Origin of the sequence: Paraburkholderia sp. MPAMCS5, from assembly GCF_036016995.1 — a bacterium.
In the GTDB taxonomy this organism is placed as follows: domain Bacteria; phylum Pseudomonadota; class Gammaproteobacteria; order Burkholderiales; family Burkholderiaceae; genus Paraburkholderia.
Genome location: NZ_JAYXBK010000006.1, coordinates 343118 through 458460, shown reverse-complemented (window position 1 = coordinate 458460; position 115343 = coordinate 343118). Strand labels below are relative to the sequence as shown.

Sequence of the window (115343 nt, the reverse complement as noted above, 5' to 3'; positions counted from 1 at the left end):
ATGATGTCCGGCGCGTGGCCGCCGCCCGCGCCTTCCGTGTGATACGTGTGGATCGTGCGGCCCTTGAACGCGGCCACGGTGGCTTCCACGAAACCCGCTTCGTTCAGCGTGTCCGTGTGAATGGCGACTTGCGTGTCGGTGTCGTCGGCGACCGAGAGGCAGTTGTCGATCGCGGCCGGCGTCGTGCCCCAGTCCTCGTGCAGCTTCAGGCCGATCGCGCCCGCCGCGATCTGTTCGAGCGCCGGTTGCGGCTGGCTCACATTGCCCTTGCCGAGAAAGCCGAGATTCATCGGGTAGCCATCGGCGGCTTGCAGCATGCGTTCGAGATGCCACGGGCCGGGCGTGCAGGTGGTCGCATTCGTGCCGGTGGCTGGACCGGTGCCGCCGCCGAGCATCGTCGTCACGCCGCTCGCGAGCGCCTCTTCGATTTGCTGCGGGCTGATGAAGTGGATGTGCGTGTCGATGCCGCCCGCCGTCACGATCAGCCCTTCGCCCGCGATCACTTCGGTCGAGGCGCCAATCGCAATCGTCACGTTCGGCTGGATGTCCGGATTGCCCGCCTTGCCGATTGCCGCGATGCGGCCGTTTTTGATGCCGATGTCGGCCTTCACGATGCCCCAGTGATCGAGAATCAGCGCGTTCGTCACGACGGTATCGACCACGTCGGCGTGCCCGCGTTGCGACTGGCCCATGCCGTCGCGAATCACTTTGCCGCCGCCGAATTTCACTTCTTCGCCGTAAGTGGTGAAGTCGCGTTCGACTTCGATCAGCAACTCGGTGTCGGCGAGCCGCACGCGATCGCCGGTGGTGGGGCCGAACATTTCCGCGTATGCGCGGCGGCCAATGCGTAAGGTCATGATGAGAGTCCCGAAATGAGCGGCACGCGGTTGGAGTTCAAGCGCAGCGGCGCGCGACGCGCATCACAGCTTGCCCATCACGCGGCCGTTGAAGCCGTAGACGACGCGCTCGCCCGCCAGTTCGACCAGCTCGACGGTGCGCTCCTGGCCCGGCTCGAAACGCACGGCGGTGCCCGCTGCGATGTTCAGCCGGAAGCCGCGCGCGGCTTCGCGGTCGAACGCGAGCGCGTCGTTCACTTCGTAGAAATGGTAGTGCGAGCCGATCTGCACCGGCCTGTCGCCGGTATTCGACACGAGCACCGTGACGGTCGCGCGGCCCGCGTTGAGTTCGTGCTCGCCGTCGTCGGTCAGAAGTTCGCCGGGAATCATGGACGTGCCTTATGGAATCAGCGGATCAGGGAATCGGATGATGAACCGTGACGAGCTTGGTGCCGTCGGGGAAGGTGGCTTCCACCTGAATGTCGGGGATCATGTCGGGCACGCCTTCCATCACGTCGTCGCGCGTGAGGAGCGTGGTGCCGTAATGCATGACCTCGGCGACGGTCTTGCCGTCGCGCGCCGCTTCCATCAGTGCTGCCGTGATGAAGGCGACCGCTTCCGGATAGTTCAGTTTGAGGCCGCGCGCGCGGCGCCGTTCGGCGAGCAGCGCGGCGGTGAAGATCAGCAGCTTGTCCTTCTCGCGAGGTGTTAGCTTCATCGGATGAGTGCGTTGGGTTGCGCCTGATTCGAACCGATCAGGCAGCGGCAAGGATCGGCGTTGCTCGTCGCGCGGGCGACGCGTGCGCGGCCGGACAACATGGCGACGCTATCAAGTCCGGCTAACGGCGCGCTTACAGACGGACATCACGATCCAGATGACATCTCTCAACAGCCTGGTCATGCGGCTCTTTTTCATATTACTTTGACCGTGCCACGATGAGCGCCAGGCCGCGCCACGTCGGCACAAACAGAAACATTGGCCGACTCAGTCAGCAACGCCGCCGAACAAAAACTCATGTCGCCCAAATCCTCAACGGCACCGCCTCGGCCCCGTGCACGACAGGCCTCAACGCCATCCAGCATCGAGTCAAAGCCTGCTGCAACGTTTCCATCGACCTCGACACAACGCGCACGAGCAGCACGCCTTCGGTCACGCAGGAAGCGCCCGCGCGCACGGCATCGTCGAAGGGAAGCTGCGCCGTGAGCGCTTGCGCCAGCGCATCGTCGCAAGCCGCGCCGACGGCCCACAGCGTCCCATACGCCGGAAACCCGCCGAGCCCTTGCGCGGCATCGCGCAGCGGATCGCCGGCCGCGAGACTCGTACGCTCCAGCCAGAGCAACTCGCCGTCAGCGCGCACGATCCGCGACACGGCGCGCAAGCTTCCCTGCGACCACCGCTCGCCGGCCGCCTGACGTCCAAGCTGCGTCGCGTCCCAGCCAATCGCGGTAGCGCCTTCACCTAGCGTCAACGAAAAATCCAGCGCTGCATTCGCATGATCGAAAACGATATTGTTCTGCGGCAGCCAATCGAGTTTCGCGTTCTCGCCGACATGCACCGCGATGGTCTGCCGCGCGGCGCGCCCATTGGATTTGTACCACTTGGTCGCGCCAGGCGTCGTGATCACCGCATGCGCGGCGGCGCCGACATCGACGTCTATGCACAGCTCGTCGCCGCCCGCGATGCCGCCCGGCGGATGCACGATTACCGCATGACATATGCGCTCGCCTTCGGGATAAAGCGGCCGCTGCACGCGCAACGGCCCCTCATGCAGCCGATGCCTGAGCACGGTACGCTGCGCCTGCGCGACAAATCCGAGTTCGAGCCGCGCGCGCCACTGGGAATGCGCGCCGCCCTGCGCTTCAGATTGAGCGCCCGCCAGCGTGACGTGATTTTCGTGAAGCGACATGCGATTGATCGTGCGATCGATGTGTGAATACAAGCCGCGCGGAACGCGCCCGAAGACGCGCCGAGCATAGCACGCGGCCTGACCTCTCCTGACGCCTGGGGCTCACACGGCGATCAGCGCGCGCACGCCGTCGGCATCCATCTGGCCGCCTTCGCCGCCCGCGACAATCTCGCCGCGGCTCATCACCCAATATCTGTCGGCCATGTCCTTCGCGAAATCGTAGTACTGCTCGACGAGCAACACGCTCACGCCCATGTCCTCGACCAGTCGACGCAGCGTGCGGCCAATGTCCTGAATGATCGATGGCTGAATGCCTTCAGTGGGTTCATCGAGAATCAGCAGTTGCGGCTCGCTCATTAGCGCGCGCGCAATCGCGAGCTGTTGTTGCTGCCCGCCCGAAAGATCGCCGCCGCGTCGGTGGCGCATATCCTTCAGCACCGGAAACAATGCATAGATGCGCTCGGGAATCTGCCTGGGCGCTTTCCTGCTCGCGGCGCCCACCAGCAGATTTTCCTCGACGCTCAGGCGTGGAAAAATATCGCGTCCTTGCGGCACATACGCGAGTCCCTTCTGGACGCGCGAGTAAGTGGGCAGTTTCGTGAGCGGCGTGCCGCGCCACGCGATGGAACCGCTCTTCGTCGGTACGACGCCCATCAGGCAGCGCAGCAGCGTGGTCTTGCCCACGCCGTTGCGGCCGAGCAGCACGGTTAGTTTGCCGTCGGGCACGGTGAGCTTCACATCGCGAAGAATGTGGCTGCCGCCGTAATACTGGTTCAGGTTGTCTACTTCAAGCATGTCTGTCGGGCCTAGGGTTCGCCTGGTTCGCCTGTCCGTTCATCGGCCGAGATATGACTCGATCACGGTCTCGTCGCGTTTGACTTCGTCGAGCGTGCCGTGCGCGAGCACGCGTCCTTCGGCCATCACCGTGACCTTGCCGGTCTCGCCGGATAAAGCCGCGACGAACTCCATGTCATGCTCGACGACCATCATCGAGCACGCGCCGCGCAGACGGTTGAGGAGGTCGGCCAGTTGCATGGTTTCGTCGTCGGTCATGCCGGCCGCGGGTTCGTCGAGCAGCAGCAGCGCGGGCTGTTGCATCAGCAACATGCCGATCTCCAGACGCTGCTTCTGGCCATGCGAGAGTTCGCCGGCAAGACGCCGCGCGTCGCTTTCCAGGCCAATCAACATGAGCGTCTGCTCGATGCGCGCTTGCGCCTCGCGATCGAGCCGCGCGCGCAGCGACGCGAGCCATCCCTTGTCGGCTTTCATCGCCAGTTCGAGGTTTTCCCACACGGGATGCTGTTCGAACACCGTCGGTTTCTGGAACTTGCGTCCAATACCGGCGCGCGCGATGGACGGCTCGTTCATGCGCGTGAGGTCGATGGACTGGCCGAGAAAAACCTTGCCGGAATCGGGCACGGTCTTGCCGGTGATCACATCCATCATCGTCGTTTTGCCCGCGCCGTTCGGGCCGATGATGCAGCGCAGCTCGCCCGCGTCGATGGCAAGCGTCAGCGCATTCAACGCGCGAAAGCCGTCGAAGCTCACGGTCACGTCTTCGAGGTAAAGAATCGTGCCGTGCGACACGTCGATCTCGCCCGGCACCACCGCGTGTCCCATGCTCGCGACGCCGCTCAACGCATGCGCGGACGCGAAGTTGGACAGATGCTCGGACCGATGTTCCGGCGGATAGTCGGGCAACGCGAGATCGGGAACCATCGGGTTTTCGTTCATGAGCGATGCCTTTTGCGCGTCGCGAGCGCCACGAGTCCCATGATGCCGTTCGGCAGAAAGAGCGGCACCAGCACGAAAATCAGGCCGAGAAAGAACAGCCAGTATTCCGGGAAATTTGCCGTGAAAAAGCTCTTCGCGCCGTTCACCGCGAACGCGCCGACAATCGGTCCGATCAACGTGCCGCGTCCGCCCACGGCGACCCAGATCGCCATTTCGATCGAGTTGCCCGGCGACATTTCCCCCGGATTGATGATGCCGACCTGCGGCACATACAGCGCGCCGGCCAGGCCGCACAACACCGCGGACACGGTCCACACGACGAGTTTGTACGCGAGCGGGCTGTAGCCGAGGAACATCAGTCGCGTCTCGCCGTCGCGCACGGCGGTGACGACGCGGCCGAGCTTCGACGTGACAATCGCGCGCGCGCCGATGAACGCGAGAATCAGCACCGCGAACGTGATCAGCAAAAGCGCGGTGCGGGTGCCCGGATGCGTGATCGGAAAGCCGCCGATACGCTTGAAGTCGGTGAAGCCGTTATTGCCGCCGAAGCCCGTCTCGTTGCGATAGAACAGCAGCATCGCGGCGAACGTCATGGCTTGCGTGATGATCGACAGATACACGCCCTTCACGCGCGAGCGGAACGTGAAGAAGCCGAACACCCACGCCACCACCGCGGGCGCCAGCACGACGAGCAGCAACGCATAGCCGAGATGCTGCGTGCCTTGCCAGTACCACGGCAAGTGGTGCCAGTCGAGAAACACCATGAAGTCGGGCAGATCGCTGCCGTACTTGCCGTCATGACCGATCGAGCGCATCAGGTACATGCCGATCGCGTAACCGCCGAGCGCGAAAAAGAGCGCGTGGCCGAGACTCAGAATGCCGCAGTAACCCCACACGAGATCGAGCGCGAGCGCGGCAATGGCGTAACACATGAACTTGCCTGCGATCGTCGTCGCATAGGCGGAGAGATGCAGCGGGCTCGTTTCCGGCGCCACCAGTGTGGCGAACGGCACGCCGAGCCCGAACAGCACGATCAATGCGATCAGCGCGAGCCACGCGCGCCGCGACAACAGCGCGGGACGCGGCGGCAAGCCCAACGCGAATCCTGTCTGCGCGCCGCGCGACGCGGCGGCGCTCGTGTGGCCCATCGCGCTTCCATGCGCGGACGCGGTCGAGGACGAAGTCGCGGATGTCATCTCATGCCTCCGCGCTGCGGCCCTTCAGGGCGAACATGCCTTGCGGACGCTTCTGAATGAACAGCACGATCAGCACGAGCACCGCGATTTTCGCGAGTACCGCGCCCCAGAACGGTTCGATTGCCTTGCTCACGAGCCCGAGGCCGAAGCCGCCGATCACCGTGCCCGCCAATTGACCGACGCCGCCGAGCACGACCGCCATGAAGGAATCGATGATGTAGCTCTGTCCGAGGTCCGGCCCGACATTGCCGATCTGCGAGAGCGCGCAGCCGCCGAGACCTGCGATGCCCGCGCCGAACGCAAACGCATAGGAATCGACGCGCGCGGTCTTCACGCCGACGCACGCGGCCATGCGCCGGTTCTGCGTGACGGCGCGCACGAAGAGGCCGAGGCGCGTCCTGGTCAGCACGGCCCACGCCATCCCGACGACGATCAGCGAGAACGCCAGAATCGCGAGCCGGTTGTACGGCAGGATCAGATTGGGCAGCACGGTGACGCCGCCGCTCATCCACGAAGGGTTCACCACCTGCACGTTCTGCGCGCCGAACAGCATGCGCGTCGCCTGAATCAGGATGAGGCTCAAGCCGAACGTGGTCAGCAGCGTTTCGAGCGGACGGCCATACAGATGCCTGAGCACGAGCCGCTCGATCACCATGCCGACGAGCGCCGCTGCCACGAACGAAGCCGGCGCCGCGAAGAGCGGATACCAGTCGAACGCGCGAGGCGCCACGCGCTGAAAGAGGTTCTGCACGACATACGTGGCGTATGCGCCGATCATCAGGAATTCGCCATGCGCCATGTTGATCACGCCGATCAGCCCATACGTGATCGCGAGGCCCAGTGCGGCGAGCAGCAGCACGCTGCCGAGCGACAGGCCGGCGAACAGCGTGCCGGCGATCTCGCTGCGGCGCTGGATCGTGTCGAGTTCGTCGATGCCGCCTTGCGCGGCGGCGCGCACGCGAGCGTCGGTTTCGGCGAACGTGCCGTCGGCTTTCTTCGCGACGAGCGGACGCAGCAGTTCGTTCATGTCGAGGTCGTGCCGCGCGGCGACGAGCTGCACGGCTTCGAGGCGCTTTGTGGCGTCGGCGTCGTGCAGCGCGCTCATCGCCCAGAGCGTGTCGAGACGCTTTTTCAGCACGGGATCGGTTTCCTTCGCGCGGGCGGCGTCGACGAGCGGTTTGATCGACGGATCGGGATTGGTCAGCAGCGCGTTAATCGCTGCCTCGCGCGTCGCCTTGTCGGGCGAGTCGAGTTGCAGCCCGGACAGCGCGCCCGCCACTTTCGAGCGAAGCAGATTGTTCAACGTGACGGGCTGCGCGCTGGCGGCTTGCGCGGCATCGACGGTCTTGCCGGTGGCGGCGTCGCGCGTGGTGTCGCCGTCCTGAAGCAGGACGGCGCCGGAGTCGGTGGCGAGCACGCTGTCTTCGGACAACGCCTTCAACACCGCGAGCGATGCGGCGTCGTGGTTGGCAATGAGCTTGTCGATGGCCGCGGACTTGGCGTCGAAATCGTCGGCGGCGAGCGGGGCGACATCGGCGGGGCTCAAGGCGAACGCACCATGCGATGCGAAGACGCCGAGCGCGAGCAGCGCGGAAGCGGCGCCGCGCCGCGCGGACCGCCGTGTGAACCGCCGTATGAACCGCCGTGCGGAAGTGAAGAATGATAACGCCATGGATGGCCTTTGAAGAATGATCGGCGGTGGTGCGGCATGGTGTGACGTGGCGGGACGTGGCGGCAGGTGGCGGGACGTGGCGGCACGCGACGCGATGTGACATCGGGCGCCCGCCCGCTATCACATCGCGAATTTGCCTCGACGCGTCCGCGCCACGACGGCTACGTCGCGCCGCGAGAACGCAACGCAACGCAACGCAACGCGCTGTGCGTTCGCTATCAAGCCACCCGCGAGCGCTTCAGAAACGCGGGGATCGAACTCACTACATCCGGTTTGCCCGAATTGCCGGCGATAAACGGGCTCCACGGCTGCGCGCGAACCACCGTTTTCGTGCGCCACACGACATTGAACTGACCGTCCGCGCGAACTTCGCCGATCATCACCGGCTTGTGCAGATGGTGGTTGCCGTCCATCTCCAGCGTGAAGCCCGACGGCGCCGCGAACTGCTGGCCGATCATCGCCACGCGAACCTTGTCGACCTCGGTGCTTTTCGCTTTCTCGGCGGCCTGCTTCCACATGTGAATGCCGACGAAGGTCGCCTCCATCGGATCGTTGGTCACGCGCTTCGCGCCGCCCGGCAGGTTGTTCTCCTTGACCCACGCGGCCCATTGCTTCTTGAACTTCTCGTTGGCCGGGCTGCGCACCGACATGAAGTAGTTCCACGCGGCGAGGTTGCCGACCAGCGGTTTCGTGTCGATGCCGCGCAGTTCTTCCTCGCCCACTGAGAACGCGACCACCGGCACATCCGACGCCTTCAGCCCCTGGTTGCCGAGTTCCTTATAGAAGGGCACATTCGAGTCGCCGTTCACCGTCGAGATCACAGCCGTCTTGCCGCTTTGCGAGAAGGTCTTGATATTCGCGACGATGGTCTGGTAATCGCTGTGGCCGAACGGCGTGTAGACCTCCTGGATGTCGGCCTCCTGCACGCCCTTCGACTTCAGGAACGCGCGCAGGATCTTGTTGGTCGTGCGCGGATACACGTAGTCGGTGCCGAGCAGGAAGAAGCGCTTCGCGCCGCCGCCTTCCGCGCTCATCAGATATTCGGTTGCGGGAATCGCCTGCTGGTTCGGCGCGGCGCCCGTGTAGAACACATTGCGCGACATCTCTTCGCCTTCGTACTGCACCGGGTAGAAGAGCAGGCCGTTGAGTTCCTCGAACACCGGCAGCACCGACTTGCGCGACACCGAAGTCCAGCAACCGAACACCACCGCGCACTTTTCCTGCGTGATCAGTTGACGCGCTTTTTCCGCGAAGAGTGGCCAGTTCGACGCCGGGTCGACCACCACCGGCTGGAGCTGACGCCCCATCACGCCGCCGTTCCTGTTGATGTCCGCAATCGTCATCAGCGCGGTGTCTTTGAGCGACGTTTCGGAGATCGCCATCGTCCCCGACAAAGAATGCAGGATGCCGACCTTGATCGGACCGCTCGCGGACTGTGCGCGCACGAACGGCGCGCGACCGGCCAGCGCGAGCGCGCCCGACATGGAGCCGAACTTCAACAGACTGCGTCGTTTCATGTGTATCCCCTTGCCGTTGATGATGAATGTTTATGGGCGTCGATCTCAGCCACAGGAGTTATCCCGGATGACTTGCCGCCGGGATATTGCAAGGCACATGCCATGTGATCGACGATGCGGCTCGGGCTGTCATTGCGCGCTGTGGCGCGGCTGGACGCGCGCTGGCGTCTCAGGCGTGGTGTGCGAATCTGGTGCAAGGATTGGGGATGCGCTTCGTTCAGGTGCGTGCCGCGCCGCGCCGAAGCGTGACGATCCGCCGACGGACGCGAACGGTGCACCTGCGCCGCCGCACTGTGCATGCCATCGAGTCGGCGCGGCTCGACGATATCGGGAAGCGGTAGCGGCGAGGTGAAGGAAGACGGATCGGGCCGCTTCGGATTGCGCGAAAGAGGCCGGCGCGTTGCCGCGCCGGATTCATGTCGCTCGTGCCGGGTTTGCGGCTGGCCTAGAACGCGACGAACGGTCCGGTCTGCGATCCGGCTCGCGATCCGTTGAGCGCGGTGTACAGACTGCGGCCAAAGAAGAACGGCAAGCCCCAGATAAAGTAGCTGGAGACGGAGGTGTACGACGCGAGGTTGTCGAACGCGGCTTCGGTGCCGGCGAGGAGGTTCGCTGCGTTGGTCACCTCGAACGGCACGGTGACGGGCGTGCCCGCGCCGCTTGTCTGCTTGAGCAGCGCGGACAGGCTCAGCGTGGTCGCCGGTGTGTAGCGGCCCCAGGCGTCGAACGGAATGGACGTGTCGCGGAAAATGCTCGTGTTTGATCCGCTGTCGATGGCGCTGTTGCCAAACGCGCCGCCCTTGTACGTGGTCGTGAAGAAGCCGCTGCTATCGAGCGCAATGATATTCGCGCCCGACGGCAAGCCGTTGTTCCGCTGCGTTCCGATCCCGAACACCAGTTCCCCCGTCGCGCTTGCCTGACCGCCCGGCTGCAACGCGGGCAGGCGGATGATCGTGCCGTTGTTGTCGGTGGTGAAGTCGGCAACCGGATTCATGATCTGGGTGTCGAGCGGCACGCGCGTGCTCGTGCACGAACCCGTGGACGGGCAGTAGTAGTACGTCGCCGGCAACACATATTGCGCGGCCAGCGGAAAGTCGCGTACCGCCGAGCCGATGCCGACCACGCCGTTCGCGCCGAGCTGCTCGACGCTGCCGAGGTCCGCGACGCCACGCGACGCGCAGTCCGACGGCGTGGCGTTCGCGCCGTCGCCGATGATCTGTACCGGCAGACTGCCCGCCACCTTCCCGCCGATGGTCACGTCCGCACGCTTGACCGAGCCCCACGTATAACCTGACGCGAAGATCGCGCATTGGGCGATCGGCGCGCTGCGGGTGGGGTCGTCGGTGGCGCCGGTCTGGGCGGGCAACCGGCCTGCCAGCGCCGAACCCAGCGCACTGGACAGCACCCGCACGCCTGCCGAGCCCGTATCGAGCAGCATGTGATCGATCGTCGCGCATTGGTTGGCACCTTGCACGCCTGGGATGCAGAACGTGACGCTGACATAGGGCGTGTTGGCGTAGCCGCCGGTCCAGCGCTCGATCGTGATGGGGACGGTGTTGGTGGTGGTTGGAGTTGGAGTTGGGGTTGGGGTTGGGGTTGGGGTTGGAGTGGGAGTGGGAGTGGGAGTGGGAGTGGGAGTGGGAGTGGGAGTGGGAGTGGGAGTGGGAGTGGGAGTGGGAGTGGGAGTGGGAGTTGGGGTGGGAGTGGGAGTTGGGGTGGGAGTGGGAGTGGGAGTGGGAGTGGGAGTGGGAGTGGGAGTGGGAGTGGGAGTTGGAATCGGAGTCGGAGTCGGGTGGGGACTCGGTGTTGGAGTCGGGGTCAGGTGCGGACTCGGTGTTTGCGCTGGTGTGGGAGTGGGAGCCGGTGCCGGCCTCGGACTCGGACTCGGACTCGGACTCGGACTCGGCCCTTGTCCCGTGGCGGGACTCGAAACCGGAATCGAAGGCGCCGCCTTGTCACCGGTCTTCGTCGCGGCCGGGTTTGCGTCGTCGCCGTTGCCGCCACCGCCGCAAGCCGACAGACCCACGCTGGTCGTTAGCAACGCGAAGCAAAGTGTCTTGCTGAAAGTATTCATTGTGATGTTGCCTGGGAAGTCAACGCGCGAGGTTACTGGATGTCTTCAGCGCGAACGTGCGCGGGCAAGAGGCGCGGCAGCAGCGCTTTGCCGAAGAAATTTCCTGCCCGGCCAACGGATTCGATCTGGAAGTCGCTACTGCGGTCGATCAACGGACCCGTGCCGCGAGGATGTGCCGTGCCAGAGGACGCGGCGCGCTGAAAATAGTTGCCCAGCAGCACGTTCATGTCTGGGCGCACCGGACCTTGCCACGCGACCGCGAAGACGACGTTGCTGGGCAACACATATTCGCGAACCCTGACGCCGTCAGCGTCACGCGATTCGCGCACCGTGTACGGTGCTGCAACAGTGGGCGTGGCAATAGCCGCAGCCGACCGGAGCAGCGACGGTGACGTCGCACCCGCGCCCGGCGAGCCGCCCAGCGCTGCATAAGACGCGATCGGCAGCATGACCGCCGCGGCCAGCGCAGTCTTTACGTGAACCATCAGATTGCTCCAGAAAGAAGATGGAGCATGTTGCCAGCGCGGCCATATCGGAATGGTCCGATAACGCTGAATGTTGAGTAGGAAATGACACAAGGAGGCGCTGCGATCTCGCCGCGCCTCCGGTCTTCGAGTGGCCAGTTATCAGAACGCGACGAACGGTCCAGTCTGATTGCCGGCTTTCACGCTGCTTGTTGCCGTGTAGATGTCCCGGCCATAAAAGAACGGCAGCCCCCAGAGGAACATGCTGTGCTTGCGAGAGGAAAAATACGAGCCCGCGTTGTTGAGCGCATAGTTGCCGGACGTTGCCAGGCTCATGGCATTGACGATGGAGAAGGGCATGTCGACCGGCTTGCCGCTACCGTCCGTGGCCTCCATGGTGGCGCTCAGATTCAAGGTGCTGGTGGGCGTGTACCAATCGTTCGGGCCGGTCGGAATGGTGTCGTCCGGGAATGCATACGAATTGGTGCCGCTGTCGATCGCACTACTCGTTAAGACCTGGCCTTGATACTGTGTCGTGAAAAGACCGTATTTGTCGACGGCGAGAATGGTCGGATTCGCCGGCAGTACGTTGTTCTGCTGCGTGCCGATGCCGAACACCAGTTGACCCGTCACGCTGGCCTGGCCGCCGGCCGGCACGGCGGGCAGGCGGATGATGGTGCCGTTGTTGTCGGTGGCGAAGGCGACAACCGGATTCTTGACCTCCTTGCTGGCCAGCATGCGTGTGCTGGTGCAGGCGTTTTGCGACACGCAATAATAGTAGTTGCCGGGGATTGCGGTGGTGACGGCGTCGCCGGAGTCGGTGGCAAAATTGTCGATACCGATAATGCCGTTGATACCCGCGAAGACGTCGCCCAGGTTAGCGCCGTAATTGGAACAGTCGTTAGGCGTGCCGAACGCGCCGTCTGAATACACCTGAATGGGAAGGTTGCTCGCCGTCTTGCTGCCGATCGTGATGTCGGCGCGCTTGACCGAGCCCCACGTGTAGCCCGAGGCGAACGGCATGCATTCGACGATGGGCGCGGCGCCGCTCGTGTCGTCCACGGCGCCGACTTGCGTCAGCAGCAGCGGGGCCAGCGTGGGAATGGCGCGCGCCGCGATGCGCACGCCTGTTGAGCCGGTATCGACCAGCATGTTGTCGAGCGTCACGCATTGGGGCATGCTCTGTGTGCCCGGCACGCACACCTGGATGGACACCCTGAGCATGTTGATGCCGGCCACCATACTGTCGACGTGGACCGCGACCGTGTTGTCGCCGGTGGCGGGCAATGACGAGTTGCCGGTGGCGCTGCCCGAGCCGCGCGGCGTCCAGTCCGGCGTGGCGTTCCAGCCGGTGGTATTGCTGCCCTGGTTGTTCGCGTTGCCACTGCCACCGCCACCGCCGCCGCAAGCGGATAGTGCAAGAGCGGCGATGGCCGCCGCGAGGGCGAGCGTCTTCTTTAATGTGTTCATAGGATGTTCTCTGAGAGCGGGCGCCTGTTTATTCGAGATCGCCGGGGCGCACGCCCGCGGGCACCAGACGCGGCACCCATGCCATGCCGGAGAAGTGCCCGAGGCGGCCCGCCGACTCGATGCGGAAATCGTCGTTGCCTTCGATCAGCGGCCCCGAACCGCGCATGCCGGTTTGCCCGGCTGCCACATAATTCGCAAAGTAGCTGCCGGGCAGCGCGCGCATGTCGGGACGAATCGGGCCCTCCCATGTGACGGCGAACACGACGTTATTGGGCAACACGTATTCGCGGATCGTGACGCCGTTTGCGTCGACAGACTGATGCGTGGCATAGGATGCCGTGCGGGCCAGCTGGCTGGTGCCCGGCGCCGGGGACGGCTGCGGCGTGACGGCGCGCAGCACGGATGGTGCGAACGCAGCCGCGACCGGCGCGCCGCCCAACGCGGCATAGGACGAGAGCGGCAACAACATGGCGCTCAGCATCGCGAACTTCGTTATTCTCATCACACGGCTCCCTGAATGAACCTCGCATGGTGCCTGCGTGGTATTCGGGAAATCGTGCGAAACTTCCCAACGGCATGCGCGAAGCAGCGCAATAAATCGCGATGCGCACCCGATGCGGCTCACGCCAAAGCGTCGCGCCGCGACACACCGCTGTCACCGCGTCGCGAAGATCATTGCAACGGTGCAGCGACGGTTCTCAAACGGCGCTATCCGACAGCGCCGTGCGTCTTCCGTGTTCACCTTCCGTCGTCTTCTGCAATGCACGTTTCACAGTGAGTTGCCACCATCGGTGGTCCTGGCAGCACTGGCGCCGGACGTTGCCGGCCGGCTTCTGTTCGAGCACCGAAGCTCGAAAACCTGAACGAGGGAAATGACCATGCCGTACGTCACCACGCAGGACAATGTCGAGATTTTCTACAAGGACTGGGGGCCGAAGGACGCGCGGCCCATCGTCTTCCATCATGGCTGGCCGTTGTCTTCCGACGACTGGGATGCGCAGATGCTCTTCTTCGTTCAGAAGGGCTATCGCGTGATCGCGCATGACCGGCGCGGCCACGGCCGTTCGGCGCAGGTCTCCGACGGGCACGACATGGACCACTACGCCGCCGACGCGTTCGCGGTGGCCGAAGCGCTCGATCTGCGCCATGCCGTGCATATCGGCCATTCGACGGGCGGCGGCGAGGTCGCGCGTTATGTGGCGAAGCACGGGCAGCCCGCTGGCCGCGTCGCGAAAGCGGTGCTGGTGAGCGCCGTGCCGCCGCTCATGCTGAAGACCGAAGCGAATCCGGAAGGTCTGCCGCTCGATGTGTTCGACGGCTTTCGCAAGGCGCTGGCCGACAGTCGCGCGCAGTTTTTCCTCGACGTGGCAAGCGGTCCTTTCTACGGCTTCAATCGGCCGGGCGCGACGGCGCATCAAGGCGTGATCCGGAACTGGTGGCGTCAGGGCATGGAGGGCAGCGCGAAGGCGCATTACGAAGGCATCAAGGCGTTTTCGGAAACCGACCAGACCGGGGATTTGCGGGCGATCACCGTGCCGACGCTGGTCTTGCATGGCGAAGACGATCAGATCGTGCCGATCGCCGATGCCGCGCTGAAGTCGATCAAGCTGCTGAGCAACGGGACGCTGAAGACGTATCCCGGCTTTTCGCACGGCATGTTGACGGTGAATCCGGACGTTCTGAACGCGGATCTGCTGGCCTTCGTGCAGGCTTAGTCAAATGGCAAGAGCCCGCGGGAGCGGGCCTTGCCGGGGCATCGAGGCGGACGTCGCGCTACCGCCCCGTTCCCGTCATACCCCGCCGCCCCAGCTTGCCCGCCGCGCCTTTCGCCGCGACGCCCGGATGCGGCACGGTGGGCGCTTGCGGAAGCGCGGTCAATGCGCCGTCGTCGATGGGGGAAAGCAGGGCGCTCAGCTGCAGCACGTCTTCGTCGGTGAGACTGGCGGTGGCGGCCTTCAGCTTGAGACTGTTGATCAGCGTGTCGTAACGCGCCTTCGCCAGATCGCGGCGCGCGGAGAAAAGCTGGTCTTGCGCGTTGAGCACGTCGATGTTGATGCGCACGCCCACCTGATAACCCAGCAAATTCGATTCGAGCGACGTCCGCGCGGATTGCTCGGCGGTCTGCAGCGCGCGCACCTGCGCGAGCCCGCTGACCACGCCGAGAAACGCCTGACGCGCGGACAGCGCCGCGTTGCGGCGAGCGGTGTCGAGATCGGCGGCGGCCTGATCTTCGAGCGCGAGCGTCTGGCGCACGCGGCTTTGCGTCGCGCCGCCCGCGAACAGCGGAATCGTGACCTGCACGCCAATCGTGCTGTTCGTGTAGGAGGAACCGAGGTTGCCGAGTTCCGTCGCCAGCGCGGGCGTGCTGGCCGAGGGCGTGTTCGCGCCGCTACCGAAGCCGCTGCCGAAATTGCCGCCGAAGTTGCCGGCGCCCGCCGCGCCGAGGCTGCTATGCGAGCGGCTCGCGACCAGATCGACGGTCGGCAGATGGCCCGCTTTTGCCTTCGACGTTTCGCGCTGCGCGTGATCCAGCGCGATCTGTTTGAGCACGACCTGATAGTTCGAATCGCCCGCGGCATCGACCCATTGGTTAATGTCCGCGGGCACAGGCGGCGGCAGCGGCGCGCCGGCGGCAAGACCGTCCACCTGCTCGACCGGATGTCCGACGATCTGCTGCAACGCCGCGAGCTTCACGGCCAGATCGTTTTGCGCGGCGATCTCCTGCGAGATCGCCTGGTCGTACTTCGCTTGCGCTTCGTTGGTGTCGGTGATCGTAGTGTTGCCCACCTCGAATGAACGCTTCGCGGATTCGAGCTGCTGCGCGATCGACGCTTTCTGCGACCGCGCTATCGCGAGGCTGTTTTGTGCGGCGAGCGCGTCGAAGTAGGCCTGGCCCAACCGGACGATCAGATCCTGGCGCGCATTCGCAAACGACGCCTGCGCGGACGCCACCGCCAGTTTTCCTTGCGCGTAGCCATACCAGTTGTCCACGTGAATCAGCGGCTGCGTGAGCGAAATCACATAGCCGTAGCTGTTGCCATACGAGGCCGGAAATCCGCCGCCGAAATCCGTGTTCTGACGGCTGCCGTTGAGCGACGCCGAGAGCTGCGGCAGCAGTTTGGCGCGCGCGAGCGGCAATTCTTCGCTTTGAGCGGCGAGCGCGGCGCGCGCGCTTTGCAGTTGCGCGTCGTTCGAGAGCGCTTCGTCGTAGAGCTGGGAGAGGCTCACGGCTTGCGCGGGCGGCGCGTGACATGCGAGGCCAAGCCCGCATGCGAGCGCCGCAGCAGACGCCAGAGCAGACGCCCAAACCGGCGCGCGCCGACGCTTCATCGCGCGTGGGATCAGTAGGTGGGAACCGACGGGTCGACCTGACGCGACCACGCGTCGATCCCGCCTTGCAGATTAAAGACGTTGGCGTGGCCGCGCGACTCCAGGAACATCGCGACCTGGGCGCTGCGCGCGCCGTGATGGCAGATGCAGACGATCTGCGCGTCGTCGTCGAGTTCTTCGCTGCGCGCGGGAATCTCGCGCATGGGAATGGACACGACGCCGGCCATGGACGCCGTCTGGATTTCCCACGGCTCGCGCACGTCGAGCAGCACGGGAGCGGGGCGCGAAGTGTCGGCGAGCCATTCGGCGAGCGCGGGAGCGGTCAGATTTTGCATCAGCGGGACATCCGGTTCAGAGGACGGCGGCGGCGCCGCCCGTCCGTGAAAAACAGGCGAATCAGAACTTGAAGCGCGGCGGCTGCACGGCGTTGACGAGCGGTTCGACATAGGTTTCGAAGACGTCGGCGATGCGGTACTGCTTTTCGTCGATACGCGTGATGATCTGCGCCTTCATGACCGGCGCGGTGCCGACAAAAGCCGCCAGACGGCCGCCGATCTTCAGGTGTTCGAGCATGTCCTGCGGCAGCACCGGCAGGCCGCCCGACACGCAGATCACGTCGTACGGCGCGGCGGCCGCCCAGCCGCGCGCTGCGTCGCCGGTGACGACTTCCGCGTTCAGCACGCCGTTCGCGATCAGGTTGGTCTTCGCGAGTTCGGCGAGTTCCGGCTCGATGTCCACTGTCAGCACGTGTTGGGCGCGGTGCGCGAGCAGCGCCGCCATGTAACCGGAGCCGGCGCCGATTTCCAGCACGCTTTCGTGCTTCTTCACCGCCAGTTCCTGCAGCACGCGCGCCTCGACGCGCGGCGCCAGCATGTGCTGGCCGGCACGCAGCGGCACCTCGAAGTCGACGAAGGCCATGTCGCGAAAGGCGGCCGGGACGAAGTTTTCACGCTTGACGATCGACAGCAGATTCAGAACGTCCTGGTCGAGCACTTCCCAGGGGCGGATCTGCTGTTCGATCATGTTGAAACGCGCTTGCTCGATGTTCATGGTGGGTTTGGCGGTTCTGGTTTGGCGAGTTTTGCGAATTTTCCACTGCCTGGCGGCGGCGTTGGGCTGTCTGTGCGCAGATTGCGGAGATTCCGAACACAAGCCACGGCAGGGTAACTGCGGGATTGTACCAAATGGCGCCCGCAATCCGGTCCGGCGCGGGCAGTGCCGCGTGCGTTTTTGATCCGCGTTTCGACCGCGTTCGCCCCCGTGTTAATCCCTAGCAATCCGGCCTTGCGATTCGGCGCGCCATCGCCAAAAAATGTAATCGATTACATTTTGCGGGCCTTTTCCCGTGTCACGTTCGACATTGAAAGCGAAGCCCACGGCGGGGCCCGCGACTCGTCCGCAGTCCAGGGCCGCGGCGCTTGCGCGTCCGTCGCGCGAGGCCGGCGGGCTCTCCATCGCGGGCGTGGCGCGGCAGGCGGGCGTGTCGGTCGCGACGGTGTCGCGCGTGCTGAACGCCCACGAAAACGTGCGGCCCGCGACGCGCGACAAGGTGCTGGCGGCCATCGACACAAGCGGCTATCGCGTCAACGAACTCGCGCGCAATCTGCGCACGGCGGAAAGCCGTCTCCTGTTGACCATGGTGCCCGATTTCGGCAATCCGTTTTACGCGGAGATCGTGCGCGGCATCGACAGCGTCGCGCGCCAGCACGGCTACTTCATGCTGCTCTGCGACACCGGCGCGGACCCCGGCCGCGAGCGCAGCTATTTCGATCTGCTGCGCCGCCGCCGCGCGGACGGCGCGATCTGTCTCGATCCGGCGACGATCCAGCAGGCGCTCGGCGACGCCTCAGGCGCGCTGCCGTGGGTCGCGTGCTGCGAGTTCGATCCGGCGGTGGGCGTGCCGTATGTGGGCATCGACAACTATCGGGCCGCGGGCGACGCCGTGCGGCATCTGCTCGCGCGCGGCCACCGGCGCATCGGCCTGATCAATTCCGATGTCGACTATCTGTACGCGCGGCAACGTCAGCAAGGCTATCTCGACGCGCTGACCGGGGCGGGCATCACGCCGCTCGACGGCTGGCGCATGAATCTGAACAGCCTCGACTACGAGGCGGGCGCCTCGGCGGCGGCCGCGCTGATGTTGCCGCCCGAGGCGCCGAGCGCGATCTTCGCCGTGTCGGACACGCTCGCGATCGGCGTGCTTCACGGCTTGCGCACCGTGGGCAAGCGCGTGCCGGACGATGTCGCCGTGGTCGGCTTCGACGATATTTCGATCGCCGCGCAAGTCGATCCGCCGCTCACCACGATCGCGCAGCCCATGCGCGAACTGGGCGAGACCGCCGCGCGCCTGCTGCTGCAGCGGCTCGCCAATCCGCTTGCCAACGTGCCGGGCGTGCTGCTGCCGCATCGGCTCGTGATTCGCGGGAGCACGTGAATCATGAGCCTCGCTGTCCGCTTCGACGACATCCGCAAAGACTTCGGCCCCGTGCGCGTGCTGCACGGCGTGAGCTTCGATCTCGCGCCGGGGCGCATCTACGGTTTGCTCGGCGAAAACGGCGCGGGCAAATCCACGCTGATGAAAATTCTCGCCGGCTATGAGAGCGCCACGTCGGGCACGCTGCTGATCGACGGTCACGCGCAGCGCTTTGCCGGTTCGCGCGATGCCGAAGCGCAAGGCATCGTGCTGATTCACCAGGAGTTCAATCTCGCCGAGCATCTGAGCATCGCGCAGAACATGTATCTCGGCCACGAGAAGCGGCGCGGCTGGTTCGTCGACGACGCGGCGATGCGCGCCGAAGCCGCGCGCCATCTCGCGCAAGTCGGGCTCGACAAGGCGCCGGACACGAAGGTGCGCGAGCTGATCGTCGCGGAAAAGCAGATGGTGGAGATCGCGAAGGCGCTGTCGCGCCGCGCGCGTCTGCTGATCATGGACGAACCGACCGCGACGCTTACGCCCTCGGAAACCGAGCGGCTTTTCACGCTGATGGCGAAGCTGAAGGCCGACGGCGTGACGATCGTCTACATCTCGCACAAGCTCGATGAAGTCGAGCGCATTACCGACGAAGTGATCGTGATGCGCGACGGCCGCTTCGTCGCGCGCAACCAGACGGCGGCGCTCGCGCGGCAACAGATGGCCAATCTGATGGTGGGCCGCGATGTGTCCGACATGTTCCCCGACAAACTCACGGTGTCCGCCGCCGCGCCTATCGCGCTGAACGTGCGGGGGCTCACGGTGCCCGATTGGGTCGACGATCTGAGCTTCGACGTGCGCGCCGGCGAAGTGCTCGGTTTCGCGGGGCTCGTCGGCGCGGGCCGCACCGAAGCGTTCGAGGCGATTCTCGGTTTGCGCAAACGCACGGCGGGGCGCATCGAGATCGGCGGCCGTGCCGTCGATCTGAAAAGTCCGCGCGATGCCATGCGCCACGGCCTCACGTATCTCAGCGAAGACCGCAAAGGCAAGGGCCTGCACGTTCACCTGAACCTGCAGGACAACCTCACGCTGATGACGCTCGAACGCTACGCGCATCCACTGCTCGATCTGAAGGCGGGCCGCGCGGCGTTGACCAAAGCCGTGAGCGAATTCGGCATTCGCACGGGCGACCTGTCGAGCCGCGCGCGCATGCTGTCGGGCGGCAATCAGCAGAAGCTCGCGCTCGCCAAGTTCCTGCAACCGCAGCCGGATGTGATCGTGCTCGACGAGCCGACGCGCGGAGTCGACGTGGGCGCGAAGCGCGACATCTATTTTCTGATTCACCGGCTTGCCGCCGAGGGCCGCGCGGTGATTGTCATTTCATCCGAACTGATCGAGCTGATCGGCTTGTGCCATCGCGTCGCGGTGATGCGCGCGGGACGCCTGCAAGCCACGCTCACGCTCGACCATCTCACCGAAGAGGAGTTGATCGCTCATGCGACCGGCACCCACTGAAGCCGTGCAATCCGGCCGCGCGCTGCGTTTCGCACATCGGCTGTATGCGCTCGGGCCGTTCGCGGGCCTGATCGCGCTGTGCATTGCCGGCACGCTGCTCAACCGCGATTTCGCCACGCTCGACAACATGATGAACGTGCTCACGCGCACCTCGTTCATCGGCATCATCGCGGTCGGCATGACCTTCGTGATCATTTCGGGCGGCATCGATCTGTCGGTCGGCTCGATGGCGGCGCTGATCGCGGGCAGCATGATCTGGCTGATGAACGGGCTCGCCGCCGGCGTCGGCGGGCATACGTTCGCGCCGCTCGTCATCGTGACGCTCGGCATTGCGTTTGCGCTGGTGCTCGGCGCGCTGTTCGGCTGCGCGCATGGTTTGCTGATCACCAAGGGACGCATCGAGCCGTTCATCGTCACGCTCGGCACGCTGGGCATTTTTCGCGCGGTGCTGACATGGCTCGCCGACGGCGGCGCGCTGACGCTCGATAATTCGTTATCCGATCTATATGGACCGGTCTATTACGCGAGCCTGTTCGGCGTGCCCGTGCCGATCTGGGTGTTTCTCGTGACGGCGGCGGGCGGCGCGCTGATTCTCAATCGCACCGCGTTTGGCCGTCACGTGCAGGCCATCGGTTCGAACGAACAGGTGGCGCGTTATGCGGCGATTCGCGTCGATACGGTGAAGATCGTCACCTATGTGCTGCTCGGCATTTGCGTCGGCGTCGCCACGGTGCTGTACGTGCCGCGTCTCGGCTCGGCGACGCCGACCACCGGTTTGCTGTGGGAGCTGGAAGCGATCGCCTCGGTCGTGGTGGGCGGCACGGCGCTCAAGGGTGGCGAAGGCCGCGTGATCGGCACGGTGATCGGCGCGATCCTGCTCTCGGTGATCGCCAACATTCTGAATCTGACCAGCATCATCAGCGTGTATCTGAACGCGGCGGTGCAGGGCGTCGTGATTATCTTCGTCGCGTTCGTTCAACGTGGACGGCGATAGCGGCAGCGCTTCAAAGCGGAACAACGGCAGGGGCGCGCGAACGCCCCACAACAAAGGAGACACAACCATGAAGCAGGTCATTCGAGCGGTCGGCGCCGGCGTGTTGGCGTTGGGCATACTGGGCGCGGCGGGCACGGCGCGCGCCGCCGACAAGGTCACGCTGGGCGTGGCGATTCCGACGGCCGATCACGGCTTCACGGGCGGCATCGTCTGGTGGGCGAACAAGGCGAAAGCCGATCTGGAGAAAGCGCATCCCGATCTGAAAGTGATTGTGAAGACGGCGGCGGGCGCGCCTGAACAGGCGAACCAGTTGCAGGATCTCGTCACGGTGAACAAGATCAACGCGCTGGTGATTTTCCCGTTCGAATCGGCCTCGCTCACGCAGCCGGTTGCGCAGGTGAAGAAGAAGGGCGTGTACGTGACGGTGGTGGACCGCGGCCTCACCGACACGAGCGCGCAGGACGCCTATGTGGCCGGCGACAACACCGCATTCGGCAGAATTCCCGCTGAATATCTGGCGAAAGCGCTCGACGGCAAAGGCGATATCGTCGCGCTGCGCGGCATTCCGACGACGCTCGACAACGAACGCTGGACCGCGTTTACCGGCGTGCTGAAGGGCTATCCGGACATCAAGATTCTGGACGCGAAGTACGCGAACTGGAATCGCGACGACGCGTTCAAGGTGATGCAGGACTATCTGACGCGCTTCAAGCACATCGACGCCGTGTGGGCCGCCGACGACGACATGGCGGTCGGCGTGCTCAAGGCCATTGACCAGGCGAAGCGCACCGACATCAAGATCGTGTTCGGCGGCGCGGGCTCGAAAGGCATGGTGAAGAACGTGATGGACGGCGCGCCGCTCATCAAGGCGGACGTGTCGTACTCGCCGAAATTCATCTACGACGCGATCAAGCTCACGGCCGAAGCGCGTCTGAAAGGCGAGAGGATGCCGGCCACCACGATCATTCCTTCGGTGCTGATCACGAAGGAAAACGCGCAGCAGTTCTATTTTCCGGACTCGCCGTTCTGATCGCGTCAAACGTTCCAATTACCGGCGTGAGGGCGCGTCGGCTGCAATCGTGTAGCAGGCAGCCGGGCGGCGCCCTCGTTAAAGGAACCCTACGATGAGAACCATAAAAGGTCCGGCAATTTTTCTCGCGCAATTCATGGGCGACGAGGTGCCGTTCGACAATCTCGCGCATCTCGCGGGCTGGGCCGCGGGTCTCGGCTTCAAGGGCATTCAGGTGCCGTGCGACGCGCGCCTGATTGACCTCGAACAAGCGGCCGCGAGCGACGCGTATTGCGACGAATTGCGTGAGACCGTGGACCATGCGGGCGTCGCGATCACCGAATTGTCCACGCATCTGCAAGGCCAGCTCGTGGCCGTGCATCCCGCTTACGACGCGTTGTTCGACGGATTCGCGCCGCCGCATGCGCGTGGCGATCCGGCTTCGCGCACGCAATGGGCCATCGAACAGTTGAAGCTCGCGGCGAAGGCGTCGCAGCGGCTGGGGCTGACTGCGCACGTGACGTTTTCCGGCGCGCTCGCGTGGCCGTATCTGTACCCGTGGCCGCAGCGTCCGGCCGGTTTGATCGAGACTGCGTTCGACGAACTCGCGCGCCGCTGGACACCGATTCTCGATGCCTTCGACGCCGCCGGCGTGGACGTGTGCTACGAATTGCACCCCGGCGAAGACCTGCATGACGGCGTGACGTTCGAGCGTTTTCTCGACGCGGTCAGGCAGCACGCGCGCGCGACTATTCTCTACGACCCGAGTCATTTCGTTTTGCAGCAGCTCGACTACCTGGCGTTCATCGACATCTATCACGCGCGCATCAAGGCGTTTCATGTGAAGGACGCGGAGTTTCGTCCGAGCGGCAAGCAGGGCGTGTATGGCGGTTATAGCGGCTGGGTGGAGCGCGCGGGGCGCTTCCGTTCGCTCGGCGACGGGCAGATCGATTTTCGCGCGATCTTCTCGAAGATGGCGCAATACGATTTTCCCGGCTGGGCAGTACTCGAATGGGAATGCGCGCTCAAGCATCCCCACGACGGCGCGCGCGAAGGCGCGGAGTTCATTCGCGAGCACATCATCCGCGTGGCCGATCAGGCATTCGACGATTTCGCGGCGAGCGGTGTCGATAGCGCGCAGATCAGGCGCGTGCTCGGCATCTGAGCGCATTGCCACAAGATGCGACAACAGTACGCGACGAAGGAGCGGCAGGATGCCTTACAGAAGACTCAGACTCGGCATGGTCGGCGGCGGGCAGGGCGCGCTGATCGGCGCGGTGCATCGGATCGCGGCGAGGCTCGACGACCGCTTCGAACTGGCGGCGGGCGCGTTGTCGTCCGATCCCGAGCGCGCGCGGACGAGCGCCGCCGAGGCGGGTATCGCGAGAAGTTACGCGCACTGGCAGGACATGGCGCTGGCCGAAGCCGCACGCGAGGACGGTATCGACGCCGTCGCGATCGTCACGCCCAATCATCTGCATGCGCCGGTTGCGACTGCGTTTCTCGACGCCGGCATTCACGTGATATGCGACAAGCCGCTCGCCATCTCGCTCGCTGAAGGCGAAGCGCTGGCGAAACTCGCGCGCGCGAAGAACAGGCTTTTCGCGCTCACGCATACGTATTCCGGCTATCCGTTGGCGCGTCATGCGCGTGATCTGGTCGAGCGAGGCGAGCTGGGCCAGCTACGCGTCGTGCAGGTCGAATATGCGCAAGACTGGCTTGCCGAACCGATCGAAGCGGGCGGCCTGAACAAGCAGGCCGGTTGGCGCACGGACCCCGCGCTGGCGGGACCGGCGGGCTGTCTCGGCGATATCGGCACACATGCCTATCATCTCGCCTCGTTCGTCACGGGCATGATGCCGGTTGCGCTTTCCGCCGAGTTGCACACGTTCGTGCCGGGGCGCCGCGTGGACGATCACGTGCAGGCGATGCTGCGCTACGCGAACGGCGCGCGCGGCATGCTGTGGGCGAGTCAGGTGGCGAGCGGCGCGGAAAACGCGTTGCGTCTGCGTGTGTATGGAACGAAGGCGAGTCTCGCATTCGATCAGGAGCGGCCCAACGAATTGTGGTTCACGCCGCTTGGCGCAACGGCGGAACGTTTGACGCGCGCCCGCGTGAACAGCGCGAGCGCGGCACATGCGACGCGTGTGCCTCCCGGTCATCCTGAAGGTTATCTGGAAGCGTTCGCGCAGTTGTACAAAGACGCGGCCTTGCAGATCGAAGCGCTGAACGAGGGCCGCGCGTTGCCCGCCGAGAGTCTGCTGCTCACCACGGTGGAAGATGGCGTGGCGGGCTTGCGCTTTATCGAAGCGGCGCTCGCGAGCAGTGCTGCCGATGGCCAGTGGTGCGAGATACGGAACGCTGCGTGATCGCGCGTGTTAACCGCCCTTGCTTTTCTTGATCTGCGCCTCGAACGCGATGTCGAGCTTGCTCGCCTTGCGCGGTTTCTGCGGGCCGTACGCATCGACGAATTTGACGAAGTCGTCGAGCGTGAGCGGATCGGAGACTTTCTTGTCCGAGCCGCCTGATTTGTCGACGAGATAAAAGAGGCCGCCGGAAAGGCTGATCGCGGCGAACAGCGGATTGCCGCTGCGCGTTTTCAGCCGCTCGACAGCGTGGATGGCTCGCGTGGTACGCATGATGTGGGACTGCTGATCGGGGAAAGACTATTACTTTATCAACTTCGCCGACGCCGTGCGCTTCCACTTGCGCCGCAGCCACGCTGCCCAATCCTCCAGCACGGTGTACACCACCGGCACGACGACGAGCGTCAGGATCGACGACGTAATCACGCCGCCAATCACCGTCTGCCCGAGCGGCCCGCGCTGCTCGCCGCCTTCGCCAAGTGCGGCGGCGAGCGGCAGCATGCCGAAGATCATCGCGAGCGTGGTCATCAGAATGGGCCGCAAGCGCACGCGCGCCGCTTCGAGCAACGCTTCGCGCCGCTCCATCACGCGGCCTTTGCCCGAGGCGTCGAGCAGCGTGCCGCGCCGCGCCTGGTTGGCGAAGTCCACGAGCAGAATGGCGTTCTTGGTCACGAGTCCCATCAGCATCACGAAGCCGATGATCGAGAACATGTTCAGCGTGCTGCCGAACAGCAGCAGCGCGACGAGCACGCCGATCAGCGTGAGCGGCAGCGACGCCATGATCGCGAGCGGCTGCGCGAAGCTCGCGAACTGCGACGCCAGAATCATGTAGATGAAGATCACCGCGAGCGCGAGCGCTTCCACGGCATAGACGAAGGATTCGTTCATGCTCTTCGTCGAGCCTTCGAAGCGGTAGTGATAACCGGCGGGCAGTTGCATCGCGTCGAGCGTTCTGCCGATGTCCGACGCGACTTCGCCGGAAGAGCGGCCGTTCACGTTCGCGGTCAGCATCACTTCGCGCCGCAAATCGCGGCGATTCAGCACGTCGGGGCCGCTCGTCTTCACGATGTCCGCGATCTGCCGCAGCGGCACGAGCACGGGCGCGCCGTTCGAGTCCGTGCGGTTGGTGGCGATCATCAGCTTCGCGAGATCGTCCACGTCCTGGCGCTGCGCGCGCGGCAGACGCACGCTGACGTCGTAGTCCTGGTCGTCGGGCGCGCGCCATGTGCTGATCGCGTCGCCGGAAAGCAGCGGCCGCAGCGCCGTGCCGATGTCGGAGACGCCCACGCCGAGGTCGGACGCCAGCTCGCGCTTCACGTTGATCGCGACAATCGGCTTGTCCGCCTTCAGGCTCGAATCGAGATCGACGAGACCGGGAATCTTGCGCATCCGCTCCGCGGCCGCTTCCGAGAGCCGGCGCAGTTCGTCCATGTTGTCGCCCTGCATGCTCAACTGGATCGCCTTCGTGCTGCCCGCGCCGTCCGGCATGCCGATCTCGGTGATCGTCACGCCCGCCACCGAGGCAAGCCGCGCCCGGAACACCTGGTTCAGTTCGGCGACGCCGCGCGTGCGCTCGCGCCGGTCTTTCAGCCGCACGGTGATGAGCGCGTTGTTCTTGCCTTGCGTGTTGCCCGAATTGACGGTCGCATAGGTGAAGCGCACCTCGGGATAAGTGGCGAGAATCGCCTCGACTTGCTGGACCTTCTCAGCGGTGGCTTCGAGCGCTGTGCCCACCGGCGTATTCAAGCCGATATTCGTTTCGGAGAAGTCCGCGTTCGGCACGAACTCGGTGCCGACGAACGGCACCAGAAACAGGCTGCCGAAGAAGGTCGCGGCGGCCACCACGAGCGTGATCGCGCGATGTCCGAGCGACCAGCCGAGCAGGCGCTGGTAGAACGTGGTGAGCTGCTCGATCTGCCGGTCGAACAGATGCAGCGAGCGCTCGACGAGGCGGCCATAGCGATAGCCTTTGCGGCCCGTGTCCGCGTCGTGCAGATCGGGGTCCGGCCAGATCGACGAGAGCATCGGGTCGAGCGTGAACGATACGAACATCGAGATCAGCACGGCGGCGGCCACCGTAATGCCGAACTGATGAAAGAAGCGCCCGATGATGCCGCCCATGAAGCCGACCGGCAGAAACACGGCGACAATCGAGAACGTGGTGGCGAGCACGGCGAGCGCGATTTCCTGCGTGCCGTCGAGCGCGGCCGTGCGGTGGTCCGCGCCGAGCTGCACGTGGCGCACGATGTTTTCGCGCACCACGATTGCGTCGTCGATCAGGAGGCCGACGCATAGCGAGAGCGCCATCAGCGTGATCACGTTGATCGTGAAGCCGCACGCGTACATCACCGCGAAGGTGCCGATCAGCGCGATCGGCAACGTGAGGCCGGTGATCACGGTGCTGCGCCACGAGCCGAGAAAGAGAAACACAATCAGCACGGTCAGCAACGCGCCTTCCAGCAGCGTGCGCTTCACTTCGTTGACGCTCGCTTCGATATTGATCGACGAGTCGTCGGAGATGTCGAGCTTCACGCCCGGCGGCAATTGCTGCTGCAGGCGCGCGACTTCCGCGCGCACGCCGTGCGCGACCTCGACCGTGTTCTCGCCTTGCGCCTTGATGATCGACAGAAAGAGCGCGCGGCGGCCGTTCAGAAGCGCCATGCTGTCGGCTTCCTGCTGACCGTCGACGACGTCCGCGACCTGATCGAGCGTGACCGGCTGCGTGGCCGACGTGGCCGTCGGAATCGCCGACTGCGCGCCGCGTCGCGCGACGATGATCCGCTTGAAGTCCGCGGGCGTTTCGAAGCGGCCCTTCACCTGCACGCTCTGCTCGACACTGTTCGACGTGAGCGGCCCGGCGGGAATCTCCTGGTTCTCGTTCTGCACCGCGCGGATCACCTGGTCCACGCCGACCGAAAGCGCTTGCAGCTTCTGCGGATTCACGTCGATCTGCACCTGCCGCTTCACGCCGCCGACGAGCGACACCGAGCCCACGCCGCGCACCGTTTCGAGCCGCTTGCGCACGATCTGATCGGCGACGGTGGTGAGATCGCGCGTGGACAGCGACGCGCCCGGCGCATTCGACACCGCGACCGTCACGATCGGCAGATCGGCCGGGTCGTAGCGCAACACGCGCGGCTCTTTCACGCCGTCGCGCAGATCGGGGCGGATCAGCGCGATCTTGTCGCGCACGTCCTGCGCGGCCTGCACGGCATCGACCGAAAGATCGAACTGCACGATCACGACCGATTGCGCGTCATACGAGCGCGACGTGATCTGATCGATGCCGCTGATCGTGTTGACCGCTTCCTCGATCTTGCGCGTCACATCCGATTCGACCGACTCCGGCGACGCGCCCGGATAAGCCGTCTGCACGACGACAACCGGAAACGTGATGTCGGGAAACTGATCGACCTTGAGCCGCTGATACGAAAAGAGCCCCATGACGAGGAAGGCCATCATCATCATCGTGGCGAGCACCGGGTTGCCGATGCTGATGCGTGTGAACCACATGGCGCGGGCTCCGCTCAGCGCTGGCCGGAGCCGGCCGCGCTGGTTGCACTCGTCGCACTGGCCGCCTGCGCGGAAGACACGACATGCACCGTGCTGCCGATCCGCAACGAGCCGAGATTGTTCCTCACGATCTGCTGACCGGCCGCGAGCGGGCCGGCGGCGATTTCGGTCCACGTGTCGCCGTCGGCGTCGCCGGTGACGCCGGTGCGCACCGGCGCTTCGACCAGCTTGCCGCCGACGAGCGCATACACGCTGCGGCGCGCGCCATCGGTGCGCACGGCGGTGGCGGGCACGGCGAGCACGTTCGCGTGGCTGCCGACCGCGATCGTGCCGGTGCCGAACATGCCCACGCGCAACGTACCCGATGGATTCGCGATCTGCACGTACACCGTGATCGAGCGCGAACCGGGCTGCGCGGCGGGATTGATGCGCGTGATCGCGCCTTGGACGGGCGCATCGACGCCGTCGAACGCGATCTGTACCGGCTGGCCGATCCGCACGCGGCCGATTTCGCCGACCGGCACCGGCGCTTCGAGTTCGAGCGTGCGCAGATCGACCACGTCGAAAAGCTTCGTATCCACGGCGACTTTTTCGCCCGGCTCGACTGAGCGCGACGCGATCTGTCCGTCGAGCGGCGAGCGCACGACGGTATCGGCAAGCGAGAGATTCGACGACGCCAGCGCCGCGCGTGCGGCATCGAGATTCGCGCGGGCGATTTCATACTGGCTTTGCGCGGTGTCGAACGCGTTCTTTGAAATGAAGCCTTTTTCCACCAGCACGCGGTTGTTTTCGAGCGTTTGTCTTGCGATGTCGAGCTGGCCGGCCATCGCGGCCATCTGACCGCGGCTTTGCTCGGCGCGGGCAACGTAGTCGCGCGCGTCGATCTTCGCGAGAAGCTGGCCGCTTTTGACCGTGTCGCCCTCGCGCACGGCGACGTCGAGCACCGAGCCGGCCACTTTCGATTTGACCGCGGCCTGCGTGACCGCGCGCAGCGAGCCGGTGAGCGGCAGCGTTTCGGAGAGCGTGCGGCGGCTCACCGTGGTGAGGTCGCCGGGCGCGAATTCCACGACGGAAGAGGCCGTGTCCGTCGCGATGGCGGCCGTCTCGCGCTTTCTGATCGCCTGAACGATCGCAATGGCGAGGATCACGACGGCCACGACAGCGGCGATGATGATGCGTTTTCTGGTCTTTAGCATGCGCGCTCTGACGGACTTCACGAACTGGCTTGACGCGCGGCTCTGGCGCGCGGAACCGGCAAGTTAGCCTGAGTCCGCGCTCACCGCAAGCCGGCCGTCAGCATGGTACACGCGGCTTGCGGCGCCGATCGAACCCCGGCGAACGCATCTTGACACTTATTGACTGAGATACACGAACTTGCCGTTTCTGATCGTGCCCATCACGCTCGCGCGCTGATCCAGACCGACGTGGTCCTTCGCGCTCGTATTCACGACTCCGTTCGGTACGACCAGTTCGTGTGCGTGTTCCAGCTCGTTGCGCAATGCCACGCGAAACGCCGGCGTGCCCGGCTGCGCGGTCTTCAGCGCGCGCGTCACGGCGTCCTGCAGGCGCGCGGATAGACGCCCGCCGCATCGCCCGCGAATTGCGTCACGCTGTCCGCGCCGTACTTCGCTTCATACTGGTTCGTGAACGCGAGCGCCGCCTTTTTCGCCGGATGATCGGCCGGCAGCGTGCGCGCGACGACGACCGGCTGCGTCGGGAACAGCGTGCCTTCCACGTCCTTGCCGCCGAGCTTGATGAACTCGGGCGTCGCGATGCCGTGCGTCTGATAGATCGGGCCTTTATAACCGCGCTCGATCAGCGTGCGCTGCGGCAGCACGGTCGGCGTGCCTGCGCCGGCGATCAGGATCGCGTCGGGCTTCGCGGCCATCAGCTTGAGAATCTGGCCGGTGACGCTCGCGTCGGTGCGGTTGTAGCGCTCGGTCGCGACGAGCTGGATGTGGCGCAGCGCCGCGAACTTGCTGAACTCGTTCAGCCAGCTTTCGCCGTAGCCGTCCGCGAAACCGATGAAGCCCACGGTCTTCACGTTGTGGTTCGACATGTAGCGCGTCATCACATCGGCCATCGCGCTGTCGGTCTGCGCCATCTTGTAGGCCCACACCTTCTTGCCTTCCTGCGGCTCGACGACGCTTGCCGAGCCGATCAGCGTGATCATCGGCGTCTGGCTTTCGGCAACGGGATCGAGCGCGGCCATCGCAGCCGGCGTGATGTTCGGGCCGACGATCACGTCCACATGATCTTCGTTGATGAGCTTGCGGATGTTGCGCACGGCGGCGCCGGGGTCGGAGGCGTCGTCGAGAACGATGTAGTCGGCTTTCTGGCCGGCGATGGTGGCGGGCCACATCAGCATCGCGTTCTTGCTGGTGATGCCGATCACGGCCGCCGGGCCGGTGCTCGACAGGTCGATGCCGACCTTGATGTCCGCGTGCGCGGCGGTGGCGAGCAACAGCGCGCCAAGAGCGGCGAGGCCGCGAAGATTGTTTTTATTCGACGTCATCGAGGGTCTCCGTAGCGGGAAAAGCAAAGCGCGGTGGTGCGGTCAAAGTTCGTAGGTTTCGTGTTCGCCCTTCAGCGCCTGTTCGATCAGCTTGCGGTTCAGGCCCGGCGACAGTAGTTCGACCAGCGTGTAGACGTAGCTGCGCAGATACGCGCCCTGTTTCAGCGCGACGCGCGTCACGTTGCTGCCGAACAGATGGCCGACCGGCATGCTGCGCAAATGGCGGTCGCGCTCGGCGTTGAACGCGATGTCCGCCATGATGCCGACGCCGAGGCCCAGTTCCACATAGGTCTTGATCACGTCGGCGTCGATCGCTTCGAGCACGATGTCCGGCTGAAGGCCGCGCAGGCGGAACGCCTCGTTGATCTTGCTGCGCCCGGCAAACGCGTTGTCGTACGTGATGAGCGGATATTGGGTCAGATCGTCCAGCGACAGCAGCTTGCGGTCGAGCAGCGGGTGATCGGGCTGCATCACCGCCAGGTGGTGCCACTGGAAGCAGGGCAGCGAGACCAGTTCCTTATAGTTGGAGATCGCCTCGGTGGCGATGGCGAGGTCGGCCTGGTCGTGCAGCACCATTTCGGCCACCTGCGTCGGACTGCCTTGCAGAATCGAAAGGTGCACTTTCGGGTAGCGCTTCTTGAATTCGGCGATGGCCGCGGGCAGCGAATAGCGCGCCTGCGTGTGCGTGGCGGCGATCACGAGGTTGCCCTGATCTTGCGCCGCATAGTCCTTGCCGACGCGCTTCAGGCTCTCTACTTCCTGCAAAATCCGCTCGACCGACTGGAGAATGATGCGCCCCGGTTCGGTCAGCGAACGCACGCGCTTGCCGTGCCGCGTGAAGATTTCGACCCCCAGTTCGTCCTCAAGCTCGATGATCGCCTTGGAAACGCCCGGCTGGCTTGTATACAGCGCCTTGGCGGCTTCCGTCAGATTGAAGTTCTGCCGCACAGCCTCGCGGACGAAGCGGAACTGATGCAGGTTCATATATAACCTCTCCGCATATCAAAAGAATTTTTTAGTCGTTTGAAATATAAGGCGAGTTTATTACGATCTGTCCATCTTTTTCAATATGGATATCTGTAATTGTTATAAGCAAATGAGAGATAGGTCTAAACCCTGACTCGAATCTGCTGACAAAGACAGATGTCCAGAGCGGGTGGAACCGGTGCGCCGGCCGCCTGACCGCTGCGGGTAACGCAAAAATATTGGGGTCCCCGAATGTACCAATACGATCAGTACGACCAGACCATTGTCGATGAACGGGTTGCGCAGTACGCCGATCAGGTTCGCCGCCGCTTGTCGGGCGAATTGAGCGAAGAAGAGTTCCGGCCGCTGCGCCTGCAGAACGGCCTGTACTATCAGCGCCACGCGTACATGCACCGCATCGCGATTCCGTACGGCAATCTGCGCAGCGACCAGCTTCGCATGCTCGCGCGCATCGCGCGCGAACACGACCGCGGCTACGGCCATTTCTCCACGCGCTCGAACTGCCAGTTCAACTGGATCAAGCTCGAGGACACGCCGGAGATTCTGCGCAAGCTCGCGTCGGTGCAGATGCACGCCATCCAGACGTCGGGCAACTGCATCCGCAACATCACCGCCGATCAGTTCGCGGGCGTCGCGCCCGACGAGTTCGTCGATCCGCGTCCGTGGTCGGAAATTTTGCGTCAATGGTCGACGTTCCACCCTGAATTCCTGTGGCTGCCGCGCAAGTTCAAGATCGCCGTGTCGGGTTCGCACGAAGACCGTGCGGCCGTGCAGATTCACGACATGGGCGTGTATGTGAAGCGCAACGCGCAGGGCGAACTGGTGGTCGACATTCTGGCCGGCGGCGGTCTGGGCCGCACGCCGCTCGTCGGCGCGGTCATCCGCAAGGACTTGCCGTGGCAACACCTGCTGACGTACAGCGAAGCCGTGCTGCGTGTGTATAACCGCTACGGCCGCCGCGACAACATGTACAAGGCGCGTATCAAGATTCTCGTGAAGGCGCTCTCCCCCGAGAAGTTCGCCGCGCAGGTCGAGGAAGAATGGCAGCACCTGAAGGACGGTCCTTCGACGCTCACGCAGGCCGAACTGGATCGCGTGTCGCAATACTTCAAGCCGCCGGTGTACGAGAAGCTGGCCGACACCGACGCGTCGTTCGAAAAGCATCTGCTGGAAAACCGCGGGTTCGCGCGCTGGGTCGAACGCAATGTGCGCCCGCACAAGGTCGAGGGTTATGCGTCGGTCACACTGTCGCTGAAGAACGGCATCGTCGCGCCGGGCGACGCCACCGACGCGCAAATGGAAGCGGTCGCCGACTGGGCCGACGAGTATTCGTTCGGCGAGCTGCGCGTGTCGCACGAACAGAACCTGATTCTCGCCAATGTCAAGAAGCGCGATTTGTTCGCGGTGTGGGAAAAGGCGAAGGCGCAGGGTTTCGCGACGCCGAACATCGGCTTGCTGACTGACATCATCGCGTGCCCCGGCGGCGATTTCTGCTCGCTCGCGAATGCCAAGTCGATTCCGATTGCGCTCGCGATCCAGCAACGTTTCAACGATCTCGACTACGTGTACGACCTGGGCGACGTGTCGCTGAACATCTCGGGCTGCATCAACGCGTGCGGTCACCACCACGTCGGCAACATCGGCATTCTGGGCGTCGATAAGGACGGCTCGGAGTGGTATCAGGTGACGCTCGGCGGCGAGCAGGGCACGGGCGCGACGGGCGCGCATCTCGGCCGCGTGATCGGCCCGTCGTTCTCGGCGGAAGAAATGCCGGATGTGATCACCAAGGTGATCGACACGTTCGTGGAGAACCGCGAGGAAGGCGAGCGTTTCATCGACACGTATGGCCGCATCGGCATCGCGCCGTTCAAGGAACGCGTGTACGCGTCGCGTCAACCGGCTCACGCGTAACCGCGCAAAGGATACTGAACAGATGGCTTCTATCATCAAGAACCGCGCGATCGTCAACGATGACTGGACGCTCGTGCGCCCGGCGCAAGACGGCTCGCTGCCCGCCGTGAACGAACTGCCGCCCGGCAAGGTGCTGGTGCCGCTCGCATTCTGGCAAGCTGAGCGCGACGCGCTCGCGGCTTCGCGCAGCGCGGCCGAACTCGGTGTGTGGCTCGCGCCGGACAGCGAACCGGCGGACATCGCCGGCGATTTCGACAAGCTCGCGGTGATCGCCGTGGACTTTCCGGTGTTCCGCGACGGCCGCGGCTACAGCATTGGCCGTCTGCTGCGCGAGCGCCATGGCTACAAGGGCGAGCTGCGCGCGATCGGCGACGTGCTGCGCGATCAGGTGCGCCTGATGCTCCGTTGCGGCTTCGACGCCTTCGCGGTGCGCGCGGACAAGGACATCGCCGACGCAATGAAAGCATTCGACGACTTCACCGTGCAGTACCAGGGCGCATTCGACGAACCGTCGCCGCTGTTCCGCCGCCGCGCGGCTTCGGCGTCTGCTTCGGACAAGGTGTCGGCATGACGGGCGCCTCGCAATCGCTTACGCCGGAACTCGCCGCGAAGGTCGAGCGCCTCGACGCGCTGCTCGATTCGATCGCCGCACGCCACGCGAATGTGAAGCTCGCGAGCAGCCTCGCCGCCGAAGACATGCTGCTCACGCACGCCATTCTGTCGCGCGGCGTGAAGATCGGCATCTTCTCGCTGAACACGGGCCGCCTGCATGCCGAGACGCTCGGCATGCTCGATCGCGTGAAAGAGCGGTATGGCTACGACATCGAGCAGTTTCATCCGCAGGCTGCCGCGGTCGACGAATATGTCGCGTCGCATGGTCTGAATGCGTTTTATGAAAGCGTCGATCTGCGCAAGCGCTGCTGCGAAATCCGCAAGGTCGAGCCGCTCAATCGCGCGCTGTCGGATGTGAGCGCCTGGGTCACGGGCCAGCGCCGCGAGCAATCGGTGACGCGCGCCGAACTGCACGCGGAAGAACACGACGCCGCGCGCAACATCGCGAAGTTCAATCCGCTGACGGACTGGACCGAGGCCGAAGTGTGGGATTATCTGAAAGCGTTCGACGTGCCGGTCAATCCGCTGCATGCGCGCGGCTATCCGAGCATCGGCTGCGAGCCTTGCACGCGCGCCGTGCGCCCCGGCGAAGACAGCCGCGCGGGCCGCTGGTGGTGGGAGTCGCGCGATACGAAGGAATGCGGTCTGCACATCACGACGATTACGCCGATTGCCGCCGATCGCAACGAGAACGCATCTGCTTGAGTTTCGAGGCGTCGCGGCGCCGCATCGACCGAATTGAATATCTGCGCTTTTCCGGGCAACCGCTCACGAAGCGCATCAACGAAGGACCCAAACATGAGCACCACGCTCGATTCCACTGTCAACGCTCCGCTTGCCAACACGGCGAACCGGATGGATCACCTCGATTGGCTCGAAGCCGAGTCGATTCACATCCTGCGCGAACTGGTCGCCGAATGCAGCAAGCCGGCGCTGCTGTTCTCGGGCGGCAAGGATTCGGTCGTCGTGCTCGCGCTCGCACTGAAGGCATTCGGCATCGGCGCGAATCGCAAGACCGTGCTGCCGTTCCCGCTCGTGCATATCGACACGGGCCACAACTATGACGAAGTGATCGACTTCCGCGACCGTCGCGCGAAAGAGATTGGCGCGGAACTGGTGGTCGGCCACGTCGAAGATTCGATCAAACGCGGCACGGTGCGCCTGCGTCGCGAAACCGATTCGCGCAACGCCGCGCAAGCCGTCACGCTGCTCGAAACCATCGAACAGCACGGCTATACCGCGCTGATTGGCGGCGCGCGCCGCGACGAAGAAAAAGCGCGTGCGAAAGAGCGCATCTTCTCGTTCCGCGACGAATTCGGCCAATGGGACCCGAAGGCGCAGCGCCCGGAACTGTGGAGCCTGTACAACGCGCGTCTGCATAACGGCGAACATCTGCGCGTGTTCCCGATCTCGAACTGGACCGAACTCGACGTGTGGCAATACATCGCGCGTGAAAAGCTCGAACTGCCGTCGATCTACTACGCGCATCGCCGCGAAATCGTGCGCCGCAACGGCCTGCTCGTGCCGGTGACGCCGCTCACGCCCAAGCGCGAAGGCGACGTCAGCGAAACGGCGCTGGTGCGCTTTCGCACGGTCGGCGACATTAGCTGCACGTGCCCGGTTGAAAGCGACGCGGACGATCTGGAGAAAATCATCGCCGAAACGGCCGTGACCGAAATCACGGAACGCGGCGCGACGCGGATGGACGATCAGGTTTCCGAAGCCGCGATGGAACAGCGCAAGAAGCAAGGTTATTTCTAAGCACGCCGACACAGGGAACAGGAACATCATGAGCAGTATTCATCAACCAGAAGACCTCGGCGTGCTGCGTTTCATCACCGCGGGCAGCGTCGACGACGGCAAGAGCACGTTGATCGGCCGCCTGCTGTACGACAGCAAGGCCGTGTTGAGCGACCAGCTTTCCGCTTTGTCGCGCGCGAAGAACAAGCGCACCGTCGGCGACGAAATCGATCTGTCGCTGCTGACCGACGGCCTCGAAGCCGAGCGCGAGCAGGGCATCACGATCGACGTCGCGTACCGCTACTTCGCGACCGCGAAGCGCAAGTTCATCATCGCCGATACGCCGGGTCACGAGCAGTACACGCGCAACATGGTGACGGGCGCATCGACCGCGCACGCGGCGATCATTCTCGTCGACGCAACGCGCGTCACGTTCGTGGACGGCGTCGCGCAACTCCTGCCGCAGACCAAGCGTCATAGCGCGATCGTGAAGCTGCTCGGCTTGCAGCATGTGATCGTCGCGATCAACAAGATGGATCTGGTCGAGTACAGCGAAACACGGTTCAACGAGATTCGCGACGCGTACGTGGAACTCGCGCGTCAGCTCGGCCTGAGCGACGTGCGCTTCGTGCCGGTGTCGGCATTGAAGGGCGACAACATCGTGACGGCGAGCGAACGCATGCCGTGGTATGCGGGCGAGCCGCTGCTCGATTTGCTCGAAGCCTTGCCGGTCGAAGTGCCGACGGGTCAGGCGCTGCGTTTCCCGGTGCAATGGGTGGCGCGCCAGGACGGCAGCCAGGCCGACGATTTCCGCGGCTATATGGGCCGCGTCGAAGCCGGCGAAGTGAAGGTCGGCGATACGGTCGTCGTGCTGCCGGCCAATCGCGAAGCAACGGTTGCCGAGATCATCGCGCCGGTGGTGGGCGGCACGGCCGCGGTGGATCGCGCGTTCGCCGGTCAAACCGTGACGATCCGTCTCGCGGAAGACGTCGACGTGTCGCGCGGCGATACGTTCGTGCTGCGCGAAGCGGCGCCGGAACCCGCGAAGAAGCTCGAAGCCGATCTGTGCTGGTTCGACGACACGCCGCTCTCCACGCAACGCAAGTATCTGCTGAAGCAGACCACCAATACGGTGTTCGCGCGCATCGGTTCGATCAAGGAAGTGCTTGACGTGCATACGCTTTCGCACTCCACCGAGCGCAAGGAACTGACGATGAACGACATCGGCCGCGTGGCGCTGACGTTGCAGAAGCCCTTGGTGTGCGACGTGTACGACTCGCATCAGGGCACGGGCGCATTCGTGCTGATCGACGAGGCGACGCATCACACCGTCGCGGCCGGCATGATCCGGTCGTTCTCGGCATAAGCGGCTGACACTGCCGCGCGCCGCGAGTGGATTGAAGAACAGGCTGAGGCAAATGGGTAAGGTTTATCTGATCGGTGCAGGACCGGGCGCCGCCGACCTGATCACGGTGCGCGGCGCACGGCTTCTCGGCGCCGCCGATGTGGTGCTGCACGACGCGCTAGTCGAGCCCGCGATGCTCGACTATGCGCCGCCCCATGCGCGACGTATTGCGGTGGGCAAGCGTTGCGGACGGCTGTCGACGGCGCAGCAGTTCATCAACAAGCAGATCGTCGATGCCGCTTTGGAGCACGCGGTGGTGGTGCGCCTGAAGGGCGGCGATCCGATGCTGTTCGGCCGCGCCGATGAAGAGATGCGCGCGCTGGAGGCGGCCGGTATCGAGTATGAGGTGGTGCCGGGCATCACGGCTGCGTTGGCTAGCGCGGCTTCCTTGAAGCGTTCGTTGACGCTGCGCGGCGTGTCGCGCAGTGTGGCGCTGGCCACCTTTAGCCGCGCGCCGGGCTCCGAGGAAATTCGCGAGCAGGTCAATGCCGATTCGCTGGTGTTTTACATGGGCCGTGACAGCGGGGTGGAGATCGCGCAGCAATTGATCGATGCGGGGAAGCCGGTGTCGACGCCTGTGGCGATTGTCGAGGCTTGCAGCACGGAGCGTGAGCGCACGCTGACGTTGACGCTCGAAGGTCTCGCTGCCGGGGAGGCTTCCAGGTGGGTGGATGCTTCGCAGCCTAGCTTGCTGATGATCGGGGAGGCTTTTGCTGCTTCGCAGCGGGGTGTTCTGGGGTCTGCTGATGGGGTTTTGGTGGCGGCTTAAGGGTTTTTTTCTCCCTTGGTGGGGCTTTTTTGGCTTTTGGCGTTTTCTTTTGCTTGTGGTCTATTGGCGTTGCGCCTGTGCGGGGCGGCACTCACTTTCTTTGCGGCCGCAAAGAAAGTAAGCAAAGAAAGCGGCTCACACCGCCAGCTTATAAGTGGGGCCCCTCGCTTGGAGCGGGCAGTGGTTCATCTGGAATCTGTGTCCTCGCACACTCCACGCCTGTGACAAAGCAGTCATTCTTCCGGCGACGCTTCGCGCGCCCCAGCGGTACTTCCGAAAGCCGCTAGTTCCTCTTAAACCTCTCACTCCACCGCAAAATTGGGCACCTCGTCGGGGCGAAGCCGATGGCCCCCGCTGCGCAAAACGAAGCAGTGGCTTTCAGTGAACCGTTCCGGGGAGCACGGAGTGCGAGGCGGGAAGAGTATGACTGCCCTGTCACCAAGGCGGAGTGTGCGAGAGCACGGATTCCAGATGGGCCACGGTCCACTCCGAGCCAGAGGGGCCGCTTATGAGCTGGCGGTGAGTGCCGCCCCGCACAGGGGCAACGTCAAGTCTCACCCGCAATTCGCCAGAACCCCTATCCATCAAAGCACCGAAGTGCTGCGTACCAAACTATTCCCACTGCGCGACACCACCATGGCGCGAGCAGGTTCCCGAATGATGCTGGCTGAAGCTGTAGCTTCCGTCGCCGCAATGGGCCGTAGCGCGCGGCGGCACTGCACCATCTTTTGTTCCTGACGGCGAATGTACGTCATGGCCGTCCTGGTTGACGTAGTGGCCGTGGTACGTCAGGTCGGATTCGTCGGGCTGAGTCCATGCGTCTGGAGCCGAGGTGCGCGCGAAAACAGGCATCGCGCCTACGGCCATTGCGGCAACAACGAGCGCTGCGGCAATGTTCTTCACACCGTGCTGGCCAGGTGGCATGGCTACGTTCTCCCGTCAATACCCGCCGATACGCTCACCGTCCGCGCCGGACTGCGAGTTTGCGCAGCCGTCTGACGATGGCTATCCATCAACGTCGTAGCGCTTGCGTTTCCATGGAATCTTGGTGTGCTCCAGACGTGCGCAACTCGGACACCGGCTACCTTTCGTCAATATCGAGGCCGGACTGGTCTCCCAGACATGCCCCTTCGCACACTGCCATTGCAGCCTGACCTTCCATAGCTGATCGACAACGCAACGCTTGCACCAGCGTCCTTCGGGCAGATGGGCACCCTGGACACGAGCTATAGCTTCCAGGCATTCTCCGCCGAGGGCAGAAGCTTTCTCACACAGTCTCTCCATGCCATCGATCAGGCGCTTGCGCAAACCGTTGCCTTGCGCCCAGCATTTCACGCACCAGGAACCTTGGCCAACGTCTTCCGCCTGTACCGACCACCGATGACCCCTAACGCATTCCCACTCATACGGAGTGTTCATGCCCAGGTATTCCTTCGCGAGACATCGGCCGCCATAACTTGGCCGCGAGTTCCGCAAGAGGTTTCAGGCCATGATTTTTCGCGCAATGGGGCAACGGGTTTTCCATTTGCCATCCTGACTTTGCGGATCGGCGAAAACATAATCGGCGCGGCGGATCAGGACATGCCCATGTGCGCACCGGAATTCTTGTCGCCCGTTCGCGCCACGCCACTCCTTCGAAAGCAGGATCAGGCCGCGCCTGCGCGCTGCTGCCGCGAGACGTTGCAACGATTCTTCAGGGACAAACCGTGACATTGGATAAGGCTTGATATGAGGCCGTGCTTCCGCGAAATGTATTGCCCTTGCCGAGAGGCGTCTGCCTTCGTAATTGCCACGGCCTGCCTGGTTTTTCATTAAGCGACAGACATTGTTTGTTGGCGACTCACCAAAATGCAGCCGCATGTCGCATGGTGCCCTTCGAGTGCGACAGGCATACCGGAGACAACTGTTGAGTCATCACCGTCGACAATTGAGTTAACGCAGTGCTCAACACAATTCACGCGGTTACCCTTACCTGCAACCTTGCGACCATCAAGACTGTCAGCATCCGATCCTTGAATCACCTCGCCGCCGAAAAGGCTGAGAGTGTCGCCAGTAACAATAATTTGATGTGCCATGTCGTATATCCCCTGCTGTCAGAAGTAAAGCACGGGCCGCCCGGGAGGGCGGACCCAAAAATTTCATTACTCAATCAGTGCGTTGACATGCGATTATCAATTATTGCTTTAAGGTCACCACCTTTTTCGCAAAAATCACCCTCAGCACCCTGCGTATTAGTAAGATCTTTGCAGCGCAAATACAGCAACTTTGAGTCGCTATCGACTGCGTAGTGGTAAACATTGTGCATAGTTACGGCATCTTGGGGCGCGGAAGTCTTATCTCGATAAACCCAGTCGATTCGGTAACCGTTATCAGTCTTTTTTACCACGGGATCCGGCCTGACAAAAGCAAGCGGAATTTTTTTGGTTTCAGTGCCGGATCGCCAGAAATCAAGCATGATTGCAGTTTTAACATCATACAAATAATAGTCACTACTAATTTCCATTGTCCCCGGGGCAGCGCCATCGGCATAGCAATTTTGCAAGATCACCGCATGATCCACTGCTGCATCAATAACTCTGATGCTGTATTTTGGGCAAACCTCATCACCGCCGGAAGGGCCTTGAATTGCAAAGGCTTGCCGCAAACCTTTTCTTTCAAAGTAAAGGCGCTCCTCCTTTGGATCAAGACGCATGACGAATCCAGAACTCTTAATCAAAACGAGCTCGAGCGCTTTAGGATCGGTATCTCCACTACCTAATGAAAACGATTGCCATCTCTCTTTGTCGCTCGCAGTCCTGCGTAAGTCGTCTGATATTTTTTCTCCTTTCTTTTCCGCGATGGCACCGGGCGTCTGGCTTTCGTCACCTGAGAAATAAGGATTGGCGCTCGCCACCGAACCAATGGTAACGGCAAGTGTCATAACAAAAAAATATATTATATTATTCTTCACAGAAAAGCCTATTTGTTTGTGCAATTAACAATAAAAGGCAACGGATCTACGCGATTAGCTAGGCCGGTACATTTCATGGTCGCATCCTGCCGCACTTCAAAGTGAAGATGCGCCCCCGGCGGAATATGGCTCATACTCTTCGCATTGCCCGTAGACCCGGTTTTTCCAATCACATCTCCGGCGTGGACTGTAACTGGAAGTACATTCCCTTTGGAATCGTGTGTGATTGGATATTGAAATTCACTCAGGTGCGCATAAAAAAACCGATAGTCTTACGATCCGGATTATCCTTTCGAAAAAGCGCAGCCTGTTCGGGCGGCAGATCGTTTAACCCAACTTCGAGGACAAGCGTATTGCCATAGTCATACTTGGCATAGGGAATCTTGGCCATGTAGATTCTTCCATTTGCCACTGCGCGAATCGGTGTACCAGGCTCTGCCGCCAGATCAAGCCCCTGGTGATACTTCGTTCGGTTATTTCGCGTCCACCCGAACTCTGCGCTCTGCTTATTTTTCAGATGAGCGGTGCGAATTGTGCAAACTTCCAATGGATCGAACCACACCGAACCATTACCGGCAGCCGATGGCGCACCCGGATCGCTCGCCGCCGATGAAGCTGCCTCCTGGCGCGGTTGAGGGCGAGGTGGAGGAGTTTGCCCGGTCAAGCTAGCAACAATATTTGCCATGGGGCGAGGAGGAACCGAAAATTTTTGTGCATCCTGTACCGTGTAGTGCTGCACATTGATCTTTTGATCGACGAGTTCGAAGAACCATCCCTCATATGCCTTAATAGGATCTCCACCGTACTGCAGCTTTACTTGCTCCGCTTTGAGCCGAGAGCGAAGTTGTGCCGTCAACCGATCGATTGCTTGATCATCGGTATACGGCTGAGGTTTCCCCTGCAAGAGCTTCACTGTTCCCACCACACCCTCGTGATGCAGCAGATAGGCGATCTTGGCCTTGTCCTCTGGCGCCAGACTATCGACATCCCAATGACTGGTCGCAGCAAAATTTCGCCGGTTCAACGAGGCATAAGCGCCTATGCCATCGATCGCGTACTTCGCTTCGAGACGCTTGCTCAACCATTGCTCCCTACTCATCGACTTGCAATCCTGACAAAGCAGCGAAGTGCGAGAATTAAAGATATCGGTCCATGCATCAGGGAAGAACTGCGCCAACCCCTGCGCCCTGTCAGGGTAATCTTCGTTCGAATCCGCGCGCCATGTCCCGTCCGGATCAGACGTCGCTTCGGCACCGATCATCGCGGCAATGGACTGAGGAGTCAGCGTGTACTTCGAGGCGGCAGCGATAATCGTAGCCCGGTATTTTTCATTACCTTGGGCCAGACGCAGATTGCTTTCCGTATAGATTGTGGCCACTACGTGAACCGGCTGACCTCCCTCGACACGCGTCTGCTGCTGTGTAGTATTGCCACTCGCGCGTTGCGTTTGCGCAGTCGTCTCCTTTCGCACCTTGTCGGCGGTGGTTCGCATTCGATCCCGCGCCCGAATACGATCGGACCGTTACCCGGCAACATGTCGTTGACCGGTGTCGCTGTCGCGCTCATGAGGCTTTCGAGCTGTCGCGCAAAGGCAGCGGCATCGGGCGTCACGTACAGGCGCAAAAGGCGGCGCACGCCTTCACCGGGATGCGGTTCTCCGTGGCGGTCGTCGAACATCTGGTACTCGAGGTTCAGTTGGCTCATCAGTTGCCAGGCCAGATCGCCGCGCGCAAGCGGCGGTTTCGGAGCCGACGGTGCACGGACAAAGCCGACGCTCGCCACCGGCTTCGATCCTGCCAGCGTGAGATCGTCGCGGCCGTTGCATTCGAGCAGGGCGGGCAGGTCCCGGTTGGTCAGCCACGCTTCGAGCGACAGGAAACGGATACCGCTGCCGTCGGGCTGGTCCTCGCTGTTCACGAGCGAAATAAAGGTTTGCGTCTCAGTGAAGGGGCGACGCGTGCCGTACTGCCGTCCGCCGCCCTGAGCCAGATTCAGCTGGCGACGCAGGGCGAAGTAATGCCCGTTGACGGAGCCGCCCATCGAACGGTCGCGGGGCTCGAAGCGCATTTCGTCGCTGCTCTCTTCGGACACCTGCCCGTGTGCGACATCCACCGAGCGCAGGTCGAAGTCGGCGGGCGCGTCGGGCACTGGCACGAGCCGGTGTTCGGACTGGTCCGGGTCGATTTCGAGGCTTTTCGTGCGTACAGCAAACAGGTTGAGGACCGGCGTGCAGAAGAGCGCAAAGTGGGACGCATCCACGGCGTCCGCCAGCGCGCCGGGCGCGCGGTTGAGCAGGATAACGATCTCGACTGCGTTGCCTTCGATAGCCTTCAGGCCCCGGGCAAGACCGGTCAGCGCGAGAAACCAGAAACGCGCCGGGCACGCAAAGTACTCCTGCATGAGGCCATGTCCGTGCAGCGGGCGCGGCACGTCCGGCAGCACAGCCTGCTCCGGGTCAATGCCTTCATGGACCACGGCGTCATGCGTGACCCCGTAAAGCGGACCATCCGCGAACCGGCCCGGCGCGGCCATGACAGTGGCGATGCCCGCAGCGTGGATCAGTTCGAACAGGTGCGACGCGATGCGCTCGTCCCCGGCCAGATACAGGGGCAGCCGGTCCAGATCTTCCAGGTTCGCGATGGACGCGCCATGGGTCGTTTCCAGCGTGAGGCGCACCGCACCCCGTACCGGCTGGCCGTCCGGCACGTAGAGGCCGAGCGAGGGGATGTCGGGCGGAATCATCGTTACCCGCGCGAGCCTGATGCGCAGCGGATAGACCGTCACGTCCTGACTGCTGCGGAAAATGCAGGGCGTGTTCTCGCCCGTGGGCGTGTGCGACGTGAAGGCGGTGCCGCGCGGGATGAGAAAGCCCTGGCCGAGGTGGCCGCTGTCGTGCCCCGGGTACAGGCGGGCCACCCCGATGGCGGGCGTCTGCCGGACGTAGTTTGGATAAACCGTTTCCAGCATCGGCTGCATCAGTTCCGGAAACGCCGCGTCAATACGCATCTGCGTGCGAGCCGTCATGAACGATGATGCCTGAACCAGCCGCTCGACATAAGGATCGCCGATCTCGCCGGCCTGCATGCCCAGACGCGCTGCGATCTTCGGATGCTGCTGCGCGAATTCCAGCGCGAGCGCGCGCATGTAGATGAGTTCGCGTGTGTAGTAGTCGAGCAGTTGCGGGTCTGCGACCGGTGGATGCGGCTTCGTCATGTCGTTGGCTTCGTTTGTCCGCCAGGGCTTGTGGCCTGTCCGTGAAGGCCATGCCCGTACCTGTCAAATGACGGGCCTGTTGCGCGCACAACCTTTGAGGGTCATTTTCTACATCTGGCGAGGACCGACTGCAATTTTTGGGATGAATGTTTGACGCAAATTTACGGTTGTTTCTGACTTCGTTCCTGACGTGGGTGCCTCCTTTGCGCATTGGCGCGTGCAAAGGACAGCACATCCTGCATTGCGCTGGGGGGGCACCTCATAGCCCGTCTGTCAAGGCGTCCAGCCGCGTGCAAAGTGCTTAGACCTTTTGCACCCTGTAGCTGGAGGAAAGACGCGGTGCGCAATTACCGCCGCGTTTTTCGCTGTCCGGGAAGGACCCGCCCCCTAGGGAAGTTCTCCACCGCGAGGTAGGGGCCCCGGTAGTTCCCTTGGGCGGCCTGCCTGCCGCGTGCGATAAGGAAATGCAGACGCAAAAAAGCCCGCGCGTGGCGGGCGGGGACGGAAGCTAGGCAGGGTCAGTCGATAGCACGATAGATCGCAACCGCGTCCGCATGCTGTGCAGCGAACTCACGCAGCGCGTAATAGCGGTCTATCAGCGCATCGTAGCAACAGTCACGCGCTGCAATCTCATGGATAATTCCGTTGAGGGCGGCAAACATCGTCACGATGACGCCAGCCCCATCCGCGCTGACCTCGCCTTCGAAGCCGTTACCCACGACCTCGACCGTGAACCGCCTGTCCGTAGCCGGTGCAACGTAGCCGCTGCCGTTCGACAGGTGATAGAAATTCCACAGCCCGCCCTCATAGTCAGAAGAGAGACACCGGGATTATCTATAGACAAGGCGTTCGCCGTAGATCATCAGCTTGTCGTCAAAAAACTCAGGCAGGAACGCAAAGCGGCTTTTCTTCGGAGACTTCGGTTGGGGTGATTTTCTTGCTGTTGTTCGACACGTCTTTTTCTCAAATTCGTTCGGGGTCCGGATGGAGAATTTGAGTTTAAAGTGACCCCATTCGGGGTCAAGCGTGCCGATGTGCCCGTCAAGCGCGCAGGTTTTCAGGCCGGGAGACGGACCAGCGCCCCTGGTCGCTGGCCTCATTCCCGATCAGAAGAATGCGCGCGCCAGTTCCTGCCGGAACGCTACCCTGCCCCAGGAGACCCGTCTCTTTCGCCGCGAGGCTCTGTGCTGGGCCACTGGCTGTCTGGCGGCAGCGCGGCGTGCCGCTTCCTGTTCGCGGATCTGTGCCGCCAACGCTGCGGCATGGAAGGTGGACAGACGCGGATCGGCCCGCACTTGCGGCAACGCCGTGACGTACCGATGGCCGTCGGATCAGTTCGCGGTTGATACGTTCCTTCGCCATTTTTTTGTCCACAAGTGGCTGGTTCGCGACGCGGGGACTAAAAAAGGACAATCCGCGCCGTGAAATCAGATAAACCCAGGAATACCTGGATGAATTTAAGACCTTGATTTTGTGGACGAATTTAACTATAAATATACCGCGAAAAACTAATCAACTTCCCCGCACAGGGGCAACGCCAATAGACCACAAACAAAAGAAAACGCCAAAAGGCCAAAAGGCCAAAAGGCCAAAAGGCCAAAGAAAAAACCAAAGACAGAACAACAAAAAAAATCAAACCTGCCGAAGGCAATACAAGGCCACAGCCTCAATCACACCCTCATCTTCACCCACAGCGCCCGCGCACCGAATCTCGACCGAAGGTTGCCCCTCCCGGCAACGTTGAATCAACTCCGGCAAGTCCTTTCTGATGTGCCCACCCTGCCCAAAGAAAACCGGCACGACAGTCACCACGTCACATCCAACCGCAGCCAGCTCGCCCACGGCGGTAGACAAATCCGGCTCCATCAACTCAAGAAAAGCCAACCGCACGAAGCCGTCGTCGCCTTCTGAAGCACGGGCCGCGCGCAGCTTCTGCGCAAGCCTCTCAAACGGCTCCCGCCAGCGCGCGTCTCTCGCGCCATGCCCGAACAACACCAACCCATGCGCAGCCATGACAAAGGCTCCTAATGGCGATCGACCCACTTCAGCCCGACGAGGCCCAGCACGAGATAAACCAGCCCCGGCGTGGCCGCTGTTAACGGCGCAGGCCACGTGTTCAGTGTGCCGATATGCGAGAACAGCGTGTTGAACAACTGGAAGCTCATGCCGAGCATGATTCCGCCGAACACCTTCATGCCGACGACACCCGCACGCGTATGCAGATACGCGAACGGCAGCGACAACACCAGCATCACGAACACCGCAAACGGATACAGCAGCTTGCGCCAAAGCGCGATTTCGTAACGTTGCGTGTCCTGATGATTCTCCGTCAAATGCTGGATGTAGCGGAACAGGTTGAACATCGACATCCGGTCCGGCGACACCAGCAACACCGACAAAATCTGCGGCGTCAGTTCCGAGCGCAGCGAATACTCGGGCAACGCCACCTGCTTCGCGCGATACACGGGATTCAGCGCATCGGCCGGCGTGCCCGGAGGCGGCGGCACGTCGATCAGTTGCGTGTCGGTCACGCCCGTCAGTTGCCAATGCCCCGGCGGCTGATACACGCCGGTCTTCGCAATGCGCACGTTCGACAGCCGGAACTTCGAATCGAACTCGTAAATGCGCACGTTGCTGATGGTCGCGTCGGGCTTCAGCTCGCCGACGTTCACAAAGCGCGTGACCTGCTCGCCGTCCGCGCGCGCGGTGAGCGTGTCCTTCACCCATACGCCCGACTGGAAGTTGCTCGATACCGAGGAGCCCAGCGCCTCCAGCCGCACGCGCTCCGACAATTGGTCCGTGTACGGACCGACCACTTCGCCGATCAGATACGTGAGGAACACGAGAGGAATGCCGATCTTCAACAGCGAACGCAGCGCCTGATTGGTGGCGAGACCTGACACGCGGAAGATCGTGTACTCGGAATTGGCCGCCATCTGCGCGAACACGTAGATCGCGCTGATCAACGCGGCGACCGGAATGATCTCGTAGAAGCGCGAAGGCGTTTGCAGCGCCACACGCAGCACCGCGTACTGGAATTTGTAGTTGCCGTGGCCGACCGAGTTCAGTTCGTTGATCAGGTCGAAGAAGAAAAACAGACCCGAAAACGCGAACAGAATGAAGATGAACGTGAGGTAGACCTGACGCGCGAAGTACCTTTCATAGATGCGCATCGATCAGGCTCCCTGCGAACGCGTGAACATGGCGCGCGTGAAAAGCGGCCGGTTGCGCACGCGCAGCCAGAAGATGAACGCGACAATCACCGCGACGATCGCATGCAGACTCACGAGCCCGAATCCGAACGACATCTTGCCTTGCTCGATCCACGACTGCACCACGTTCAACAGATTCGAATAGGTCAGATAGATCAGCACGGCCATCACGAGATTGATGGTGCGGCTGCGCCGCGGGTTCTGATGCGCGAGCGGAATGGCGAGCAGCATGAGATTGATCGCGATGAGCGGCAGTCCCGCGCGCCACGCGAATTCCGCGAGATTGTCCCTGGTGGGATTGCGCAGCAGCGCGAGCGTGGGCGTGCCGGTGGTGGTCGGCGTATTGATGACCGGCTGGCTCTGGATCTTCACGCCGTAACGCTCGAACTCCATGATGCGGAAATCCGGATGCCCCGGTTCGCCGTCGTAACGCCGGCCGTTTTCGAGCACCACGAAGCGGTCGCCGTTCTTGTGCGTTTCGGTATGGCCGTTCTTCGACACGACCACGTTGACCTTGCCGTTCTCGGTGCTGGTCACGAACACGTTCTCCACGTGACCCTGATCGGGCGACATCTTCTCGATGAAGAACACGCGGTGCGTGCTCGGCGATTCGCGGAACTGGCCGGGCGCGAGCAACGACACTTCGTCGCGCTGCTGGAAACGCGCGCGAATCAGCTTGCTTTGCTGATTCGACCACGGCCAGCCGACGAACACGAAGAACATGATGAGGATGACGATCGGCGTGGCGAAGATGCCGACCGGCTTGATGAATTGCGTGAGGCTCACGCCCGAGGAGAGCCAAACGACCATCTCGGAGTCTTTGTACCAGCGTGTCAGCACGAACAGGATCGACACGAAGAGCGTCGCGACGAGCATGATGGCGAGATAGCCGATCACGGTCAGGCCGATCAGGACCAGCACGTCGCGCGGGTCGATCTCGCCCGAGGCCGCGAAGCCGACGATGCGGATCATCATCGTGGTCAGCACGAGCGTGAGCAGAACCATGAACACGGCACCAGCCGTATACGCGAGTTCGCGCTGGAGGGAGCGTTCGAAGATCATTATTGATGACGAGAGGGGGCGCTCTCAGCGACGCGCGGGTTGCTTTCCGTCACGCCGCCGGTGCAGCCGCCGCGGGAAAAATAGCGGATAATTGCGGCTTCATCCTAAGCCCAGATTTTATCCGAGGACAAGCGCGATGGACTTTAGCATAAAAGCCTGTGATTGGACCAAAGGCTCGACAAACGGTTTCCTGACCGGGAAATCGGATTGCATCGTAATCGGCGTGTTCGAGTCGCAAACGCTCTCGGGCGCGGCACTTGAAATCGACGCAGCGACCAAGGGCCTGCTGACTCGCATCATCAAGGCCGGTGACATGGACGGCAAAGCCGGCGCCACGCTGTTTCTGCATGAAGTCTCGGGTATCGGCGCATCGCGCGTGCTGCTCGTCGGCCTCGGCAAACAGGACGCTTTCAGTCAGAAAGCCTATGGCGAAGCCGTGCGCGCCGCGTGGCGCGCGCTGCTTGCCACCAAGGTCGTGCAGGTCACGTTCACGCTCGCGCAACTGCCTATCCTCGAGCGTTCGGCTGACTGGGGCGTGCGCGCCGCGATCCTCGCGCTGCGCGAACTGACCTACCGCTTCACGCAAATGAAGAGCAAGCCGGACAACTCGGCGCGCGCATTGAAGCGCATCGTCTTCAGCGTGAATACCGGCGACGAGAAGGCCGCCAAGCTGGCCGCGAAGCAGGGCGCCGCACTGGCCAACGGCATGGATCTCACGCGCGACCTGGGCAATTTGCCGAGCAACGTCTGCACGCCGACTTACCTCGCGAACACCGCGAAGAAGCTCGCGAAAGACTGGAAGCTGAAGGTCGAAGTGCTTGGTGAAAAACAGTGCGAAGCGCTGAAGATGGGCTCGTTCCTGTCGGTCACGGCGGGCGCGGTCGAGCCGGCGCAGTTCATCGTGCTGCAGTACCAGGGCGGCGCCGCGAAGGCCGCGCCGGTGGTGCTCGTCGGCAAGGGCGTGACGTTCGACACGGGCGGCATTTCGCTCAAGCCGGGCGAAGGCATGGACGAAATGAAGTACGACATGTGCGGCGCCGGTTCGGTGCTCGGCACGTTGCGCGCGGTCGCCGAAATGGGCCTGAAGATCAACGTGGTCGGCATCATCCCGGCGGTCGAGAACATGCCGTCGGGCACGGCCACCAAGCCGGGCGACGTCGTCACCAGCATGAAGGGCCTGACGATCGAAGTGTTGAACACCGACGCCGAAGGCCGCCTGATTCTGTGCGACGCGCTCACCTACGCCGAGCGCTTCAAGCCGGCCGCGGTGATCGACATCGCCACGCTGACGGGCGCGTGCATCATCGCGCTGGGTCATCACAACAGCGGCCTGTTCTCGAAAGACGACGCGCTCGCGGGCGAACTGCTCGACGCCTCGCGCGAGGCATCGGACCCGGCGTGGCGCCTGCCGCTCGACGACGAGTATCAGGATCAGCTCAAGTCGAACTTCGCGGATGTCGCCAACATCGGCGGCCGTCCGGCGGGCAGCGTCACTGCCGCGTGCTTCCTGTCGCGCTTCACCGACGCGTATCCGTGGGCGCATCTCGACATCGCCGGCACGGCCTGGAAGAGCGGGGCGGCGAAGGGCGCGACCGGGCGTCCGGTGCCGCTGCTCGCGCAGTTTCTGATCGACCGGGCCGCGGACGGTCGCGCAACGCAATGACGCAGTGCAGTAACGTTGCACGCGTGGCGGCCGCCGCCACGCTCACGCGCGCCCAGCGGAGCCGCCCATGACGAGAATCGATTTTCACTCGAACGTCGGCGACTCGCTGCTCTATGCATGCCGTCTCGTGCGCAAGGCTTATCAGGCAGGGCAGCCCACCATCGTGGTGGCCGAGCCCGAGCGTCTGCGCGCGTTCGACGAACAGCTGTGGACTTTCTCGGCGCTCGACTTCGTGCCGCACTGCATGGCGGGCACGCCGCTCGCCGCGCAAACGCCGATCGTGCTGGCCACGAATCTCGACGACGTCCCTCATCATCAGGTGCTGCTCAATCTGGGCGCGACCGTGCCCGCGCAATTCGCGCGCTTCGAAAGATTGCTCGAAGTGGTCGGTAACGCACACGATGAACTCATTGCTGGCCGCGAGCGCTATCGTTTCTATCGCGATCGCGGCTATGCTTTGAACAACTACAAGCAGGGCGGCTAGGTCTTCCGCTTGCATCGCATTGTGTCCTGTCCAGGGAGTCGGGCGCCTACGCGGCCTGCTTCCGGCATGACGCAATCGTTATGACGCAATCGTTATGACTCAATCGTCACGACGCAATCGTTATGACTCGAACGCCATGACTCAAACACGGAGGAGCGCACGTGCCCGATTCCAACGATAACTCGATCCCTACTCTGCAAGAGATCCTCGTGCGAGGCCACACGGCCCAACGGCGCGAGCCGCAAAGCGGCGCTGCCGCGCCGGCCGCAGTGCCCACCGCCACGCCAGCCGCTGTTCCGACCCAAGCGCCGTTGCGCGAAGCAGAAGAACTCGACCAAGCCGGCCTCGCGGCGGAACCCGAACTCGCGGCCCAACCCGTTCTCACGCCGGAACAAACGCGCGCGCCCGAGCCCGTGCTTGCGCCGCAGCCCGCCGTTCATGTCGCGCCCGCCGCGCATGTGGCGCTTCACGATGATCCGACCATCCCTGTGCTGTCGCATCGCGCCGCCGAAGCTCAGCATGCGCATGACGAAGTGCTCGCGGCATCGGCGGGCATGTTCGATCGCAGCGAGCCGCCGCCGCCACTCGAAGCGGGCGCCACGGTGCCCCCGGACATCGTTCGGGATCACGAGGAAGCACAGGCCGCCGGCGTCGATGCCGAGCTGATCGCCGGGCGGCTGCGTGAACGGGTCGCGGGTTTTCTCACGGGCGATGGGCGCGGCATCATCGAGGCACGCTGCGCCAGCGCTGTGCAGGAACACACGGCGCGCCTCGTCGATCAGATCACGCGCGAAGTAGTGTCGACGCTGGAAAACGAAATGACCGGCTGGGTGCGGGAGGCGGTTGAAGCGGAGATCGCGCGGCGTACCGGCGGCGCGTGAGCGCGGTAGTCGAACCGGCGGCGCGTCCGGCAGGGCGCGCCATTCAGTGAATTATTTCAGCGTCAGCACCCAGCTCGCGAGCGTGGCCGCCTGTTCGGGCGTGAGCTGCGTATTGGCGGGCATTGGCACCGGGCCCCACACGCCGCTGCTGCCGTCCAGAATCTTGTGCTTCAGGTAAGTGGACGCGTCCTGGCGGCCGGCATAGCGCGCGGCGACCTCGTGCAGCGCCGGTCCCATGAACGGGCGCGCCACCGAGTGGCAACTCATGCAGTTCTGCTGTTGCGCGAGCGCGAGTCCGGCCGCGGCCTCGGCACGCGCTGCGGGACTGACGCCAAGCGACATGGCGGCGAACGCAACAGCCGCCGCGAGCGCCGCATAAGACATTGATTTCATTCTGGTCTCCGCCGGTGCAGTTGCCCGACTTGTGGTGCGAGCATTATAAAAGGAAAGGGGCGCACGGTTTTCCATGCGCCCCTTTCGCTTTTACGTAGGGCTTCGGCGGGGCTTGCGGCGCGTCAGCCTGTCACCGCGCCCTTGTTGGCGGGTTGCGCGAGAGCCGAATACTTCGCCATCACGCCGCGCGTGTAACGCGGCTTCGGCTGCTGCCATGCGGCGCGGCGGCGCTGCAGTTCGGCGTCGTCGACATTCAGTTGCAAGAGCAACTGGTGCGCGTCGATGGTGATCGAGTCGCCTTCCTGCACGAGGCCGATCGTGCCGCCCACGAACGCTTCCGGCGCGACGTGCCCGACCACCATGCCCCACGTGCCGCCCGAGAAGCGCCCGTCGGTGATGAGGCCGACGCTTTCGCCTAGCCCCTTGCCGATGATCGCCGACGTCGGCGCGAGCATCTCCGGCATGCCCGGCCCGCCCTTCGGGCCGAGGTAGCGCAGCACCACGACGTCGCCGGCCTTGATCTTGTCGGCGAGGATCGCATCCATCGCGCTTTGCTCGTCGTCGAACACGCGCGCGGGGCCCGTGATGACCGGATTCTTGAGGCCGGTGATTTTCGCGACCGCGCCGTCCACCGCGAGGTTGCCCTTCAGAATCGCGAGATGGCCTTCCTTGTACAGCGCCTTGTCCACCGGAAAGATCACCTGCTGATCGGCGCGCGGTTTGCCCGGCACGTCCTTCAGTTCCTCGGCCAGCGTCTTGCCCGTGATGGTGATGCAGTCGCCGTGCAGGAGACCCGCGTCGAGCAGAATTTTCATGACTTGCGGGATGCCGCCGGCCTTGTGCAGGTCGGTCGCGACATATTTGCCCGAGGGCTTCAGGTCGCAGATCACCGGCACTTTCTTGCGCATGCGCTCGAAGTCTTCAATGGTCCACTCCACTTCGGCGGCATGCGCGATCGCCAGATAATGCAGCACGGCGTTGGTCGAGCCGCCCGTCGCCATGATCAGCGCCACGGCGTTTTCAATCGACTTCTTCGTGATGATGTCGCGCGGCTTCAAATCCCGCTTCACCGCTTCGACGAGCACGCGTGACGATTCTGCCGCCGAGTCCACCTTTTCCTGGTCGGGGTTCGCCATGGTCGACGAATACAGCAGCGACATGCCGAGCGCCTCGAACGACGAACTCATCGTGTTGGCGGTGTACATGCCGCCGCACGAGCCCGTGGACGGACACGCGTTTTTCTCGACCCCTTCGAAATCCTCCTGCGACATCCGGCCCGCCGTGAATTCGCCGACCGCCTCGAACGACGACACGATGGTGAGATCCGTGCCTTTCCAGTTGCCCGGACGGATCGTGCCGCCATACACGTAGATGCCCGGCACGTTCATGCGCGCGAGGCCGATCATGCCGCCCGGCATGTTCTTGTCGCAACCGCCGATCACGACCACGCCGTCCATCCACTGGCCCTGCACGCAGGTCTCGATACAGTCGGCGATGACTTCGCGCGACACGAGCGAGTACTTCATGCCTTCGGTGCCCATCGACATGCCGTCCGAAATGGTCGGCGTGCCGAAGGTCTGCGGATTCGCGTCCGCGCCCTTGACGGCGGCCACGGCGGCGTCGGCGAGCCGCTGTAGCCCGGCATTGCACGGCGTGATGGTCGAATGGCCATTCGCGATACCGATCATCGGCTTGTCGAAATCCTCCTTCTGATAGCCGAGCGCGTAATACATCGAGCGGTTCGGCGAACGCGCCACGCCCTGCGTGATGTTCTTCGAACGACGGTTGTATGCCATGGGGAGCTCCAGTCTCTGTGTAGTTTTGCTCGTCAGTCCAGTGTAGTTCCGACGGGTAGGAGAAGCGTGCAGTTTTGCGAAACGCGTGTCCAATATATTATTGACGGCCTATTAGGTCGTAAAATGTATTAGTCATGCTGTCCGCCATTCCCGATCTCCGCCAGTTGCGCTATTTCGTGACCGTCGCCGAAGAAAAGCACTTCGGCCGCGCCGCCGCGCGTCTGTCGATGACGCAGCCGCCGCTCTCGCAGGCCATTCGCGCTTTGGAGGAGACGCTCGGCGTCGAACTGTTCGCGCGCACCAAGCGCTCGGTCGAGCTGACGCCGGTGGGCGCCGATCTGCTGCCCGAAGTGCAGCGCCTGCTCGCAAGTGCCGAGGGCTTGCGGCCGCTGGCGCAGAGCCTCGCGCGCGGCGAGGCGGGCGTGCTGTCGCTGGCCTTCGTCTCGACGGCCGACTACGGCTTATTGCCGCTGCTGCTGCGCGAATTCGGCGCGCGCCGTCCGCGCGTGCGGCTCGAACTGACCGAGGCCACCAGCGACGTGCAGGTGGAGGAACTCGTTGCGGGGCGCATCGACGCCGGCCTCGTGATCGCGCCGGTGCCGCTGCGCCACGCCACCGAGCTTTCCTGGCTGCCGATCACGCGGGAGCCGCTGGTGATCGCCATGTCGACCGAGACGGCGGCGGGTCTGGCCGACGCGGCCCGCGTTGCCGACGACCCGCACGCCGAGTGGCTCGACGCGCCGGTCAGCCTGCGCGAACTCGCCGATGTGCCGCTCGTGATTTTCCCAAGACGTTTGGCGCCGGGCTTTTATGACATCATTATGGATTGCTACGGCGTGGCGGGGCTCGCGCCTCGGGTCGGGCAGGAGGCGATCCAGATGCAGACCATCGTGAGCCTCGTGTCGGCCGGCATGGGTGTCGCACTGGTGCCGCAATCCTTGCGTAACCTGCGCCGCACCGGCGTCGTGTACCGGCCGTTGGCCGAGTCCGTGCCCGCTGTCGAGACCGGTCTCGTCTGGCGCACCGCCGAGGTCACGCCGGTGCTCGCGGGCTTCATCGACATCGTGCGGGCGCATGCGGCCACGCTCGAAGCGCAAGCCGCCGCGCCGCCTGTTTAGCCGGGCGGCGAACGCATTGGCCGCCGAGCCGTCCAAAGCATGCGGCGCAAGTCGCCGCAAGTCTCGTTAGTCATACAAATTTTGTCTCCGAACCCGAACTGCCCATAACAACACGATGCTCATTCACCCGAATTTCGACCCCGTTGCCATTCATCTGGGGCCGCTCGCCGTGCGCTGGTATGGACTGATGTACCTCGTCGCGTTCATCGCGGCGATCGTCGTCGGCCGCCTGCGCTTGCGTTTGCCGTACGTCGCGGCACAAGGCTGGACAGCCAAAGACATCGACGACATGCTGTTTTACGGCGTGCTCGGCACGATTCTCGGGGGCCGGCTCGGCTATGTGCTGTTCTATAAGGCGAGCTTTTACTTCGCGCATCCGCTCGACATCTTCAAGGTGTGGGAAGGCGGCATGTCGTTTCACGGCGGCTTCCTCGGCGTGACGTTCGCCATGGTGCTCTTCGCGTGGCAGCGCAAGCGCTCGTGGCTGCAAGTCACGGACTTCGTTGCGCCGATGGTGCCGACCGGACTCGCGGCGGGGCGTCTTGGCAACTTCATCAACGGCGAGTTGTGGGGCCGCGTGACCGATCCCGCCTCGCCTTGGGCGATGCTTTTCCCCGGCGCTGCGCCGGACGACGCCGCGTGGCTTTCCGCGCATCCGCAGCTCGCCGCGCAATGGCATCTGAACGAAGTGTTCGCGCAATATCACATGCTGCCGCGTCACCCGTCGGAGTTGTACGAGATCGCGCTGGAAGGCGTCACGCTGTTCTTCGTGCTGTTCTTCTTCTCGCGCAAGCCGAAGCCGCTCGGCGCGATTTCCGCGGTGTTTCTGATCGGTTATGGTCTCGCGCGCTTCACTGTGGAATTCGCGCGTGAACCGGACGACTTCCTCGGACTGCTTGCCATGGGCCTTTCAATGGGCCAGTGGCTCTCCTTGCCAATGATTCTCGTGGGCATCGCCATGCTCGTGTGGTCGTATCGCCGTGGCCGCAGCGAACAGGCGCGCGCGCTGTCCTGATGCGCGGTTTTAACGCGCGGTGTTTAATGCATCGCGTGACCCACGTTTGAAAAAAAACGCCACGGCATGCCGTGGCGTTTTCATGTGCAGCGAAACCGAAACGGCGGTGCGTTATTTCATCTGCACCGACCCCGACACGTTGACCGTCACCGTCGACGTGCCGCCTTCGATCGGCACCGGCGCCGACATCTTGGCGTCGGCGCTCATGGCGCGCGCGCTCATCATCATGACGGGGCGCGGCATCACGCCGTTGTGCCCGACATTGACCTCGCGAATCGAATAGGCGCTGTAGCCGAACGCTTGCGCGGACGAAGCTGCCTGCTCGCGAAACGACCGGATCGCGTCGGCGGTGAGCTTCTGTTCGGCGGCGCGCTGCGCGGCGGGCGACAGCGAGAACTGCACGTTGCCGACCTGCATGATGGACGCCATTTGCCCCGCGAGCTTCGACGCCGCGGCGAAGTCGTGCGATTCCAGCACGATCTCCGTGCGGCCGCGCCATGCGGAGATACGCCCGTCGCGATCGGTGGACGGATAAATCGAGAACGAGCCCGTGCGCGCGGTCACGCCGCTCACGCCCTTGGCTTTTTGCAGCGCCGAATCGGCGCGCTGATTGAGCGTTGACGTGAGCGCCGACGGATCGCTCGCTTCCTGCTCGTAAAAGAGCGTGATATCGACAACGTCTTGCGGCACTTCCGCGCTCGCCTGTGCATTCAGCGACAGCACGCCGGCCGGTTGATACGGCGCGACAGTTTGCGCGCGCGCGGCGACGGGTGTGAGCGCGAGCGCGGCGGGCGCGGCGCAGACAAGCGCGAAAGCGAGTGCACGTGCGGTGGTTTTCGTCATTGTTGGACTCCTTGCTGGAACAGGGTTGCGCAGGCTTTGCATAAAGCGCCGCGCCGTGGCACGCGCCTTGCGCATCGCAGGTCGTGGCAGGTTCTTTAGGCGCCTGTCATCTAGCCTTGGTTCCCCGATTTCACCTTGCTGCAACCTTTGCTGTGTCGCGAGACGGCAGGCTCAAGCGAGCCGAGTCGTGATGAAGCGCCACTCGGCTTCGGTCACGGGCGTGATCGACAGACGGTTGCCTCTCGCGAGCACGCGCATGTCTTTAAGTTCTTCGTGCTCGCGCAAAGCGGCGAGTGAAATGAGCGGAATCTTCTTCTTGAACACGACATCGACGAGCAGCCAGCGCGGCGTTTCCTGCGATGACTTCGCGTCGTAGTACGGGCTCTTCCTGTCGAACTGAGTCGGGTCGGGATAAGCGGTGGACGCCACTTCGGCGAGGCCCGCAATACCGGGCTCGGGACAACTCGAGTGATAGAACAGCACGCCGTCGCCGACCTGCATCACGTCGCGCATGAAGTTGCGCGCCTGATAGTTGCGCACGCCGGTCCACGGCAGCGTTCGATGCGGCGCGTGGGCGAGATGGTCGATGCTTGCTTCGTCCGGTTCGGACTTCATTAGCCAGTAGCGCATGAATCGAATTGAACGTTAGAGGTTGAAGACGCAGGTGAACGCGAGGCCCAAACAAAAACGGCATCGAACCGAAGTCCGATGCCGTTTTAAATAAGGTCCCCGCCTTAGCCGCTAGGCCGGCATCCTGAACCGGGGGTTCAGAATTGGTCGCAGTTAGCAGCACTTCGGGTACATCAGACAGAGTGACGCGCACGCCCGTGCTACAAATTTCCGCAACCGTGCACATGGCATTGGTTCAAGGAATATATGACCTTGGCGAACCAGGCAGGGAAGCTAAACCGATGAAGCTGAAACGATTCAATTCAAACGTTTGCTGAGTGTTGTGCGTACATGCTCTCACTTTCCTCACGCACGCTGCTCAGGTACTTCTCATTTGCTTTGTTTGAATCCGGCCGATCCGCAGACCGGCCACTACTTGTTGCTCACTACTTGTGGCTCACTACGTGCTACTTACTGCATGCTGTACTGCGCGATGACAGTGCCCAACTGTTCGTTCATTTGATGCATTGTACGCCGGATTTCTTCAGCGGGAAATGCTTCTCCGTGACGCACGCTGGTTTGCAGCTTAAGCAGTTCCGATGCCAGCGAGAGCGCAGCCATGACTGCAATGCGATCCGTGCCGCGCACGTTGCTGTTATTGCGGATCTTCGACATCTCGGCGTCGACTCGTGCCACTGCCTCGAGCAGCGCGCCTTCCGTTTCCGGCGAGCACGCGAGACGATAGGGCACGCCGAGAATCGAAACTTCGATCTGCTTGGTGGTCATGCATTTTCTCCGTGGCGAGTGGCGTCGCTCTCTGCTTCGACTTGGTGCTGAGCGGGTTCGAGCAGATCGAGCTGGTTATCCGGCTCGTTGTGCGCGCGCGCACGCGGCAATTTTTCGAGGATCGCGTTCAGACGCACTTGAGCGTCGTCAATCTTGGCGGAGAGCGCGTCGCGTTCCGCTTGCAGTGCATCGCGTTCTTCGCGCAGCAGCGCAAGTTCCGTGCGCGCCGCTTCCGCTTCGGCGCGCGATTGGGCGAGTTGCTCTTCGAGCGCGACGCGCGCTTCATTGTGGCGCTGGCTGATCGCGATCAGCTTGCCGATATTCTGTGAGAGTGATTCGAGTTCGGTGAGCATGTGCTGCGTCCTCTAAAGACATCGCATTTTAGCGCGGAATGTCGCACGTTCCGACAATTGTCTCGTTTCGAGACGTAACAACACCGCTTTTTGCAGGTATTTTTCGACTGAAGATGAAAAAGTACTCATGTGGCGAAGATTGCGCCGGACCAACTCCGTACCTTCCGATCGATTCACGCGCGGCCCGCATTCTTGACTGACCCCGAGGGCGCTCATACACTGCCCGCACTCTGGTGCCCGCGCGCATGTCCTCACTGTGCGCGCAGTTAAACGGGAAGCAGGGCGCGTGGTTTCTCTGCGCGCGCGAACCTGCGCTGCCCCCGCAACGGTAAGCGACCGCATTCGTCATTGCAGTTGGCGCTTGCAATTCGATCCCCATCGTGTGTTCAGGTTCAACACGCGAGTGTGCCACTGCGCGTCACGCGTGGGAAGGCGGGATCGATATGTCGTCAGCCCGGATACCGGCCAGAGGGAGGGGCGCGCCCGTGAAATAGTGCAAGTGGACGCGCCTCGTTACGCGAAGGCCTGCGGGGAAGCAGGCCGCGCACGCCATCCACGGGAAACTCACTCCATGCTGTCCCCTATCGCCCGCGCGGCATTGCTCGCTTTTGCAGGGCTGCCGCATGTCGTCCTCGCCCAGACCGCCGCGAGCGCGTCTGCGTCGTCTGTAACTGGCGCAATCGCGCCAGCCGAAGCAAGCTCATCCGCCGCCGCGCCCGCAAGCGCGGATTCATCGCTCACTGTGTTATCGCCGGTCGTCGTGACGGCGGAGCGCGGACCGCAAGCGCTTGCCGACACGATTCCGCAGACCTCGCTGTTCGATCAGCAGGATCTCGCCGATACCACCGCGACCGATCTGCCCGGCCTTCTGCAACTCGCACCCGGTGCGCAAATCTCGCGCACAGGTGGCCCTGGTTCGACGACGAGCCTGTATTTGCGCGGCGCGTCGTCGACGCAATCGCTGGTGTTGATCGACGGCGTGCGGGTCGACTCGGTGAGTCTCGGCGCCGCGCAAATCGCGCAGATTCCGCTCGATCAGATCGATCATGTGGAAGTGGTGAACGGCAATGTCTCCGCGTTATACGGATCGGGCGCGATCGGCGGCGTGGTCCAGGTCTTCACGAAAGACGGTGGCGATCATCCGCCGCGTTTCAACTTTTCGGTGGGCTACGGCAGCTATCACACGCAGACGCAGCAGGTCGGCGCGAACGGCGCCTTGGATAAAGACGGCCGCACCACCTTCAGCATTTCGCTCGCGCGCTCGAAAGACGACGGCTTTTCGTCGATCAATCCGCGCGAGGGGCCCAACGTGAACCCGAACGCAAACGGCTATCTGAACGAAAGCATGTCCGCTTCGTTGCGTCACAAGTTCAGCGACAAGTGGGACGCGGGCGTCAGCTATTTCCAGTCGAACGGCAACAACAGCTACGACAACGCGTACGGCGTGCCGACCGATCTGAACAACCTGTACACGAAAGTGCGCCAGGTTTCCGCGTTTGCGAACGGCAAGCCGACCGACTGGTGGACCACGCACTTCATCGTGTCGGAAGGCGACGATCGCAGCGTGTCGAACACTAACGGCCTGTATAACGGCCGCTTCGACACCGACAACCGGCAGTACACGTGGCAGAACGATTTCGCGCTCGCCTCGCAGCAGAAGTTGCAGCTCGGCTACGAGCATCTGGACCAGAGCCTCGACTCGGATACGTTTGCGGCGCCCGCCCGTCACGTGGATTCGGGCTTTGCCGGCTACACGGGACGCTTCGGGCGCAGCCAGATTCAGGCCAACGTGCGGCGCGACCAGTACTCCGATTTCGGCGGAGCGAACAGTTACTATCTCGGCTACGGCTTTGACATCACGTCGCATTGGAAGGTCAGCGCGAGTTATTCGGATGCGTTTCGCGCGCCGAGTTTCGACGATCTGTACTATCCGTTGAGCGGCAATCCGTCGATCAAACCCGAGCGCAGCCATTCGATCGAAGCCGCGTTGCAGTACGCGTCCACTGCGCTCGGCGTGATGCGTTTGAGTGCTTTCCAGACGCGTTATTCGAATCTGATCGACTATCAGCAAGTGACGCCCGGCATTTATCTCGCCGAAAACGTGGGCCATGCGAAAGTGCAGGGACTGGAAGGATCGTGGAGCGGACATGTGGGCAGGACCGACGTGCGCGCGTCCGTGACGCTGCAAAATCCCGTCGATCTCGACAACGATGTGGACCTCGTGCGGCGCGCGCGGCGTTTCGCTTCGCTGGCGGTGAATCGCAGTATCGCGGGATGGCGCGTGGGCGGCGAGTGGATCGTGAGCGGCCCGCGTGAAGACAGCAGCGGCAAGCTGGGCGGCTACGGCATCGTGAATCTGTCCGCGCGCTACAACATCACGAAGGCCTGGTACGTGGCCGCGCAAATCCAGAATCTGTTGAACAAGGACTATGAGACGGCCTACTCGTATAACTCGCCGCGGCGCGCTGCGTATGTCACGGTCGGCTGGCAGCAGCAGTGACGCGCGCGCCGTGTTGAGAGCGCGTCGATGAGCCGCCATTCCGGTTCGATGCCCGCCACGCTTCACGCCATGAGCGCGAAGCGCGCCGCCGCCATCTGGCTCGCGCTCGGCGTCATCGCGCTGGCCGTGTTGATGGCGTCGCTCGCGTTGGGCAGCGTGTCGCTCGCGCCGGCGCGCGTGATCGCGGCGCTCTCGCCGATGCATGCGTCCGCCGTCTTGCCGGCGTCGCAAGGCGGCGCTGACGATCTCGCCCGCGAGATCGTGCGCACGCTGCGTTTGCCGCGTGCGCTGGCCGGCTTTGCATGCGGCGCGCTGCTCGCGCTGGCCGGCGCGCTGTTGCAGGTGCTGTTGCGCAATCCGCTCGCCGAGCCCTACGTATTGGGCGTATCGGGCGGCGCGGCGACGTTCGCGCTGGTCGCGATGATCGCCGGTTGCGCGTGGTGGCTCGTCGATGCCGCCGCGTTCTCTGGCGCATTCGTGTCGATTCTTCTCGTGCTGGGTCTCGCGCGCCGCGAGTTGTGGCGCGGCGAGCCGCAGGACACGTCGCCGCGTTTGCTGCTGACCGGCGCGGTGATCGCGGCGGGTTGGGGCGCGCTGATCACGTTGCTGCTCAATCTCGCGCCCGACAATCGTTTGCGCGGCATGCTGTTCTGGCTGACCGGCGACCTCAACGGCAACGCGATGCCGTGGACCGCGCTCGCCGCGCTCGTCGTCGTGCTGTTCGCCATCGTGCCGGTTGCGCCGCGCCTGAACGTGCTGCTGCGCGGCGACGCCGCCGCGCAAGCGCTGGGCGTCGCGGTCATGCCGCTGCGCCTGCGCGTGTACCTCGCGGCCTCGCTCGCGGCGGCCGCCGCCGTGACGACGGCGGGCACCATCGGCTTTGTCGGGCTCGTCGTGCCGCATATGCTGCGGCTCGCGTTCGGCAACGATCAACGCATGCTGCTGCCGGCCGCGGCGCTTGGCGGCGGCGTCGCGGTGATGGGCGCGGATCTGATCGCGCGCATGGTGATCGCGCCGGCGCAGCTGCCGGTCGGCGTGATCACGTCGATTATCGGCGTGCCGGTGTTTCTGTGGATGCTGTTGCGCGGCCGCCGATGATGCACGCCTCTCGCCCTCCTTCGCCCACGCTCAGCGCGCAGCGCGTGACATTGCGCGCCGGCGCGCGCACGTTGCTCGACGCCTTCACGCATACGTTCTATGCGGGCGAGATCTGGTGCGTGGCCGGTCCGAACGGCGCGGGCAAGACGACGCTCCTCGCCACGCTCGCGGGTCTGTTGCAGCCGTCGGCGGGACATGTCGAACTCGACGGCGTGCGTCTCGCCGAGTGGCGCGCGCAACCTCTCGCGCAGCGCCGCGCGCTGATGCCGCAAAGCGCGCCGGACGCCTTCAGCGCAAGCGTGCTCGACATCGTGATGCTCAATCGCTTTCCGCATCTGACCGGCTGGGGCTGGGAGCGCGAGGCCGATCGCGAGGCCGCGCGCGCGGCGCTGGACTTGCTGGGCCTGACTGCATTGACGACGCGCGACGTGCTGTCGCTGTCGGGCGGCGAACGTCAGCGAGTGGCGCTGGCGGCGGTGTTGTGTCAGGACGCGCCGCTCCTGCTGCTCGACGAGCCTTTATCGCATCTCGATCTTCATCATCAGATCGACTGTCTCGAAGCGCTTGGCCAATGGACGCGGCAAGCGCAGCGCACCGTGCTGTTTTCGTGTCACGACCTGAACCTCGCGCGCCGCTTCGCGACGCATGCGCTGTTGCTCGACGGCGCGGGTGCCGTGTATGCCGGTCCCGTGCACGACGTGCTGACGCCCGCGCTCACGAGCCGCGTGTTCGGCTATCCGCTGATTCTGATTCGCGACGGCGCGCACGAGGCGCTGATTCCCGCTCCGCGTTCGAGTCATGAATCGACGTCGAATCATGACGAATCGGCAACGTGACATTCCGATCAGAACATTCATCCATTTCCATCGACCTATGACTTCCTCGCCAAGCTTGTCCGCATTGCCTCAAGTCGAACCGCTCGATCAAACGTTGCGCGACGAGCTGCAACACATCATCGATACGAAGACGAAGCCGCCTGGCAGTCTCGGCCGGCTCGAAGCGCTCGCGCTTCAGATGGGCTTGATCCAGCGCAGCACGCGTCCCACGGTTGAGCGTCCCGCGCTGATCGTGTTCGCCGGCGACCACGGCATTGCCGCCGAAGGCGTGAGCCCTTATCCGCAAACAGTCACGGCGCAGATGGTCGCGAATTTCCTCGCGGGCGGCGCGGCGGTCAATGCATTGAGCCGCGTGGCGGGCATCGAACTCGAAGTCGTCAACGCGGGCATTGCGACGCCGCTGCCGCGCACGGATGGACTCATCGACATTCCCATTGCAGCGGGCACGCGCAACTTCGCGCACGAACCGGCGATGACGCACGCGCAAGCGCTCGCGGCAATGCAAGCCGGTGCTGAGCGCGTGCGCCATCACGCGGCGCGCGGCAGCAACGTGATCGGCTTCGGCGAAATGGGCATTGCGAATACGTCGGCGGCGGCGTGTTTGATGAGCCGCGTGTGCGGCGCGCCGATCGACGAATGCGTGGGCCGCGGGACCGGTCTCGACGACGCCGGGCTCGCGAAAAAGCGCAACGTGCTGGCGGCGGCGCTCGCGCATCACGAGAAATCCAGCGCGCCGCTCGATGTGCTCGCAACCTTCGGCGGTTTCGAAATCGCGATGATGGCGGGCGCGTATCTCGCCGCGGCGCACGCGCGCATGACGATCCTCGTCGACGGCTTCATCGCGAGTTCCGCGCTGCTGATCGCCGACGCCATCGCGCCGAACGTGCGCGCGTATTGCGTGTTCGCGCATGCGTCGAACGAAGCGGGGCATCGGCGCATGCTCGATCATTTCGGCGCCGCGCCGTTGTTGTCGCTCGACATGCGGCTCGGCGAAGGCACGGGCGCCGCGCTCGCCGTGCCGCTCCTGCGCGCGGCGAGCGCCTTTATCAACGAGATGGCGAGCTTCGAATCGGCCGGCGTCGCCAATCGCGAAGCGTGAGCCGCAGTGAGCCGTTTCGCACACCGTCCGATGCACGACATTGACGCGAGCCATTCATGAATCCGCTGGCAGAACTGCGCTACTTCTTCACGGCGCTCGGCTATTTCACGCGCGTGCCCGTGCCGCGCTGGGTCGGCTACGAGCCGCATTATCTGAATGCGGCGGCGCGCTATTTTCCGCTCGTCGGCATGTTGATCGGCGGTGTGAGCGCGCTCGTGTATCTCGCGGCGTCGCGCGTGTTTCCTGTGAGTATTGCGGTGCTGCTTTCGATGGCGTCATCGCTTCTCGTCACCGGCGCCTTTCACGAAGATGGTCTCGCCGATTGCGTCGATGCGTTCGGTGGCGCCTATACGCGCGACGCTGTCTTGCGGATCATGCATGACTCGCGCATCGGCGCTTTCGGCGCCATCGCGCTGATGATCTCGCTCGCGCTGAAGTGGCAAACGCTCGCCGCGTTGCCGCCGACGCGCGCAGCGGGTCTGATGATTGCCGCCCATGCCGCGAGCCGCGCGTGCGCGATCAGCTATCTCGCCACGCTCGATTACGTGCGCGCCGAAGGCAAGGCGAAGCCGGTCGCGCAGCGCCTGAGCGGCGCCGCGCTGCTCTGCGCGGCGGGGTTCGGTTTGCCGTGGCTGCTGTGGCCGGACGGCCCGCGTGGTCTGCACGCGTTGGACTGGCGCTTCGCGGGCTCGGCGCTTGCGGTGCTCGCCGCGTTGCGCTTGGCGATGGGACGTTATTTCGTCAGACGCATCGGTGGCTATACCGGCGACTGTCTCGGCTTCGCGCAGCAGATCTTCGAACTGAGCATCTATCTTGTAGGGCTCGCATGGATATCGTCCTGATCCGTCATCCCGCCGTCGCGCTCGAAACGGGCGTGTGCTACGGCCACAGCGATGTGGCGCTCGCCGAAGCGGCGGATGTGTCGTCCGCGGCGCTCGCATTGAGGCTTGCGGGTTTGCAGGTGCCGGCGCCGCGCGTCGTCATATCGAGTCCGCTCACGCGCTGCTCCGCGCTCGCCGTCGAAATGGCGAACGACTTCGGCTGCGTGCTGAGTCACGACGATCGTCTGAAGGAAATGAATTTCGGCGATTGGGAAACGCGCCGCTGGGACGCAATCGACCGCGAGTTGCTCGATGACTGGGCGTCCAACTTCGAACATGCGCGCGCGCATGGCGGCGAAAGCGTCGCGCAGTTCGTGCTGCGCGTGCGCGCGTGGTTCGACGCGTATGTACGAACGCGCGAGCTTTCGCCGACCTACGTGGTCACGCATGCGGGCGTGATACGCGCCATCGCGTCGCTCGCGCTCGACGTGCCGCTCGAAGGCAGCCTGCGATGGTCGCTGGAAACAGGCAGCGTCGTCTGGCTGCGCCGCAACGACGAAGCGCGGCACTGGTCGCTCGTGAAGTGGAATGCGTGAGCTGAGCGCTTAACGGCGTGTTCACGCGCGGGTCATGGCGCGGTTTTGCGGGGCGCGTGTTGCAGCGCGGCTCACGGCGCGTGTTGCGGGGCGCGTCACTGCGTGGGTCGCTGCTCGCGTTGCGTTCTGCGCGAGCGCGCCAGATCCAGGTCTTCACACAATTGCTTCGCGCCTTGCGCGATGCGCGGCGCGGGCCGGTTGATCAGATCGCCGTCGATGGCGAACAGGTTGTCGTTCGCCACCGCCGACAAACGCGGCCATGCACGCCACGCGCTGAGTTGCGGCAAGGTCGTGTCGGGCCGGGTCGCGCCGGGCGCGGCGGTGATGATCGCTTCCGGGTTCGCCGCGAGCACGGCTTCGGTTGAAACGGTCGGCACGAGCGGTTGCAGTTTCGCAAACACGTTGCGGCCGCCGCATAGGTCGATGACGTCGCTGACCATATGCTCGCCGTTGAGCGTCATCAACGGTTGATCCCACACCTGATAAAACACGCTGACGGGCGCGCGCTTCGCATACTGCGCGCGCAGCGAAGCAATGTCCTGACGATACGCGGCGGCGGCCGCATCCGCCGTTGACGACGTGCCGAGCAACTGGCCGAGCTTGCTCAACGAGACCGCGACATCGTCCAGACGATGCGGCTCGCTGAAGAACAACGGTATGTGCAATGCGCGCAGACGGTCGAGCTGACGTTGCGCATTGCCGTGCCGCCACACCACGATCAGATCCGGCTTCAACGCGACGATGCGCTCCAGGTCGAGCGCCTTGTTGTCGCCCACGCGCGGCAGTTGTTTCGCTGCGGGCGGATAGTCGCTGTACGACACCGCGCCGACCATTTTTGCGCCCCCGCCCGCCGCATACAGTAGCTCGGTGACATGCGGCGCGAGGCTGATTACGCGCTGTGCCGGAGCGGGCAGCGTGAGCGTGGCGCCGGTGTCGTCAGTCACGGTGATGCCGGCGTGCGCGTGCAACGCGGCGGTGACGAGCGTGGCCGAAAGGGCGAGGTGACGTGAACGGATCATTGGCTCAGACGGGACGTGTGCCGGATCGAGCGATGCCTGCCGCGCCGGGCGTATCGAGCGCCGCGCGCAGGCTGTCGGCGAGGCGCGTCCATTCCTCTTCGCTCGCGGGCAAACCGAATCGCACGCTGCCTGACGATGCAAAGAGCCGCGTCCAGACGCCGCGCGTGGCCAGGGCTTCGTGCAAATCGGCGGCGCGTGGGTCGGCGGTCCAGGCGAAGAGCGGCGTGCCGCGCGTGCGAAAGCCATGCGCGTGCAGCAGAGCGACGAGACGCGCGCCGTCGGCGGCCAGCCGCGCGCGCATCTGTTCCTGCCAGGCGCGATCGGCGAACGCCGCCTTCACGGCGTGACGCGCGGGACCGCTTACGGTCCACGCGCCGAGCGCGCGACGCAAGCTGTCGAGCAACGCGGGCGCGGCCAGCACGAAGCCGGCGCGCACGCCCGCGAGCCCGAAAAACTTGCCTGGCGAGCGCAACACGATCAAGCCATCGCGATGCGTGTGAGCGGCGAGCGACGCCTCGGGCATCGTGTCCGCGAAGGCTTCGTCGACGAGCAGCGTGCCGCCGCGCGCGCTCAATTGCGCGTGCCAGGCGAGCAGCGTCGAAGCGCTCAGATGCTCGGCGGTCGGATTGTTCGGATTCACGACGATGGCGTGCGTGAGCGCGTCGGGCAAGACGTCGCGCGACACGTCGAGCGGCATCACGCGATGCCCGGCCCGCTCGAACGCGGGCGCATATTCGCTGTATGTGAGCGGCGCGACGCCGACGGTTGCGCGCGGCAGCAACGCGGGCAGCGCGCGAATGGCGGCCTGGCTGCCGGCGACGGGCAGCACATGCAGCGCATCCGGCGCGCCGTAGTAACGCGCGGCGCAGTCGGCGAGCCCGTCGCCCTCGTCGGGCAAGCGGCGCCAGGCATCGGCGGGAACGGGCGGCACCGGATAGCCGTGAGGATTGATGCCCGTGGACAGATCGAGCCACTGCGCGTACGGAATGCCGAAGCGCGCGGCGGCTTCGTGCAGATTGCCGCCGTGAGTCAACGGCTCGCCACCCGCGTTCATTCGATCAGACATGAAGCGGCACACTCAGTAACGCCAGCACGATCAGCACCGCGAGCCACAGAATGACCGTGCGTTCGACGAGCATCAGCGCGGCCGTGATATGCGCGGCCTTCGCCGGATGTCCGAAGCCGAGCGTCGCCCGATGTTCGAGCGCGCCGTGATAAACCGCGGGGCCGCCGATCAGCACATTCAGACTTCCCGCGCCGGAGGCCATCACCGGGCCGGCGTTCGGGCTGTCCCAGCGCGGCGCCTGCTCGCGCCAGCAACGCCACGCCGTGCGCGTGTCGCCGAGCAGCGCGTAGCTCGCGGCGGTCAGGCGCGCGGGAATCCAGTTGAGCACGTCGTCGAGGCGCGCGGCCGCCCAGCCGAAGCGCAAATAGCGCGGCGTGCGATAACCCCACATCGCGTCGAGCGTGTTGGCGAGGCGAAAGCCGAGCGCGCCCGGACCGCCCGCGATCGCGAACCAGAACAGCGCGCCGAAGATCGCGTCGTTGCCGTTTTCCAACGCGGATTCGACAGCGGCGCGCGACAGCGCGGCTTCGTCGGCATGGGCGGTTTCGCGCGACACGATCTGCGCGGTCAGCAGCCGCGCCTGCGCGAGATCGCGTTGCACGAGCGCCCGCGCGATCGGCTCGATGTGATCGTGCAAACTGCGCGCGCCGAGCGCGAACCAGAGCAACGCGACATGCACCGCACACGCCGCAAAAAACGGCAGCACGGCGACGAGGCCCCACGCGATCAACACCGGCGGCAGCACGGCCAGCGACCACGCGAGCAGTCCCTTGAGCCGAAGACGCCGCCCGCGGTTGTAATGCGCTTCCAGCCGCGCCGCCCATTTGCCGAAACCCACCAGCGGATGCGCGCCGCGCGGCTCGCCGATCCAACGGTCGATGGCCACGCCGGCGGTGGCCAGCGTCACGATGAGAGGAAGCGACAGCATCACGCGGCGCCCGCGCTTTTGAGCGCGAGCGGCAGGCCGGCGACCATCATCGTGGCCTGCGTGCTCAGGGCCGCGATGCGCTGGTTGAGCCGGCCGAGTTCATCGACATAAAGACGCGTGGCCGCGCCGAGCGGCACCACGCCCAGGCCGATTTCATTGCTGACCACGATGATCTTGCCGCGAGCGTTGGCGAGCGCGGCTTCGAATGCGTCCACGCGCGCGTGATAGTCCGCGAGCGGCTCGCCGTCGCTTTCGGCGGGGCAGAGCAGGGTGGCGAGCCACAGCGTGAGGCAGTCGATCAGCGTGCAATGGCCGGGCGCGTCGGCGTTCGACACGGCGCCCGCGAGGTCGGCGTCGGCTTCGAGCAATTGCCAGTGCGCCGGCCGCCGCTCGCGATGATGCGCGATGCGCGCGCTGAATTCGGCGTCGCCGGTGACGCGCGCGGTGGCGATGTAGGTCACGGGCAACGCGCTGCCGGCGGCAAGCTGTTCCGCGTGCGCGCTCTTGCCTGAGCGCGCGCCGCCGAGAACGAAGGTGAGGTCGCGGGGAATCATCGCGTGATTGTACCGGCGCGCCGCGCGGGCGGGCGCGATGGGATAATGCGGCGATTCGTCGTTGCGACATTGCCGCGGTTTTTGCCGCCGCGTTTGTCCGTGCTCTTGTTAGTGCTTTTGCCGCTGCTTTTGCCCCTGTTTATCCGCTGTTTCTCTTTCGCTTTCCTTATCGCCGAGTCCGCCATCTCCGTGAGCACCTATTCGATCCCGCATGACGCCATACCCGTGCCGCGCGGCACGCTGATGATTCAGGGCACCACGTCCGATGCGGGCAAGAGCACGCTCGTCGCCGGTTTATGCCGGCTCGCGCGGCGCGCGGGCGTGCGGGTCGCGCCGTTCAAGCCGCAGAACATGGCGCTCAACAGCGCGGTCACCGTGGACGGCGGCGAGATCGGGCGCGCGCAGGCCTTGCAGGCGGTGGCGGCCGGCATTGCCGCGCATACCGACTTCAACCCGGTGCTGCTCAAGCCGACGAGCGATCGCGGCGCGCAGGTGATCATCCACGGCAAGGCGCGCATGAATCTCGACGCCCGCGCGTATCACGACTACAAGCCCGTCGCTTTCGAGGCGGTGCTGGAGTCGTACGCGCGGCTGCAAGCGGCGTACGAGACGGTCTTCGTGGAAGGCGCGGGCAGTCCGGCCGAGATCAATCTGCGCGAGCGCGATATCGCCAACATGGGTTTCGCGGAAGCGGTGGATTGTCCGGTCGTGCTGGTGGCGGACATCGACCGGGGCGGCGTGTTCGCGCATCTGACCGGGACGCTCGCGTGCCTGTCGGCGAGCGAACAGGCGCGCGTGCGGGGCTTCATCATCAACCGTTTTCGCGGCGATATCGGGCTGCTCAAGCCGGGGCTCGACTGGCTCGAAGCGAAAACCGGCAAGCCGGTGCTGGGCGTGGTTCCGTATCTGCACGGCCTGACGCTCGACGCCGAAGACATGCTGCCGCCCGAGCTGCGCGCGGCGCAGCGAGGCGACGCCGCGCGCACCTTGCGCGTGGTCGTGCCGGTGCTGCCGCACATCAGCAATCACACGGATTTCGACGCGCTGCGCGCGCATCCGCAAGTCGATTTTCACTACGTGCGAAGCGGCACGCCGCCGCCGCCGGCCGATCTGATCATCCTGCCGGGTTCGAAGAATGTGCCGGGCGACCTCGCGTTTCTGCGCGCGCAAGGCTGGGACGCGGTGCTGCAACGGCATCTGCGCTACGGCGGCCGGGTGATCGGCATTTGCGGCGGCATGCAGATGCTTGGGCGCGAGCTTGCCGATCCGCACGGCGTGGAAGGCGCGCCGGGAACCTCGGCGGGGCTCGGCTGGCTCGACTATTCGACGGTGCTCACGCGCGACAAGACGCTGAAAAACGTGACCGGACGCCTGGCATTGCCCGGCTCGCCGGAGGTCGCGGGCTATGAGATCCACATGGGCGAGACGCGCGGGCCGGCGCTGGATTCACCCGCGCTGTATCTGGAACAAACGGGCGATGGCCGCGCCCATGCACGCCCCGACGGCGCCGTTTCCGCCGATGGCCAGATTCTCGCGACGTACGTCCACGGTTTGTTCGACGCGCCTTCGTCGTGCGCGGCGCTGCTGGCGTGGGCAGGATTGAGCGATGCCGAGGCGATCGACTACCCGGCGTTGCGCGAAGCGTCGCTGGATCGCCTCGCCGATACGCTGGCGGAACATCTGGACCTGGCGAAGCTGGTCGCCGTGATGGGTTGATTGCTTCTCCCTAGGAAACAATCAAAGCCGGACGGGCGGTTTTTCGCTGATTCTGGTTCGAATAGAGTGACGTCAATCGACGGCTTGTTTCAAGCCGCCTCACTTTTCCATCAAAGGATTTCGTCATGAACTCGAACCGCTCCACCGATTTCGCGGCTTTGGTTTTGCGCGTCGCCCTCGGCGTGCTGTACCTCGCGCACAGTCTGCAGAAGATTTTTGTATTCACGCTGCCCGGTACCGCGCAGTTTTTCGCGTCGCTCGGTTTGCCCGGATGGCTCGCCTACGTGACGACGTTCGTCGAACTGATCGGCGGCATTGCGTTGTTGCTGGGCGTGCAGGCACGCTGGGTCGCGCTCGTGCTGCTGCCGTTCATGCTCGGCGCGATGTCCGCGCATTTGCATAACGGCTGGGGCTTCGGCTCGCCGCACGGCGGCTGGGAGTATCCGGCGTTCTGGGCGGTCACGCTTGTCGTGCAGTCGTTGCTCGGCAATGGCGCGTTCGCGCTCAGCGGCGTGAAGGCGCCGCGCGCGGCGGCCGCCTGATCGGGCAACGCGCCGGAGCGGCATGGCTTGCCGCTTCGAGCGGTACCTGACCAATGAAAAAGCACGCGCCGCGAGGCCGCGTGCTTTTTTTATCGCGCATCTTTTAAAAATGCGGCGCGATCAATACAACACGATCTGCGTGCAGCGAAAGAGGGCGATGGTCTTGCCGTTCGGGTCCGTCACCGTCGCGTCCCACACCTGCGTGCTGCGGCCGAGGTGCACGGCTCGCGCGACCGCGCGGATCGTGCCTTCCCGCGCCGTGCCGACAAAATTGCTCTTCAACTCGACGGTCGTGAAATTGCGCGCCGTCTCCGGCAGATGCGCGAGGCACGCGTAGCCGCAAGCGGTGTCCGCGAGACCGATCACCGTCGCCGCGTGCAGAAAGCCGTTCGGCGCGAGCAACTCCGCGCGCACGGTCAACTCCGCGCTCAGCATGCCTTCGTCCAGCGACAGCACACGCACGCCCAGCAAGCCCGGCAGCGAACCCTTTTGGCGTTCGTGCAGGCGTTCGACGGTATATTCCGGACGGAGTTTGCTCATGAAATTGGCTTCCTCGAAAGGTTGAGTCGGTCATGGCGGACGGCCGATTATCCATTCGGGGGCTTCGGCCCCGCCGCATTTGCCGATATTATCAACGGCTGGATCGGCGCTTGTGGCAAAACGGGTGCAAATCGGCGCGAGACAAAAATGCCTCGAGCAGGCGTCGAAGGCTGAAATCCGACGCAGCATTGCAAGGCAGAAAACCCAAAGCGGAAAACCCAAAGCCAAGTCAAAGCAGAACGCGGCAAATCGGCTGGCGGCGTCCAGTCTTCTTTCCGGGAGTATTCATGACGGTAATCGTGGTGGCGAATCCGAAGGGCGGCGTGGGAAAGAGCACGCTGTCGACCAATCTGGCCGGCTATTTCGCCGCAACCGGCGAGTGGGTGGCGCTCGCGGATCTCGACAAGCAGCAGTCGGCGCACGCGTGGCTGTCATTGCGGCCGGACACGCTGCCGGCCATCGAAACGTGGGAAGTGAATCCCGAGACCCCCGCCAAACCGCCGAAGGGCCTTGAGCACGCGATCATCGATACGCCGGCCGGCTTGCACGGCAATCGCATGAACATCGCGCTGGAGCTGGCCGACAAGGTGATCGTGCCGCTCCAGCCGTCCATGTTCGACATTCTCGCGACGCAAGACTTCCTCGAGCGGCTGGCTAAGGAAAAGGCCGTGAGGAAAGGCGCGATCGAGGTCGGCGTGGTCGGCATGCGGGTCGACTCGCGCACGCGCTCGGCGGAGCAACTGCATCGGTTCGTCGAGGGGCTGAAGCTGCCGGTGCTGGGTTTTCTGCGCGACACGCAGAATTACGTGCAGCTCGCGGCGCACGGCCTGACCTTGTGGGACGTCGCGAAAAGCCGCGTGGAAAAGGATCTGGAGCAGTGGCAGCCGATCATCGAGTGGACGAACGGGGCGGCCGGGAAGGCGAAGGCGGGGGGCTGAAACCCCGGCCCGAAGCGGCGGAGGCCGGCAGCGGGGCGGCATGGCCGCCCGCTTCAAGGCGCGATAAGCCGGGGAATCTCCGCCTTACGGCGTAAAACCAGACTCGCTGACCGCTCAGTTCCAGCTCTGGGTCGGCACGTGATCGCGGCTGCCCTTGATCTTGTTGTTTTCGTCGACGAACACCAGATCCGGCTTCCAGCCCGCCTTCAGTTCCGCCTCGTCCACCACGGCGAAGGCCGCGATGATCACCAGATCGCCCAATTGCGCGCGCCGCGCCGCCGAGCCGTTCAGCGAAATCATGCCGCTGCCGCGCTCACCTTTGATCGCGTAAGTCGAGAAACGCTCGCCGTTGTTGATGTTCCAGATGTCGATCCGCTCGTTTTCGACGATGTTCGCCGCTTCCAGCAAATCTTCGTCGATCGCGCACGAGCCTTCGTAGTGCAGCTCGCAGTGCGTGACCGCGACGCGGTGAATCTTCGACTTCAGCATGTTGCGTTGCATGGCTAGGTCAATTCCTTGTGACTTCTTAAGCGCCTTCCAGCGCCTAGGACAAAATTCAGATTTCGAGGTTGTCGATAAGACGAGTCGCGCCGATCTTGGCGGCGGCGAGCACGACCAGCTCCGCATTCGCGTCTTGCGGACCCGGCGGCAGCAAATTCGAGCGCTTGCGCACGGCGATGTAGTCGGGTTGCCAGCCACGCCCGCTCAGACTTGCCATGGCCGCGCGTTCGAGCGCCGCGAAGTCACGCTCGCCGGACAGCACGGCGTCGCGCATGCGGTTCAGTTCGGCGGCGAGCATGGGCGCCTCGGCGCGTTCGGCGGGCTGCAAATAGCGGTTGCGCGAGCTGAGCGCGAGGCCGTCGGCATCGCGCACGGTTTCGGCGGCGATGATGTCGGTCGGCAGCGCGAACTGATGGCACATGCTGCGCACGATCATCAACTGCTGATAATCCTTTTTGCCGAACACGGCGACGCGCGGCTGAACGCACGACATGAGCTTCATCACGACCGTGCACACGCCCTGAAAGAAGCCCGGCCGGAACTCGCCTTCGAGGATGTCGCCCAGATCGTGCGGCGGATGCACGCGATATTCCTGCGGCTCCGGATACAGATCGCGCTCGGTCGGCGCGAACAGCACGTAGACGTTTTCCTTTTGCAGCTTCTCGATGTCGGCTTCCAGCGTGCGCGGATATTTGTCGAAATCCTCGTTCGGCCCGAACTGCAGACGATTGACGAAAATGCTCGCCACCACCGGATCGCCGTGCTGGCGCGCGAGGCGCATCAGCGACAGGTGTCCTTCGTGCAGATTGCCCATGGTCGGGACAAAGGCGGTGCGATTCTGGCCGCGCAACTGGTCGCGCAATTCATGGATCGAGCTGATGACTTTCATGATCGGACAGGGATTCCTCGCGCGGCGCGAGACCGGGTTGACGCAAAGCCTCAGGCTTTTTCGCGGCCCGCGGCCTCACGTGTAATGACAGGTTCGGAGCGCCGGATTGTAGTGGATTTGGCCACTGAGCGCACCGAAATGCGGCACCGGATTCGGCACTTGATGCGGCACTTGATGCGGCACCGGATGTGCCACCCAAACGACGCACCCGAACGAAGTACCGACGCCTCGCGCGGCGCGCCCGCCACGGCTCAGGCCGGCAAATAGGCGAGCCGCACATAGATCGGTGCGAACGGCTCCGCCTGGGTGATTTCGATCAGCGATTCGCGGCACAGTTCGAGCACCGCGATGAAGTTGACCACCACGACCGGTACGCCCTTGCTCGTGTCGAACAGGTCGGAGAACTCCATGAAGCGCGCGTTCTGCAGTTGCCGCAGGATGGTGCTCATATGCTCGCGCACGGACAATTCCTCGCGCGAAATCTTGTGATGCTGCACAAGCTTGGCGCGCTTGATCACGTCGGCCCACGCGGCGCGCAGATCCTCGCTGTCCACATCCGGAAAGCGCGGCGTGATGCTTTGCTCGATGTACACCTCGGCGCGCAGGAAGTCGCGCCCGAGTTGCGGCAACTGATCGATGCGCTGCGCGGCGAGCTTCATCTGCTCGTATTCGAGCAGGCGCCGTACCAGTTCGGCGCGCGGGTCTTCCGCTTCCTCGCCGCTGTCGGCCTTCTTGACGGGCAGCAACATGCGCGATTTGATCTCGATCAGCATCGCGGCCATCAGCAGATATTCGGATGCGAGTTCGAGATTGGTCTTGCGCAACTGTTCGACGTAGCCGAGATACTGCACGGTCACGTCCGCCATCGGAATGTCGAGCACGTTGAAGTTCTGCTTGCGGATCAGATACAGCAACAGATCCAGCGGGCCTTCGAACGTTTCGAGAAAGACTTCGAGCGCGTCCGGCGGAATGTAGAGGTCGGTCGGCAGCTTGAAGAGCGGCTCGCCGTACAGGCGCGCGAAAGCAATGCCGTCGACGGTGTCGGGCGTCGAATCGGTGGCGGGCGCGGCAAGCGCGGCGTCGGACGGAGCCCGCGGCGGGCCGTGCGCCTCGTCGGCGTGACTCACGCGCTTAGAAGTTCTGGTAGTACGAGTAAGGCGTCTGCTCGACGCGCGATGCCTTTTGCTCGGCGCGTTCTTCCAGATCGATCGGCTGTTTGTCCCACAGCAAGGCCCGGCCGCGGCGCTGCTCGGCTTCCAGGTTGGGCTTCTGTTGCTTGAGCTGATTCAGAAACTGGGTGATGTCCGATTGATACATGGCTCGACGTCCGTGGTTGGGGAGATGGCGGGCCGTTGGTCTTGCGTGGTTTGGGGTTTGGCGCCGCCGCTATTTCGCAATTTTAGCGCAAGCGCCGAGCGCGGGCGAAAAACCCGCCAGCGGCGCGGGCCTCCGTGCGGCAACGGAATGACGCGGGTTGCCGGAACCCGCGCGCATCGCAGTGCGTCAAAGGCGGGCGCGCCGGTCTCGCGCCCTGCGCCGCGCATGCGTTCCGGCGCGGGCGTCCGCGGTGCGTTCGCAGGTGCGTTTAGAGATAGACCTGTCTCGTTGATGTGGTCAAATAGCGTGCTTCGGCGGCACTGCGCGCCCGAGCGAATTTTCATCAACCACGGCCGGAGGTCCTGTTTGGCGGGGTGTGCGATCGAAAAGCCGCATCTGCGGCACGGCGAAGCCCGAGCAGGCAAAACGCCGTGGCCGGCGGCACACGGCGCGAGGACGCTGGGGAGCCGGCTGCGCGCGTGGCTCGCCTTCGGCATCGTCCTGCTGACGCTGGCGGGCGGCAACGCCCACGCGGCGCGCGCGGCCGCGAGCTACAAGGTCGATGTCGAAGCCTCGCCGCGCTCGCTGCGCAAACTTCTGGAACAACATCTCGATATTGCGCGGTTTGCGAAGCGCCCCGACATCAGCGACGACCAGTTCGAATTTCTGATCACGGCCACGCCTCAGCAAGTGCGCGATCTGGCCGCCACGCAAGGCTACTTCACGCCGGTTGTTCGCACCGACGTGCGCACCGTCGACACCGGCAAGCGCGTCACCGTGAGCGTCGATCCGGGGCCGCAAACCGTCATCACGGCGATTTCGCTGTCGTTCCGCGGTCCGGTGCTGACCGAGGACCCGGCGCAGGAAAACGCCGCGCGCTTTGCGTTTTCGCTGCACGAAGGCGATCCGTTCTCGCAGAGCGACTGGGACGACGCGAAGAACGCGTCGCTCAAGGCCTTGCAGGCGCGCCGCTATCTGGGCGCGAAGATCTATCACTCCGAGGCGCGCGTCGATCCGCGCACGCACGAGGCCACGCTGGCCGTCACCTTCGACAGCGGGCCGACCTTCACGCTCGGCAAGCTCGACGTGTCGGGCACGCGGCGCTATCCGGCGCAGATCGTCGACAACGTGAATCCCATCGCGGTGGGCGATATTTACGACGTGCAGCGCATCACCGAATTGCAGCGGCAGTTGCAGAACACGCCGTACTACGCGAGCGTCGCCATCGACGTGGACAGCGACCCGGCAAAGCCGGTCGAAACGCCGTTGCATGTGAAGGTGTCGGAATATCCGTACAACAATATTCGCGGCGGCGTCGGCTATTCCACGGACAACGGCGCGCTCGTGCAGGGCTCGTATTCGTATCTGAACACGTTCGGCAAGGCGTGGCCGTTCACGATCGACGGCCGCGTCGATCAAGTCCAGCAATACGGCCAGATTCAGCTTGCGATGCCGCCGGGCCCGCGCGCCTGGACCAATAGCGTGCTCGCTTCCTACACAACCACGGACGTTTCCGACACGCGCATCTACAGTATCCGGGGCGGTGTGCAGCGTGCTCGCACGTCGCAGTTCCTCGATTACTCTTACTCGATTCTGTACTACCAGGACCGGCTCGATCAGAACGCGGGCGCGCCCACCACGAGCCGCGCGCTGGTGCCGTCATGGTCGTGGACCCGGCGCAATACCGACGACCCGCTGTTCCCGCGCAAAGGCAATCTGATTCACGTCGAGGCGGGTTTCGCGGTCAAGGGCGCGCTGACCGATCAGACCTTCATTCGCGGCTACGCGCGCGGCCAGCAATACCTGCCGATCGGCAAGGAAGATCTCGTGGTGCTGCGCGCCGAATTCGGCGGCGTGTTCACGAGCGGCAGTTCGAGCGGCGTTCCGGCTTCGCTGCTGTTTCGCGCCGGCGGCTCGAATTCGGTGCGCGGCTATGGCTATCAAAGCATCGGTAACAATGTTCAGGGCTCGGTGCTGCCGACCAAATATCTCGTGACGGCGTCGGCGGAATATCAGCACTGGTTCACGCACGACTGGGGTGCGGCGGCCTTTTTCGACATCGGCACGGCCACCGACACCTGGGGCGAAAAAGTGTTCTATCCGGGCGTGGGCGTCGGCGCGCGCTGGCGCAGCCCGGTGGGGCCGGTCAATGTCGACCTGGCGTACGGCATTCGCAACCGCAGCGTGCGGCCTTATCTGACGCTCGGGATCGCTTTCTGATGACGTCCTTCAACCCGAACCGCGCATGACCACGGACGTTTCCGCATCTCCTCCCGCGCAGCCGCCCGGTGCTCGACCGCCGGGCGGTCCGCCGCCTGATGAGCCCGCGCCGCCGCCGCCGAAGCGCCGCCGCACGGGCCGTCTGCTGCTGAAGACCCTCGCATGGACCGTCGCGGTGTTGGCCTTGCTGATCGCATTGGCGCTCGGCCTGCTGTACGGCGCGCTCACCACCGAGCGCGGCACCGCCTACGCCTGGCAGGCCGCGGTCAAGCTGCTGGGCGGCAGGCTGAGCGGCACGCTGGACGGCGGCGCGCTCGCGAACGGCGTGCAGTTGCGGGCCGTGCGCTGGCGCGCGCTCGACGGCAGCGGCACCGATATCCAGATCGACCGGGTGGGCGGCCGCTGGGCGCTCGCGCGCGACCCGTGGCGCTTCACGATCGACTACCTGCACGTCGGCACGGTGGACGCACGTATCGGCGCCTCCTCGCGAAGCAGCAGCGAACCGCTGAAACTGCCACAAGACCTGCGCTTGCCGATGCAGCTCGAGATCCGTGACGTTCAGGTGGACAAACTGCTGGTGCACGAGGGCACGTCGACCACGGAGTTTTCGCGCTTCGCTTTCCATGCACGCAGCGACGGGCGTCATCACGAGGCCGCGATCGAGCGGCTCGATACGCCGTTCGGCGCGGTGACGGCCTCGGCGAAGCTGGACGGCGTGAGGCCGTTCCCGCTGACAGGCGATGTCGGTTATTCCGGCAAGGTCAACGAAGAAGCCGTACAGATGGCCGGGCATCTGGGCGGCTCGCTGGAGAATCTGGTCGCGGAAGTGGATGCGAGCGGCATGAAGGTCGCTGGGCACGCGCAAGTCGAAGCCACGCCGTTCGACGACGTGCCGCTCAAGCGCGCGACGCTGACCTTCGACCACGTCAATCCGCAGGCCTTCGCGCCGGGCGCACCGCTCGCCGATCTGGCGGTGCGGGCGGAGTTGCAGCCGGTGGCGGCGGAGGGAGCCGGAGCGGCGAGTGGGGCTGGCGCGACGAGCGGTAGCCGCGCGGCCAGCAGTCCGGCTGCGGCGAGCGTGGCTAGCGTCAGCGCCACGGCCAGCGCGAGCGCCGCCACAGTCAACACCACAGCCACCCCAAGCACTCCCCCCACCTCAACCAAACCCGCTGCCCCCTTCGCAGTCGCCGGCCACATTTCGATCGTCAACGCCCGCCCCGGCGCGATCGATCAGAAGCTGTTGCCGCTCATCGACGCCAACGCCGACGTCCGCCTCGACGCCCAAGCGCAGCGCATCTCGAACCTTGCCGTGCGGCTCGTGAAAAATGCCACGCTCACGGGCGGCGGCACGCTGTCCGGCAAGCGCGGGCAGTTCGATCTGCAAGTCGCCGGGCTCGACCTGAACGCGCTTGACGCGCCGGTGCGTCCCACGCAGCTTTCCGGGCCGATCGGCATTCGTCTGAACGACGACATCCAGACCGTCACGCTTGATCTGGCCGATCCGAAAGCGGCGCTGCGCGCGCAGGGCAAGATCACCACGGACCCGGCGCGGCTCAGCTTCAACGATGTGCGCATCACGTCGGGCAAGGGCCGCATCGACCTGTCCGGCGTGCTCAAGCACGACGCGAATTCCACCTACAACGTGAAGGCGCAACTGACCGACTTCGACCCGTTGACGCTGACCTCGCAGATGCCGTCGCGCACGCCCGCGAGCGGTCCGGAAGTGTCCCCAGCGGCTCCGAAGGGCAAGCTCGCCGCCGAGGCCGCGGCGCAAGCGGGAAGCACGGCCGGCGCAAAAAGCGCGGCCCCGGCCGACAAAGCCGCCGCCGCCGTCAGGAACACCGGCAAGGCCGTCGTGAAAGCGGAGGTGCTGGAGCGCAAGAAACCCGCGCCGAAACGCGCCGCGCTGCCCGCGCGCAAGATTGAGGCGAAGGTCAACGGTACGTTGTCCGCCGCCGGCATGCTCGCCCCCGTCCTGACAACCAAGGCCGAATTCAAGCTGGGCCCGAGTGTCTACGACGGCCTGCCGCTGACGGGCGGCGGCACCGTGCAACTGGCGGGCTCGCGCATTCTGCCGAGCCGCGCGACGCTGTCGGTGGCAGGCAACCAGGTGGATTTGCAGGGCAGCTTCGGCGCACCCGGCGACCGCTTGCGGTTCCGCGTCGACGCGCCCGCGCTCGACCGCCTCGGCTTCGGTCTCGCCGGCCTTGTCGCCGCCGATGGCGACCTGACCGGCTCCTTCGCGCATCCGAACGTCGTGCTGAACTACAAGGCCGACAGCGTGGTGGCGAGCAGCAATCGCATCGGCCACGCGGAAGGCCACGCCGAACTGCGCGACGGCGCGAACGGCGCACTCGTCTTCACGACGGACGCGCGCAATGTAAGCGCGGGCGGCGTCGATCTGACCACGGTCACGGCGCGTCTCACCGGCACGCGCGCGAATCATTCGCTCGAAGCCGCCGCCATCGGCAAGCTGCAGGACCGGCCGCTGGACCTGACGCTCGCAGCCAACGGCAAGCTCACCGAAGCGCGCGACGGCTCGCGCTGGGACGGCACGGTCACGCGTCTCCAGAACCGCGGCACGCCGGCGTTGAACCTGGAGTCGCCACTAACGGTCAGCGCGGCGCCGCGCCGCCTCACGCTCGGCGCGACGCGGCTCACGCTCGAAGGCGCGGTGCTGAGCCTGAAGTCGTTCGCGTTCGACCACGGCCGGGTGCAATCGGCGGGCAGTTTGACCGGCGTTTCGTTGGCGCGTCTGCAGGATTTGCGGCGCGAAATCACCGGCACGCCGCCCGCCGTAAAAACCGACCTCGTGTTCGACGGCGACTGGGACTTCGCGCTCGGCAGCACCGCGAGCGGGCACATTCAGTTGAAACGGCGCAGCGGCGACGTCACCGTCGAAATTGGCCGCGGGCTGGCGTCGCTCGGCATTTCGGATATTGCCGCGCGCGCCGAATTCAGCGGCGGTAATCGTCTGAACACGACACTGCATGCGCAGGCGAGCCGCATCGGCGTGATCGACGCGGACGCGCACACCGTGCTCGTCGCGCGCGACGGCTTCCTGACCGTCAACGAGGAGGGCGCACTCACCGGCAATGTGAGCGCGAATGTGCCGTCGCTGAAAACGACCGGCGGCCTATTTGGTCCGAGCTATCTGCTCGACGGCCATCTCGCGCTCAAGCTCGCGCTCGGCGGCACCGTCGCGAAGCCGAACCTGAGCGGCTCGCTGCTCGGCGACGACCTCTCGGCGACGCTCGTCGATCAAGGCGTGCAGTTGAAGGACGGCATCGTGCGCATCGCGCTCTCGCACAATCTCGTGGATTTCCAGCAGGTCGAGTTCCACGGCGCGAGCGGCACGCTGCGCGCCACCGGCCGCGTGCGCCTCGACAACGCGGAGCCGGATCTGACCGCGAGCATCGTCGCGGACAAGCTCGAATTGTTCGCCGCGCCGGACCGCAATCTGTCGCTGAGCGGCAGTGCGAGCGTGGCGAACGCGGGCGCGCAGGGCGGCATGGCGATCAACGGCAAGTTCGTCGTCGATCACGCGTTGTTCGACATGCCGGAGCAATCGGCGCCCAAGCTCGGCGAAGACGTGGTGGTCGTGCGGCCCGACGGCACCGTGGCCGGCGAGCGGCCGCGTCCGGTGCCCGGCAGCAACAAGCCGATTGGTCCGTTCGCGCCGCGCGCCAACATCGACATCGGCCTCGGCGACAACTTCCGCTTCCGCGGGCAGGGCGCCGACCTCGGCCTGACCGGCACGATCACGGCGATGAGCGCGCCGAACCTGCCGCTGCGCGCGGTCGGCAACGTCGGCGTGACGCAGGGCTCGACCTACACGGCGTTCGGCCGCAAGCTCAACATCGAAAACGGCTTCTTCACGTTTAACGGGCCGGTGGCGAATCCGGGCATCAACATTCTGGCGATGCGGCGCAACCAGCAGGTCGAGGCGGGTGTGCAGGTCACGGGCACGGTTCAGTTTCCCGTCGCGAAGCTCATTTCCGAGCCGAACGTGCCGGATAACGAAAAGCTCTCGTGGCTGCTGTTCGGCCACGGCACGGATCAGGGCAACAACCTCGGTCAGCAGAGCACGATGACCACGGCGCTCGCCTTGCTCGGCAGCGCGAAGGGCAAGCAGATTGCCCAAACCTTCGGGCTCGACGAGTTTTCGATTGGCCGCAGCGAAGTGGGGCTGACCGATCCGCAAGTGGTGATGGTGTCGAAGGCGATTAACGAATGGCTCGTGATCGGGTACGAACAAGGGCTCCAGTCGGCGAGCAACGCGATCAAGGCGACCATCAACCTGACGCGCTACTGGTCCGTCGCGGCCTATGGCGGCACCTTCGACGGCATCGAGCTGCTCTATACGCGGCGCTACGACAGGATCAAGTGGTGATCGCGCGGAGATAAAAAAACGGCACGCGTGGGTCGCGTGCCGTTTTTGTGCAGGCCGGCCCGCGAGGGCGGCGTGTGGCTTGTTCGCCGCTTACTTCACCCGCATGCCCGGCTTCGCGCCGCTGTGCGGCTCCAGCACGTAGAGACCCGGTTCGGCTTTCTCGTCCGCCGCCGACGCCGCCAGCACCATGCCTTCCGAGAGGCCGAACTTCATCTTGCGCGGCGCGAGGTTCGCGACCATCACGGTCAGCTTGCCGATCAGCTGCTCCGGCTGATATGCCGACTTGATGCCGGAAAACACGTTGCGGGTTTTCTCTTCGCCGACATCCAGCGTGAGTTGCAGCAGCTTGTCCGAACCCTCCACCGCCTTGCAGTCGACGATTTTCGCGACGCGCAGGTCGATCTTCGCGAAGTCGTCGATCGAGATGGTGTCGGGCGTTGCGTTTTTCTCCGCGGCGGCTGCGGCTGCGGCTTTGGCGCCTTTCTTCGCTTTCGTTTCGGCGTCCGGCGCAACCGTTTCCGGCGTGGCTTGCAGCGAGTCGCGATTGGCTGCGAGCAAGGCCTCGATCTGCTTCGGATCGACGCGCGTCATCAGATGCTTGTACGCGTTGATCGGGCGCGCCGAACTGAGCGGCACGCTGGCGTGGGTCCAGACCAGCGGCTCGATGCCGAGGAAGGCTTCGACTGCTTCGGCGAGCTTCGGCAACACGGGCTTGAGCGCGAGCGACAGCAGGCGGAACGCCTCGATGCTCACGCTGCAGGTTTCGTGCAGGGCGGCCGGGCTGGCGAGATCTTTCGCCTGATCCCAGGGCTTGGCCGTATCGACATAGGCGTTCACGGCGTCGGCCAGTTCCATGGTCTGACGCAGCGCGCGGTTGTACTCGCGCGCCTCGTAGTTCGCGGCGATCTGCGCAATCGCGGCGCGCAGCGTGGCGAGCAGCGGATGCTGCATCGCGCTGTCCTGCACGCGGCCGTCGAAGCGCTTGATCAGGAAACCCGCCGCGCGGCTCGCGATATTCACATATTTGCCAACGAGGTCGCTGTTCACGCGCGCCTGGAAGTCGTCGAGGTTCAGGTCGAGATCTTCCATCGTGCTGTTCAGCTTGGCCGCGAAGTAATAGCGCAGCCATTCCGGGTTCAGGCCCGTGTCGATCACGCTTTGCGCGGTGATGAAGGTGCCGCGCGACTTCGACATCTTCGCGCCGTCCACGGTCAGAAAACCGTGCGCGAACACGTTGGTCGGCGTGCGGTGGCCCGAAAATTCGAGCATGGCCGGCCAGAACAGCGTGTGGAAATAGAGAATGTCCTTACCGATGAAGTGATACTGCTCGGTCTTCGAACCCTGGCGAACCCACGCGTCGAAGTCGAGTCCGCTTTTTTCGGCGAGATTCTTGAAGCTCGCGTAGTAGCCGACCGGCGCATCCAGCCACACGTAAAAATACTTGCCGGGCGCACCCGGAATTTCGAAGCCGAAATAGGGCGCGTCGCGCGAGATGTCCCAGTCGGCGAGCCTGGCTTCGCCAGCCTCGCCGAGCCACTCGCGCATCTTGTTGGTCGCTTCCGGTTGCGCGAGGCCGCCCACCCACGCGCGCAGAAAATTCTCGCAGCGGGGATCGGAGAGACGGAAAAAGTAATGCGTCGACGTCTTACGGATGGGTGTGGCGCCCGAGACGACCGAGTAGGGATTGACCAGCTCGGTGGGCAGATAAGTCGAGCCGCACACTTCGCAACTGTCGCCGTACTGGTCTTTCGCGCCGCATTTCGGGCACTCGCCCTTGATGAAGCGGTCCGGCAGGAACATTTCCTTGACCGGGTCGTAGGCCTGCTCGATGTCGCGTGCCTCGATCAGGCCGGCTTCCTTGAGCGCGAGGTAGACGTTCTCGCTGAGGACCCGGTTCTCTTCGGAGTCCGTTGAATAATAGTTGTCGAACGAAATGCCGAAGCTGTCGAAATCGCGCTTGTGCTCCTGCCAGACGCGGTCGATCAGCTGCTTCGGCGTCAGGCCTTCCTTCTCGGCGCGCAGCATGACCGGCGTGCCGTGCGTGTCGTCGGCGCCCACGTAGTAGACCTCGTGCCCGTGCATTCGCAGCGCGCGGACCCAGATGTCCGTCTGAATATATTCGACCAGATGGCCAATATGGATTTGCCCGTTCGCATACGGAAGGGCCGACGTGACGAGAATCTGGCGGCGGCTGGACGGCGCGCCTGCAATGAGGTCGGTTGCGGGTGCTGACATAGGAATGGTGGGAGCCTGCGGTGGGACGAAAGGTCGATTCTAGCAGGGCGGACGCCCGCTGCGCGCGGGCCCGCGGCGGGCTGCGGCTTCGTGCTGACTGAGTGGTTGAGCAGAAGGGCGGCGCGAAAAGCGAGCGCCCAAAAAAAACCGGGGCGATTAACCCCGGAGCAACAACGACAAGAGGAGAATGGTGACGCGGCGGCTTCGCCAGCCACGTACCGTAAAGACAGACAGCGGATTTTCATGAGAGTTCGAAATTTTTTTCGGTCTCGTTCCGGATTTCCGCTGTTGCCGTTTTTACCACTTGATTCCGATCCGGAAGCCGCGCGGGGAAGCTCGCAGAAACGGCTTGCGGCAGGCCGGCGCTCATGCGCGTCCGGCCCCGGTTTCCTCTGCGCTATTGCGCGTTGCCCTTATTGCGTGGCGTGCTGGGCCGTGGCGCGCAGATAGATTTCCACGCGACGGTTGGCGGCACGGCCGGCCTCCGTGTTGTTGTCGGCGATCGGCTGGTTCTGGCCCATGCCTTGTGCCGACAGGCGCTGCGGCGCGACGCCGCGTTGCGCCAGATAGCCCGTCACGCTTTGCGCGCGATTGACCGACAGCGTCTGGTTATACGCCGGCTGGCCGGTGCTGTCCGTGTGGCCGACCACTTGCGCGATCACTTCCGGATTCTGCTGCAGCGTCTGCGTCAGCTGATCCAGCACCGGCGCGAACGACGGCTTGATCGCGTAGCTGTTGGTGTCGAACGTGACCGAGCTGGGGATGTTCAGCTTGAGCGAGCCGTCCGGCTGCTCGGTGATCTGCGTGCCGGTGCCCTTGGTGGCGCCCGACAGCTTGTTGTGAATGGCCTGCCAGTTGTAGCCGGTAATGCCGCCCACCGCAGCGCCGACGCCGGCGCCGATTGCCGCGCCCTTGCCGCCGCCGAAGATTGCGCCCAGGGCTGCGCCGGTGCCTGCGCCCACGCCCGTGCCGACGGCCGTGTTAGTGCCCTGTTGAGACGCGCAACCTGCCAGCACGGAGCCGGCAACGGCGAAAACGGCCAGGCGAGTCATGATTTTTGCATTCATTTTGATTCCTCTCGAGTGAAGCGAGTGACGCGCAAAGCGCGAATAAAGCGTTCCGCAAACGTTAAGCCTAGGCGGCGAACGACACGTCGGCAAAACAGATTCTTGATCGATGCGAAAACCCGGGGGCAACGCAAGGCCGTTCTTCAATCCCGGTCCGACAGTGAAGAAGGGTCTTCCGGCAGCGCCCGGCGCCAGCCACTACAATGGTGTCTGGCGCATGCAGCGATGCGGCCCCATGGCGGTCCGCCTGCCCGAAGGGTGCCCGGCACGCCTGGTTTTCGCAACGCTGCCTAACAATTTCTTGCAAATTCCGGCGCGTGGCCGAGGCTTCGATTCCGCCGCGCCGCAGGTGTTCCCCTCGGAGTGTCAATGAGTATCGATCGGGCTTTGGTCGACGCTGCGCTCGCAGCCGTCACTGACCCCAACACCGGCCGGCCGTACGCCGCTGCCAAAAACATCAAAAACGTCGCCGTGGAGGGTGACACGCTCAGCATTGCCGTGGTACTCGGCTATCCGGCCATGCGTCAGTTCGAGGCGATCCGCAAGCAGTTCGCCGACGCGCTGGCAGCCGTGCCCGGCGTGGCGCAGGCGCGCATCCAGGTCTCGCAGGAAGTCGCCGCGCATACCGTGCAACGCGGCGTGAAACTCTTGCCGAACGTTAAAAATATCGTCGCGGTGGCGTCGGGCAAGGGCGGTGTCGGCAAGAGCACGACCGCTGTGAATCTCGCGCTTGCGCTCGCGAGCGAAGGCGCGTCGGTCGGCATTCTGGATGCGGACATCTACGGGCCGTCGCTTCCGTTGATGCTCGGCATCGAAGGGCGCCCGGAGTCGCCCGACGAAAAGACCATGAATCCAATGACGGGCCACGGCCTGCAGGCCAACTCGATCGGCTTTCTGATCGAGCAGGACAACCCGATGGTGTGGCGCGGCCCGATGGCGACCTCCGCGCTCGAGCAACTGCTGCGGCAGACCAATTGGCGCGATCTCGATTATCTGATCGTCGACATGCCGCCGGGCACCGGCGACATCCAGCTGACGCTCTCGCAACGCGTGCCCGTGACGGGCGCCGTGATCGTCACGACGCCGCAGGACATCGCGCTGCTCGACGCCCGCAAGGGCTTGAAAATGTTCGAGAAGGTCGGCATTCCGATTCTCGGCATCGTCGAAAACATGGCCATGCATATCTGCTCGAATTGCGGCCACGAAGAGCACATCTTCGGCGCGGGCGGCGGCGAGCGGATGGGCAAGGAATATGGCGTCGACGTGCTCGGCAGCCTGCCGCTCGACATCACGATCCGCGAGCAGGCCGACTCGGGCCGGCCGACCGTGGTGGCCGATCCGCAAGGGCGCATCGCGGAGATCTATCGCACGATCGCGCGCAAGGTGGCGGTGCATATCGCCGAGCGCGCCCGCGACATGACTTCGAAATTTCCCAACATCGTCGTGCAGAACACCTGACGAGCCGTTCGGACAAGGGGCCGAGGCGTCTATTTGCGTCTCCTCTCGCGGTATCATGTGGTCTTCACAAGTTCGGCGCGGCGGCCGCAGGGGCGGTCGCCAGGCCGGCAAGAGGATCGCATGGGAAAACGAATCGACGGGCAGGCGGTGCATGCGTTCATCGTCCTGACTGCCAGCTGTGTGCTGTTATGCGGCTGCAGCGCCTTCCTGAGACCACAGGAAAAGCGCGCCGACGCTCAGTTGCTGCCCACCGTGGGCAACCAGGCGCGCGGGCTCGTTACGTTTATCGAGCGCTCGGACGGCGTGCAGGTCACCTACAATCTCGCGGGCTTGCCGCCCAATAGCGATCACGCGCTGCAAGTGCACGAGCGCGGCGATTGCAATGCCGCCGACGGCGCAAGCGCCGGCCAGATATTCTCGCCGGCCGCCGAGCGTCTGAAAGCGGGGGCGCGCGTCGAGGGCGACCTCGGCAACATTCATGCGGACGCGAACGGCGTGGCGACCGGTTTCATCGTCGCGCCCGACGTTTCGCTCGACGGCATCCGCTCGGTGCTGCAGCGCGCCGTGCTGCTGCACCACGACGCAACCGATCCGTACGCTTATCCACAGCATGGCGCCGGTCCCGCGCTTGCTTGCGGCCTGATTCGCCAATAAGCGGGCTAGCCTTGTTTGCGCCGCGTTTCGACTCTGCGGCAGCAATCTCGTGATCGCGTAAAATAAGCGCCTTTCATCGCGGCGCCCGGCCGGCGCGACTGCCAGCGCGACTGTCGGCACGATTGCCGGCGCGAGCGCGGGCCACTCGCAAGTCACTCGCAGATCGCCTTCCGGCGCGCTTGCGCGCGGTTCCAGTCGAGGTGCCGAAGCAGCGGGAAATCCGGCCGCAAGGTGCCCGGCAAGACCGGGCTGTTATCCGTCTCACACCTGTTATTCACGTCGAGCAGCGTTCATCTATGACCATCAAATCCGACAAGTGGATCCGGCGCATGGCCGAGTCGCACAAAATGATCGAGCCGTTCGTGCCCGATCAGATTCGCGTCTCCGAAGACGGCCGGAAGATCGTCAGCTACGGCACATCGAGCTACGGCTACGACATTCGCTGCGCCGACGAATTCAAGATCTTCACGAACATCAACTCGACCATTGTCGATCCGAAGAATTTCGACGAGAAATCGTTCGTGGACTTCAAGGGCGACGTCTGCATCATTCCGCCGAATTCGTTCGCGCTCGCGCGCACGGTCGAGTATTTCCGGATTCCGCGCACGGTGCTGACCGTGTGCCTCGGCAAGTCCACGTACGCGCGGTGCGGCATCATCGTGAACGTCACGCCGTTCGAGCCGGAATGGGAAGGCCACGTCACGCTCGAATTCTCAAATACGACACCTTTGCCTGCGAAAATCTACGCAAACGAAGGCGTCGCCCAAGTGCTGTTTTTTGAAAGCGACGAAATTTGTGAAACGTCGTACGCGGATCGCGGCGGCAAATATCAAGGTCAGCACGGCGTCACGTTGCCGAAGACCTGACGCCGGCAGCGCACCGACCCACCAGATACACAGGGTGACCGCTGCAATTTATCGCGTGCAGCGGTCGTTCTTTTTGGAGAATCGCCCATGAAGTTCCGTTTTCCCGTCGTCATCATCGACGAAGATTTCCGCTCCGAGAACATCTCGGGTTCCGGCATCCGGGCTTTGGCCGAAGCAATCGAGAGAGAAGGCGCGGAAGTGCTCGGGTTGACGAGCTACGGCGATCTGACTTCGTTCGCGCAGCAGTCGAGCCGCGCGTCGTGCTTCATCCTTTCGATCGACGACGACGAGCTGCTGCCGTACGTCGAGAACGTAGTCGTGGAAGGCGAGACGCCGGAACTCGCGGCGGCGATCGTCGCGCTGCGCGCGTTCGTGACCGAAGTGCGCCGCCGCAACGCGGACATTCCGATCTTCCTGTACGGCGAAACGCGCACCTCGCGCCACTTGCCGAACGACATCCTGCGCGAGCTGCACGGCTTCATCCACATGTTCGAGGACACGCCGGAGTTCGTCGCGCGCCACATCATTCGCGAAACGAAGGTCTATCTCGACTCGCTGTCGCCGCCGTTCTTCAAGGAACTGGTGAAGTACGCGGACGAAGGGTCGTACTCGTGGCACTGTCCGGGACACTCGGGCGGCGTCGCGTTCCTGAAGAGCCCGCTCGGCCAGATGTTCCACCAGTTCTTCGGCGAGAACATGCTGCGCGCGGACGTCTGCAACGCGGTCGACGAACTCGGGCAACTGCTCGACCACACCGGTCCGGTGGCGGCGTCCGAGCGCAACGCGGCGCGCATCTTCAGCGCGGATCACGTGTTCTTCGTGACCAACGGCACTTCGACGTCGAACAAGATCGTCTGGCACGGCACGGTCGCGCCGGGCGACATCGTGCTGGTGGACCGCAACTGCCACAAGTCGATCCTCCACGCGATCACCATGACGGGCGCGATTCCGGTGTTCCTCACGCCGACGCGCAACAACTTCGGCATCATCGGCCCGATTCCGCGTTCGGAATTCGAGCCGGAAAACATCCGCAAGAAGATCGCCGCGAATCCGTTCGCGCGCGAAGCGCTGGCGAAGAACCCGAACCTCAAGCCGCGCATTCTGACCATCACGCAGAGCACCTACGACGGCGTGATCTACAACGTCGAGATGATCAAGGAAATGCTCGGCGAATGGCTCGACACGCTGCACTTCGACGAAGCCTGGCTGCCGCACGCGGAATTCCACGAGTTCTATCAGGACATGCACGCGATCGGCTCGGGCCGTCCGCGTATCGGCGCGATGATCTACGCGACGCACTCCACGCACAAGCTGCTGGCAGGCATTTCGCAGGCTTCGCAGATCGTCGTGCAGGATTCCAAGAACAGCCGCTTCGACAAGCATCGCTTTAATGAGGCGTATCTGATGCACACGTCGACGAGCCCGCAATACGCGATCATCGCGTCGTGCGACGTGGCCGCGGCGATGATGGAAGCGCCCGGCGGCACGGCGCTTGTCGAAGAGTCGATTGCCGAAGCGCTCGATTTCCGCCGCGCGATGACCAAGGTCGATGCCGAATACGGCGACGACTGGTTCTTCAAGGTGTGGGGCCCGGAGCAGTTCGCCGAAGAAGGCATCGGCTCGCGCGAAGACTGGATGCTGCGCCCGGACGATTCGTGGCACGGCTTCGGCCCGCTCGCGGAGGGCTTCAACATGCTCGACCCGATCAAGGCGACCATCATCACGCCGGGTCTGGACATGGACGGCGGCTTTGGCGAGAGCGGCATTCCGGCCGCGATCGTCACGAAGTATCTGGCGGAGCACGGCATCATCGTCGAGAAGACGGGGCTGTATTCGTTCTTCATCATGTTCACGATCGGCATTACGAAGGGCCGCTGGAACTCGATGGTCACCGAGCTTCAGCAGTTCAAGGACGACTACGACAACAACCAGCCGTTGTGGCGCGTGCTGCCGGACTTCGTCGCGCTGCATCCCACGTATGAACGCGTCGGCCTGCGCGACCTGTGCCAGCAGATTCACAGCGTCTACCGCGCGAACGACATCGCGCGCCTGACGACCGAGATGTATCTGTCGAGCATGGAGCCGGCCATGAAGCCGTCCGACGCGTTCGCGAAACTCGCGCACCGCGAGATCGACCGCGTGCCTATCGACGAACTGGAAGGCCGCGTCACGTCGATTCTGCTGACGCCGTATCCGCCGGGCATTCCGCTTCTGATTCCGGGTGAGCGCTTTAACAGGACCATCGTCAACTATCTGCGTTTCGCGCGCGAGTTCAACGAGCGCTTCCCGGGTTTCCATACGGACATCCACGGGCTGGTCGGCGAAATGATCAACGGGCGCATCGAATATTTTGTCGATTGCGTGCGCGTCTGACAATGCGGCTGACGAGGTTCATCGCGAGCAACGGCGCGTGGCGGCGCGACGCTCGCGTGGCCGCGTTCGCGGGCGCGGCGTTGTTCATGCTCGCGTTCGCGGCGACGGCGCGCGCCGAAGTCGCCGCCGCCGATCCAATCGACGCAGCCATGCGCACGTGTCTCGCGCGCAGCGACATGTCGTCGACGGTGGGGCAGGTGCAGTGCATGGACACGGCGCGCATCGGCTGGCAAACCGCGCTCGACAACGCGTGGCAGCAGCTACAAGGGCAATTGCCGCCGGCGCGGCGCAAGCTGTGGCAAAAGAGCCAGGCAAGCTGGCAGGCCTCGCGCGATGCCGAAAAGCCGTTGCTCGCGGCGGTGTTCGCCACCACGCGCGGCACGATGTATGTGCTCTCCGAAGCCGATATGCAATTGCAGCCGGTGCGCGACCGGGCGCTCGCGCTGCGCAGCGCCGTGGCGAAAGCGAGCGCGGGCGGTGATCCGCCGCGTCGGGCGCGTGCCTGCGAGGCGGACGCGCGCTGCGAACACGCGATGTTCGACTTGAACCGCTATGCCCGCCGTCTGCAGACAAGAATGCCGGCGCACTCGCGTCCCACGCTGACGCGCGCGCAAAAGGCGTGGACCGCCTATCTCGACGCGGCCACGCCGGTGGTCGATGAGCGCGGACGCATCGACATCATCGGTGCGCGCGTGGCGACGCTCAAGCGTTTGTCGGAAACGGTCGGCAACGACTAGGCGCGCGGGCGGCCGCGTGCAGCATATCCATGCGCGGGCACGCGCGGAGGCTCACGTCAGCGCGTAGCTGCCGGTTTCCCGCTCGGGCGGCGCGAGCGCCGGTTCCCCGCGCAGGTCGCGTAGCGCGTCTTCGATCATGACGGACATGGTGTCGAGCGCGAGGTCGTTGTCGTCGGTGCCGAAGGGTTCTTCGATTTGCGACGCAATCGCTTCGTGCGCCATGAACGTGTACGCGACGAACACCGCGAACACCGGCGTGAAAATGCCGATGCTGTCGACAAGCCCGAACGGCAGCGACGCGCAGAAGAAATACACGGTGCGGTGAATCATCACCGAGTAGGCAAACGGCAGCGGCGTGGACGCAATGCGCTCGCATCCGCCAATCACATCCGACAGTCCATTCAGATTCCGGTCGAACGCGAGCACCGTCATCGGATCGATCGCACCTGCCTGCGCCTCGCGCTGCACCCATTCGCCGAGAAAAAGCATCAACGTCGCCGGTTTGTAGCGCGAAGCCATGACGCGCTCGAACAGCGCAGGCGGCAAACGCGCGGCGAGATCTTCGCGCGGATCGCTCCTGCGAAGCTGGTGACGCAGCGCGTGCGCGAGCGCGCCGAGCGCGGCGCAGAACTCGACCAGATCTTCTTCCGGCAACGGCCTGGCTCGCAAGGTCAGCGCCTGACGCGTGAGCGAACGCGCTTCGTTCAGCAACTGGCCCCAGAGTTTGCGCGCTTCCCAGTAGCGGTCGTAGCTGGCGTTGTTGCGAAAGCCGAGAAACACCGCGAGCGCAATGCCGACCAGCGAGAACGGCGCAGTGGTGTTGAGGTTGAGCGAGATCGGCAGCAGATGATCGTGCGCGGCGACCGCGATGACCGAGATTCCGAAAATGAGCGCGAGCCGTGGCAGCAACTGCGGAAGAACCGAGCCGCGCCACGCGAGCAGCATGCGGAACCAGTGGAGATGCGGGCGGATGATCATCGGATTGTGCGTTGCCGTGTGCGATGGAATGTCTATTATCGCCTGATGCCCCGGCGGGCCGCGCCATCCAGGCCGCTCAAAACGATGAAGGCCACGTTGCGACGTGGCCTTCATGCAGCGATCAATGGCAACGCATCGACCGCAACCGATGACGGGTGAGCCGTCAGTCGCGAGCCGATGAAGCCGCGCCGTGGCTGAGCCAGTCGAGTACGGCGCTCGCGTCGTCGTCGGCGCCCTGACGGGCTTTGGCGACCGTTTCCGCGACGTCCGCGCTCGGCACCGCGCGGCGAATTGCCACGCCGACCGCGAGAATGTCGATCATCACCAGATGCAGAATCCGCGAAATCATGGAGAGCTGCGACTCGCGAATTTCGATGTGATCGGTTTCGAGCGCGACCGTCGCGCGCTTGGCCAAAGGCGTGTTGCTCGACGTGATCGCGATCACCTTCGCGCCGGCCTGCATGGCGACATCGAGCACGCGCAGCAGTTCGGGCGCGCGGCCCGATTTCGACACCGCGACGATCACGTCGCCCTTGCCGAGCAAGGCAGCCGAAGCCGCCTGCATGTACAGATCGCCGTAAGCGATGGTCGGAATGCCGAAGCGGAAGAACTTGTAGTGCGCGTCCTGCGCGACGATGTTCGAGTTGCCGAGGCCATAGAACTCGATGCGCCGCGCGCCGTTCAACAGGTCGATCGCGCGCTCGACGTGCTCGAAGTTCAGATGCTCGCGCAATTGCAAAATGGCCGAGATGGTGTTGTCCAGCACCTTCGCGCCGAAGTCCGTCGCGGTGTCGCCGAGGTGTACCTGGCTGTGGCTCACCGGAATCGTGCCGGTCAAGCCGGTGGCGAGCTTCAGCTTGAAATCCGACAAACCCTGGCAGCCGAGCGAGCGGCAGAAGCGGATCACCGTGGGCTGACTCACGTCGGCCTTGCGCGCGATGTCCACGATCGGATCGTTGATGATCGAGCGCGGATGATTCAGCGCGAGATCGGCGACGCGGCGCTCGGCCGGCGTCAACGCGTCGCGCATCTGGCGAATCCGCTCGAACACGGCCGACGAACTGCCGCCCGCGCGATTCGACAACTGCTCGGCGAGAATCGCGGAGACGCCGAGAAACGCCGGATATTCCGCGGTGATCACGTAAGTCGGCACGTTCTGCAAGTAGGCTTCGAAGCGGCCTTTCGCTTCGAAGCGTTTGCGAAACGACGAGCGCGCGAAGAATTCGCCGAGGCGCGGCACGACGCCGCCGCCGATGTAAATGCCGCCGAGCGCGCCGAGCGTCACCGCGATATTGCCCGCGAAGGTGCCGAGAATGCCGCAGAACACGTCGGCGGATTCGGCCGCGAGCGGCTCGCCTTCCAGCGCGCGTTTGACGATTTCGCGCGTGTCGACGTTCGCCGCCACGCGCTTCTTGTCGCGGCCCGCCAGCGCGCGGTAGATCACTTCGAGGCCGGGCCCCGCCGCCACACGTTCGAACGAGACGTGCGACCACTTCTTGCGCGCGTATTGCAGCACGATGTCCTCGCGCTCATCCGCGGGCGCGAAGGTGGCGTGGCCGCCTTCGCTGCCGAGCGCGATCCAGCGGTCGTCGGCGGGAATCAGGCCCGAGACGCCCATGCCGGTGCCCGGACCGAGCAGGCCGATCACGCTGTTCGGCCGGCGCGCGCCGCCGCCGACCTGCACGCGCTGCGCGTCGGTGAGGCCCGGCAGCGCCATGGCGAGCGCGGTGAAGTCGTTCACGACGAGCAGCGTGTCGAAGCCGAGCGCGCGGCGCGTGGCTTCGATCGAAAAGCTCCAGTCGTGATTCGTCATGCTGACCTGATCGCCGTCGACCGGGTTCGCAATCGCAATGGCCGCGTGATTCACGCGGCCGATCTTCGTGTCCTTCAGATACTTCTTGATGACTTCGGCGACGCCGGGGTAATCGGCGCACGGATAGACCTGCACCGAGCCGATCTCGCCCGGCCCGGTTTCCAACGCGAAGCGCGCGTTCGTGCCGCCGATGTCGGCGAGCAGCCTCGGTCCATCGGCGTGCTGGCCCGCGCCCGGAACAGCCTTAGTTTGCACACCAGTAGACATCGAGTCTCACTCCCTTGTCGTTCGCCAACTGCGAGATGGCATTTTTTTGTAGCGAGGCGGCGGCGGCATTCAGCACGTCCATCTTGCGCGGTCCGGCGATCAGCAAAAACAGATGTTTCACTTCCTTCAGCGCGGACAGCGACCAGCTCACGCGCGCATGCGGCGCGCTGCCCGGATGCACGGCAACGAAGCGCTCGGCGGTGGTGATGGCGTGATTCCATTCGGGCGCGTCGGCGAAGATCGACGCCGTGTGGCCGTCTTCGCCCATGCCGAGAATCGCGACGTCGGGCACGCCGGCAAAACGCGGGTCGGCATTGAGCGCGGCGACATGCGAATGCAGATCCTGGCTCGTGTCGGCGAGCGGCCAGAACGTTGCGTTCTTCGCGGCGTTCTGCAGCAACGTGGCGTGCACGAGTTGCGAGTTGCTCGCGCTGTCCGTCTCCGGCACCCAGCGGTCGTCGACGAGCGTCACGGCGATGCGCGGCCAGTCGAAAGCTTGCGCGGACAACGTCTGCAGGAACGGGCGCGGACTGCTGCCGCCGGACACGGCGAGCAGGGCCGGGCGTGTCCCGGCGGTGGACGTGCCGGCCGTGGACGCGCCGGCAATACCGGCGTCCGACGTTGCCGTCTGTGCGGCGAGCGACGCATGTAACGCGTCGCCAACCGCTTTCGCCAACGCGTCGGATTGGGCGCGTTGATCGTCGAAAGCGTGAAGCTCGATCACTTCTCCTCCGTGCTGCTTTTTTGTTAGATCCGCAAAATCCGCCGTCAATCAGTTCTCTTCTTCGAGCCAGCAGGTGTCGTGCTGCGCGAGCATCGCGCTGGCGGCAGCCGGACCCCACGTGCCCGATGCATACGGCTTCGGCGGCTTGTTCGAAGCCTTCCATTCGTTCAGGATCGGTTCGACCCAGCGCCACGCGGCTTCCTGCTCGTCGCGTCGCACAAAGAGCGCGAGACGGCCGTTGATCACGTCGAGCAGGAGGCGCTGATACGCTTCCATTTGCCCTTCGCGGAAGAACTGGTCGAACGCGAGATCCAGGTGAACGCTTGCCAGATTCATGCCTTCCCCGGGCTGCTTGGCGAGGCAGTAGAGCCGAATGGTTTCGTTCGGCTGCAAACGGATCACCAGACGATTCGCGCCGGCGCGCAACGCCGACGCACCCAGCGCCGAATGCGGCACCGGCCGGAAATTCACCACGATTTCCGCGACGCGGTCCGCCAGCCGTTTGCCGGTGCGCAGGAAAAACGGCACGCCGGCCCAGCGCCAGTTTTCAATCTCCACCTTCAACGCGACGAAGGTTTCCGTCGTGCTGTTCTGCTTGACGCCGTGCTCCGTGGCATACGCGGGAACAGCGTTGCCGCGGATCACGCCCGAATGATACTGGCCGCGCACCGCAACCTTGCCGATGTCGAGCGGATTGATGGGCTTCAGCGCCCGCAGCACGCGCAGCTTTTCGTCGCGCACCGAGTCGGAATCCATGGAATGCGGCGGTTCCATCGCGACAATGGAAAGCAGTTGCAGCAAATGGTTCTGCACCATGTCGCGCAGCGCACCCGTATTGTCGTAGAAATCGCCGCGCGCTTCGACACCTAGTTCCTCGGCAATCGTGATCTGAATGCTTTCGACCCACTCGCGGCGCCACAGCGGCTCGAACAGCGCATTGCCAAAGCGCAGCGCCAGCAGGTTCTGCACGGGTTCCTTGCCGAGGTAATGGTCGATCCGGTAGATCTGTTCTTCGGCGAAGATTTCGCCGACCGCGTCGTTGATCGCATTCGACGACTTGAGGTCGTAGCCGAGCGGCTTTTCGAGCACGATCCGCGCGTTTTCGTTGAGCCCCACCGAGGCGAGCGCGCGGCAGATCGGCACGAACAGCGACGGCCCCGTGGCCAGATAAAACACGCGGATGCCCGGCAGTTCCTTGATCGCGTCGCGCAGGAGCACGAAGTCTTGCGGATTGCCCAGATCGATTTTTACAAACTCGATACGCTCGAGAAAGCTCGCCCATGCCGTTTCGTCGAGACCGTTCTTCGAGACATACGGCTTCACGTGTTCATTCACCCACTGAAGGTACTCGCCGCGATCCGCCGCATGGCGCGCCACCGCGACGATCTTGCCGCTGTCGGCGAGCATGCCGCCCGCACGGTGTGCTTCAAACAGAGCGGGGAGAATCTTGCGCATCGACAGATCGCCGGTTCCGCCGAAGAGAACGAAGGTGAAGCTTGAATCGGTTTGCATGAGTCTCCGTCGATGTCGAGAGGGCCGCCGTCATGGAGCGTAAACGACGACCGTAGTCCGATAAAATAATTTTTGACACTGAATTGTAGTTTAACTACAATCCAAATCAAGAGGTAACGCTAATTCGATGAAAAAAGCGTGCGCTGCCCGTCAGGTTGCACGTTTCGCGAATCGGCGAGCGTCCCCTGCATGTTAACGGACATTGTGTGCCGGCATAGGGCGGCATCGACCGGCAGCCTTTACGGACAGCCGGTGAGTGAAGCCCCGGCGCGCAGGTTGACATGCAGTGCGCCTCGAGTCTGCCGCGCGACGCGGGCGGGCAAAAATCAAAAGAGGAGACAGTCAGTTGCATCTCGAACCACTCATCTCTTGAGCTTCCAGCGGCCGGACATCGGTCCGCCGGCACATGCTGCGCGCATGCGCCCGACCGTGCTCGATCGCCCAGTGTTTTGCCTGTTTGAACCAACCACAGCACCCTGGCGACATCAGGGGCCATTCGTTTTTTGTTCAGGTGTCTGGAGGAGATAAGCAATGAAATTTCGCGCGATCATGGGCGCTCTGTGCGCCGCAGGTCTGATGTGTGGCGTCTCGGCCGTGCAGGCTGCCGAGTCGATCGAAGTGTTGCACTGGTGGACCTCGGGCGGCGAATCGAAAGCCGTCGGCGTCCTCAAGGACGACATGACGAAGCAGGGTTACACGTGGAAGGACTTCGCGGTTGCGGGCGGCGCGGGCGCCGCTGCCATGACGGCGCTCAAGACCCAGGTGATCTCGGGCAACGCGCCGAGCGCCGCGCAGATCAAGGGCCCCCTGATTCAGGATTGGGCGTCGCAAGGCGTGCTGGTGCCGATCGACTCGGTCGCGGGCGACTGGAAGAAGAACCTCCCGCCCGAAATCGACAAGATCATGCACGCGGACGGCCACTACGTCGCCGCGCCGTTCTCGGTGCACCGCGTGAACTGGCTGTACATCAACAAGGCCGCGCTGGATAAGGCCGGCGGCAAGGTCCCGACCACGTGGCCGGAATTCTTCGCGGTGGCCGACAAGATGAAGGCCGCGGGCATTCAGCCGATCGCCATGGGCGGGCAGCCGTGGCAAGACCTGACGCTGTGGGAAGACGTCGTGCTGTCGCAAGGCGCGGACTTCTACAAGAAGGCGCTGGTCGATCTCGACGAAAAGACGCTGACCTCGGACAAGATGGTCGGCGTATTCGACACGGTCCGCAAGATTCAGGGTTACTTCGACGCGGGCCGCACGGGCCGTGACTGGAATCTCGCCACGGCCATGGTCATCAACGGCAAGGCCGGCATGCAGTTCATGGGAGACTGGGCGAAGGGCGAATTCGCCAACGCCGGCAAGAAGTCGGGTTCGGACTACGTCTGCGCCGCTGTGCCGGGCACGGAAAAGTCGTACACGTTCAACGTCGACTCGTTCGTGTTCTTCCAGCAGAAAGGTTCGAAGGCCGCCACGGCGGGCCAGCTCGCGCTCGCGAAGACGATCATGTCGCCGGAATTCCAGGAGCAGTTCAGCCTGTACAAGGGCTCGATTCCGGTTCGCCTCGGCGTCTCGATGGCGAAGTTCGACGACTGCGCGAAGAAGTCGTACGCGGATGAACAGGTCGCGATCAAGTCGGGCGGCTATGTGCCGTCGCTCGCGCACGGTATGGCTCAGCCGGATGCGGCAGCCGGCGCGATCTCCGACGTGGTCACGAAGTTCATGAACTCTCAGCAGGATTCGAAGAGCGCGGTTGCAGCGCTCGCGAAGGCGGCGAAGACCAAGTAAGTGAAGTAGCGAAGCGGCGCGCCGCCCGGCAATTGGGGCGCGCCCCTCGCGCCGCGCCTGCGCATATCGCGGGGGCGGCTTCGCCCTGGTTTCATGGAGTCACACCTATGCCGTCGCGGTTTTGCGTTTGCCCCGTGCTCGCGTTTGTCGTGCGCCTCGAACGCGAGCGGCCCGACGGCACAGTTTCAGCAGGAGTCGAGTAGTGACTGCTTCTATCAGCGGAAACGGGAAAACGGCTACCGTCGCCCGCCGCGCGTCGCCCATGGCGGCCCTTGCCGATCGCTTCATTCCGAAGCTGGTGCTCGCACCCAGCGTGTTGATCAGTCTGATCTTCGTGTATGGCTTCATTGCCATCACCGGCTATCTGTCGCTGTCGAATTCGCGGCTGATGCCCCGTTACGATTTTGTCGGTCTCGACCGTTATCGCGAACTGTTTGATAACGACGTGTTCTGGACGTCGGCTGCGAACCTCGGCTGGTTCGGCATCCCGTTCATCGGCATCTGTATCGGACTTGGCCTTTTCCTCGCGATTCTGCTCGATCAGCAGATCCGCAACGAAGGCGCGCTGCGCGCGGTGTTTCTCTACCCGATGGCGCTGTCGTTCATCGTGACCGGCACGGCGTGGCAGTGGATCATGACGCCGAGCATCGGCCTCGAAAAGGTTTTTCACGACTGGGGCTGGACGAGCTTCTCGTTCGGCTGGCTCGGCGATCCGGACAAGGCGATTTTCTGCGTCGTGATCGCGGCGGTGTGGCAATCCACCGGCTTCGTCATGGCGCTTTTTCTCGCCGGCTTGCGCGGTGTCGACGGCGAAATCTTCAAGGCCGCGCAGATGGACGGCGCGAACCTGCCCACCATCTACCGCAAGATCGTGATTCCGAGCATGCGTCCGGTGTTTTTCTCGGTGCTGCTGATTCTTTGCCACATCACGATCAAGACCTTCGACCTCGTCGTTGCGTTGACGGCGGGCGGTCCGGGCACGTCGTCGTCGCTGCCGGCTATCTTCATGTACACGTTTTCGTTCAATCGCGGGCAGCTCGGCGTCGGCGCGGCATCGTCGATCATGATGCTCGCCACCGTCGTGGCCGTGCTCGTGCCGCTCATGTATATGGAATCGAGGAGCACCCGCAATGCAGCCTAAGATGACGATCAGCCGGGCCGTCATTTACGCGGCTCTGGTTCTGTTTGCGCTGTACTTCCTGTTCCCGCTCTACGTGATGCTCTCGACGTCGTTCAAGGACATCGACCAGTTGCGCACCGGCAACCTGCTCACACCGCCGTCGCACTGGACCGTCGATCCGTGGATCAAGGCGTGGAGCGGCGCCTGCACGGGCGTGCGTTGCGACGGCATGCAGCCGTTCTTCATGAACTCGGTGCGCATGGTGATTCCGGCGGTGCTGATTTCGTCGATCGTCGGCGCGTTCAACGGCTACGTGCTCACGCACTGGCGTTTTCGCGGCGCCGATCCGATCTTCACGATGCTGCTGGTCGGCTGCTTCATTCCGTTCCAGGCGATCCTGCTGCCGATGGCGCGTTTCGAAGGCGCGCTCGGTCTGTCGAACACCACGACCGGTCTCGTCGTCGTGCACGTGATCTACGGCATCGCGTTCACCACGATGTTCTTCCGCAACTTCTACGTGAGCGTGCCGGCGGAACTCGTGAAGGCGGCGCGTATCGACGGCGCGGGTTTCTTCACGATCTTCACGAAGATTCTGCTGCCCGTATCGCTGCCGATTTTCATGGTGTGCCTCATCTGGCAATTCACGCAGATCTGGAATGACTTCCTGTTCGGTATCGTGTTCTCCGGCGTCGATTCGATGCCGATCACGGTCGCGCTGAACAATCTCGTGAACACGTCGACCGGCGTGAAGGAATACAACGTGGACATGGCCGGCGCGATCATCGCCGCATTGCCCACCTTGCTGGTCTATGTGATCGCCGGACGCTATTTCGTGCGCGGCCTGACGGCGGGCGCGGTGAAGGGCTAACACCAACCGGGCGTGGCGGCGCGGCTTTAGCCCGCGCCGGGCGCTTCCAAGCAGTACCAGAGACTAGAGGATTCACAGCATGGCAAGCCTTTCCATCCGTGACGTGTACAAGACCTACCCGAATGGGGTGCCGGTTCTGAAGGGTGTCAACATCGACATCGAAGATGGCCAGTTCCTGATTCTGGTCGGCGGCTCGGGCTGCGGTAAATCGACGCTGCTCAACATGATTGCCGGTCTCGAAACCGTGACCAAGGGCGAGATCCAGATCGACGGCAAGACGGTGAACAACCTGTCGCCGAAAGATCGCGACATCGCGATGGTGTTCCAGTCGTACGCGCTGTATCCGTCCATGACGGTGCGCGAGAACATCTCGTTCGGCCTGAACATCCGCAAGGTGCCGAAGCAGGAGCAGACGCAGATCGTCGATCGTGTGTCGAACACGCTGCAGATCACGCACCTGCTCGACCGCAAGCCGGGCCAGCTGTCCGGCGGCCAGCGTCAGCGCGTGGCGATGGGCCGCGCCCTCGCGCGCGATCCGGTGATGTTCCTGTTCGACGAACCGCTGTCGAACCTCGACGCGAAGCTGCGTATCGAGATGCGTTCGGAAATCAAGCTGCTGCATCAACGCCTCGGCACGACGATCGTCTACGTGACGCACGATCAGATCGAAGCGATGACGCTCGGCGACCGCATCGCGGTGATGAAAGACGGCATCGTGCAGCAGTTCGGCGCGCCGCAGGAAATTTACGACTCGCCGTCGAACCTGTTCGTGGCCGGCTTCATCGGTGCGCCGCCGATGAATTTCATTCAGGGCAAGCTCGTCGAGCAGGGCGCGGGCATCGGCCTCGAACTGGATACGGGCGTTACGCGCACGGCGCTGAACCTGCCGTTCGATTCGTCGAAGGTGAACTCGCATCTTGGCCGCGAGGTGATTCTCGGCTTGCGGCCGGAACGCATCACCGATTCGCGCGGCGCGCACGGCGATCAGGCGAAGCTTCAGCAGATCGAGGTGAAGGTCGACGTGATCGAGCCGACCGGTCCGGACACGCTGGTGTTCGCGCAGGTCAACGGCAAGCGCGTGGTGAGCCGCGTGCACCCGGCTTCGAATCCGCAGCCGCTCACGAACGCCACGCTGCTGTTCGATACGTCGAAGGCGGTGTTGTTCGATCCGTCGAACGAAGAGCGGATTGCCTGAGCGGGCAACCGGGCGCCGCACGTCGCCTGAAGTGAAAATGAAAAAGCCCCTTGCGTGGTAAAGCGAGGGGCTTTTCTTCATCGACGGCGTCAGGCGTCAGGCAGGCGCAGGTCCGGATTGTTGCGCACGAGTTCCGTCACCCATTCGGTGAACGCGCGCAGCCGCGAACTCAGATTGCGGCGATGCGCGTACAGAATGGACAGCGGCGTGCCGGGGCTCGTGTAGTCCGTGAGAATTTCCTTCAGCATGCCGCGCTCGATCAGATGCGCGACCATGAAGCGCGACGGCTGGATGATGCCGTGGCCGAGCGCGCCCGCGCGTATGTAGACCGAGCCGTCGTTCACCGCGAGCACGCTTTTCATCGCGACCTTGGCGATCTCGCCGTTCACTTCGTATTCGAAGGGAAACGTGCGGCCCGTGCGCGCCGACACATAGTTCACCGCGCGATGCCCGGCCAGTTCTTCGAGCGTGGTCGGCGTGCCGTGCTTCTCCAGATACGCTGGCGACGCGCACGTGACGATCCGCGCATGACCGATGCGCCGCGCCACGAGACTCGACTCCTCCGGCGTGCCCATGCGGATCACGCAATCCACCGCGTCCTGGATCAGGTCGATGTTGCGGTCGGCGAGGCCGAGCCGCACGTCGATCTCGGGGTAGCGCTGGTAGAAGTCGTCCAGCGCCGGCAGCAGCAGCGCGCGGGCGAGCGTGCCGGACGTATCGACGCGAATCGTGCCCACCGGATTTTCGCGCTTGTTCGACAGAGACGATTCGGCGTCCACGACTTCCGCGAGAATGCGCACGCAGCGTTCGTAGAACAGCGCGCCGTCTTCGGTGACGCTGACCTGGCGCGTCGAGCGGTTCAGAAGCCGCACGCCGACGTGTTCTTCGAGCGCCTGAATCGTCCGGCTGACTTTGGCGCGCGGCAGGTCGAGCGATTCGGATACCTTGGTGAAGCTGTTCGCCTCGACCACACGCGTGAATATCTCCATCGCTTCGAAACGGTCCATGTCTGGCCTTGTGAGTGATTGGCGGAAACAGCGTTCGACGTGAAGTGTATAGGCTGAATCTACTGTTGTCCGCAACGCGCGTCCGCCTAGTCGCGGTCGGGCGCGCCGAGCGGGAAGAACGAGCGATATGGCCGCGCTTCGTCGACCGCACGGGCGAACGACGGACGTGCCAGCAGCCGCGCACGATAAGCGCGCACGTGCGCGAACGCGGGATCGATGGCGTGCGTCCAGTCGGCGTAAAAAAGAAACGGCGCGGCGCCGCAGTCGGCGAGGCTGAAGGCGTCGCCCGCGGCCCACTCGCGCCCGGCCATCGTTTTGTCGAGCCACGCGTACGCGGTGTTGAGCATCGCCCGCGCGTCGGCGACGCCGCGCGGGTCGCGCCCGGTTTCAGGACGCATGCTGTCGAAGACGATCTTCTGCTGCGGCGTCGAAATGTAGTTGTCGAAAAAGCGGTCCATGCTGCGCACTTCGAGCGCCGCGCGGGCGTCGGCGGGCAGAAGCGACACCGGCCCCGGATAGTAGAGCCCGAGATATTCGATGATGATGCTCGCTTCCATCACGGTGCGGCTGCCGTCCACCAGCACCGGAAAACGCCTGATCGGCCACAGTTCGGTGAATTCCGCCATGATCTGCGGATCGTCGTGCGCGAGCAGGCGGAACTCGAACGGCGTGCTGTTCTCGTAAAGCGCGGTGAGGGCTTTCTGGCAGTACGAGGAGAACGGGTGCGCATATAGCTTGAGGCTCATCGTGATCACCTTGAAGGTTGGAGCGGGTGCAATGCGGCCCGGCGAATCGGCGAAGACGCCCGGCCGTTTACCTCACGACGAACGGGCGCGCGTCAAATCGACACGACACCCGCCATTAGCCCGATTAGCCCGCGGTATCCGCTAATGCGGCAGCCGCACGTTGAACCTGAACGTCGCGAGCCGCGCGAGCAGAATGAAAGCCGTGGCGACGAGCACGCTGTACACCGTGTCGAAGTCCATATAGTCCAGCAGCACATACAGCCAGCAGCCGACAAAAGCGCATGTCGCATACGGCCGCGAGTCGCGCAGAATCAGCGGCACTTCGTTGCACAACACGTCGCGAATCACGCCGCCGAACACGCCCGTCGCCACGCCCATCATCACGGACGTGAACCAGGGCATTTGCGCGTCGTGCGCGATCGAGGTGCCCGCGATGCTGAACAGGCCGAGGCCGATGGCGTCGGCTATCAGCAGCACGCGCTCGGACAGCAGGCGCGAGGTCATCTTGAGCACGGTCGGCGCGAACAGCGACATCGCGAAGATGGCGATCACGTAATCCTGATGCTCGACCCAGTAGAAGGGCCGCCTCTCGAGCAGCACGTCGCGCAGCGTGCCGCCGCCGAAGGCTGTGGCCATCGCCACGAGAAACGTGCCGACCGCGTCGAGCCGGCGAGTCTTGGCTTCGATGAAACCGGAAATGGCGTACGCGAAAATCGCCAGCGCTTCCATGATGGTCAGCGCGAGCGTCAGCCTGGGATGAATCACCGTGGCTCCGTCAAAGCTTGACTGGGGCCGGCGCGGCGCCGGGCTGGAGCAGCACGACGACCGCGCCGGCGCCGCCGTCGTGCGGACGGGCCTGGCAAAACGCGATCACCTCGCTTTTCTGCACGAGCCAGGCGCGCACTTTGCCCTTCAGCACGGGCTCCTTGCCGATCGATCCCAAACCCTTGCCGTGAATCACGCGCAGACAGCGCAAGCCGCGCTTCACCGATTCGCGGATGAACTCGGCCAGCGCCTCGCGCGCTTCCTCGCGGCGCATCCCGTGCAGGTCGATTTGCGCCTGCACGATCCAGTCGCCGCGCCGCAGTTTCCGCACGACGTCCTGGCTTACGCCGGGACGGCAATAGGAGAGCGTTTCGTCTGTTTCGAGCAGCACCTCGGGATCGAATTCGTCTGAAATGGCTTCATGCAGCACGGCTTCTTCGTCGAGGCGAGTCTGCACCGGCAGCGGCGGCGGCGGATTGCGCGACATCGAGGCGCGCGGCGGCACCGCGAGCGGCGCGATTTCGCCGACCTCGCGACGGAACAGCTCGCCCTCCGCAGCCGCTTCACGCTGTGCGGCTGCTGCGGCCGCGCGTTCGCGCTCACGCCGTTGCGTGTCGAGCTTCAACGCGTCACGCAGCGCGCCCAGGCCGGCGAGGCCCGCCGCCGGCTCGATTTTCGGTTTGGCGACGGGCGCCGCCGCTTCCGGCGCGGGTCGCGCGGCGGCGCGGGCGCGCTTGGGCTCGTTCGGATGTGGATGATTCTTCGGCATAGCGGAAATACACGCGAAAAGTAATTCGGTCACGCGGCGCTCAGGCGGGCGCGATGCGGCCTCCATGCAAAAAGGCCGCGGTTCGGGAGCCGCGGCCTTTTATCGAGCGAGCGGCCGGCAGGGCCAACCGCTATTTTACCGTTGCGTTCGCGCGGAAGCGGCGCGGATCAACGCTCGGCTTCCTGGCTCATGGCGTGTTCGCCGGCCATTTCGTTGATGGTTTCGAGATAGCGCTGCGCGTCGAGCGCGGCCATACAGCCCGTGCCCGCGCTCGTGATCGCCTGGCGGTACACGTGGTCCTGCACGTCGCCGGCGGCGAATACGCCCGGCACGCTCGTGGCCGTCGCGAGGCCGTTCAGGCCGCCCTTGGTGATGATGTAGCCGTTCTTCATGTCGAGCTGGCCTTCGAAGATGTCGGTGTTCGGCTTGTGGCCGATCGCGACGAACAGGCCCTGCAACGCGATGTCGGTCGTCTCGCCGGTTTGCGTGTGCTTGATGCGCAGGCCGGTCACGCCGGACTGGTCGCCGGTGACTTCGTCGAGCGTGTGGTTCCACTTGATCTCGACGACGCCTTCCTTTTCTTTCGCGAGCAGACGGTCGATCAGGATCGGCTCGGCGCGGAACTTGTCGCGACGATGGATCACCGTGACTTTCTTCGCGATGCCCGACAGATAAAGTGCTTCTTCGACCGCGGTATTGCCGCCGCCGATCACGGCCACATGTTGCTGCTTGTAGAAGAAGCCGTCGCAGGTCGCGCAGGCCGACACGCCTTTGCCCATGAACGCTTCTTCGGACGGCAGGCCGAGGTATTGCGCCGATGCGCCCGTCGAGATGATCAGCGAATCGCACGTGTACTCGCCGGAATCGCCGATCAGGCGGATCGGTTTTTCGTCGAGCTTCGCCGTGTGGATGTGATCGAAGATGATTTCGGTATTGAAGCGCTCGGCGTGCTCCAGGAAGCGCGTCATCAGTTCCGGACCTTGCACGCCGTTGGCGTCGGCGGGCCAGTTTTCGACGTCGGTCGTGGTCATGAGCTGGCCGCCTTGCGCGAGACCCGTGACGAGCACCGGCGCGAGGTTGGCGCGCGCCGCATAGACCGCTGCCGTGTAGCCGGCGGGACCGGAACCGAGAATCAGGACCTTGGCGTGTTTCGTGGAAGTTGCGGGCATGATCGAATCCTTTTACGGCGCGCCGCTCGCGATGCGAGGCCGCGCCACTTGAACTGGAACTGTAGATGGGTATCAGTCGGGCATTATAAAGGGCGGGGCGGCGGCCTGCTTTATGAAGGTTTCCGATCGCGGCGATAGTCACGGGCGCGCGCTCTTTTTTGTCGGCGTTCGTCTTCGGCTTGTCTTCGCGTTGTGCTCGTTGTGCTGTATGACCCGCGTGTGGACGCATGTCCGCGCCCGGCGTGTGTGGCCAATCGGCCAGGTTACCGTCATTTACAGCCTCACGCGGGACACTGCGTTTACAATAGGCCGGATCGAAGTTTCGGCTCGCCGTTCGGCTCGCCGGCGCACCGGATCGGCCACACAAGCAACAGGATCAATGGCAAAAGCTCCTTACTCCGCGAGCGCGCAGGCATTGCCGCACCGCATGTCGCGCCTCTTCACCGAAATCCGCTGGATTCTGCAGGTCGCGCTCGGCGTATTCCTGCTCATGGCGCTCGTCAGCTACAGCCGGCGCGATCCGAGCTGGACGCACGCCGCGCAGGTCGACCATATCGCTAACTGGGCGGGTCGCGTGGGCGCGTGGACTTCGGACATTCTGCTCCTGCTGTTCGGCCTCTCCGCGTATTGGTGGATCGTGCTGCTCGGCCGCCACATCTCCGCGAACTACAAACGCATCACCCGTCACGAGGAACCGCCGGAAGACGCGCCGCGCGACGTGAGCTGGCTCGCGGACGCCTTCTCGTTCATGCTCGTGCTGCTCGCGTGCGACGGCATCGAGGCGCTGCGCATGTGGTCGCTCAAGGTGCAATTGCCGCGCGCGCCGGGCGGCGTGATCGGCGAGGCGGTGGCGCGCGGCGTGTCGCATGCGCTCGGCTTCACGGGCGGCACGCTCGCGCTGCTGATCGTGCTGGCCATCGGTTTGTCGCTGTATTTCCGGTTTTCGTGGCTGTCGGTATCGGAGAAGGTCGGCGAGTCGATCATCTCCGCGGTGACGTTCGCGAAGCTGCGCCGCGAGGCCGGGCGCGACCGCAAACTGGGCGAAGCCGCGGCGGTCAAGCGCGAAGGCAAGGTCGAGAAGGGCCGTGTGCGGATCGAGGAGCACGAGCCCGTCATGATCGTGCCGCCGGTCGTCACGCCGGCCAAGTCGGAGCGCGTCGAGAAGGAACGGCAAGTGCCGCTCTTCACCGATCTGCCCGGCGATTCCACCTTGCCGCCCATTTCGCTGCTCGATCCGGCGCCCGCCGCGCAGGAAACTATTTCCGCCGACACACTCGAGTTCACCTCGCGTCTGATCGAGAAAAAGCTCAAGGACTTCGGCGTCGAAGTGAGCGTGGTCGCGGCGTATCCGGGTCCGGTCGTCACGCGCTACGAGATCGAGCCGGCCACCGGCGTGAAGGGCAGCCAGATCGTGAATCTCGCGAAAGACCTTGCGCGCTCGCTGTCGCTCGTGTCGATCCGCGTCGTCGAAACGATTCCGGGCAAGAATTTCATGGCGCTGGAATTGCCGAATCAGCGCCGCCAGACCGTGAGCCTGTCAGAGATTCTCGGCTCGGCCGTATATGCGGACGCGGCTTCGCCGCTCACCATGGGTCTCGGCAAGGACATCGGCGGCAAGCCGGTCTGCGCGGATCTCGCGAAAATGCCGCACCTGCTGGTGGCGGGCACGACCGGCTCGGGCAAGTCGGTGGGTATCAACGCGATGATCCTGTCGCTGCTCTACAAGGCGAGCGCCGACCAGGTCCGCATGATCCTGATCGATCCGAAGATGCTCGAAATGAGCGTCTACGAAGGCATTCCGCATCTGCTGTGTCCGGTCGTGACCGACATGCGGCAGGCCGGCCACGCGCTCAACTGGGCGGTCGCCGAAATGGAGCGCCGCTACAAGCTGATGAGCAAGCTCGGCGTGCGCAATCTGGCGGGCTACAACAACAAGATCGACGAAGCCACGAAGCGCGAGGAAAAGCTGCCGAATCCGTTCAGCCTCACGCCGGACGATCCGGAACCGCTCACGCGTCTGCCGAACATCGTGATCGTGATCGACGAACTCGCGGACCTGATGATGGTGGTCGGCAAGAAGGTCGAGGAACTGATCGCGCGCATCGCGCAGAAGGCGCGCGCGGCCGGCATCCATCTGATTCTCGCTACGCAGCGTCCGTCGGTCGACGTGATCACCGGTCTGATCAAGGCCAACGTGCCGACCCGCATGGCGTTCCAGGTGTCGTCGAAAATCGACTCGCGCACGATTCTCGACCAGCAGGGCGCCGAATCGCTGCTCGGCATGGGCGACATGCTCTATCTGCCGCCGGGCAGCGGCTTGCCGGTGCGCGTGCACGGCGCGTTCGTGTCGGACGAGGAAGTGCATCGCGTCGTCGACAAACTCAAGGAGCAGGGTGAGCCGAACTATATCGAGGGCATTCTCGAAGGCGGTGTGACGGGCGAGGGCGACGAAGGCTCGGCCGGCGCAGGCGGATCGGGCGATGGCGAATCGGACCCGCTTTACGATCAGGCGGTCGATGTCGTGCTGAAGAACAAGCGCGCGTCGATTTCGCTGGTGCAGCGGCATTTGCGCATCGGCTATAACCGCGCGGCGCGCCTGCTCGAACAGATGGAAAACTCGGGCGTGGTGTCGGCCATGTCTTCGAACGGCAATCGCGAGATTCTCGCGCCGGCGCGCGAAGCGGAATGAGGCGCGCGGCGCGAAGCGGGCTGTTGCGGGGCTTCGCGCACCACGCGTTAAGTCTCATCTAAGACTCATTTAAGACTGGCTGCCTAAGCTCTCACATAACGCTGTCAGGCTGGCCGCGAACCTCGCGGCCTCATGCGTGTTCGCCTCATATCTCACGCGTGCCTCCATGCGCCGCGAACGTCGCGGCCGCTCAACGAATTCAATCAAGGGAGAAATCCATATGCAGCTATTCGCGCAGCAGCATGCTCAATCCGGCAGTGTCGCCCGCTTTGCACGGGCAGTCGCGCGCGGCGTCGGCACGGCGGCGATCGGCGCGTCGATGCTCGTCGCGTCGCAGGCTTTCGCGAGCGGCACCGAGCAGTTGAAGGCGTTCGTCGCGCAAGTTCACTCGGCGCGCGGCACCTTCGTGCAGCAGGAAGTGCGCGCCCCCGGCAAGGCGCAAGCAGCAAGCGGTGCAAGCGGCGTGTTGTCCACCGCTGGCGGCGGCAAGGGCGGCACGTCGAGCGGAACATTCACCTTTGCGCGTCCAGGCAAGTTCATCTGGCAATACGAAAAGCCCTACGCGCAACTTCTGCAAGCAGACGGCGACAAGCTCTACGTCTACGACAAGGATCTGAATCAGGTGACGGTGCGAAGCCTCGGCGGCGCGCTTGGCGCGAGCCCGGCCGCGATCCTGTTCGGCAGCAACGATCTGGACAAGAACTTCACGCTGCGCGACGCGGGGGTGAAGGCCGGCATCGACTGGCTGGAGCTCACGCCGAAAGCAAAGGACACGCAGTTTCAGCGCGTGGGCATCGGCTTCAAGGACGGCAATCTGCAAGCCATGGAACTGCACGACGTGTTCGGCAATGTGACGCTGTTGACGTTCTCGAATATCCAGAAAAATCCGCCGCTGCCGGCCGACGCCTTCAAGTTCACCGTGCCGAAGGGCGCGGACGTGATCAACGGCTAAGTCGCCGTAGTGCGGAGCTGGCTGCGAAGTTGGCCGCGAAATGGGCTACAAAAGCCGCGCCGGGTGCGCGGCTTTTTTTATCGCGGCTCGCGTCAAGCTTGCCTGACTTCGAGCGCGTGCGCGGCCTCCATGTCGTCGATAAACGCTTCGACAATATCCGTGCGATGCTGCCGCGCACGCGTGACCATATGAAACGTGACGCGGTATCGCATGAGCGCCGGATTCAACGCGGCGAGCAGCCCCTGTTCGACAAACGGCGCCGCAAAATGCCCCGGCAAATAACCCAGATGATGCCCGGAAAGCACCAGCATCGCGACGGCTTCCATGTTGTCCGCGACAGCGGTGACATGGCGCGGCGTCGTCGAACTGTCCGCTTCGGGCAGCGGATAGCTGCGCCACGCCCATTCGTGAGCCGCGGCTTGCGCCGGCGAGACGTCGCCGGCTGAAGCGAAGAGCGGATGCCCTTTCGCGCAGTACGCGAATTGATCTTCGGCGAACACCTCGGTGTATTCGAGCGACGGCACGCGATGCCAGAAATAGCCAATGCCGACCTGAATCCGGCCATTGAGCAGCAGCTCTTCAAGCTCACCCGGCGAGCGCACCAGAATCGAGAAACGCACCGACTGATCGCGCGAGCGAAACCGGCCGATCGCGTCGCTAATGCGCGCGCTCGCCGCCACCGGCGTATGCCCGATCATGCCGATGTCGAGCGTGCCGACCAGCTTGCGCCCCACGTTGCGCGCCTGCACGCCGAAATTGTCCACGGCGCCGAGCAGCGCACGAGCGGCATCGACAAACTGTTCGCCGCGCGCGGTCAGGCGGAAGCCGCCGCGGCCGCGTTCGCAGAGCCGGTAACCCAGGCGCGTTTCCAGCGTGGCGAGTTGCGTGCTGATGGTCGACTGGCCGATGTTGAGCGTGGCCTGGGCCGGCGACACGCCGCCCGCGTCGACGATGGCGAGAAACACGCGGATCAGCCGCAAATCGAGGTCGGTGAGTTGGGAGAACATGCGTCAGCATACATCGACAGAAAGCGATGTGAAGATGGGTTTGCGGCTATTTAATGTTCGCGAAGTCTGCTCAACAATGAGAATTCGTCCCGGCGACGCGCCGTTCTGACGGTTTTTCCGAGCCGGATTGCAGCGTTCACTTGCTGCGCATTCTCATTGCCAAGTCACGATGAATACTTCTTCCTTTGTCTCTCCCGAAGCCGGCGAACGGCCGCAGCCGCTGTCCGGCAACACCATGCCGCGCTGCGGCGGCATCGCGACGATGATGCGGCTGCCGAACGTCGGCTCGGCCGCGGGATTTCACGCCTGTTTCGTCGGCGTGCCATTCGATCTCGGCACGTCCAACCGCACCGGCGCGCGCTTCGGGCCGCGCCAGATCCGCAGCGAATCGGTGCTGCTGCGCCCGTACAACATGGCGACGCGCGCGGCGCCGTTCGATTCGCTGCGCGTGGCCGATCTCGGCGATGTGGCGATCAACCCGTACAACCTGCACGATTCGATCGCGCGCATCGAAACCGCGTACGACGAGATCCTCCAGCACGATTGCAAGCCGGTCACGCTCGGCGGCGATCACACCATTGCGTTGCCGATCCTGCGCGCGATTCATCGCAAGCACGGCAAGGTCGGGCTGATTCATGTGGACGCGCACGCCGACGTCAACGACACGATGATGGGCGAGAAAATCGCGCACGGCACGCCGTTTCGTCGCGCGGTGGAGGAGGGCCTGCTCGATTGCGGGCGCGTCGTGCAGATCGGCTTGCGCGGCACGGGTTACGCGGCGGAAGACTTCGACTGGTGCCGCGATCAGGGCTTCGAGGTCGTGCAGGCGGAGGCGTGCTGGAACCAGTCGCTTGCACCGTTGATGGCGCGCGTGCGCGAGCGCATGGGCGACGGTCCGGTCTACATCACGTTCGACATCGACGGGATCGATCCGGCCTTCGCGCCGGGCACGGGCACGCCGGAAATTGCCGGGCTGACGGTGCCGCAAGCGCTCGAAATCATTCGCGGCGCGCGCGGCTTGAATATTGTCGGCTGCGATCTGGTGGAAGTGGCGCCGCCATACGATCCGTTCGGCACGACGGCGCTTCTCGCCGCGAATCTCGCGTTCGAGATGTTGTGTGTGCTGCCGGGCGTCGAGTATCGAACGTCGGGGAGATGAGTGGGCTGCGGGAGTGGTTGCGGTGAGGTAGCGTGTCTGGCAAAAAGGCCTGCGAATATGCTCCTGCTACTTGATCAATGCCAGGGACACGTTTGGGCGCATTTCAAAACCGTGGCCGACATTGCCCAACTGCCGTCGAGACGCATATGCCGTGGGCGTTGATAGGCGCCAGATACACAGCATTGGCAAAGCAATGGACGCCGGAAGGCAGTTGAAATGTAGCCCATCAGAAAGTAATAATTCGAATCACTAAATATTATTTAGTGTGCCTGACGGCTTCTCGGGATGATTGTTTTCATGATCCCGCCGGCCTGAGTCCCTCAAGACTTCTCGTTCCGAAGACATCGATACCCGGCGTGACTTCGGAGTGAGCAAGATCCCAGCAAGGAGTCCGCCGAATTCAGCGGGGCAATCAGGCCTTTCCTCCCCACGCCAAGCCCCGATCTCACGCGTAAGCGGTTTTCCGAACCGACACGAACGCCAGATAGCACGCCGCGCCGATCGCCAGCGCGGGCAACGTCGCGCCGAGATTCGGCAGCCACTGGTTGATCGCCTGATAAGCGGCAATGCCGATCGCCCACGCGATGAACGCGCTCAGATGCCAGCCGCCCGAAAAGCCGTAGCGGCCGCGCACATCGGCGAGCATCGCGGCTTCAATGCGGCGCTTGCGCACGATGAAATGATCCACCAGCACGACGCCGAAGAGCGGCGCGAACACCGAGCCGATCAGCAGCAGGAAGTTCTGGTACTTCGCCATCGGCACGGCGAGCGCGATCAGCGTGCAGAGCGCGCCGAATGCCGCCGAGAGCATCGGCACGCTGCCGCGCGCCCAGAACGTGCCGGTCGAAACGGCCGCCGAATGAATGTCGGCGAATGCATTGTCCACTTCGTCGATCAGCACCAGCAGCAGCGCGAGGCCGCCGCCGGCTTGCGCGAGCGCGCTCGTCAGCAGCGCATCGCCGCCGCCCGCGGCGAGACCGTAGATCGCGCCCAACCCATAGAACCAGAGATTGGCAATGCCGTAGCCGAGCAGCGTGCCGCGAAACGTCTCGCCGGGGCGCCGGCCGAAGCGCGTGTAGTCCGCGATCAACGGCAGCCACGAGAGCGGCATGGCGACCACGAGGTCGATCGCGCCGCCGAACGACATCTCGCCGGTGCCGGGTCGGCGCATCATCGCGAGGAGATCGTGCTGCGCGAGCAGACTCCACGTGAGCCAGCCCGCGCCCGCGAGCAGCAGCCAGATGCCCCACGTGCGCAGGAAGCGCCGCACGAACGAAAGCGGCCCGCTGATCGCGAGCAGCGTCGCGAGCACTCCGAAGACGATGGTCCAGACGAGCGGTATGGAAAGACCGAACGCCTGTTTGGCGAGGGCGTCGGCGGAATCGCGCATCACGATCACTTCGAACGAGCCCCAGCCGACCAGTTGCACCGCGTTCAGCACCGCGGGCACCGACGCGCCGCGCACGCCGAGCGTCGGACGCAGCGACGACATGGCCGCGAGCCCCGTGTCCGTGCCGACCACGCCCGCGAGAGCGAGCAGCACGACGCCGATCGCGCTGCCGGTCGCGATGGCCAGCAACGCATGCGGCAGCGAGAGTCCCGGCACCAGCAGCGCGCCCGCTTGCGCGACGAGCAGGCCGATGCCGAGCGAGAACCAGAGCGCGAACGCATCGCCGGTGCGGAAGGCGCGGCGCGAATCGGGCACGGGCGTGAGCGGCGCGTAGGTGGAACCGGCGTCGCCGGCGAGTGGGTCTTGTGCCATCTGGTCTTATCCCTGAATCGTGTTTCTGTTGTGTTGCGTGTGAGCTTGTGTTCGCGCCTGGGGCGGCCTTGCGTCCGGCCCTTGCGGCCTGCTTCGCGTGCGGCCGGAAATGCGCCGCGCTCGTCGAAACGCCGTCGCTGTCATAATGCGAGACGTCGCCCGCGCCTTTGCGCCGGCCTCGTTCCATCGCGCGGACCGCGTGTGGAAAAGCCGAGATTATCCCCAAAAAAGTCATGTTCGAAGAAACCCGCGCCAATATCCCGCTCGCCGAACGTCTGCGGCCACGCAATATCGACGAAGTCATTGGCCAGAAGCACCTGCTCGGCCCGAACAAGCCGCTCAGGGTCGCGTTCGAATCCGGTGAAGCGCATTCGATGATTCTCTGGGGCCCGCCCGGCGTCGGCAAGACCACGCTCGCGCGACTCATGGCGGACGCGTTTCACGCCGAGTTCATCGCGCTCTCGGCGGTGCTCTCGGGCGTGAAGGACATTCGCGAGGCGGTCGAGACCGCGCAGATTCATCGCGCGAACGGGCATCAGACGCTCGTGTTCGTCGACGAAGTGCACCGCTTCAACAAGAGTCAGCAAGACGCGTTCTTGCCGCACGTGGAGTCGGGGCTGTTCGTGTTCATCGGCGCGACGACCGAGAATCCGTCGTTCGAGGTGAATAGCGCGTTGCTGTCGCGGGCCGCGGTCTACGTGCTCAAAAGTCTCACCGACGAAGAGCAGGGCGAACTGCTCGAACGCGCGCAGCAGGAACTGGGCGGCCTCACGTTCACGGACGAAGCGCGCGACGCGCTGATCGGTTCCGCCGACGGCGACGGCCGCAAGCTCCTGAACAACCTGGAAATCGTCGCGCGCGCGGCGTCGCAGCAGAAGAAGACGGAGATCGACGGCGCGTTGCTCGGCAGCGCGCTCGCCGAGAATCTGCGGCGCTTCGACAAGGGCGGCGACGCCTTCTACGACCAGATCAGCGCGCTGCATAAATCGGTGCGCGGCAGCAGCCCGGACGGCGCGCTCTACTGGTTCTGCCGCATGCTCGACGGCGGGGCGGACCCGCGCTATCTGGCGCGCCGCATCGTGCGCATGGCGTGGGAGGACATCGGTCTCGCCGACCCTCGCGCGGCGCGCATCGCACTCGACGCCGCCGAGACCTACGAGCGCCTCGGCACGCCCGAGGGCGAACTGGCGCTCGCGCAGGCGATCATCTATCTGGCGGTCGCGCCGAAGTCGAATGCCGGTTACAACGCATATAACGAAGCGCGCCGCTTCGTGAGCAAGGACAAGTCGCGCGGAGTGCCGGTGCATCTGCGCAATGCGCCGACGAAGCTCATGAAGGAACTCGGCTACGGCCACGAATATCGCTACGCGCACGACGAACCCGACGCCTACGCGGCCGGCGAAACCTATCTGCCGGAGAACATGCGCGATCCACATTGGTACGCGCCGACGCCGCGCGGTCTCGAAGGCAAGATCGGCGACAAGATGGCGCGTCTTGCCGAACTCGACGCCCAATGGCGCAGCGAGAACAAGCCGAAGAAGGGTTGACGCCGCCGGGCGCGTCGCGCGTATTGCAATGCGCCCGTGCCGTTGCTTCAATCCGGCCGCGCCGGTGCGCTAAAATCCCCTCTTCACACAACGAATACCGCCCCATCCCATGCTCGACATCCAGTTGCTGCGCAAAGACCTCGACGGCGTCGCCAGGCGCCTCGCCGACCGCGGCTATACCCTCGACGTGGCGGCCTTCACCGCGCTCGAAGCGGAACGCCGCGATAC

General features: G+C 64.1%; 102 protein-coding genes, 1 other RNA gene, 2 pseudogenes and 1 riboswitch (2 of these 106 running past the window's edge). Of the genes and pseudogenes, 43 read left to right on the top strand and 62 right to left on the bottom strand.

Features of this window, described 5'->3' with window-relative positions; genetic code table 11:
- From ureC to VOM14_RS17125, 13 genes are all read right to left on the bottom strand, one after another.
- Positions 1–857 carry the 5' portion of an urease subunit alpha gene (ureC, locus tag VOM14_RS17185; protein WP_327629912.1) on the bottom strand. Its footprint begins 850 nt before the window's first position, so the window shows 857 of its 1707 coding nt (coding positions 1–857); the start codon lies at positions 855–857; its stop codon lies beyond the left edge, outside the window.
- Between the two features lie 63 nt (positions 858–920).
- On the bottom strand, positions 921–1226 hold the full coding sequence (locus tag VOM14_RS17180; RefSeq protein WP_327629911.1) for an urease subunit beta: 306 nt from the start codon (positions 1224–1226) through the stop codon (positions 921–923).
- 25 nt (positions 1227–1251) lie between these two features.
- The gene (ureA, locus tag VOM14_RS17175; RefSeq protein ID WP_102132564.1) at positions 1252–1554 is read right to left on the bottom strand and encodes an urease subunit gamma; all 303 of its coding nucleotides are present in this window, start codon (positions 1552–1554) and stop codon (positions 1252–1254) included.
- A 295-nt stretch (positions 1555–1849) separates the two neighbouring features.
- Positions 1850–2743 carry an urease accessory protein UreD gene (locus tag VOM14_RS17170; RefSeq protein WP_327629910.1) on the bottom strand — a complete coding sequence of 298 codons (894 nt, stop codon included), beginning with the start codon at positions 2741–2743 and terminating at the stop codon, positions 1850–1852.
- A 102-nt stretch (positions 2744–2845) separates the two neighbouring features.
- Positions 2846–3538, bottom strand: a complete 693-nt coding sequence (gene urtE, locus VOM14_RS17165) for an urea ABC transporter ATP-binding subunit UrtE (RefSeq protein WP_327629909.1) — start codon at positions 3536–3538, stop codon at positions 2846–2848.
- A 39-nt stretch (positions 3539–3577) separates the two neighbouring features.
- The gene (gene urtD / locus VOM14_RS17160; RefSeq protein ID WP_327629908.1) at positions 3578–4477 is read right to left on the bottom strand and encodes an urea ABC transporter ATP-binding protein UrtD; all 900 of its coding nucleotides are present in this window, start codon (positions 4475–4477) and stop codon (positions 3578–3580) included.
- Positions 4474–5673 carry an urea ABC transporter permease subunit UrtC gene (gene urtC / locus VOM14_RS17155; RefSeq protein ID WP_327629907.1) on the bottom strand — a complete coding sequence of 400 codons (1200 nt, stop codon included), beginning with the start codon at positions 5671–5673 and terminating at the stop codon, positions 4474–4476. The genes urtD and urtC overlap by 4 nt, the downstream gene beginning before the upstream one ends.
- A gap of 1 nt (position 5674) precedes the next feature.
- The gene (gene urtB, locus VOM14_RS17150) at positions 5675–7345 is read right to left on the bottom strand and encodes an urea ABC transporter permease subunit UrtB (RefSeq protein WP_327629906.1); all 1671 of its coding nucleotides are present in this window, start codon (positions 7343–7345) and stop codon (positions 5675–5677) included.
- Positions 7346–7563: 218 nt separating this feature from the next.
- Positions 7564–8862 carry an urea ABC transporter substrate-binding protein gene (gene urtA, locus VOM14_RS17145; RefSeq protein WP_327629905.1) on the bottom strand — a complete coding sequence of 433 codons (1299 nt, stop codon included), beginning with the start codon at positions 8860–8862 and terminating at the stop codon, positions 7564–7566.
- A gap of 445 nt (positions 8863–9307) precedes the next feature.
- Positions 9308–10936, bottom strand: coding sequence for a DUF3443 domain-containing protein (locus tag VOM14_RS17140; protein ID WP_327629904.1), 1629 nt, complete (start codon positions 10934–10936; stop codon positions 9308–9310).
- Positions 10937–10968: 32 nt separating this feature from the next.
- Complete coding sequence (locus VOM14_RS17135) at positions 10969–11421, bottom strand: DUF2844 domain-containing protein (protein ID WP_327629903.1); 453 nt, start codon at positions 11419–11421, stop codon at positions 10969–10971.
- 141 nt (positions 11422–11562) lie between these two features.
- A complete protein-coding gene (locus tag VOM14_RS17130) occupies positions 11563–12870 on the bottom strand; it encodes a DUF3443 domain-containing protein (RefSeq protein WP_327629902.1) in 1308 nt (435 codons plus the stop codon).
- 28 nt (positions 12871–12898) lie between these two features.
- On the bottom strand, positions 12899–13372 hold the full coding sequence (locus VOM14_RS17125) for a DUF2844 domain-containing protein (RefSeq protein ID WP_327629901.1): 474 nt from the start codon (positions 13370–13372) through the stop codon (positions 12899–12901).
- 376 nt (positions 13373–13748) lie between these two features.
- On the opposite strand from VOM14_RS17125, the gene VOM14_RS17120 reads away from it, so the two are divergent.
- Positions 13749–14585 (top strand): alpha/beta fold hydrolase, encoded by an 837-nt coding sequence (locus tag VOM14_RS17120; RefSeq protein ID WP_327629900.1) that lies wholly within the window; start codon positions 13749–13751, stop codon positions 14583–14585.
- 58 nt (positions 14586–14643) lie between these two features.
- Here the strand turns inward: VOM14_RS17120 and VOM14_RS17115 are convergent, their stop codons facing one another.
- From VOM14_RS17115 to VOM14_RS17105, 3 genes are all read right to left on the bottom strand, one after another.
- A complete protein-coding gene (locus VOM14_RS17115) occupies positions 14644–16200 on the bottom strand; it encodes a TolC family outer membrane protein (RefSeq protein ID WP_442955550.1) in 1557 nt (518 codons plus the stop codon).
- Positions 16201–16211: 11 nt separating this feature from the next.
- Complete coding sequence (locus VOM14_RS17110) at positions 16212–16535, bottom strand: rhodanese-like domain-containing protein (protein WP_327629898.1); 324 nt, start codon at positions 16533–16535, stop codon at positions 16212–16214.
- A 61-nt stretch (positions 16536–16596) separates the two neighbouring features.
- Positions 16597–17250, bottom strand: a complete 654-nt coding sequence (locus tag VOM14_RS17105; RefSeq protein WP_327629897.1) for a protein-L-isoaspartate O-methyltransferase family protein — start codon at positions 17248–17250, stop codon at positions 16597–16599.
- Positions 17251–17545: 295 nt separating this feature from the next.
- Between VOM14_RS17105 and VOM14_RS17100 the strand changes: the two genes are divergently transcribed.
- The 6 genes from VOM14_RS17100 to VOM14_RS17075 all read left to right on the top strand — a co-directional run bounded on the left by VOM14_RS17100 (position 17546) and on the right by VOM14_RS17075 (position 24497).
- A complete protein-coding gene (locus VOM14_RS17100; RefSeq protein WP_327629896.1) occupies positions 17546–18634 on the top strand; it encodes a LacI family DNA-binding transcriptional regulator in 1089 nt (362 codons plus the stop codon).
- A gap of 3 nt (positions 18635–18637) precedes the next feature.
- Positions 18638–20125: a sugar ABC transporter ATP-binding protein gene (locus VOM14_RS17095; RefSeq protein ID WP_327629895.1), complete on the top strand. Its 1488-nt coding sequence runs from the start codon at positions 18638–18640 to the stop codon at positions 20123–20125.
- On the top strand, positions 20106–21119 hold the full coding sequence (locus VOM14_RS17090; RefSeq protein WP_327629894.1) for an ABC transporter permease: 1014 nt from the start codon (positions 20106–20108) through the stop codon (positions 21117–21119). The genes VOM14_RS17095 and VOM14_RS17090 overlap by 20 nt, the downstream gene beginning before the upstream one ends.
- A 67-nt stretch (positions 21120–21186) precedes the next feature.
- Positions 21187–22149, top strand: coding sequence for a substrate-binding domain-containing protein (locus VOM14_RS17085; protein ID WP_327629893.1), 963 nt, complete (start codon positions 21187–21189; stop codon positions 22147–22149).
- A 94-nt stretch (positions 22150–22243) separates the two neighbouring features.
- Positions 22244–23293, top strand: coding sequence for a sugar phosphate isomerase/epimerase family protein (locus VOM14_RS17080; RefSeq protein WP_327629892.1), 1050 nt, complete (start codon positions 22244–22246; stop codon positions 23291–23293).
- A gap of 49 nt (positions 23294–23342) precedes the next feature.
- Positions 23343–24497, top strand: a complete 1155-nt coding sequence (locus VOM14_RS17075; protein WP_327629891.1) for a Gfo/Idh/MocA family protein — start codon at positions 23343–23345, stop codon at positions 24495–24497.
- A gap of 9 nt (positions 24498–24506) precedes the next feature.
- Here the strand turns inward: VOM14_RS17075 and VOM14_RS17070 are convergent, their stop codons facing one another.
- The 5 genes and pseudogenes from VOM14_RS17070 to VOM14_RS17050 form a co-directional block, all read right to left on the bottom strand.
- Positions 24507–24767 (bottom strand): hypothetical protein, encoded by a 261-nt coding sequence (locus tag VOM14_RS17070; RefSeq protein ID WP_327629890.1) that lies wholly within the window; start codon positions 24765–24767, stop codon positions 24507–24509.
- Positions 24768–24797: 30 nt separating this feature from the next.
- Positions 24798–28007, bottom strand: coding sequence for an efflux RND transporter permease subunit (locus VOM14_RS17065; RefSeq protein WP_327629889.1), 3210 nt, complete (start codon positions 28005–28007; stop codon positions 24798–24800).
- A gap of 14 nt (positions 28008–28021) precedes the next feature.
- A complete protein-coding gene (locus tag VOM14_RS17060; protein ID WP_327629888.1) occupies positions 28022–29203 on the bottom strand; it encodes an efflux RND transporter periplasmic adaptor subunit in 1182 nt (393 codons plus the stop codon).
- A 156-nt stretch (positions 29204–29359) separates the two neighbouring features.
- Positions 29360–30522, bottom strand: a pseudogene (locus VOM14_RS17055) (ABC transporter substrate-binding protein).
- Positions 30523–30564: 42 nt separating this feature from the next.
- Entirely contained in the window at positions 30565–31506 is a 942-nt protein-coding gene (locus VOM14_RS17050) for a CysB family HTH-type transcriptional regulator (RefSeq protein WP_327629887.1), read from the bottom strand.
- Between the two features lie 234 nt (positions 31507–31740).
- On the opposite strand from VOM14_RS17050, the gene VOM14_RS17045 reads away from it, so the two are divergent.
- The 6 genes from VOM14_RS17045 (at position 31741) to cobA (ending at position 37946) form a co-directional block, all read left to right on the top strand.
- On the top strand, positions 31741–33420 hold the full coding sequence (locus VOM14_RS17045) for a nitrite/sulfite reductase (RefSeq protein ID WP_327629886.1): 1680 nt from the start codon (positions 31741–31743) through the stop codon (positions 33418–33420).
- Positions 33421–33442: 22 nt separating this feature from the next.
- Positions 33443–33991 carry a DUF934 domain-containing protein gene (locus VOM14_RS17040; protein WP_327629885.1) on the top strand — a complete coding sequence of 183 codons (549 nt, stop codon included), beginning with the start codon at positions 33443–33445 and terminating at the stop codon, positions 33989–33991.
- Complete coding sequence (locus VOM14_RS17035; protein ID WP_327629884.1) at positions 33988–34737, top strand: phosphoadenylyl-sulfate reductase; 750 nt, start codon at positions 33988–33990, stop codon at positions 34735–34737. The genes VOM14_RS17040 and VOM14_RS17035 overlap by 4 nt, the downstream gene beginning before the upstream one ends.
- A gap of 93 nt (positions 34738–34830) precedes the next feature.
- Complete coding sequence (gene cysD, locus VOM14_RS17030; protein ID WP_327629883.1) at positions 34831–35793, top strand: sulfate adenylyltransferase subunit CysD; 963 nt, start codon at positions 34831–34833, stop codon at positions 35791–35793.
- Positions 35794–35821: 28 nt separating this feature from the next.
- Positions 35822–37138 (top strand): sulfate adenylyltransferase subunit 1, encoded by a 1317-nt coding sequence (locus VOM14_RS17025; protein WP_327629882.1) that lies wholly within the window; start codon positions 35822–35824, stop codon positions 37136–37138.
- Positions 37139–37190: 52 nt separating this feature from the next.
- Positions 37191–37946, top strand: a complete 756-nt coding sequence (gene cobA / locus VOM14_RS17020; RefSeq protein WP_327629881.1) for a uroporphyrinogen-III C-methyltransferase — start codon at positions 37191–37193, stop codon at positions 37944–37946.
- A 612-nt stretch (positions 37947–38558) separates the two neighbouring features.
- Here the strand turns inward: cobA and VOM14_RS17015 are convergent.
- From VOM14_RS17015 to lptF, 12 genes and pseudogenes are all read right to left on the bottom strand, one after another.
- A complete protein-coding gene (locus VOM14_RS17015; protein ID WP_442955549.1) occupies positions 38559–38870 on the bottom strand; it encodes a DUF3761 domain-containing protein in 312 nt (103 codons plus the stop codon).
- A gap of 81 nt (positions 38871–38951) precedes the next feature.
- Positions 38952–39230, bottom strand: a complete 279-nt coding sequence (locus VOM14_RS31435; protein WP_442955555.1) for a zinc-ribbon domain-containing protein — start codon at positions 39228–39230, stop codon at positions 38952–38954.
- A 198-nt stretch (positions 39231–39428) separates the two neighbouring features.
- Positions 39429–39758 (bottom strand): hypothetical protein, encoded by a 330-nt coding sequence (locus VOM14_RS17010; protein WP_327629879.1) that lies wholly within the window; start codon positions 39756–39758, stop codon positions 39429–39431.
- Positions 39758–40021 carry a PAAR domain-containing protein gene (locus VOM14_RS17005; RefSeq protein WP_327629878.1) on the bottom strand — a complete coding sequence of 88 codons (264 nt, stop codon included), beginning with the start codon at positions 40019–40021 and terminating at the stop codon, positions 39758–39760. The genes VOM14_RS17010 and VOM14_RS17005 overlap by 1 nt, the downstream gene beginning before the upstream one ends.
- Before the next feature lie 74 nt (positions 40022–40095).
- Positions 40096–40896 carry a hypothetical protein gene (locus VOM14_RS17000; RefSeq protein ID WP_327629877.1) on the bottom strand — a complete coding sequence of 267 codons (801 nt, stop codon included), beginning with the start codon at positions 40894–40896 and terminating at the stop codon, positions 40096–40098.
- An 8-nt stretch (positions 40897–40904) separates the two neighbouring features.
- On the bottom strand, positions 40905–41123 hold the full coding sequence (locus tag VOM14_RS31430) for a M23 family metallopeptidase (protein WP_442955554.1): 219 nt from the start codon (positions 41121–41123) through the stop codon (positions 40905–40907).
- A 17-nt stretch (positions 41124–41140) separates the two neighbouring features.
- Positions 41141–42274 (bottom strand): M23 family metallopeptidase, encoded by a 1134-nt coding sequence (locus tag VOM14_RS16995; protein WP_327629876.1) that lies wholly within the window; start codon positions 42272–42274, stop codon positions 41141–41143.
- The gene (tssF, locus tag VOM14_RS16990; RefSeq protein ID WP_327629875.1) at positions 42274–44109 is read right to left on the bottom strand and encodes a type VI secretion system baseplate subunit TssF; all 1836 of its coding nucleotides are present in this window, start codon (positions 44107–44109) and stop codon (positions 42274–42276) included. The genes VOM14_RS16995 and tssF overlap by 1 nt, the downstream gene beginning before the upstream one ends.
- A 518-nt stretch (positions 44110–44627) precedes the next feature.
- Positions 44628–44909, bottom strand: a pseudogene (locus tag VOM14_RS16985) (antirestriction protein); the annotation flags it as partial.
- Between the two features lie 832 nt (positions 44910–45741).
- A complete protein-coding gene (locus tag VOM14_RS16980; RefSeq protein WP_327629874.1) occupies positions 45742–46122 on the bottom strand; it encodes a sirohydrochlorin chelatase in 381 nt (126 codons plus the stop codon).
- Positions 46123–46133: 11 nt separating this feature from the next.
- A complete protein-coding gene (gene lptG, locus VOM14_RS16975) occupies positions 46134–47282 on the bottom strand; it encodes an LPS export ABC transporter permease LptG (RefSeq protein ID WP_327629873.1) in 1149 nt (382 codons plus the stop codon).
- A gap of 3 nt (positions 47283–47285) precedes the next feature.
- Positions 47286–48383 (bottom strand): LPS export ABC transporter permease LptF, encoded by a 1098-nt coding sequence (gene lptF, locus VOM14_RS16970; RefSeq protein WP_327629872.1) that lies wholly within the window; start codon positions 48381–48383, stop codon positions 47286–47288.
- Between the two features lie 136 nt (positions 48384–48519).
- Here lptF and VOM14_RS16965 point away from each other — a divergent pair, with 136 nt between their 5' ends.
- The 3 genes from VOM14_RS16965 (at position 48520) to VOM14_RS16955 (ending at position 51411) form a co-directional block, all read left to right on the top strand.
- Positions 48520–50046, top strand: a complete 1527-nt coding sequence (locus tag VOM14_RS16965) for a leucyl aminopeptidase (protein ID WP_327629871.1) — start codon at positions 48520–48522, stop codon at positions 50044–50046.
- A gap of 67 nt (positions 50047–50113) precedes the next feature.
- A complete protein-coding gene (locus tag VOM14_RS16960; protein ID WP_327629870.1) occupies positions 50114–50530 on the top strand; it encodes a DNA polymerase III subunit chi in 417 nt (138 codons plus the stop codon).
- 161 nt (positions 50531–50691) lie between these two features.
- Complete coding sequence (locus tag VOM14_RS16955) at positions 50692–51411, top strand: DUF2486 family protein (RefSeq protein ID WP_327629869.1); 720 nt, start codon at positions 50692–50694, stop codon at positions 51409–51411.
- A 51-nt stretch (positions 51412–51462) separates the two neighbouring features.
- Here the strand turns inward: VOM14_RS16955 and VOM14_RS16950 are convergent, their stop codons facing one another.
- The gene (locus VOM14_RS16950) at positions 51463–51804 is read right to left on the bottom strand and encodes a c-type cytochrome (protein ID WP_327629868.1); all 342 of its coding nucleotides are present in this window, start codon (positions 51802–51804) and stop codon (positions 51463–51465) included.
- Positions 51805–51926: 122 nt separating this feature from the next.
- Positions 51927–53600 carry a dihydroxy-acid dehydratase gene (ilvD, locus tag VOM14_RS16945; RefSeq protein ID WP_327629867.1) on the bottom strand — a complete coding sequence of 558 codons (1674 nt, stop codon included), beginning with the start codon at positions 53598–53600 and terminating at the stop codon, positions 51927–51929.
- Between the two features lie 134 nt (positions 53601–53734).
- Here ilvD and VOM14_RS16940 point away from each other — a divergent pair, with 134 nt between their 5' ends.
- Both VOM14_RS16940 and lgt read left to right on the top strand, forming a co-directional pair.
- Positions 53735–54718: a LysR family transcriptional regulator gene (locus VOM14_RS16940; protein WP_327629866.1), complete on the top strand. Its 984-nt coding sequence runs from the start codon at positions 53735–53737 to the stop codon at positions 54716–54718.
- 115 nt (positions 54719–54833) lie between these two features.
- Complete coding sequence (gene lgt, locus VOM14_RS16935) at positions 54834–55733, top strand: prolipoprotein diacylglyceryl transferase (RefSeq protein ID WP_327629865.1); 900 nt, start codon at positions 54834–54836, stop codon at positions 55731–55733.
- A 111-nt stretch (positions 55734–55844) separates the two neighbouring features.
- Here lgt and VOM14_RS16930 read toward each other — a convergent pair whose 3' ends face one another.
- From VOM14_RS16930 to VOM14_RS16910, 5 genes are all read right to left on the bottom strand, one after another.
- Complete coding sequence (locus VOM14_RS16930; protein ID WP_327629864.1) at positions 55845–56576, bottom strand: SIMPL domain-containing protein; 732 nt, start codon at positions 56574–56576, stop codon at positions 55845–55847.
- A gap of 171 nt (positions 56577–56747) precedes the next feature.
- The gene (locus tag VOM14_RS16925) at positions 56748–57206 is read right to left on the bottom strand and encodes an EVE domain-containing protein (RefSeq protein ID WP_327629863.1); all 459 of its coding nucleotides are present in this window, start codon (positions 57204–57206) and stop codon (positions 56748–56750) included.
- A gap of 92 nt (positions 57207–57298) precedes the next feature.
- Positions 57299–57480, bottom strand: a non-coding RNA gene (ssrS, locus tag VOM14_RS16920) — 6S RNA.
- A gap of 176 nt (positions 57481–57656) precedes the next feature.
- The gene (locus VOM14_RS16915; RefSeq protein ID WP_327629862.1) at positions 57657–57971 is read right to left on the bottom strand and encodes a cell division protein ZapA; all 315 of its coding nucleotides are present in this window, start codon (positions 57969–57971) and stop codon (positions 57657–57659) included.
- Positions 57968–58324: an ATPase gene (locus VOM14_RS16910; protein WP_327629861.1), complete on the bottom strand. Its 357-nt coding sequence runs from the start codon at positions 58322–58324 to the stop codon at positions 57968–57970. Before VOM14_RS16910 ends, VOM14_RS16915 begins: the two co-directional genes overlap by 4 nt.
- A gap of 214 nt (positions 58325–58538) precedes the next feature.
- Positions 58539–58808: riboswitch (cobalamin riboswitch) on the top strand.
- Between the two features lie 87 nt (positions 58809–58895).
- Here VOM14_RS16910 and VOM14_RS16905 point away from each other — a divergent pair.
- The 6 genes from VOM14_RS16905 to cobC are packed head-to-tail and all read left to right on the top strand — an operon-like array spanning position 58896 to position 65274.
- Positions 58896–60824 (top strand): TonB-dependent receptor domain-containing protein, encoded by a 1929-nt coding sequence (locus tag VOM14_RS16905; protein WP_327629860.1) that lies wholly within the window; start codon positions 58896–58898, stop codon positions 60822–60824.
- Between the two features lie 27 nt (positions 60825–60851).
- A complete protein-coding gene (locus VOM14_RS16900) occupies positions 60852–61922 on the top strand; it encodes a FecCD family ABC transporter permease (protein WP_327629859.1) in 1071 nt (356 codons plus the stop codon).
- The gene (locus VOM14_RS16895; RefSeq protein WP_327629858.1) at positions 61919–62758 is read left to right on the top strand and encodes an ABC transporter ATP-binding protein; all 840 of its coding nucleotides are present in this window, start codon (positions 61919–61921) and stop codon (positions 62756–62758) included. The genes VOM14_RS16900 and VOM14_RS16895 overlap by 4 nt, the downstream gene beginning before the upstream one ends.
- A 37-nt stretch (positions 62759–62795) precedes the next feature.
- On the top strand, positions 62796–63857 hold the full coding sequence (cobT, locus tag VOM14_RS16890; RefSeq protein ID WP_327629857.1) for a nicotinate-nucleotide--dimethylbenzimidazole phosphoribosyltransferase: 1062 nt from the start codon (positions 62796–62798) through the stop codon (positions 63855–63857).
- A gap of 56 nt (positions 63858–63913) precedes the next feature.
- Entirely contained in the window at positions 63914–64699 is a 786-nt protein-coding gene (locus tag VOM14_RS16885; RefSeq protein WP_327629856.1) for an adenosylcobinamide-GDP ribazoletransferase, read from the top strand.
- Positions 64684–65274 (top strand): alpha-ribazole phosphatase, encoded by a 591-nt coding sequence (cobC, locus tag VOM14_RS16880; protein ID WP_327629855.1) that lies wholly within the window; start codon positions 64684–64686, stop codon positions 65272–65274. Before VOM14_RS16885 ends, cobC begins: the two co-directional genes overlap by 16 nt.
- A 95-nt stretch (positions 65275–65369) precedes the next feature.
- Here cobC and VOM14_RS16875 read toward each other — a convergent pair whose 3' ends face one another.
- The 4 genes from VOM14_RS16875 to cobU are packed head-to-tail and all read right to left on the bottom strand — an operon-like array spanning position 65370 to position 68841.
- Positions 65370–66293, bottom strand: coding sequence for a cobalamin-binding protein (locus VOM14_RS16875; RefSeq protein ID WP_327629854.1), 924 nt, complete (start codon positions 66291–66293; stop codon positions 65370–65372).
- A 4-nt stretch (positions 66294–66297) separates the two neighbouring features.
- Positions 66298–67359 (bottom strand): threonine-phosphate decarboxylase CobD, encoded by a 1062-nt coding sequence (cobD, locus tag VOM14_RS16870; RefSeq protein WP_327629853.1) that lies wholly within the window; start codon positions 67357–67359, stop codon positions 66298–66300.
- The gene (cbiB, locus tag VOM14_RS16865) at positions 67352–68287 is read right to left on the bottom strand and encodes an adenosylcobinamide-phosphate synthase CbiB (protein ID WP_327629852.1); all 936 of its coding nucleotides are present in this window, start codon (positions 68285–68287) and stop codon (positions 67352–67354) included. Before cbiB ends, cobD begins: the two co-directional genes overlap by 8 nt.
- Positions 68287–68841: a bifunctional adenosylcobinamide kinase/adenosylcobinamide-phosphate guanylyltransferase gene (gene cobU, locus VOM14_RS16860; protein WP_327629851.1), complete on the bottom strand. Its 555-nt coding sequence runs from the start codon at positions 68839–68841 to the stop codon at positions 68287–68289. Before cobU ends, cbiB begins: the two co-directional genes overlap by 1 nt.
- A gap of 243 nt (positions 68842–69084) precedes the next feature.
- On the opposite strand from cobU, the gene VOM14_RS16855 reads away from it, so the two are divergent.
- Both VOM14_RS16855 and VOM14_RS16850 read left to right on the top strand, forming a co-directional pair.
- Complete coding sequence (locus tag VOM14_RS16855) at positions 69085–70557, top strand: cobyric acid synthase (RefSeq protein WP_442955553.1); 1473 nt, start codon at positions 69085–69087, stop codon at positions 70555–70557.
- A 125-nt stretch (positions 70558–70682) separates the two neighbouring features.
- Positions 70683–71099, top strand: a complete 417-nt coding sequence (locus VOM14_RS16850; RefSeq protein WP_327629849.1) for a DoxX family protein — start codon at positions 70683–70685, stop codon at positions 71097–71099.
- A 120-nt stretch (positions 71100–71219) separates the two neighbouring features.
- Here VOM14_RS16850 and VOM14_RS16845 read toward each other — a convergent pair whose 3' ends face one another.
- A complete protein-coding gene (locus tag VOM14_RS16845) occupies positions 71220–71639 on the bottom strand; it encodes a PaaI family thioesterase (protein WP_327629848.1) in 420 nt (139 codons plus the stop codon).
- 287 nt (positions 71640–71926) lie between these two features.
- Between VOM14_RS16845 and VOM14_RS16840 the strand changes: the two genes are divergently transcribed.
- Positions 71927–72577 (top strand): ParA family protein, encoded by a 651-nt coding sequence (locus tag VOM14_RS16840; RefSeq protein WP_327629847.1) that lies wholly within the window; start codon positions 71927–71929, stop codon positions 72575–72577.
- A gap of 114 nt (positions 72578–72691) precedes the next feature.
- Here the strand turns inward: VOM14_RS16840 and panD are convergent, their stop codons facing one another.
- From panD to VOM14_RS16820, 4 genes are all read right to left on the bottom strand, one after another.
- Positions 72692–73078, bottom strand: a complete 387-nt coding sequence (gene panD, locus VOM14_RS16835) for an aspartate 1-decarboxylase (protein WP_327629846.1) — start codon at positions 73076–73078, stop codon at positions 72692–72694.
- Positions 73079–73133: 55 nt separating this feature from the next.
- The gene (gene panC, locus VOM14_RS16830) at positions 73134–73967 is read right to left on the bottom strand and encodes a pantoate--beta-alanine ligase (protein ID WP_327629845.1); all 834 of its coding nucleotides are present in this window, start codon (positions 73965–73967) and stop codon (positions 73134–73136) included.
- Between the two features lie 251 nt (positions 73968–74218).
- A complete protein-coding gene (locus VOM14_RS16825) occupies positions 74219–75094 on the bottom strand; it encodes a segregation and condensation protein A (protein ID WP_327629844.1) in 876 nt (291 codons plus the stop codon).
- A gap of 4 nt (positions 75095–75098) precedes the next feature.
- Entirely contained in the window at positions 75099–75284 is a 186-nt protein-coding gene (locus VOM14_RS16820; RefSeq protein WP_007175923.1) for a DUF3460 family protein, read from the bottom strand.
- Positions 75285–75650: 366 nt separating this feature from the next.
- Between VOM14_RS16820 and VOM14_RS16815 the strand changes: the two genes are divergently transcribed.
- Positions 75651–77504 carry an autotransporter assembly complex protein TamA gene (locus VOM14_RS16815; protein ID WP_327629843.1) on the top strand — a complete coding sequence of 618 codons (1854 nt, stop codon included), beginning with the start codon at positions 75651–75653 and terminating at the stop codon, positions 77502–77504.
- 25 nt (positions 77505–77529) lie between these two features.
- Positions 77530–81897, top strand: a complete 4368-nt coding sequence (locus tag VOM14_RS16810; RefSeq protein WP_327629842.1) for a translocation/assembly module TamB domain-containing protein — start codon at positions 77530–77532, stop codon at positions 81895–81897.
- A gap of 90 nt (positions 81898–81987) precedes the next feature.
- On the opposite strand, the gene metG is transcribed toward VOM14_RS16810, so the two are convergent.
- Positions 81988–84132, bottom strand: a complete 2145-nt coding sequence (gene metG / locus VOM14_RS16805) for a methionine--tRNA ligase (protein ID WP_327629841.1) — start codon at positions 84130–84132, stop codon at positions 81988–81990.
- 413 nt (positions 84133–84545) lie between these two features.
- Positions 84546–85199 (bottom strand): OmpA family protein, encoded by a 654-nt coding sequence (locus tag VOM14_RS16800; RefSeq protein WP_327629840.1) that lies wholly within the window; start codon positions 85197–85199, stop codon positions 84546–84548.
- 369 nt (positions 85200–85568) lie between these two features.
- On the opposite strand from VOM14_RS16800, the gene apbC reads away from it, so the two are divergent.
- From apbC to VOM14_RS16775, 5 genes are all read left to right on the top strand, one after another.
- A complete protein-coding gene (gene apbC, locus VOM14_RS16795) occupies positions 85569–86657 on the top strand; it encodes an iron-sulfur cluster carrier protein ApbC (protein WP_327629839.1) in 1089 nt (362 codons plus the stop codon).
- Positions 86658–86777: 120 nt separating this feature from the next.
- A complete protein-coding gene (locus VOM14_RS16790; protein WP_327629838.1) occupies positions 86778–87311 on the top strand; it encodes a superoxide dismutase family protein in 534 nt (177 codons plus the stop codon).
- A 296-nt stretch (positions 87312–87607) separates the two neighbouring features.
- The gene (dcd, locus tag VOM14_RS16785; protein ID WP_327629837.1) at positions 87608–88177 is read left to right on the top strand and encodes a dCTP deaminase; all 570 of its coding nucleotides are present in this window, start codon (positions 87608–87610) and stop codon (positions 88175–88177) included.
- An 87-nt stretch (positions 88178–88264) separates the two neighbouring features.
- Entirely contained in the window at positions 88265–90550 is a 2286-nt protein-coding gene (locus VOM14_RS16780) for an arginine/lysine/ornithine decarboxylase (RefSeq protein ID WP_327629836.1), read from the top strand.
- Positions 90551–90552: 2 nt separating this feature from the next.
- A complete protein-coding gene (locus tag VOM14_RS16775) occupies positions 90553–91287 on the top strand; it encodes a lysozyme inhibitor LprI family protein (RefSeq protein ID WP_442955548.1) in 735 nt (244 codons plus the stop codon).
- Between the two features lie 51 nt (positions 91288–91338).
- On the opposite strand, the gene VOM14_RS16770 is transcribed toward VOM14_RS16775, so the two are convergent.
- From VOM14_RS16770 to zwf, 4 genes are all read right to left on the bottom strand, one after another.
- Complete coding sequence (locus VOM14_RS16770; protein WP_327629835.1) at positions 91339–92265, bottom strand: bestrophin family protein; 927 nt, start codon at positions 92263–92265, stop codon at positions 91339–91341.
- Positions 92266–92428: 163 nt separating this feature from the next.
- Positions 92429–94345 carry a bifunctional transcriptional regulator/glucokinase gene (locus VOM14_RS16765; RefSeq protein WP_327629834.1) on the bottom strand — a complete coding sequence of 639 codons (1917 nt, stop codon included), beginning with the start codon at positions 94343–94345 and terminating at the stop codon, positions 92429–92431.
- Complete coding sequence (gene pgl / locus VOM14_RS16760; protein WP_327629833.1) at positions 94323–95069, bottom strand: 6-phosphogluconolactonase; 747 nt, start codon at positions 95067–95069, stop codon at positions 94323–94325. Before pgl ends, VOM14_RS16765 begins: the two co-directional genes overlap by 23 nt.
- Before the next feature lie 48 nt (positions 95070–95117).
- Positions 95118–96581 carry a glucose-6-phosphate dehydrogenase gene (gene zwf, locus VOM14_RS16755; protein WP_327629832.1) on the bottom strand — a complete coding sequence of 488 codons (1464 nt, stop codon included), beginning with the start codon at positions 96579–96581 and terminating at the stop codon, positions 95118–95120.
- A gap of 531 nt (positions 96582–97112) precedes the next feature.
- On the opposite strand from zwf, the gene VOM14_RS16750 reads away from it, so the two are divergent.
- The 4 genes from VOM14_RS16750 to VOM14_RS16735 all read left to right on the top strand — a co-directional run bounded on the left by VOM14_RS16750 (position 97113) and on the right by VOM14_RS16735 (position 101543).
- Positions 97113–98360, top strand: a complete 1248-nt coding sequence (locus VOM14_RS16750) for an ABC transporter substrate-binding protein (protein ID WP_327629831.1) — start codon at positions 97113–97115, stop codon at positions 98358–98360.
- A 202-nt stretch (positions 98361–98562) separates the two neighbouring features.
- Positions 98563–99501, top strand: a complete 939-nt coding sequence (locus VOM14_RS16745; protein ID WP_327629830.1) for a carbohydrate ABC transporter permease — start codon at positions 98563–98565, stop codon at positions 99499–99501.
- A complete protein-coding gene (locus VOM14_RS16740) occupies positions 99491–100348 on the top strand; it encodes a carbohydrate ABC transporter permease (protein WP_327629829.1) in 858 nt (285 codons plus the stop codon). The genes VOM14_RS16745 and VOM14_RS16740 overlap by 11 nt, the downstream gene beginning before the upstream one ends.
- A 79-nt stretch (positions 100349–100427) precedes the next feature.
- Positions 100428–101543 carry an ABC transporter ATP-binding protein gene (locus VOM14_RS16735; RefSeq protein WP_327629828.1) on the top strand — a complete coding sequence of 372 codons (1116 nt, stop codon included), beginning with the start codon at positions 100428–100430 and terminating at the stop codon, positions 101541–101543.
- Positions 101544–101632: 89 nt separating this feature from the next.
- Here VOM14_RS16735 and VOM14_RS16730 read toward each other — a convergent pair whose 3' ends face one another.
- The 5 genes from VOM14_RS16730 to trxB form a co-directional block, all read right to left on the bottom strand.
- Positions 101633–102550 carry a LysR family transcriptional regulator gene (locus VOM14_RS16730; protein ID WP_327629827.1) on the bottom strand — a complete coding sequence of 306 codons (918 nt, stop codon included), beginning with the start codon at positions 102548–102550 and terminating at the stop codon, positions 101633–101635.
- An 86-nt stretch (positions 102551–102636) separates the two neighbouring features.
- Entirely contained in the window at positions 102637–103296 is a 660-nt protein-coding gene (locus VOM14_RS16725) for a glutathione S-transferase family protein (RefSeq protein WP_327629826.1), read from the bottom strand.
- Between the two features lie 141 nt (positions 103297–103437).
- The gene (locus VOM14_RS16720; protein ID WP_327629947.1) at positions 103438–104058 is read right to left on the bottom strand and encodes a trimeric intracellular cation channel family protein; all 621 of its coding nucleotides are present in this window, start codon (positions 104056–104058) and stop codon (positions 103438–103440) included.
- A gap of 13 nt (positions 104059–104071) precedes the next feature.
- Positions 104072–104830 (bottom strand): Smr/MutS family protein, encoded by a 759-nt coding sequence (locus tag VOM14_RS16715; protein ID WP_327629946.1) that lies wholly within the window; start codon positions 104828–104830, stop codon positions 104072–104074.
- Positions 104831–104997: 167 nt separating this feature from the next.
- Positions 104998–105999, bottom strand: coding sequence for a thioredoxin-disulfide reductase (gene trxB, locus VOM14_RS16710; RefSeq protein ID WP_327629825.1), 1002 nt, complete (start codon positions 105997–105999; stop codon positions 104998–105000).
- Between the two features lie 379 nt (positions 106000–106378).
- Here trxB and VOM14_RS16705 point away from each other — a divergent pair, with 379 nt between their 5' ends.
- Both VOM14_RS16705 and lolA read left to right on the top strand, forming a co-directional pair.
- The gene (locus VOM14_RS16705) at positions 106379–108688 is read left to right on the top strand and encodes a DNA translocase FtsK (protein ID WP_327629824.1); all 2310 of its coding nucleotides are present in this window, start codon (positions 106379–106381) and stop codon (positions 108686–108688) included.
- Between the two features lie 220 nt (positions 108689–108908).
- Entirely contained in the window at positions 108909–109640 is a 732-nt protein-coding gene (gene lolA, locus VOM14_RS16700) for an outer membrane lipoprotein chaperone LolA (protein WP_327629823.1), read from the top strand.
- Between the two features lie 92 nt (positions 109641–109732).
- Here the strand turns inward: lolA and VOM14_RS16695 are convergent, their stop codons facing one another.
- Positions 109733–110647, bottom strand: coding sequence for a LysR family transcriptional regulator (locus VOM14_RS16695; protein WP_327629822.1), 915 nt, complete (start codon positions 110645–110647; stop codon positions 109733–109735).
- A 169-nt stretch (positions 110648–110816) separates the two neighbouring features.
- Between VOM14_RS16695 and speB the strand changes: the two genes are divergently transcribed.
- Positions 110817–111806 carry an agmatinase gene (gene speB, locus VOM14_RS16690; protein WP_327629821.1) on the top strand — a complete coding sequence of 330 codons (990 nt, stop codon included), beginning with the start codon at positions 110817–110819 and terminating at the stop codon, positions 111804–111806.
- 445 nt (positions 111807–112251) lie between these two features.
- On the opposite strand, the gene cytX is transcribed toward speB, so the two are convergent.
- Complete coding sequence (gene cytX, locus VOM14_RS16685; protein ID WP_327629820.1) at positions 112252–113568, bottom strand: putative hydroxymethylpyrimidine transporter CytX; 1317 nt, start codon at positions 113566–113568, stop codon at positions 112252–112254.
- Between the two features lie 233 nt (positions 113569–113801).
- Between cytX and VOM14_RS16680 the strand changes: the two genes are divergently transcribed.
- Together VOM14_RS16680 and serS are read left to right on the top strand one after the other, a co-directional pair.
- A complete protein-coding gene (locus VOM14_RS16680; RefSeq protein ID WP_327629819.1) occupies positions 113802–115115 on the top strand; it encodes a replication-associated recombination protein A in 1314 nt (437 codons plus the stop codon).
- A 109-nt stretch (positions 115116–115224) separates the two neighbouring features.
- Positions 115225–115343: the start of a serine--tRNA ligase gene (serS, locus tag VOM14_RS16675; RefSeq protein ID WP_327629818.1), read on the top strand. Its footprint extends 1177 nt past the window's final position; only the first 119 of its 1296 coding nucleotides appear in the window; the start codon lies at positions 115225–115227; its stop codon lies off the right edge, out of view.

Bases quoted from the DNA above. Each gene is read 5' to 3' on its own strand.
- VOM14_RS16875 (WP_327629854.1), bottom strand. From the start codon at position 66,293: ATGATCCGTTCACGTCACCTCGCCCTTTCGGCCACGCTCGTCACCGCC.
- cobA (WP_327629881.1), top strand. From the start codon at position 37,191: ATGGGTAAGGTTTATCTGATCGGTGCAGGACCGGGCGCCGCCGACCTG.
- lptG (WP_327629873.1), bottom strand. From the start codon at position 47,282: ATGCGCATCTATGAAAGGTACTTCGCGCGTCAGGTCTACCTCACGTTC.
- lptF (WP_327629872.1), bottom strand. From the start codon at position 48,383: ATGATCTTCGAACGCTCCCTCCAGCGCGAACTCGCGTATACGGCTGGT.
- VOM14_RS17080 (WP_327629892.1), top strand. From the start codon at position 22,244: ATGAGAACCATAAAAGGTCCGGCAATTTTTCTCGCGCAATTCATGGGC.
- cobC (WP_327629855.1), top strand. From the start codon at position 64,684: ATGGATATCGTCCTGATCCGTCATCCCGCCGTCGCGCTCGAAACGGGC.
- VOM14_RS16790 (WP_327629838.1), top strand. From the start codon at position 86,778: ATGGGAAAACGAATCGACGGGCAGGCGGTGCATGCGTTCATCGTCCTG.
- VOM14_RS17110 (WP_327629898.1), bottom strand. From the start codon at position 16,535: ATGCAAAATCTGACCGCTCCCGCGCTCGCCGAATGGCTCGCCGACACT.
- trxB (WP_327629825.1), bottom strand. From the start codon at position 105,999: ATGCCCGCAACTTCCACGAAACACGCCAAGGTCCTGATTCTCGGTTCC.
- VOM14_RS16910 (WP_327629861.1), bottom strand. From the start codon at position 58,324: ATGCTCACCGAACTCGAATCACTCTCACAGAATATCGGCAAGCTGATC.
- VOM14_RS17065 (WP_327629889.1), bottom strand. From the start codon at position 28,007: ATGTGGTTCACACGCATCAGCATCGGCAACCCGGTGCTCGCCACGATG.
- VOM14_RS17140 (WP_327629904.1), bottom strand. From the start codon at position 10,936: ATGAATACTTTCAGCAAGACACTTTGCTTCGCGTTGCTAACGACCAGC.
- VOM14_RS16855 (WP_442955553.1), top strand. From the start codon at position 69,085: ATGATTCAGGGCACCACGTCCGATGCGGGCAAGAGCACGCTCGTCGCC.
- urtA (WP_327629905.1), bottom strand. From the start codon at position 8,862: ATGAAACGACGCAGTCTGTTGAAGTTCGGCTCCATGTCGGGCGCGCTC.
- VOM14_RS16765 (WP_327629834.1), bottom strand. From the start codon at position 94,345: ATGTCTACTGGTGTGCAAACTAAGGCTGTTCCGGGCGCGGGCCAGCAC.
- apbC (WP_327629839.1), top strand. From the start codon at position 85,569: ATGAGTATCGATCGGGCTTTGGTCGACGCTGCGCTCGCAGCCGTCACT.
- metG (WP_327629841.1), bottom strand. From the start codon at position 84,132: ATGTCAGCACCCGCAACCGACCTCATTGCAGGCGCGCCGTCCAGCCGC.
- cobD (WP_327629853.1), bottom strand. From the start codon at position 67,359: ATGTCTGATCGAATGAACGCGGGTGGCGAGCCGTTGACTCACGGCGGC.
- VOM14_RS17115 (WP_442955550.1), bottom strand. From the start codon at position 16,200: ATGAAGCGTCGGCGCGCGCCGGTTTGGGCGTCTGCTCTGGCGTCTGCT.
- tssF (WP_327629875.1), bottom strand. From the start codon at position 44,109: ATGACGAAGCCGCATCCACCGGTCGCAGACCCGCAACTGCTCGACTAC.
- VOM14_RS17045 (WP_327629886.1), top strand. From the start codon at position 31,741: ATGTACCAATACGATCAGTACGACCAGACCATTGTCGATGAACGGGTT.
- cobT (WP_327629857.1), top strand. From the start codon at position 62,796: ATGACTTCCTCGCCAAGCTTGTCCGCATTGCCTCAAGTCGAACCGCTC.
- VOM14_RS16740 (WP_327629829.1), top strand. From the start codon at position 99,491: ATGCAGCCTAAGATGACGATCAGCCGGGCCGTCATTTACGCGGCTCTG.
- VOM14_RS17135 (WP_327629903.1), bottom strand. From the start codon at position 11,421: ATGGTTCACGTAAAGACTGCGCTGGCCGCGGCGGTCATGCTGCCGATC.
- VOM14_RS17105 (WP_327629897.1), bottom strand. From the start codon at position 17,250: ATGAACATCGAGCAAGCGCGTTTCAACATGATCGAACAGCAGATCCGC.
- urtC (WP_327629907.1), bottom strand. From the start codon at position 5,673: ATGACATCCGCGACTTCGTCCTCGACCGCGTCCGCGCATGGAAGCGCG.
- VOM14_RS17170 (WP_327629910.1), bottom strand. From the start codon at position 2,743: ATGTCGCTTCACGAAAATCACGTCACGCTGGCGGGCGCTCAATCTGAA.
- VOM14_RS16695 (WP_327629822.1), bottom strand. From the start codon at position 110,647: ATGTTCTCCCAACTCACCGACCTCGATTTGCGGCTGATCCGCGTGTTT.
- VOM14_RS17125 (WP_327629901.1), bottom strand. From the start codon at position 13,372: ATGAGAATAACGAAGTTCGCGATGCTGAGCGCCATGTTGTTGCCGCTC.
- VOM14_RS16885 (WP_327629856.1), top strand. From the start codon at position 63,914: ATGAATCCGCTGGCAGAACTGCGCTACTTCTTCACGGCGCTCGGCTAT.
- VOM14_RS16980 (WP_327629874.1), bottom strand. From the start codon at position 46,122: ATGGCTGCGCATGGGTTGGTGTTGTTCGGGCATGGCGCGAGAGACGCG.
- panC (WP_327629845.1), bottom strand. From the start codon at position 73,967: ATGAAAGTCATCAGCTCGATCCATGAATTGCGCGACCAGTTGCGCGGC.
- VOM14_RS16850 (WP_327629849.1), top strand. From the start codon at position 70,683: ATGAACTCGAACCGCTCCACCGATTTCGCGGCTTTGGTTTTGCGCGTC.
- cysD (WP_327629883.1), top strand. From the start codon at position 34,831: ATGAGCACCACGCTCGATTCCACTGTCAACGCTCCGCTTGCCAACACG.
- ureA (WP_102132564.1), bottom strand. From the start codon at position 1,554: ATGAAGCTAACACCTCGCGAGAAGGACAAGCTGCTGATCTTCACCGCC.
- VOM14_RS17095 (WP_327629895.1), top strand. From the start codon at position 18,638: ATGAGCCTCGCTGTCCGCTTCGACGACATCCGCAAAGACTTCGGCCCC.
- VOM14_RS16715 (WP_327629946.1), bottom strand. From the start codon at position 104,830: ATGCCGAAGAATCATCCACATCCGAACGAGCCCAAGCGCGCCCGCGCC.
- speB (WP_327629821.1), top strand. From the start codon at position 110,817: ATGAATACTTCTTCCTTTGTCTCTCCCGAAGCCGGCGAACGGCCGCAG.
- VOM14_RS16770 (WP_327629835.1), bottom strand. From the start codon at position 92,265: ATGATCATCCGCCCGCATCTCCACTGGTTCCGCATGCTGCTCGCGTGG.
- VOM14_RS31435 (WP_442955555.1), bottom strand. From the start codon at position 39,230: ATGGAGAGACTGTGTGAGAAAGCTTCTGCCCTCGGCGGAGAATGCCTG.
- VOM14_RS17015 (WP_442955549.1), bottom strand. From the start codon at position 38,870: ATGCCACCTGGCCAGCACGGTGTGAAGAACATTGCCGCAGCGCTCGTT.
- VOM14_RS17040 (WP_327629885.1), top strand. From the start codon at position 33,443: ATGGCTTCTATCATCAAGAACCGCGCGATCGTCAACGATGACTGGACG.
- urtE (WP_327629909.1), bottom strand. From the start codon at position 3,538: ATGCTTGAAGTAGACAACCTGAACCAGTATTACGGCGGCAGCCACATT.
- cbiB (WP_327629852.1), bottom strand. From the start codon at position 68,287: ATGCTGTCGCTTCCTCTCATCGTGACGCTGGCCACCGCCGGCGTGGCC.
- VOM14_RS16705 (WP_327629824.1), top strand. From the start codon at position 106,379: ATGGCAAAAGCTCCTTACTCCGCGAGCGCGCAGGCATTGCCGCACCGC.
- cobU (WP_327629851.1), bottom strand. From the start codon at position 68,841: ATGATTCCCCGCGACCTCACCTTCGTTCTCGGCGGCGCGCGCTCAGGC.
- VOM14_RS17010 (WP_327629879.1), bottom strand. From the start codon at position 39,758: ATGAAAAACCAGGCAGGCCGTGGCAATTACGAAGGCAGACGCCTCTCG.
- VOM14_RS16800 (WP_327629840.1), bottom strand. From the start codon at position 85,199: ATGAATGCAAAAATCATGACTCGCCTGGCCGTTTTCGCCGTTGCCGGC.
- VOM14_RS16915 (WP_327629862.1), bottom strand. From the start codon at position 57,971: ATGACCACCAAGCAGATCGAAGTTTCGATTCTCGGCGTGCCCTATCGT.
- VOM14_RS17060 (WP_327629888.1), bottom strand. From the start codon at position 29,203: ATGCTAAAGACCAGAAAACGCATCATCATCGCCGCTGTCGTGGCCGTC.
- urtD (WP_327629908.1), bottom strand. From the start codon at position 4,477: ATGAACGAAAACCCGATGGTTCCCGATCTCGCGTTGCCCGACTATCCG.
- lolA (WP_327629823.1), top strand. From the start codon at position 108,909: ATGCAGCTATTCGCGCAGCAGCATGCTCAATCCGGCAGTGTCGCCCGC.
- VOM14_RS16925 (WP_327629863.1), bottom strand. From the start codon at position 57,206: ATGCGCTACTGGCTAATGAAGTCCGAACCGGACGAAGCAAGCATCGAC.
- VOM14_RS16840 (WP_327629847.1), top strand. From the start codon at position 71,927: ATGACGGTAATCGTGGTGGCGAATCCGAAGGGCGGCGTGGGAAAGAGC.
- urtB (WP_327629906.1), bottom strand. From the start codon at position 7,345: ATGGCGTTATCATTCTTCACTTCCGCACGGCGGTTCATACGGCGGTTC.
- cytX (WP_327629820.1), bottom strand. From the start codon at position 113,568: ATGGCACAAGACCCACTCGCCGGCGACGCCGGTTCCACCTACGCGCCG.
- VOM14_RS16680 (WP_327629819.1), top strand. From the start codon at position 113,802: ATGTTCGAAGAAACCCGCGCCAATATCCCGCTCGCCGAACGTCTGCGG.
- VOM14_RS16900 (WP_327629859.1), top strand. From the start codon at position 60,852: ATGAGCCGCCATTCCGGTTCGATGCCCGCCACGCTTCACGCCATGAGC.
- VOM14_RS16780 (WP_327629836.1), top strand. From the start codon at position 88,265: ATGAAGTTCCGTTTTCCCGTCGTCATCATCGACGAAGATTTCCGCTCC.
- VOM14_RS17025 (WP_327629882.1), top strand. From the start codon at position 35,822: ATGAGCAGTATTCATCAACCAGAAGACCTCGGCGTGCTGCGTTTCATC.
- dcd (WP_327629837.1), top strand. From the start codon at position 87,608: ATGACCATCAAATCCGACAAGTGGATCCGGCGCATGGCCGAGTCGCAC.
- VOM14_RS17070 (WP_327629890.1), bottom strand. From the start codon at position 24,767: ATGCGTACCACGCGAGCCATCCACGCTGTCGAGCGGCTGAAAACGCGC.
- VOM14_RS16965 (WP_327629871.1), top strand. From the start codon at position 48,520: ATGGACTTTAGCATAAAAGCCTGTGATTGGACCAAAGGCTCGACAAAC.
- VOM14_RS16725 (WP_327629826.1), bottom strand. From the start codon at position 103,296: ATGAGCCTCAAGCTATATGCGCACCCGTTCTCCTCGTACTGCCAGAAA.
- VOM14_RS16895 (WP_327629858.1), top strand. From the start codon at position 61,919: ATGATGCACGCCTCTCGCCCTCCTTCGCCCACGCTCAGCGCGCAGCGC.
- lgt (WP_327629865.1), top strand. From the start codon at position 54,834: ATGCTCATTCACCCGAATTTCGACCCCGTTGCCATTCATCTGGGGCCG.
- VOM14_RS17130 (WP_327629902.1), bottom strand. From the start codon at position 12,870: ATGAACACATTAAAGAAGACGCTCGCCCTCGCGGCGGCCATCGCCGCT.
- VOM14_RS16735 (WP_327629828.1), top strand. From the start codon at position 100,428: ATGGCAAGCCTTTCCATCCGTGACGTGTACAAGACCTACCCGAATGGG.
- VOM14_RS17085 (WP_327629893.1), top strand. From the start codon at position 21,187: ATGAAGCAGGTCATTCGAGCGGTCGGCGCCGGCGTGTTGGCGTTGGGC.
- VOM14_RS17005 (WP_327629878.1), bottom strand. From the start codon at position 40,021: ATGGCACATCAAATTATTGTTACTGGCGACACTCTCAGCCTTTTCGGC.
- VOM14_RS17120 (WP_327629900.1), top strand. From the start codon at position 13,749: ATGCCGTACGTCACCACGCAGGACAATGTCGAGATTTTCTACAAGGAC.
- VOM14_RS16845 (WP_327629848.1), bottom strand. From the start codon at position 71,639: ATGAGCAAACTCCGTCCGGAATATACCGTCGAACGCCTGCACGAACGC.
- VOM14_RS16750 (WP_327629831.1), top strand. From the start codon at position 97,113: ATGAAATTTCGCGCGATCATGGGCGCTCTGTGCGCCGCAGGTCTGATG.
- VOM14_RS17050 (WP_327629887.1), bottom strand. From the start codon at position 31,506: ATGAACCTGCATCAGTTCCGCTTCGTCCGCGAGGCTGTGCGGCAGAAC.
- panD (WP_327629846.1), bottom strand. From the start codon at position 73,078: ATGCAACGCAACATGCTGAAGTCGAAGATTCACCGCGTCGCGGTCACG.
- VOM14_RS16775 (WP_442955548.1), top strand. From the start codon at position 90,553: ATGCGGCTGACGAGGTTCATCGCGAGCAACGGCGCGTGGCGGCGCGAC.
- VOM14_RS16810 (WP_327629842.1), top strand. From the start codon at position 77,530: ATGACCACGGACGTTTCCGCATCTCCTCCCGCGCAGCCGCCCGGTGCT.
- VOM14_RS16730 (WP_327629827.1), bottom strand. From the start codon at position 102,550: ATGGACCGTTTCGAAGCGATGGAGATATTCACGCGTGTGGTCGAGGCG.
- VOM14_RS17180 (WP_327629911.1), bottom strand. From the start codon at position 1,226: ATGATTCCCGGCGAACTTCTGACCGACGACGGCGAGCACGAACTCAAC.
- VOM14_RS16820 (WP_007175923.1), bottom strand. From the start codon at position 75,284: ATGTATCAATCGGACATCACCCAGTTTCTGAATCAGCTCAAGCAACAG.
- zwf (WP_327629832.1), bottom strand. From the start codon at position 96,581: ATGCAAACCGATTCAAGCTTCACCTTCGTTCTCTTCGGCGGAACCGGC.
- VOM14_RS16905 (WP_327629860.1), top strand. From the start codon at position 58,896: ATGCTGTCCCCTATCGCCCGCGCGGCATTGCTCGCTTTTGCAGGGCTG.
- VOM14_RS16950 (WP_327629868.1), bottom strand. From the start codon at position 51,804: ATGAAATCAATGTCTTATGCGGCGCTCGCGGCGGCTGTTGCGTTCGCC.
- VOM14_RS16930 (WP_327629864.1), bottom strand. From the start codon at position 56,576: ATGACGAAAACCACCGCACGTGCACTCGCTTTCGCGCTTGTCTGCGCC.
- ilvD (WP_327629867.1), bottom strand. From the start codon at position 53,600: ATGGCATACAACCGTCGTTCGAAGAACATCACGCAGGGCGTGGCGCGT.
- VOM14_RS17090 (WP_327629894.1), top strand. From the start codon at position 20,106: ATGCGACCGGCACCCACTGAAGCCGTGCAATCCGGCCGCGCGCTGCGT.
- VOM14_RS17075 (WP_327629891.1), top strand. From the start codon at position 23,343: ATGCCTTACAGAAGACTCAGACTCGGCATGGTCGGCGGCGGGCAGGGC.
- VOM14_RS16940 (WP_327629866.1), top strand. From the start codon at position 53,735: ATGCTGTCCGCCATTCCCGATCTCCGCCAGTTGCGCTATTTCGTGACC.
- VOM14_RS17035 (WP_327629884.1), top strand. From the start codon at position 33,988: ATGACGGGCGCCTCGCAATCGCTTACGCCGGAACTCGCCGCGAAGGTC.
- VOM14_RS16960 (WP_327629870.1), top strand. From the start codon at position 50,114: ATGACGAGAATCGATTTTCACTCGAACGTCGGCGACTCGCTGCTCTAT.